This window comes from Serratia sp. MYb239 (assembly GCF_002966855.1).
GTDB classification, from domain to species: domain Bacteria; phylum Pseudomonadota; class Gammaproteobacteria; order Enterobacterales; family Enterobacteriaceae; genus Serratia_B; species Serratia_B rhizosphaerae.
Genome location: NZ_CP023268.1, coordinates 3,895,270 through 4,010,612 on the forward strand (window position 1 = coordinate 3,895,270; position 115,343 = coordinate 4,010,612).

General features: G+C 57.5%; 99 protein-coding genes and 4 tRNA genes (1 of these 103 running past the window's edge). 30 read left to right on the forward strand and 73 right to left on the reverse strand.

Annotated elements, in window-relative coordinates:
- The first annotated feature begins 52 nt into the window (after positions 1-52).
- Both csdA and csdE read left to right on the forward strand, forming a co-directional pair.
- Positions 53-1,258, forward strand: coding sequence for a cysteine desulfurase CsdA (csdA, locus tag CLM71_RS18695; RefSeq protein WP_105232321.1), 1,206 nt, complete (start codon positions 53-55; stop codon positions 1,256-1,258).
- Between the two features lie 23 nt (positions 1,259-1,281).
- Positions 1,282-1,716 carry a cysteine desulfurase sulfur acceptor subunit CsdE gene (gene csdE, locus CLM71_RS18700; protein ID WP_105232322.1) on the forward strand — a complete coding sequence of 145 codons (435 nt, stop codon included), beginning with the start codon at positions 1,282-1,284 and terminating at the stop codon, positions 1,714-1,716.
- Here the strand turns inward: csdE and tcdA are convergent.
- Positions 1,707-2,513 carry a tRNA cyclic N6-threonylcarbamoyladenosine(37) synthase TcdA gene (tcdA, locus tag CLM71_RS18705; RefSeq protein WP_105232323.1) on the reverse strand — a complete coding sequence of 269 codons (807 nt, stop codon included), beginning with the start codon at positions 2,511-2,513 and terminating at the stop codon, positions 1,707-1,709. The two genes, csdE and tcdA, sit on opposite strands and share 10 nt — an antisense overlap.
- A gap of 83 nt (positions 2,514-2,596) precedes the next feature.
- Positions 2,597-3,739, reverse strand: coding sequence for a murein transglycosylase A (gene mltA, locus CLM71_RS18710; RefSeq protein WP_105232324.1), 1,143 nt, complete (start codon positions 3,737-3,739; stop codon positions 2,597-2,599).
- A 294-nt stretch (positions 3,740-4,033) separates the two neighbouring features.
- Between mltA and CLM71_RS18715 the strand changes: the two genes are divergently transcribed.
- From CLM71_RS18715 to CLM71_RS18725, 3 genes are all read left to right on the forward strand, one after another.
- Positions 4,034-4,110 (forward strand) — tRNA-Met (locus CLM71_RS18715).
- A 62-nt stretch (positions 4,111-4,172) separates the two neighbouring features.
- Positions 4,173-4,249 (forward strand) — tRNA-Met (locus tag CLM71_RS18720).
- A 32-nt stretch (positions 4,250-4,281) separates the two neighbouring features.
- Positions 4,282-4,358, forward strand: a tRNA-Met gene (locus CLM71_RS18725).
- A 99-nt stretch (positions 4,359-4,457) separates the two neighbouring features.
- On the opposite strand, the gene amiC is transcribed toward CLM71_RS18725, so the two are convergent.
- Positions 4,458-5,711: an N-acetylmuramoyl-L-alanine amidase AmiC gene (amiC, locus tag CLM71_RS18730; protein WP_105232325.1), complete on the reverse strand. Its 1,254-nt coding sequence runs from the start codon at positions 5,709-5,711 to the stop codon at positions 4,458-4,460.
- Between the two features lie 218 nt (positions 5,712-5,929).
- Here amiC and argA point away from each other — a divergent pair, with 218 nt between their 5' ends.
- Positions 5,930-7,267 carry an amino-acid N-acetyltransferase gene (gene argA / locus CLM71_RS18735; protein WP_172606259.1) on the forward strand — a complete coding sequence of 446 codons (1,338 nt, stop codon included), beginning with the start codon at positions 5,930-5,932 and terminating at the stop codon, positions 7,265-7,267.
- Between the two features lie 16 nt (positions 7,268-7,283).
- Here argA and recD read toward each other — a convergent pair whose 3' ends face one another.
- The 8 genes from recD to CLM71_RS18775 all read right to left on the reverse strand — a co-directional run bounded on the left by recD (position 7,284) and on the right by CLM71_RS18775 (position 21,077).
- On the reverse strand, positions 7,284-9,149 hold the full coding sequence (gene recD, locus CLM71_RS18740; RefSeq protein ID WP_105232327.1) for an exodeoxyribonuclease V subunit alpha: 1,866 nt from the start codon (positions 9,147-9,149) through the stop codon (positions 7,284-7,286).
- Positions 9,146-12,703: an exodeoxyribonuclease V subunit beta gene (recB, locus tag CLM71_RS18745; protein WP_105232328.1), complete on the reverse strand. Its 3,558-nt coding sequence runs from the start codon at positions 12,701-12,703 to the stop codon at positions 9,146-9,148. Before recB ends, recD begins: the two co-directional genes overlap by 4 nt.
- Positions 12,700-15,588, reverse strand: a complete 2,889-nt coding sequence (gene ptrA, locus CLM71_RS18750) for a pitrilysin (RefSeq protein WP_105232329.1) — start codon at positions 15,586-15,588, stop codon at positions 12,700-12,702. The genes recB and ptrA overlap by 4 nt, the downstream gene beginning before the upstream one ends.
- A 220-nt stretch (positions 15,589-15,808) precedes the next feature.
- Entirely contained in the window at positions 15,809-19,180 is a 3,372-nt protein-coding gene (recC, locus tag CLM71_RS18755; RefSeq protein WP_105232330.1) for an exodeoxyribonuclease V subunit gamma, read from the reverse strand.
- A 35-nt stretch (positions 19,181-19,215) separates the two neighbouring features.
- Entirely contained in the window at positions 19,216-19,572 is a 357-nt protein-coding gene (locus CLM71_RS18760) for a prepilin-type N-terminal cleavage/methylation domain-containing protein (RefSeq protein WP_370446958.1), read from the reverse strand.
- Positions 19,562-20,005, reverse strand: coding sequence for a YgdB family protein (locus CLM71_RS18765; protein ID WP_105232332.1), 444 nt, complete (start codon positions 20,003-20,005; stop codon positions 19,562-19,564). The genes CLM71_RS18760 and CLM71_RS18765 overlap by 11 nt, the downstream gene beginning before the upstream one ends.
- Entirely contained in the window at positions 20,002-20,583 is a 582-nt protein-coding gene (locus CLM71_RS18770; protein WP_105232333.1) for a prepilin peptidase-dependent protein, read from the reverse strand. Before CLM71_RS18770 ends, CLM71_RS18765 begins: the two co-directional genes overlap by 4 nt.
- Positions 20,577-21,077 (reverse strand): prepilin peptidase-dependent protein, encoded by a 501-nt coding sequence (locus tag CLM71_RS18775; RefSeq protein ID WP_105232334.1) that lies wholly within the window; start codon positions 21,075-21,077, stop codon positions 20,577-20,579. Before CLM71_RS18775 ends, CLM71_RS18770 begins: the two co-directional genes overlap by 7 nt.
- On the opposite strand from CLM71_RS18775, the gene CLM71_RS18780 reads away from it, so the two are divergent.
- Positions 21,076-21,264 carry a hypothetical protein gene (locus CLM71_RS18780; protein WP_105232335.1) on the forward strand — a complete coding sequence of 63 codons (189 nt, stop codon included), beginning with the start codon at positions 21,076-21,078 and terminating at the stop codon, positions 21,262-21,264. The genes CLM71_RS18775 and CLM71_RS18780 overlap by 2 nt on opposite strands.
- A gap of 17 nt (positions 21,265-21,281) precedes the next feature.
- Here CLM71_RS18780 and thyA read toward each other — a convergent pair whose 3' ends face one another.
- The 4 genes from thyA to rppH form a co-directional block, all read right to left on the reverse strand.
- Positions 21,282-22,076 (reverse strand): thymidylate synthase, encoded by a 795-nt coding sequence (thyA, locus tag CLM71_RS18785; protein WP_105232336.1) that lies wholly within the window; start codon positions 22,074-22,076, stop codon positions 21,282-21,284.
- Between the two features lie 6 nt (positions 22,077-22,082).
- A complete protein-coding gene (lgt, locus tag CLM71_RS18790; protein ID WP_105232337.1) occupies positions 22,083-22,958 on the reverse strand; it encodes a prolipoprotein diacylglyceryl transferase in 876 nt (291 codons plus the stop codon).
- 223 nt (positions 22,959-23,181) lie between these two features.
- Positions 23,182-25,428 (reverse strand): phosphoenolpyruvate--protein phosphotransferase, encoded by a 2,247-nt coding sequence (gene ptsP, locus CLM71_RS18795; RefSeq protein WP_105232338.1) that lies wholly within the window; start codon positions 25,426-25,428, stop codon positions 23,182-23,184.
- Between the two features lie 12 nt (positions 25,429-25,440).
- Positions 25,441-25,968 (reverse strand): RNA pyrophosphohydrolase, encoded by a 528-nt coding sequence (rppH, locus tag CLM71_RS18800; RefSeq protein WP_015673597.1) that lies wholly within the window; start codon positions 25,966-25,968, stop codon positions 25,441-25,443.
- A 696-nt stretch (positions 25,969-26,664) separates the two neighbouring features.
- Here rppH and mutH point away from each other — a divergent pair.
- From mutH to CLM71_RS18820, 4 genes are all read left to right on the forward strand, one after another.
- On the forward strand, positions 26,665-27,351 hold the full coding sequence (gene mutH / locus CLM71_RS18805; RefSeq protein ID WP_105232339.1) for a DNA mismatch repair endonuclease MutH: 687 nt from the start codon (positions 26,665-26,667) through the stop codon (positions 27,349-27,351).
- Between the two features lie 94 nt (positions 27,352-27,445).
- The gene (locus CLM71_RS18810; RefSeq protein WP_105232340.1) at positions 27,446-28,162 is read left to right on the forward strand and encodes a TerC family protein; all 717 of its coding nucleotides are present in this window, start codon (positions 27,446-27,448) and stop codon (positions 28,160-28,162) included.
- A gap of 126 nt (positions 28,163-28,288) precedes the next feature.
- Entirely contained in the window at positions 28,289-28,507 is a 219-nt protein-coding gene (locus CLM71_RS18815) for a YgdI/YgdR family lipoprotein (RefSeq protein WP_105232341.1), read from the forward strand.
- A gap of 191 nt (positions 28,508-28,698) precedes the next feature.
- Positions 28,699-29,739: an NADP(H)-dependent aldo-keto reductase gene (locus CLM71_RS18820; RefSeq protein WP_105232342.1), complete on the forward strand. Its 1,041-nt coding sequence runs from the start codon at positions 28,699-28,701 to the stop codon at positions 29,737-29,739.
- A gap of 384 nt (positions 29,740-30,123) precedes the next feature.
- Here the strand turns inward: CLM71_RS18820 and lplT are convergent, their stop codons facing one another.
- From lplT to CLM71_RS24040, 4 genes are all read right to left on the reverse strand, one after another.
- Complete coding sequence (gene lplT / locus CLM71_RS18825) at positions 30,124-31,317, reverse strand: lysophospholipid transporter LplT (RefSeq protein ID WP_105232343.1); 1,194 nt, start codon at positions 31,315-31,317, stop codon at positions 30,124-30,126.
- Complete coding sequence (gene aas / locus CLM71_RS18830; protein ID WP_105232344.1) at positions 31,314-33,470, reverse strand: bifunctional acyl-ACP--phospholipid O-acyltransferase/long-chain-fatty-acid--ACP ligase; 2,157 nt, start codon at positions 33,468-33,470, stop codon at positions 31,314-31,316. The genes lplT and aas overlap by 4 nt, the downstream gene beginning before the upstream one ends.
- Positions 33,471-33,813: 343 nt before the next feature.
- A complete protein-coding gene (locus CLM71_RS18835) occupies positions 33,814-36,072 on the reverse strand; it encodes a molybdopterin guanine dinucleotide-containing S/N-oxide reductase (RefSeq protein WP_105232345.1) in 2,259 nt (752 codons plus the stop codon).
- A gap of 132 nt (positions 36,073-36,204) precedes the next feature.
- Positions 36,205-36,708, reverse strand: coding sequence for a hypothetical protein (locus CLM71_RS24040; RefSeq protein ID WP_158684833.1), 504 nt, complete (start codon positions 36,706-36,708; stop codon positions 36,205-36,207).
- Between the two features lie 402 nt (positions 36,709-37,110).
- Here CLM71_RS24040 and galR point away from each other — a divergent pair, with 402 nt between their 5' ends.
- A complete protein-coding gene (galR, locus tag CLM71_RS18840; protein ID WP_105232346.1) occupies positions 37,111-38,130 on the forward strand; it encodes an HTH-type transcriptional regulator GalR in 1,020 nt (339 codons plus the stop codon).
- Positions 38,131-38,137: 7 nt separating this feature from the next.
- On the opposite strand, the gene CLM71_RS18845 is transcribed toward galR, so the two are convergent.
- The 4 genes from CLM71_RS18845 to CLM71_RS18860 form a co-directional block, all read right to left on the reverse strand.
- Positions 38,138-38,911, reverse strand: a complete 774-nt coding sequence (locus CLM71_RS18845) for an FCD domain-containing protein (RefSeq protein ID WP_105233497.1) — start codon at positions 38,909-38,911, stop codon at positions 38,138-38,140.
- Positions 38,912-38,991: 80 nt separating this feature from the next.
- Entirely contained in the window at positions 38,992-39,309 is a 318-nt protein-coding gene (locus CLM71_RS18850) for a PTS sugar transporter subunit IIB (protein WP_105232347.1), read from the reverse strand.
- Positions 39,310-39,319: 10 nt separating this feature from the next.
- A complete protein-coding gene (locus CLM71_RS18855) occupies positions 39,320-40,747 on the reverse strand; it encodes a glycoside hydrolase family 1 protein (RefSeq protein ID WP_105232348.1) in 1,428 nt (475 codons plus the stop codon).
- Between the two features lie 8 nt (positions 40,748-40,755).
- Complete coding sequence (locus tag CLM71_RS18860; protein ID WP_105232349.1) at positions 40,756-42,078, reverse strand: PTS sugar transporter subunit IIC; 1,323 nt, start codon at positions 42,076-42,078, stop codon at positions 40,756-40,758.
- Positions 42,079-42,258: 180 nt separating this feature from the next.
- Between CLM71_RS18860 and CLM71_RS18865 the strand changes: the two genes are divergently transcribed.
- Both CLM71_RS18865 and CLM71_RS18870 read left to right on the forward strand, forming a co-directional pair.
- Positions 42,259-42,582 carry a PTS lactose/cellobiose transporter subunit IIA gene (locus CLM71_RS18865; RefSeq protein WP_105232350.1) on the forward strand — a complete coding sequence of 108 codons (324 nt, stop codon included), beginning with the start codon at positions 42,259-42,261 and terminating at the stop codon, positions 42,580-42,582.
- Positions 42,583-42,666: 84 nt separating this feature from the next.
- A complete protein-coding gene (locus CLM71_RS18870; protein WP_105232351.1) occupies positions 42,667-43,677 on the forward strand; it encodes a LacI family DNA-binding transcriptional regulator in 1,011 nt (336 codons plus the stop codon).
- An 18-nt stretch (positions 43,678-43,695) separates the two neighbouring features.
- On the opposite strand, the gene lysA is transcribed toward CLM71_RS18870, so the two are convergent.
- Positions 43,696-44,952 carry a diaminopimelate decarboxylase gene (gene lysA / locus CLM71_RS18875; RefSeq protein ID WP_105233499.1) on the reverse strand — a complete coding sequence of 419 codons (1,257 nt, stop codon included), beginning with the start codon at positions 44,950-44,952 and terminating at the stop codon, positions 43,696-43,698.
- Positions 44,953-45,088: 136 nt separating this feature from the next.
- On the opposite strand from lysA, the gene CLM71_RS18880 reads away from it, so the two are divergent.
- Positions 45,089-46,042 (forward strand): LysR family transcriptional regulator, encoded by a 954-nt coding sequence (locus tag CLM71_RS18880; protein ID WP_105232352.1) that lies wholly within the window; start codon positions 45,089-45,091, stop codon positions 46,040-46,042.
- On the opposite strand, the gene CLM71_RS18885 is transcribed toward CLM71_RS18880, so the two are convergent.
- Both CLM71_RS18885 and CLM71_RS18890 read right to left on the reverse strand, forming a co-directional pair.
- On the reverse strand, positions 46,002-47,159 hold the full coding sequence (locus CLM71_RS18885; RefSeq protein ID WP_105232353.1) for an MFS transporter: 1,158 nt from the start codon (positions 47,157-47,159) through the stop codon (positions 46,002-46,004). The two genes, CLM71_RS18880 and CLM71_RS18885, sit on opposite strands and share 41 nt — an antisense overlap.
- A 314-nt stretch (positions 47,160-47,473) precedes the next feature.
- Positions 47,474-48,385, reverse strand: a complete 912-nt coding sequence (locus CLM71_RS18890; protein WP_105232354.1) for a LysR family transcriptional regulator — start codon at positions 48,383-48,385, stop codon at positions 47,474-47,476.
- A 106-nt stretch (positions 48,386-48,491) separates the two neighbouring features.
- Here CLM71_RS18890 and CLM71_RS18895 point away from each other — a divergent pair, with 106 nt between their 5' ends.
- Both CLM71_RS18895 and CLM71_RS18900 read left to right on the forward strand, forming a co-directional pair.
- The gene (locus CLM71_RS18895; RefSeq protein WP_105232355.1) at positions 48,492-49,376 is read left to right on the forward strand and encodes an MBL fold metallo-hydrolase; all 885 of its coding nucleotides are present in this window, start codon (positions 48,492-48,494) and stop codon (positions 49,374-49,376) included.
- 76 nt (positions 49,377-49,452) lie between these two features.
- Positions 49,453-50,103 carry a DsbA family protein gene (locus tag CLM71_RS18900; RefSeq protein WP_105232356.1) on the forward strand — a complete coding sequence of 217 codons (651 nt, stop codon included), beginning with the start codon at positions 49,453-49,455 and terminating at the stop codon, positions 50,101-50,103.
- A 14-nt stretch (positions 50,104-50,117) separates the two neighbouring features.
- Here the strand turns inward: CLM71_RS18900 and CLM71_RS18905 are convergent, their stop codons facing one another.
- Positions 50,118-50,825, reverse strand: coding sequence for a tetratricopeptide repeat protein (locus tag CLM71_RS18905; RefSeq protein ID WP_105232357.1), 708 nt, complete (start codon positions 50,823-50,825; stop codon positions 50,118-50,120).
- Between the two features lie 190 nt (positions 50,826-51,015).
- Here CLM71_RS18905 and CLM71_RS18910 point away from each other — a divergent pair, with 190 nt between their 5' ends.
- Entirely contained in the window at positions 51,016-52,743 is a 1,728-nt protein-coding gene (locus tag CLM71_RS18910) for an ABC transporter ATP-binding protein/permease (RefSeq protein WP_105232358.1), read from the forward strand.
- 113 nt (positions 52,744-52,856) lie between these two features.
- Here the strand turns inward: CLM71_RS18910 and CLM71_RS24170 are convergent, their stop codons facing one another.
- Both CLM71_RS24170 and CLM71_RS18915 read right to left on the reverse strand, forming a co-directional pair.
- Positions 52,857-53,027 carry a hypothetical protein gene (locus CLM71_RS24170; RefSeq protein ID WP_172606258.1) on the reverse strand — a complete coding sequence of 57 codons (171 nt, stop codon included), beginning with the start codon at positions 53,025-53,027 and terminating at the stop codon, positions 52,857-52,859.
- A gap of 302 nt (positions 53,028-53,329) precedes the next feature.
- Complete coding sequence (locus tag CLM71_RS18915; RefSeq protein WP_105232359.1) at positions 53,330-54,985, reverse strand: multidrug ABC transporter permease/ATP-binding protein; 1,656 nt, start codon at positions 54,983-54,985, stop codon at positions 53,330-53,332.
- A 569-nt stretch (positions 54,986-55,554) separates the two neighbouring features.
- Between CLM71_RS18915 and CLM71_RS18920 the strand changes: the two genes are divergently transcribed.
- Entirely contained in the window at positions 55,555-56,106 is a 552-nt protein-coding gene (locus tag CLM71_RS18920; RefSeq protein WP_105232360.1) for a tyrosine-type DNA invertase, read from the forward strand.
- Between the two features lie 46 nt (positions 56,107-56,152).
- Here the strand turns inward: CLM71_RS18920 and CLM71_RS18925 are convergent, their stop codons facing one another.
- The 22 genes from CLM71_RS18925 to CLM71_RS19030 form a co-directional block, all read right to left on the reverse strand.
- Positions 56,153-58,411, reverse strand: coding sequence for an FKBP-type peptidyl-prolyl cis-trans isomerase N-terminal domain-containing protein (locus CLM71_RS18925; protein ID WP_105232361.1), 2,259 nt, complete (start codon positions 58,409-58,411; stop codon positions 56,153-56,155).
- The gene (locus CLM71_RS18930; RefSeq protein WP_105232362.1) at positions 58,408-58,839 is read right to left on the reverse strand and encodes a hypothetical protein; all 432 of its coding nucleotides are present in this window, start codon (positions 58,837-58,839) and stop codon (positions 58,408-58,410) included. Before CLM71_RS18930 ends, CLM71_RS18925 begins: the two co-directional genes overlap by 4 nt.
- Positions 58,840-58,956: 117 nt before the next feature.
- Positions 58,957-59,673, reverse strand: coding sequence for a hypothetical protein (locus tag CLM71_RS18935; RefSeq protein ID WP_158684834.1), 717 nt, complete (start codon positions 59,671-59,673; stop codon positions 58,957-58,959).
- Positions 59,674-59,752: 79 nt separating this feature from the next.
- Positions 59,753-60,424, reverse strand: coding sequence for a response regulator transcription factor (locus tag CLM71_RS18940; protein ID WP_105232364.1), 672 nt, complete (start codon positions 60,422-60,424; stop codon positions 59,753-59,755).
- 63 nt (positions 60,425-60,487) lie between these two features.
- Positions 60,488-61,192 (reverse strand): response regulator transcription factor, encoded by a 705-nt coding sequence (locus CLM71_RS18945; RefSeq protein ID WP_105232365.1) that lies wholly within the window; start codon positions 61,190-61,192, stop codon positions 60,488-60,490.
- Between the two features lie 271 nt (positions 61,193-61,463).
- Positions 61,464-61,997 carry a fimbrial protein gene (locus CLM71_RS18950; protein ID WP_105232366.1) on the reverse strand — a complete coding sequence of 178 codons (534 nt, stop codon included), beginning with the start codon at positions 61,995-61,997 and terminating at the stop codon, positions 61,464-61,466.
- Between the two features lie 54 nt (positions 61,998-62,051).
- Complete coding sequence (locus CLM71_RS18955) at positions 62,052-63,143, reverse strand: fimbrial protein (protein ID WP_158684835.1); 1,092 nt, start codon at positions 63,141-63,143, stop codon at positions 62,052-62,054.
- 10 nt (positions 63,144-63,153) lie between these two features.
- A complete protein-coding gene (locus CLM71_RS18960; RefSeq protein WP_105232368.1) occupies positions 63,154-65,712 on the reverse strand; it encodes a fimbria/pilus outer membrane usher protein in 2,559 nt (852 codons plus the stop codon).
- A gap of 103 nt (positions 65,713-65,815) precedes the next feature.
- Entirely contained in the window at positions 65,816-66,490 is a 675-nt protein-coding gene (locus CLM71_RS18965) for a molecular chaperone (protein ID WP_105232369.1), read from the reverse strand.
- Positions 66,491-66,592: 102 nt separating this feature from the next.
- Positions 66,593-67,126: a fimbrial protein gene (locus tag CLM71_RS18970; protein ID WP_105232370.1), complete on the reverse strand. Its 534-nt coding sequence runs from the start codon at positions 67,124-67,126 to the stop codon at positions 66,593-66,595.
- Positions 67,127-67,623: 497 nt separating this feature from the next.
- Positions 67,624-68,172, reverse strand: a complete 549-nt coding sequence (locus CLM71_RS18975; protein WP_105232371.1) for a tyrosine-type DNA invertase — start codon at positions 68,170-68,172, stop codon at positions 67,624-67,626.
- A gap of 610 nt (positions 68,173-68,782) precedes the next feature.
- Positions 68,783-69,514, reverse strand: a complete 732-nt coding sequence (locus CLM71_RS18980; protein ID WP_172606257.1) for an SDR family NAD(P)-dependent oxidoreductase — start codon at positions 69,512-69,514, stop codon at positions 68,783-68,785.
- Positions 69,515-69,518: 4 nt separating this feature from the next.
- Entirely contained in the window at positions 69,519-69,767 is a 249-nt protein-coding gene (locus tag CLM71_RS18985; protein ID WP_105232372.1) for an acyl carrier protein, read from the reverse strand.
- Positions 69,768-69,803: 36 nt separating this feature from the next.
- Positions 69,804-70,607 carry a MaoC/PaaZ C-terminal domain-containing protein gene (locus CLM71_RS18990; RefSeq protein ID WP_105232373.1) on the reverse strand — a complete coding sequence of 268 codons (804 nt, stop codon included), beginning with the start codon at positions 70,605-70,607 and terminating at the stop codon, positions 69,804-69,806.
- Positions 70,597-71,859 (reverse strand): beta-ketoacyl synthase, encoded by a 1,263-nt coding sequence (locus CLM71_RS18995; protein WP_105233503.1) that lies wholly within the window; start codon positions 71,857-71,859, stop codon positions 70,597-70,599. Before CLM71_RS18995 ends, CLM71_RS18990 begins: the two co-directional genes overlap by 11 nt.
- Positions 71,852-73,252 carry an efflux transporter outer membrane subunit gene (locus CLM71_RS19000; protein WP_105232374.1) on the reverse strand — a complete coding sequence of 467 codons (1,401 nt, stop codon included), beginning with the start codon at positions 73,250-73,252 and terminating at the stop codon, positions 71,852-71,854. The genes CLM71_RS18995 and CLM71_RS19000 overlap by 8 nt, the downstream gene beginning before the upstream one ends.
- Positions 73,249-75,198: an ABC transporter permease gene (locus CLM71_RS19005; RefSeq protein ID WP_105232375.1), complete on the reverse strand. Its 1,950-nt coding sequence runs from the start codon at positions 75,196-75,198 to the stop codon at positions 73,249-73,251. The genes CLM71_RS19000 and CLM71_RS19005 overlap by 4 nt, the downstream gene beginning before the upstream one ends.
- On the reverse strand, positions 75,198-76,268 hold the full coding sequence (locus CLM71_RS19010; protein ID WP_370447010.1) for an efflux RND transporter periplasmic adaptor subunit: 1,071 nt from the start codon (positions 76,266-76,268) through the stop codon (positions 75,198-75,200). The genes CLM71_RS19005 and CLM71_RS19010 overlap by 1 nt, the downstream gene beginning before the upstream one ends.
- An 83-nt stretch (positions 76,269-76,351) precedes the next feature.
- A complete protein-coding gene (locus CLM71_RS19015) occupies positions 76,352-78,508 on the reverse strand; it encodes a peptidase domain-containing ABC transporter (protein ID WP_105232377.1) in 2,157 nt (718 codons plus the stop codon).
- 22 nt (positions 78,509-78,530) lie between these two features.
- A complete protein-coding gene (locus tag CLM71_RS19020) occupies positions 78,531-79,478 on the reverse strand; it encodes an ABC transporter (RefSeq protein ID WP_105232378.1) in 948 nt (315 codons plus the stop codon).
- Positions 79,478-80,152 carry a thiol:disulfide interchange protein DsbA/DsbL gene (locus tag CLM71_RS19025; protein WP_105233505.1) on the reverse strand — a complete coding sequence of 225 codons (675 nt, stop codon included), beginning with the start codon at positions 80,150-80,152 and terminating at the stop codon, positions 79,478-79,480. Before CLM71_RS19025 ends, CLM71_RS19020 begins: the two co-directional genes overlap by 1 nt.
- A gap of 190 nt (positions 80,153-80,342) precedes the next feature.
- Positions 80,343-80,543, reverse strand: coding sequence for a DUF4762 family protein (locus CLM71_RS19030; RefSeq protein ID WP_105232379.1), 201 nt, complete (start codon positions 80,541-80,543; stop codon positions 80,343-80,345).
- A gap of 476 nt (positions 80,544-81,019) precedes the next feature.
- On the opposite strand from CLM71_RS19030, the gene CLM71_RS19035 reads away from it, so the two are divergent.
- From CLM71_RS19035 to lldD, 3 genes are all read left to right on the forward strand, one after another.
- Complete coding sequence (locus CLM71_RS19035) at positions 81,020-81,940, forward strand: LysR family transcriptional regulator (RefSeq protein WP_105232380.1); 921 nt, start codon at positions 81,020-81,022, stop codon at positions 81,938-81,940.
- A 332-nt stretch (positions 81,941-82,272) separates the two neighbouring features.
- Positions 82,273-83,853, forward strand: a complete 1,581-nt coding sequence (locus tag CLM71_RS19040) for an L-lactate permease (protein ID WP_105232381.1) — start codon at positions 82,273-82,275, stop codon at positions 83,851-83,853.
- Positions 83,854-83,899: 46 nt separating this feature from the next.
- Complete coding sequence (gene lldD, locus CLM71_RS19045) at positions 83,900-85,039, forward strand: FMN-dependent L-lactate dehydrogenase LldD (RefSeq protein ID WP_105232382.1); 1,140 nt, start codon at positions 83,900-83,902, stop codon at positions 85,037-85,039.
- A 35-nt stretch (positions 85,040-85,074) separates the two neighbouring features.
- Here lldD and actS read toward each other — a convergent pair whose 3' ends face one another.
- Positions 85,075-85,830, reverse strand: coding sequence for an amidase activator ActS (gene actS, locus CLM71_RS19050; RefSeq protein ID WP_105232383.1), 756 nt, complete (start codon positions 85,828-85,830; stop codon positions 85,075-85,077).
- Between the two features lie 179 nt (positions 85,831-86,009).
- On the opposite strand from actS, the gene CLM71_RS19055 reads away from it, so the two are divergent.
- On the forward strand, positions 86,010-86,648 hold the full coding sequence (locus CLM71_RS19055) for a glutathione S-transferase family protein (RefSeq protein ID WP_105232384.1): 639 nt from the start codon (positions 86,010-86,012) through the stop codon (positions 86,646-86,648).
- A gap of 45 nt (positions 86,649-86,693) precedes the next feature.
- Here the strand turns inward: CLM71_RS19055 and CLM71_RS19060 are convergent, their stop codons facing one another.
- Both CLM71_RS19060 and CLM71_RS19065 read right to left on the reverse strand, forming a co-directional pair.
- Complete coding sequence (locus tag CLM71_RS19060) at positions 86,694-88,133, reverse strand: heavy metal sensor histidine kinase (RefSeq protein ID WP_105232385.1); 1,440 nt, start codon at positions 88,131-88,133, stop codon at positions 86,694-86,696.
- Positions 88,130-88,801: a heavy metal response regulator transcription factor gene (locus CLM71_RS19065; RefSeq protein ID WP_105232386.1), complete on the reverse strand. Its 672-nt coding sequence runs from the start codon at positions 88,799-88,801 to the stop codon at positions 88,130-88,132. The genes CLM71_RS19060 and CLM71_RS19065 overlap by 4 nt, the downstream gene beginning before the upstream one ends.
- A gap of 139 nt (positions 88,802-88,940) precedes the next feature.
- Between CLM71_RS19065 and CLM71_RS19070 the strand changes: the two genes are divergently transcribed.
- From CLM71_RS19070 to CLM71_RS19080, 3 genes are read left to right on the forward strand one after another with little or no spacing between them, the layout of a single operon-like run.
- Positions 88,941-89,564 (forward strand): DUF5666 domain-containing protein, encoded by a 624-nt coding sequence (locus tag CLM71_RS19070; protein ID WP_105232387.1) that lies wholly within the window; start codon positions 88,941-88,943, stop codon positions 89,562-89,564.
- Between the two features lie 14 nt (positions 89,565-89,578).
- Positions 89,579-90,187 (forward strand): cytochrome b/b6 domain-containing protein, encoded by a 609-nt coding sequence (locus tag CLM71_RS19075; protein WP_105233507.1) that lies wholly within the window; start codon positions 89,579-89,581, stop codon positions 90,185-90,187.
- Complete coding sequence (locus CLM71_RS19080) at positions 90,177-90,944, forward strand: molybdopterin-dependent oxidoreductase (protein ID WP_105232388.1); 768 nt, start codon at positions 90,177-90,179, stop codon at positions 90,942-90,944. Before CLM71_RS19075 ends, CLM71_RS19080 begins: the two co-directional genes overlap by 11 nt.
- 309 nt (positions 90,945-91,253) lie before the next feature.
- Here the strand turns inward: CLM71_RS19080 and CLM71_RS19085 are convergent.
- The 6 genes from CLM71_RS19085 to xerD form a co-directional block, all read right to left on the reverse strand.
- Positions 91,254-91,327, reverse strand: a tRNA-Gly gene (locus tag CLM71_RS19085).
- 158 nt (positions 91,328-91,485) lie between these two features.
- Positions 91,486-93,006 carry a lysine--tRNA ligase gene (gene lysS, locus CLM71_RS19090; protein WP_105232389.1) on the reverse strand — a complete coding sequence of 507 codons (1,521 nt, stop codon included), beginning with the start codon at positions 93,004-93,006 and terminating at the stop codon, positions 91,486-91,488.
- Between the two features lie 9 nt (positions 93,007-93,015).
- Positions 93,016-94,114 (reverse strand): peptide chain release factor 2 gene (gene prfB / locus CLM71_RS19095; protein ID WP_105232390.1). Its coding sequence is split into 2 segments (ribosomal slippage): positions 93,016-94,038 and positions 94,040-94,114, totalling 1,098 coding nucleotides; the frame shifts between segments, so codons are not numbered across the junction.
- Between the two features lie 203 nt (positions 94,115-94,317).
- Positions 94,318-96,048: a single-stranded-DNA-specific exonuclease RecJ gene (recJ, locus tag CLM71_RS19100; RefSeq protein ID WP_105232391.1), complete on the reverse strand. Its 1,731-nt coding sequence runs from the start codon at positions 96,046-96,048 to the stop codon at positions 94,318-94,320.
- A 12-nt stretch (positions 96,049-96,060) separates the two neighbouring features.
- Positions 96,061-96,777 (reverse strand): bifunctional protein-disulfide isomerase/oxidoreductase DsbC, encoded by a 717-nt coding sequence (gene dsbC, locus CLM71_RS19105; RefSeq protein WP_015673664.1) that lies wholly within the window; start codon positions 96,775-96,777, stop codon positions 96,061-96,063.
- Positions 96,778-96,804: 27 nt separating this feature from the next.
- Complete coding sequence (gene xerD / locus CLM71_RS19110; RefSeq protein ID WP_105232392.1) at positions 96,805-97,704, reverse strand: site-specific tyrosine recombinase XerD; 900 nt, start codon at positions 97,702-97,704, stop codon at positions 96,805-96,807.
- 91 nt (positions 97,705-97,795) lie between these two features.
- Between xerD and fldB the strand changes: the two genes are divergently transcribed.
- Entirely contained in the window at positions 97,796-98,314 is a 519-nt protein-coding gene (gene fldB / locus CLM71_RS19115) for a flavodoxin FldB (protein ID WP_105232393.1), read from the forward strand.
- A 30-nt stretch (positions 98,315-98,344) separates the two neighbouring features.
- Here the strand turns inward: fldB and CLM71_RS19120 are convergent, their stop codons facing one another.
- Both CLM71_RS19120 and sdhE read right to left on the reverse strand, forming a co-directional pair.
- Positions 98,345-98,764: a protein YgfX gene (locus CLM71_RS19120; RefSeq protein ID WP_105232394.1), complete on the reverse strand. Its 420-nt coding sequence runs from the start codon at positions 98,762-98,764 to the stop codon at positions 98,345-98,347.
- Positions 98,745-99,011 (reverse strand): FAD assembly factor SdhE, encoded by a 267-nt coding sequence (sdhE, locus tag CLM71_RS19125; RefSeq protein ID WP_105232395.1) that lies wholly within the window; start codon positions 99,009-99,011, stop codon positions 98,745-98,747. The genes CLM71_RS19120 and sdhE overlap by 20 nt, the downstream gene beginning before the upstream one ends.
- A 330-nt stretch (positions 99,012-99,341) precedes the next feature.
- Here sdhE and ygfZ point away from each other — a divergent pair, with 330 nt between their 5' ends.
- The gene (gene ygfZ, locus CLM71_RS19130) at positions 99,342-100,334 is read left to right on the forward strand and encodes a tRNA-modifying protein YgfZ (RefSeq protein ID WP_105232396.1); all 993 of its coding nucleotides are present in this window, start codon (positions 99,342-99,344) and stop codon (positions 100,332-100,334) included.
- A 36-nt stretch (positions 100,335-100,370) separates the two neighbouring features.
- Here ygfZ and CLM71_RS19135 read toward each other — a convergent pair whose 3' ends face one another.
- Complete coding sequence (locus CLM71_RS19135) at positions 100,371-101,051, reverse strand: hemolysin III family protein (protein WP_105232397.1); 681 nt, start codon at positions 101,049-101,051, stop codon at positions 100,371-100,373.
- A gap of 194 nt (positions 101,052-101,245) precedes the next feature.
- Here CLM71_RS19135 and CLM71_RS19140 point away from each other — a divergent pair, with 194 nt between their 5' ends.
- Positions 101,246-101,854: an HD family hydrolase gene (locus tag CLM71_RS19140; RefSeq protein WP_105232398.1), complete on the forward strand. Its 609-nt coding sequence runs from the start codon at positions 101,246-101,248 to the stop codon at positions 101,852-101,854.
- Positions 101,855-101,887: 33 nt separating this feature from the next.
- Here CLM71_RS19140 and CLM71_RS19145 read toward each other — a convergent pair whose 3' ends face one another.
- From CLM71_RS19145 to CLM71_RS19160, 4 genes are read right to left on the reverse strand one after another with little or no spacing between them, the layout of a single operon-like run.
- The gene (locus CLM71_RS19145) at positions 101,888-103,207 is read right to left on the reverse strand and encodes an MFS transporter (RefSeq protein ID WP_105232399.1); all 1,320 of its coding nucleotides are present in this window, start codon (positions 103,205-103,207) and stop codon (positions 101,888-101,890) included.
- Positions 103,204-103,857 carry a DUF4286 family protein gene (locus CLM71_RS19150; protein ID WP_105232400.1) on the reverse strand — a complete coding sequence of 218 codons (654 nt, stop codon included), beginning with the start codon at positions 103,855-103,857 and terminating at the stop codon, positions 103,204-103,206. The genes CLM71_RS19145 and CLM71_RS19150 overlap by 4 nt, the downstream gene beginning before the upstream one ends.
- A 47-nt stretch (positions 103,858-103,904) precedes the next feature.
- Complete coding sequence (locus CLM71_RS19155) at positions 103,905-105,254, reverse strand: amidase (RefSeq protein WP_105232401.1); 1,350 nt, start codon at positions 105,252-105,254, stop codon at positions 103,905-103,907.
- Positions 105,254-105,964: a DUF2848 domain-containing protein gene (locus CLM71_RS19160; protein WP_105232402.1), complete on the reverse strand. Its 711-nt coding sequence runs from the start codon at positions 105,962-105,964 to the stop codon at positions 105,254-105,256. Before CLM71_RS19160 ends, CLM71_RS19155 begins: the two co-directional genes overlap by 1 nt.
- A 126-nt stretch (positions 105,965-106,090) precedes the next feature.
- Here CLM71_RS19160 and CLM71_RS19165 point away from each other — a divergent pair, with 126 nt between their 5' ends.
- Complete coding sequence (locus CLM71_RS19165; protein ID WP_105232403.1) at positions 106,091-106,771, forward strand: GntR family transcriptional regulator; 681 nt, start codon at positions 106,091-106,093, stop codon at positions 106,769-106,771.
- Between the two features lie 151 nt (positions 106,772-106,922).
- Here the strand turns inward: CLM71_RS19165 and gcvP are convergent, their stop codons facing one another.
- The 6 genes from gcvP to pepP all read right to left on the reverse strand — a co-directional run.
- Positions 106,923-109,802 (reverse strand): aminomethyl-transferring glycine dehydrogenase, encoded by a 2,880-nt coding sequence (gene gcvP / locus CLM71_RS19170; protein WP_105232404.1) that lies wholly within the window; start codon positions 109,800-109,802, stop codon positions 106,923-106,925.
- A 91-nt stretch (positions 109,803-109,893) separates the two neighbouring features.
- Positions 109,894-110,280 (reverse strand): glycine cleavage system protein GcvH, encoded by a 387-nt coding sequence (gene gcvH, locus CLM71_RS19175; protein WP_105232405.1) that lies wholly within the window; start codon positions 110,278-110,280, stop codon positions 109,894-109,896.
- A gap of 24 nt (positions 110,281-110,304) precedes the next feature.
- Positions 110,305-111,402, reverse strand: a complete 1,098-nt coding sequence (gcvT, locus tag CLM71_RS19180; protein ID WP_105232406.1) for a glycine cleavage system aminomethyltransferase GcvT — start codon at positions 111,400-111,402, stop codon at positions 110,305-110,307.
- A gap of 502 nt (positions 111,403-111,904) precedes the next feature.
- Complete coding sequence (gene ubiI, locus CLM71_RS19185) at positions 111,905-113,104, reverse strand: FAD-dependent 2-octaprenylphenol hydroxylase (protein WP_105232407.1); 1,200 nt, start codon at positions 113,102-113,104, stop codon at positions 111,905-111,907.
- A 58-nt stretch (positions 113,105-113,162) separates the two neighbouring features.
- Positions 113,163-114,341, reverse strand: a complete 1,179-nt coding sequence (gene ubiH / locus CLM71_RS19190; protein ID WP_105232408.1) for a 2-octaprenyl-6-methoxyphenyl hydroxylase — start codon at positions 114,339-114,341, stop codon at positions 113,163-113,165.
- A gap of 1 nt (position 114,342) precedes the next feature.
- Positions 114,343-115,343, reverse strand: the 3' portion of a protein-coding gene (gene pepP, locus CLM71_RS19195; protein WP_105232409.1) for a Xaa-Pro aminopeptidase. Its footprint extends 313 nt past the window's final position; the window shows 1,001 of its 1,314 coding nt (coding positions 314-1,314); its start codon lies off the right edge, out of view; its stop codon occupies positions 114,343-114,345.

Consider the following 115,343-nt stretch of genomic DNA (forward strand, 5'->3'; position numbering starts at 1 on the left):
CACGGCAAAATAGGACAGGATCGACAGGTGTTCCGACCAATGATAATCCACTATGTCGTCGTTTAATTCCTCACTTTTCCGCCGCCAGTTTCCCGCGCTGGCGCAGCCCGGCGTTTATCTGGACAGCGCCGCCACCGCGCTGAAGCCGCAGGCGGTGATCGCCGCCACGCAGCAGTTTTACAGCAGCGAGGCGGCCACCGTGCACCGCAGCCAGCATAAGGCCGCTCAGGATCTGACCGTACGTTTTGAACAGACGCGCCATCAGGCGGCGGCATTGATTAACGCCGCCGGCGCCGAAGAAATTGTCTGGACGCGCGGCACCACCGAGGCGATTAATCTGGTGGCGCAAAGCTATGCGCGCCCCCGCCTGCAGCCCGGCGATGAAATTATCGTCAGCGAGGCGGAGCATCATGCCAACCTGATCCCCTGGCTGATGGTCGCAGAGCAGACCGGTGCCTGCGTAACAAAACTGCCGCTGGGGGCCGACCGGCTGCCCGACCTGGCGCTGCTGCCGACGCTGCTCAGCGATAAAACCCGGCTGCTGGCGCTGGGACAGATGTCCAACGTTACCGGCGGCTGTCCGGATCTGGCGCAGGCGATCGCGCTGGCGCACGGCGTCGGTGCCAAAGTCATGATCGACGGCGCCCAGGGCATCGTGCACTGTCCGGCGGACGTACGGCGGTTAAACATCGACTTTTACGCCTTTTCCGGCCATAAGCTGTATGGCCCGACCGGTATCGGCGTGCTGTACGGCAAAAGTGAACTGCTGGCGCAGATGGCGCCGTGGCAAGGCGGCGGCAAAATGCTGACTCAGGCCTCGTTTGACGGCTTTACCGCGCAAAAACCGCCCTACTGCTTTGAGGCCGGCACGCCGAATATCGCCGGAGTACTGGGGCTGGGCGCAGCGCTGAGCTGGCTGGAGGAACAAAATCTGCCGGCGGCGGAAGCCTACGCACGGCAATTAACCGACGACGCCGAGCATCGGTTGGCACAACTGGCAGGCTTTCGCAGCTTCCGTTGCTCCGGCTCCAGCCTGCTGGCGTTCGATATTGCCGGTATTCATCACAGCGATATCGTCACGCTGCTGGCGGAGCAAGGCATCGCGCTGCGCGCCGGGCAGCACTGCGCGCAGCCGCTGATGGCGGCGCTGGGCGTCAGCGGCACCCTGCGCGCCTCTTTCGCCCCTTATAATACGCCGGAAGACGTCGACAGGCTGGTCGACGCCATGGTGAATGCCGTCGATCTGCTGGCAGATTGATACACTGTAATTTCGGAGACGCTATGCTAGCCCCTCACCCCTTCGGCCACGACATTACCGCTGCGGCCCTGACAGAAAAATTCGGCGCGCTGAAACAGTGGGAAGACCGCTATCGCCAACTGGTGATGCTGGCAAAACAGCTGCCCACGCTGCCGGAAGCGCTGCGCAACGCGGAGATAGAGCTGAGCGGCTGTGAAAACCGCGTCTGGTTAGGCCATCAGCTGTTGGATGACAACCGACTGCATTTTTACGGCGACAGCGAAGGCCGCATCGTGCGCGGCCTGCTGGCGGTGTTATTAACCACCGTGGAAGGAAAGACGCCGCAGCAACTGCTGGCCGCCGATCCTCTGGCGCTATTCGACAGCCTGGGATTGCGCGCCCAGCTCAGCGCCACCCGAGCCAGCGGTCTGGAAGCGCTGGCTGCGGCGGTAAAGGATATCGCCGCGCGCTATGCCTGACGAGCCGCTTTAGCCATCATCTTCTTCAGCGCATGTGAAACCGCAACAAAGCCGAAGGTTGCGGTGACCATGGTCGCCGCGCCGAAACCGGCGCTGCAGTCCATGCGCTTTGGTCCTTCCGCCGTACTGCGCGATGCACACACTGAGCCGTCCGGCTGCGGGTAGACCAGCGCTTCGCTGGAAAAGACGCAGTCGATCCCCAGTTTACCCTTGCTGTTTTTCACCACGTTGAAATCGTGTTTAAGCCGCTCGCGCAGTTTGGCCGCCAGCGGATCCTGGATGGTCTTCGCCAGATCCGCCACTTCAATACGTGTAGGATCGATCTGTCCGCCGGCACCGCCGGTGGTAACGACCGGGATTTTAAAGCGGCGGCAATAGGCCAGCAACGCCGCCTTCGGCCGCACGCTGTCGATGGCGTCAATCACATAGCTAAAACCGTTGTCCAACAGTTCCGCCACGTTATCTGGCGTAATAAAATCGTCGATGCAGGTCACCCGGCACTCCGGGTTAATCGCCAGAATGCGTTCGGCCATCACCTCCGTCTTCGACTGGCCGACGTGGCCGCGCAGCGCGTGGATCTGGCGGTTGGTATTGGTGACGCAGACATCATCCATATCAATCAGAGTAATGGCGCCGATGCCGGTACGCGCCAACGCCTCCGCCGCCCATGAGCCCACGCCGCCAATGCCGATCACGCACACGTGCGCCTGGGCGAACAGCGCCAACGCCTGCTGGCCGTACAAACGCGCCGTACCGCCAAAACGTTGCAGATAGGCTTCTGAATAGGGTGTGCTCATAACGCTTTAATTACCTTAATTATGCAAATGATAAGGGCCGGAAAATCCGGCCCCTGCGGGTTAACGACGACGGGCGTTAACAATTAACGCGTCACCAGCAAGCTCCCGCTCTGACTGACCTTTGGCCGATAGGCGCTGAACAACGGCGCGCCGCTGTTGCCGCCCTTCAGCACCCATACCCGGCCATAGTGGTTGTAAAAACCAGCCGCGTGGCCGGCGTCCGGCCCGATCCCCTGGTAGATATCAAAGTGCTGGCCTTTAATCGCGCCGCCAACGTCCAGCGCCACCATCAGGCGCATCTCATATTTTCCCGTGAATTTACCCTTGTTGTCCAGCAGAGGCACTTCCGCCAGCAGCGTGGTGCCGGCAGGAATCAGCGATCGATCGGACGCCACCGACGCCTTGGCGATCAGCGGCACCGCGCTGGCGCCTTTCACCGGCGCGAAAGATTCCGGGCGGAAGAAGACAAAGGACGGATTCTGCTCCAGCAGCTCGCGTACTTCCGCTTCGCTGTGGCTATCGGCCCACTTGCGGATCGCCTGCATCGACATATCTGCCTTGGCCACCTCGCCCCGGTCGATCAATACCCGGCCGATACTGCGGTAAGCATGGCCGTTTTTGCCGCCGTAGCCAAAGAACACCAGCGGCTGACCGTTACCAAAATCGACATAGCCGCTGCCCTGCACTTCCATCATAAAGTTGTCCATCAGCGAGTTGCTGTAGGCGATGATGTAACGGTCATCCAGCGCGCCGTTATAAATGCCCGCACGGCTCGGCAGACGGCCGCGTTTCGGCGGCATGCGGTACAGCGGGTAGCGGAATTCGCCCTGCGGCGTGTAGCGCGCCTGCACCACCGGCGTATAGTAGCCGGTAAACTGTACGTTGCCGTAGTTGTCCGCCCCTTCCATCTGGTAGGCGCTGAGGCCGAACTGGCTAAGCTGGCGGGTGTCCGCACCGGAGGCCATCCAGCTCTTTACCGCCTGGTAGGTACTGCTGTTACGGTTAAACAAAGAAGGAGACGCGTATTGAATCTCCAGCAGTTGGTTGGCGTAATCATCGCCGTTCATCGGCACGCCACGGGTGTTCGGTTGATTAACCAACGCCAGCGGTTGCTCCAGCTGCCCATCTTTATATTGCTGACCACGGTCGGTCGGCTTTGACGAACAGCCCGCCAAGATTGCTATCACTAACCCGCCCAGCAGGTATTTACCCCAACGTCCTTTCATCGCGCGCTCTCTTAAAAAACAGGTATGGTTTTTACCCAAGACATTTCGAGGTGCAGACGGCAGGCCAGGCCCCGTCGCACATCTGCAGCTTGAAAAATAAAGGGGATACCGGCGAAAGATAACAAACCCCTTCAGATAAAGGAATCGCTGCCAATAAAAAATCTCACACCGCGCAGGGTGATGAAAAAGAAAGCAATGTGCGGGCGAAATAAGCCAAAAAACGGCTTTAGACCAATTATCTGCAAAAAGGGGTTGCAACATAAACCATGGAGAGTATAGTGCGCATCCATCGGACGCGGGGTGGAGCAGCCTGGTAGCTCGTCGGGCTCATAACCCGAAGGTCGTCGGTTCAAATCCGGCCCCCGCAACCAACCGATGCTGTACCAGCGGCATCTTATAATGGGTTGGGTTCGAGAAAAATGCGTTAAACGGACGCGGGGTGGAGCAGCCTGGTAGCTCGTCGGGCTCATAACCCGAAGGTCGTCGGTTCAAATCCGGCCCCCGCAACCAAACGATAAAGAACGCACAAGCATCAAGACGGACGCGGGGTGGAGCAGCCTGGTAGCTCGTCGGGCTCATAACCCGAAGGTCGTCGGTTCAAATCCGGCCCCCGCAACCATTATTGATGATGACAATTGACACCCTTATGGGTGTTTTTTTGTATCTAAAATCCGCCAACATCATCACGCCGGGCCGCAGCCCAGCGTCATCTTTCTCTTTAACGCCTCGCCCCGCCGTTGGAGAAATAAGCCTTGATACCCGCCAGTATAGATTCCGCAATCTGCTGCTGAAAACGGCTGGTACGCAGTTTACGCTCTTCTTCCACGTTGCTGATAAACGCCGTCTCCACCAGAATGGAAGGAATGTCCGGTGCCTTCAACACCGCAAAACCGGCCTGATCGACACGATTCTTGTGCAACCGGTTGATACTGCCCATCCGATGCAGCACTTCCTTGCCAAATTTCAGGCTGTCGTTGATGGTCGCCGTCTGCACCAGATCGAACATGGTGTGATCCAGATAGCGGTCACCGCTTTTGCTGACGCCGCCGATCTGATCCGATTCGTTCTGCGTTTGCGCCAGATAGCGCGCCGCGGCGCTGGTTGCCCCTTTGGTCGACAGCGCAAACACCGATGAGCCACGCGCCGCACGGTTGGTAAAGGCATCCGCGTGGATGGAGACAAACAGATCGGCGCGCTGCTTGCGCGCTTTTGCCACCCGCACCTTCAGCGGAATGAAGACATCTTCGTTACGCGTCATAAAGACTTTCATATTCGGTTCGCGCTTGATCATCGTTCTCAGCCGGCGGGCAATCTGCAGCACGATGTCTTTCTCGCGCGTTTTGTACTTGCCGATTGCACCAGGATCCTCACCGCCGTGTCCCGGGTCGAGCATAATGACGATCGGCCGATCGCGCCCCGCCTTACCGGTTTGCGGCGCTTTGGCCGGTGCCGGCAGCGTCCGTTCCAGATCGCCCTTATTGTAATCTTCCAGCAACGCCAACAGCGGATCATAGTCATCATCACCGGGCGCCGGCTTGCTGGGATACATATCCAGCACCAGACGGTTGCGGTATTCAGCGACCGGCGCCAGGGTGAACATATGCGGGCGGACATCCTGCTTCAGCTCCAGCACCAGACGCACGGTGTCTTTATCGAACTGGCCGACGCGCGCCTGCTTCAGGTTAGGGTCGCTGTTTTGCACCTGGGAGGCGATGCCTTTCAGCACGCTGTTAAGTTGCACGCCCTCAATATCCACCACGATGCGATCGGGATTGGTCAGCGCAAACTGTTTGTATTTCAGCGCCACGTTGGACTCTAGCGTCACGCGCGTGTAAGTGGATGAAGGCCAGACACGCACCGCGATAACATGCGACGACGCGGCAAAACCGACACGACTCACGCTCAGCAACCAGGTTGCGGTAACCCCCTGCAACAGACGACGGCGACCCAGATTGTGATTATCGTTTGACATGCGGCTCCAACCAATAGCAGTAGACTAAAAAAACAGCAAAACAGAGACAATGGCGAAAACTTTAACGAATCCATTCGGCGCTGTCATCAGAAAATCTTTTGATGGGTTTTCAATTTATTAACGATTTAACAGTGTTAGCAGGGAAAACAACGCAAATTCCCCCTTGCCATTAGCGGCAGAAAAGAATAAAAATACAAAAATATCGTATAAATATTCACATGAGGTTTGCCGTGAAGGAACGTAGTACAGAGCTGGTTCAAGGATTCCGTCACTCAGTTCCCTATATCAACGCCCACCGCGGCAAGACATTCGTCGTGATGCTCGGTGGCGAGGCGATTGAGCATGAAAACTTTACTAATATCGTTAACGATATCGGGTTGCTGCACAGCCTGGGCATTCGCCTGGTGGTGGTTTATGGCGCACGGCCACAGATTGACACCAATCTGGCGCTACATAATCTCGAACCGCTCTACCACAAACATACCCGCGTGACCGATGCGCCGACGCTGGAGCTGGTCAAGCAGGCTGCCGGCCTGCTGCAACTGGATATTACCGCCCGGCTGTCGATGAGCCTGAATAACACCCCACTACAGGGCGCGCATATCAATGTGGTCAGCGGCAACTTTATTATCGCCCAACCGCTGGGTATCGATGACGGCGTGGATTACTACCACAGCGGGCGTATCCGCCGTATTGATGAAGAGGCTATTAACCGTCAGCTCGACAGCGGCGCCATCGTGCTGATTGGTCCGGTGGCGGTATCCGTCACCGGTGAAAGCTTCAACCTGACCTCAGAAGAAGTGGCGACCCAGTTGGCCAGCAAGCTGAAAGCGGAAAAGATGATCGGCTTTTGTTCGTCACAAGGGGTGACCGACGCCGAGGGCGAGATTATCTCCGAACTATTCCCCAACGATGCGCAGAAGCGCCTTGATGCGTTGGAAGAGAGTGGCGACTACCACTCCGGCACCGTCCGCTTCCTGCGCGGCGCGGTAAAAGCCTGCCGCAGCGGCGTGCGGCGCTGTCACCTGATCAGCTACCAGGAAGACGGCGCGCTGGTGCAGGAGCTGTTCTCCCGCGACGGTATCGGTACGCAGATCGTGATGGAAAGCGCCGAGCAGGTACGGCGGGCGACCATCAACGACATCGGCGGTATTCTCGAACTGATTCGCCCGCTGGAACAACAGGGTATTCTGGTGCGTCGCTCACGCGAGCAGTTGGAGATGGAGATCGATAAGTTCACCATTATTGAGCGGGATAACCTGACCATCGCCTGTGCAGCCCTCTACCCCTTCCCGGAAGAGAAGATCGGCGAGATGGCCTGCGTGGCGGTGCATCCGGATTACCGTAGCTCATCGCGCGGTGAAATGCTGCTGCAGCGGGTGGAAAGCCAGGCGCGGCAGATGGGGCTGCAAAAGCTGTTCGTGCTTACCACCCGCAGTATTCACTGGTTCCAGGAACGGGGCTTCACACCGGCGGAGGTTGACGTACTGCCGATGCAGAAACAGGCGCTGTACAACTATCAGCGTCGCTCAAAAATCCTGCTGGCCGACCTGTAAGTTATGCAGGGGCGCCTTAGCGCCCCTGTTCATCGTCTGCCATCACCAGACGTTCCGCCAGCCCGCTACGGCGCTGCGTCGGCGTACGCACGGCGCCCATCAATACCTTATCGGCAGCATACAGCGACAGGCGCTTACGCGCACGGGTAATGGCGGTATACACCAACTCCCGCGTCAACACCGGCAGATAGTGGTTGGGCAGCACCAGTACCGTATGATCGAACTCCGACCCCTGCGACTTATGCACCGTCATTGCATAGGCGGTTTCATGCGCCGGTAAGCGGCTTGGCTGCACCGACTTGATGCTGCCGTCCGGCAGTTGGAAGTGAACGCGCAACTCCCCTGTCTCATCCGGTAAGGCAATGCCGATATCGCCGTTAAACAGCCCCAGAGCGCTGTCGTTGCGGCCAATCATCACCGGACGCCCCCGATACCAGCGCCCTGCGGCGCCGGGCGTACGCCGTATCAGCCCGGTGCGCTGCAGAGCGGTCTCAATCCGTTCATTCAGCCCACTGACGCCGAACGGTCCTTCCCGCAGGGCACACAGTACCTGAAAGCGCCCAAACGCATCCAGCACCTGCTGCGCACCGGTGCCGGCTGCCACCTGCATCAGGTAGTCGCGATAGCCCGCCACGCAGGCATCCAGCAGCGCCTGGTAGTCCGCCGTTTCCGCCAGCGGATAGCCGGCGACGTCGTCAAAGCGGCCGTCCAGCGCCGTACGCGCGCCCCTGACATCGCCGGCGTTAACCGCAAACGCCAGCTGTCCAATGCCCGAGTTGGCGTCAAAACGGTAGCTTTTACGCAGCAGGCACAGGCTATCGCGCACTGCCGCAGCCGCCTGCGCCGGCTGCCCCTGCAGCGCACAGCCGGTCAATTGGCTGAGCTGCGCCGCTCGCGCTTCACTGTAGCCCTGCTCGGCAAAGCGGCAAATATCTCCCAGCACCGCGCCCGCCTCCACCGAGGCCAGCTGATCGCGGTCGCCGAGGAAGATCACTCTGGCATGTTCAGGCAGGGCGGCAATCAGGCGCGCCATCATCGGCAAATCCACCATTGAGGCCTCATCCACCACCAGCACGTCCAGATGCAGCGGGTTGCCGCGGTGATAGCGCATGCGCTGACTGTTCGGCTGTGCACCCAGCAGACGGTGCAGCGTTGCCGCCTCAGTAGGAAACAGACTCAGCTGCTGCGCCGTCAGCCCCAGCCGGCGGCTGGCGCTGCCGAGCGACTCGGTCAACCGCGCCGCCGCTTTTCCGGTCGGTGCCGCAAGCTGAATGCGCAGCCGCTCGCCATCGGCCAACTGCACCAATGCCGCCAACAGCTTTGCCACCGTGGTGGTTTTGCCGGTGCCCGGCCCGCCGGAAATCACCGCAATCCGCCGCGTGGCGGCGACGGCGGCGGCGATTTTCTGCCAGTCCGGCGTAGCCTCCGCTTCGCCAAACAGACGGTCCAGGATCGGACGCAGGCGCTGCGGCTCAATATCCTGCGGCATATCGTCACTGCCGATAAAGGCCGCCACCTCACCTTCGCTTTGCCACATGCGCTGCAGATAGAGCCGCTGCTGTTGCAGCACCAGCGGTGTCGGCAGGCTGCCGTCGCTGACCGCAGCAGACGACAGCAGCAAACGCCGCCATTCGTCAACGTCCGGCTGGCCGGCAGCCTGCCAGACCGCCTGCGCCAGCTCAGGCTGACGCGCGCCGAACAGCGTCTCCGGCAACAGCTGCTCCAGCTGTAGACAGACGTGGCCGGCACCGGCTTCCGCGCTGAGGCAGGCAGCCGCCAGCAGCATATCCGGCCGTTCCGGCTCGGCGACCACCCGGGCGAACTGTATGTCCAGCGGACGCAGCACGCCAAGCGTGACCGCCTGTTGGAGTAGCTGCATCATGCTTCAGATTCCCCCTGGTTATCGTCGCCGCTGAACAGCCGATCCATCCCCTCCACCAAGGCAGCTTCAGGACGGCAGGCAAAAATGCCGTTGCCGGGATGCTGACCGTCGACGCCGCGCAAAAACAGATAAATCACGCCGCCAAAGTGGCGTTGATAGTCATAGTCCGCCAGACGGTGGCGCAGATAGCGGTGCAGCGCCAGGGTATACAGCTGATACTGCAGGTCGTAACGATGTTCCGCCATCGCCTGCGCCATCGCCGGCTGCGTATAGGCGCTGCTGTCTTCACCCAGCCAGTTGGATTTATAGTCGAGCAGGTAATATTTTCCCTGCCAGCAGAAAATCAGGTCGATAAAGCCTTTCAACATCCCCTGCACTCGTTGAAAATCCAGCGCCGGACAGCGTGCCGACAGCGGGTCATAGCGCTTCACCAGAGTATCCAGCTGCGATGCCTGCAACAGCTGGCCGATCGGCAGATAAAACTGCAGCTCCGCCTGTTTAGCCTGCGGCGTCAGCTGCGCCAGCGTGGCGCCGCTGTCATTTAGTACGGTATGCAGCAGCGTCTCCATCCACGTCTGCAGCACCGGCTGCCAACACGCGTCATAACCGTTCAGCTGCAGCTGCTCCGCCAGCCAGGCGGAATCCAGCGGCTGGGTAAAATCCAGCGTTTCAAACAGGCTGTGTAAAAAGGTGCCCGGCGCTGCGCCGCGCGGAAAGGTGTGCGGGGTCAGTGACGGCTCACTCTCAGCCGCCTTCTCACCCGCAGCATCAACGTCCAGACGAGGCAGCAGATCCTGCATCAGCCCGGCGCCGTGTTGCTGCAGGCCGGTATAGCTGGTCACCCGCCAAAAGTCCTGCAACTGTCGCTTGACCTCTCTGGCTGCCAACAGCTCTGCCTGCTCGCTCTGCGGCTGCCAAGGCTGCTCATCCAGCGGTTCCAGCAGGGATAACGCAATGCTTTCATCAGCCAGTTGCTGCAGACAGCTCTGCAAATAGGCGGCATCCCCCGCCTGACCGCCCTGCACCAGATACCCCAGCGCACTGCGATGCAAATCCGTCTCCCCCTGCTTTTTACGTGTCCCCTGAATAAGCGGCGCAATGCCGATGCTACAGTGGTACACCGAACGCGTCAGCGCGACGTAAAGCAGGCGTAAATCCTCCGCCAGCCGCTCCTCCTCGGCCCAGGCCATGCTCTCTTCATCGGCATTCAGATCCAGCAAGGCTTTGAAACTGTGGCGATCGTGATACAGCACCTGCTGCTGCTGGCGATAGTTGCCGACAAACGGCAGCCAGACCAACGGATACTCCAACCCTTTGGACTTGTGAATCGTCATCACCTGCACCAGGTGGCGGTCGCTTTCCAGACGCAGCTGCTGGTTGTCCGACTGGCTGTTCGGCTGGGCAATCTGCTGCGCCAGCCAGCGCACCAGCGCATGCTCGCTGTCGAGCTGTGCCGACGCCTCCTGCAGCAGTTCACCCAGGTGCATCACATCGGTCAGACGCCGCTCGCCGCCGGGGCTGACCAACAGATTCTCGGCCAAATGCCGTTGCGTCATTACCTCGCGCAGCATCGGCAATACGCCGCGCCGCAGCCACAGCGTGCGATATTGGTCAAACTCTTCGACCAGCATGTCCCACGCCCGCTCGTTATGATTCAGCGCATCCAGCGTCGGCGCATCCAGCCCCAGCAGGCCGGTCGCCATCGCGCTGCGTAAGGTCCGCTCCTGCTCCGGCGCCAGCACCGCCTGCAACAGCCACAGCAAATCTTTGGCTTCCGGCGTATCAAACACGCTGTCACGATTCGACAAGTATACTGAAGGAATCGCCAACAGGCTGAGCGCATCGCGCACCAGCGCCGCTTCCGCCCGGCTGCGCACCAGGATGGTGATATCCGACGCCTGTACCGGCCGGCGCTTGTCGCCATCCGCCAGCCAGGCTTCTTCGCGCTGCCCGGCATTCAGCCAGTCGCGAATTTTCGTCGCGCACAGGCGTGCCATTTGCTGTTGGTAGTCGCTCACTCCGACGCCGTCGCCCGGCTGCAGCCAGAAGTGCATAGCGGCCTGCGGCTGATTATGCAGTTCAAACGCCAGTTTCTGGTTCTTATCCGCCGCCGCCACGTCAATAAACGGGATCTCGCCGAACAGAAACGGTTTTTCCAGCCGGGAAAACAGCCGGTTGACGCTGCCGACCATCGTCGGGGAAGAGCGCCAGTTGGTCTCCAGCGTATAGTGGGCGCTCACCTCAGAGCGGGCACGCATATAGGTGAAAATGTCCGCCCCACGGAACGCGTAAATCGCCTGTTTGGGATCGCCAATCAACAGCAGTCCGCACTCCGCCTGCCCCACATATAACTTGTGGAAAATACGATACTGCTGCGGGTCGGTATCCTGAAATTCGTCAATCATCGCCACCGGATAGCGCTGACGTATCGCCTGCGCCAGATGATCGCCACCCGCACTTTGCAGGGCGCCGTCCAGTCGGCTTAGCAGGTCGTCAAACCCCAGTTCGGCGCGCTGGCGCTTTTCCTGTTGAATCGAGGTGCGAATCTCGCTCAGCGCGCGCGCCATCACCAAATCGCGCAGCGTCAACGGTTCGGCAAACAGACCATCAACGGCGTCAAACAGGGCATGGCGCGGCGCCTCGCCCTTCTTGGTTTTCTCCAGCAGCATCGACTGGCGGAATTTTTCCAGTTCCTTCGGCAGTTGATAATCCTGCGTTTCCTGCCCGGCCCACTCTCCGACCTTATGTAGCCAGTTAGGCAAGTGCTTGCTGCTGTAGCTGCGTTTATCCACGCCGGAACTGCTGATAAGGTCATGCAGATCGGCCGCCACCGCGATCCATTGCGCTTTGATGGTTTCAATACGCGCCACGATCTTCTGGTGGCGCGCCAGCAGCGTTTCATCCTCCTGCGGCGGTTGGCGCAGCGTTGGCGCCTCCCCGTGCAGATAGGCGGACAGGTCGCTCAGCAAGGCTTCCGGCCCGCTCCACTCCTGGCTGACCGCGCGCGCAACGTCCAGCGGCAGCGGGTAGCAATGGCGGCGCCAAAAGTCTGCGCAGGCCTGCCGGCGCAGAGGCAGCTCATCCTGCACCAGCGTCTGCTCAAATAAAATGCCGGACTCAAAGGCGTTCTGGGTCAGCATACGTTGACAGAAGCCATGGATGGTATAGATCGCCGCCTCATCCATTTGCCGCTCGGCGGCCAACAGCTGCGCCGCCGCATCCGCCAGGTCGTCAATCTCCGCCATTAATGCAGCGAACAGCGGGTTGTTGCAGTGCTCACGCCCGCGGATACAGGCGATGCGCAGCCCGTGAATATTGCTGCGGATACGGCCGCGCAGCTCTTCGGTGGCGGCCTCGGTAAAGGTCACCACCAAAATTTCCTCTACCGTCAGCGGGCGGGAAAACGCCGCCTGCTTACCCAAACCCAACAGCAGGCGCAGATACAGCGCGCCGATGGTGAAGGTCTTGCCGGTCCCCGCCGAGGCTTCAATCAGCCGTTCGCCGCAAAGCGGCAGCGTTAACGGATCGAGCGTTTGCGGAGCCTGCGCCGTCATGGTTTAACCACCTGGCGCGGCATGGTTTGCTGCAGCGCGGATGCATTCGGGTAAGCGCTCCAGCCCTGCGGCGCCGCATAATCGGCTTTATCCTGGCTGCTGCCGCTGACCTGAGACAGCACCGCCAGCCCCTGCGGCTGTATCACCGCCTGGTGGAAGAAGTCCGCCAGTTTGGCCGGCGTCAGAAGCTGTATCTGCGCGATCAGCTTCTGCCGCGTATCAAAGGCAAAGTTGCCGCGCTCGAAGTCGTTGCTAAAGCGCCCCGCTTCCTCACTCAGCGTTTGCGGCCGCTGCTTCAGTTCATTAATCAGTGCCTGCTGATATTGGGCAAAGTCCGCGGCGCTCATCTCGCGCAGCCGTTTTTCTGCCTTCGGGTAGAAATCCTGATAGCGCTGGTAGAGGTAGTTTGGCTGTTTACTGTTGCTTTGCAGCAGGAAGCCTACGCCCCACTGCCGCCCGACCGACATCGGGAAAGCAAAGACCGCATACCCCAGCTGTTCCTGAGTGCGCAACTGGCTATAGAACCAAGGCTGAATAATCTGCCCCAGCAACGAGCTGTGCGCCATGCCGCTGATTTCATCATAGCCGGTTGGGATATAGACCGCCGCCAGCGCCGAATCGGTGCTGCTGCCGGTGCGCTGCAGATTCGCCAGCTGTTTTTTAGCGATCTGGACATTTTCCCCGTGCCACCATGTTACGCCGCGGCAGGCAAGGCTTTGCTTCAGTGCGGACGCCAGTTGGTCAACCTGCGGTTTGCTCATATTGCCCACCACCAGCATTTCCGGCGTGGCGTTTTTCAACAGGCCGTCACGGTAGGCAAGCACGTCTTTCAGCGTCAGGTTTTTCAGCACCTCCCGCCGTTCGCTGCGTTCTGAGTAGGGCACACGCGACACCATCTGAATCGGCTGGAGCGCCAGTTCGAAGGCTTTGCCCTTCTCAGCGGCATCCAGCTGTTGCAGATACCAGGACTTCGCCTGATCCAGCTGCGCCTGCGTCGGCGTAAACCCGGCGTAGCCTTCGATCAGCGACGTCAGCAGTTGCGGTAAACGCTGGGTAAAGCCGTTAGCATTAAACAGCAGGCCATTGCTCGGCGAGGTACTGAAGCTCAGGCCCCCGACCGAAGCCTGATAACTCAGTTGATCCAGTGCGATGCCGGCCAGATAATCCGTCAGCGAGAACAACACCTGATTGCGCGCCGAATTCATGGTCTCGGCGTTGCGGAAGGCAACGGTCACGTCGGCCTTCGGCTCATCGGCAAAATAGCGGCTCGGCATATACAGCACGCGCAGCCCCGGCTGGTTCACCACCACTTCCGGCTGGGTAAAGCGGTGTGATGGCGTTGTGAGGGTAAAGTCATCCGGGATATACGGGTTCAGCGTCGGCAGCGACAAAGAGATCGCTTGTCCCAGGCGCTGCCACTGTTCGAAACGCTGCGGGGTGATTTTATTCACCTGATACGGCGCATCGACAAAGTATGCCGTTTTGTTATGCGGCTCATTCGGGCTGATAAACCAGACGCGGGCGTTTTGCGGCGTCATTTCATCCAGACGCTGCGCAATAGCCTCCGGATCGTAACGGTCCGCCAGATAAGGCGCATCCAGCGTATGCTCGACCGGCACGCGCAGCATGGTATCCACCAGCCATTCGATATAGTCCATGTTGCGGGTGATCGACGGGTAGCGGAAATCCAGATTCAACACGTGCGCAATCTCATCAAAATAGCTTTTTTTGACGCCCTGCTGACGCAGCATTTTCAGATAGTTGAAGATAGCGGCCACGACCTGGTCGCGTTTCGCCAGCCCCTTGTCCGTCAGCGAGACGCTGATGACAAACACCCCGCCGTTGCGATCTACCACCGGATCGGCGCCTGCATTAATGGCATCGGCCAGCCCCTGCTGCTGCAGCCAGTCAGACAGCGTATTTTTACTGCGGTTGCCGATCAGATAGCTGATATAGGTATCGGTCTTACTGCGGAAAGCCGCGCTGTTGTTATCAATACGGAACTCGACTTTCAGCTGCTTGCGCGGCTGCGCCGGAACGTAATTGATAATGACGCCCTGTTGCGCCTTGGTTACCGCCGGCACGGTAATCGGCGGCACGCTGGCCTGATGGTCCGGCACCCGACCAAAGGTTTTCGCCGCCAGCGCTGCCAGCTGCGGCAGCGGCTGACTGCTGTAGAGCACGCCGACCATCAGATTGGCGGAATAATAGCGTTGATAGAATGTTGTCAGTTCCGTATGCAGCTTGCTGCCGGGCTTGTCCTTCAGCGTATCAAGGTTGCCGCCGGAAAAGCGCGCGCTCGGGTGCGCCGGATTCAACGTTTCCGCTCCCACCTGCGCCATGCGCATCCCGTCGCGCGAACGCGCCATGGTCAGCTCGGCATTCACCGCGTTGCGCTCTTTATCCGCATTGCCAGGATCCAGCAGCGGTTCGGCGATCGCATCAGCCATGCGGTCGACGGCTGGCGCCAGAGCATCGTTTTCCACCTCCAAATAATAGGCGGTACGGTACGACGCGGTACTGGCATTATGGCTGCCACCATGTTTTTTGAGGAATTCAGACAGATTTTCCGGCTCCGGATAGCGCTTGGAGCCCATCAGCACCATATGTTCCAGATAGTGCGCCAGCCCCAGTTGGCTGTCGGGATCCTCCAGGGAACCGACCGGCAAGGCCAGCGCCGCCAGCGACTTCGGTGCCTGCTCATCGGAAACCAGCAGTACCGTCATGCCGTTAGCCAGCTTGATGGCCTGGTAATGGCGCGGATCGTGCTCACTTTTATGGATTTTCTCCGCCAGCGGCTGCCATCCCTGCTCAGCCCAGCCTGACGGTGCCCAAAAGACTACCAACAACATTACCCCGCAAAAACGGGCCCAACGTCTGCGCATATCCAAATTAAACCCCTATTTCCGCTCCGCAGCGCCTATTCCCGAGCGCCGGCGAAGCCGATAAAAAACCACAAAACCTCATGCCGAGCATGCTGCAGCGTAAAAATACGCCTTGTCGGCAGCTCCCCGGTAAGTACTTACTGTCACTGTAGAACCGGGTATTTACCCGCAGCGAGCCCTAGTTTTACCACCTCCCGCCACGGTGCACCACCCGGGCTCACTATCCCAGATTATGTCTGGCAACCGGCAGCAGGTAACGTTCTGTTTCCGCTAAAATTTGCGCCAGGGCATCATTATCCAGCTGACGCAGCACCCGCTGTACATAAGGGTCTTCCCCTTCGCCAGGAATTCGCTGGTCGCCCTGCCAGGCCTGCAGCAGCTTACCGCGCGCTTTACTCTGCGTCTCTTCGTTCCAGTCAATCGCCTGATTTTCCGGCTGATAACACTGGCTTAACCAGGCCCAACCGCTCTTATTAAGCAGCATCAGCGGCTGGCACAGGCCGCGCTGATAGCCGGCCACCAGCTCCGCCAATTGCTCTTGCGCGGCTTCCGCCGGCAGCGCGGCAAAACGCCAGACTGAGTTCTTGCGCCCCAGCATGCGGCTTTCCCCCTGACCGCCCGCACAGCAATACAGCAAATGTTCCAGCCACAGCAGAATGCCGTCCACCGCCGACAGAGCGGCCGGCCGCCAGCGCAGCAGGCCATCTTCCTGCACCTGATGCAGCCAGCCGCCGATATGCACGCCCGCCACGTCGATATCCAATTCCAGACTGCCGCTTGTCTTGCGCTCCTCACGCACCTGCGCCGCCAAATCCTGCATCTCTTCCTGTTGCTTCTGCCAGTAAATCTCGCCGAAGGCGCCGTAAGGCAAACCGCCGGAGGCCCTGATGCGCTGATACAATTTTGCCGCATCGTCGCCGTCAATCAGCGCGTTCAGCAGTTGGTTGTTGTACTGATAGCGGCTGAGATTATCCAGCGTAAACGGCTCTTCGTCCGGCAGTTCGGTTTCTTCCAGAACAAAGCTAACGCCCAGACGCTGCTGGAAGAATGCGCGGATCGGGTGGCGATAAAAACGCTGCAGCTCATCCAGCGCGATCTGTGTTTTGGGTTCGGGCGGCAGCGGCTGGTTGAACTCGGGGTGCGCCTGGCCGCGTCCGTCGGCGGCCGGCAGCCATTCGGCGGCGTAGCTTTGCGCCTCGCTGTCCGGCAAGAAATTCTCTGCCGCAAACGGCATACGGGCATGCCAGCGAAGTAAATGTTCGCTAACCCGGCTCGCGCTGGCGTCGACATCCCGTTCCTCATCTCCCGGCAGACGGTAACTCTGCTGCAGGTACTCCAGTAACTCCGTCACCAACACCGAGGGATAACGTTCGCTGTTGTCTTGAATCGAACGCCCGATAAAGCTGATATATAGCTTTTCCTGCGCGGACAAAATAGCTTCCAGGAACAGATAACGGTCGTCGTCGCGGCGGCTGCGGTCGCCGCGCTTCACCTGCTGCGCCATCAGGTCAAAGCCCAGCGGCGGCAGGGTGCGCGGGTAAACGCCGTCGTTCATGCCAAGCAGGCACACCACCTTGAACGGGATGGAACGCATCGGCATCAGCGTGCAGAAATTGATCTGCCCGGCCAAAAAACGCTGGCTGATCCGCTCCTGATCGAGACGCGCCGCCAGCTCGTCACGCAACAGACTCAGCGGTACCGCATCGGGATATTGAGCATTGGCACCATGCTCCAGTACCTGATGCCACTGCTTTTCTATCAGCGCCAGCGCGGCTTCCGTGTCGCCATCGGCGGCAAAAAAGCTCTCCAGCAGCTGGCGGCACAGCGGCGCCCACTCCGCCAGGGTGCGCGTTTCGCTGAGACGTTGGCGCCACAGGCCTAGCTGCGTTAGCAGTTCAGCCAACTGACCCGCCAGCTCCGCCGCCAGCCCGCTGGATTCATCGTATGGCAACACCCCCTGCCAGTCGCCGGCGTTGCTGTCCATGGCATAGCCCAACAGCATGCGGGTAATGCCGAAGCGCCAGGTGTGCTGGCCGGTGGTCGGCAGCGCCAGCTCGCGCACGTTGTCATCATCCAGCCCCCAGCGTACGCCGGATTCAGCCACCCAATGGCGTAACAGGCGCAGCCCCTCCTCCTGAATGGCAAAGCGTGCGGCCAGCGCCGGTACCTCCAGTAGCAGCAGCACCTGTTCAGAGGTAAAGCGGCTCTGCGGCAAATCCAGCAATGAGATAAACGCCTGCAACGCCGGATGAGCCTGGCGCGCTTTACGGTCGGAAATGGCAAACGGCAGGTAGCGATCCGCCGGCGCGTTGCCGAACACCGCCTGAATGTATGGCGTATAACTGTCAATATCGGCGACCATCACAATGATATCGCGTGCGGTAAGCTGCGGGTCTTCTGCCAGCATCGCCAGCAGTTGGTCGTGCAGCACTTCAACTTCGCGCTGCGGGCTATGGCAGGCGTGCAGACTGAGTGAACGATCGTCGGGGTCCAGCAGGCGCTTGGCATCGCTGCGTTCAAAAGTTTCCGGCGTGGTGCCGATCACCGCGCAATCCTCCAGCTCCAGCATGTCGCGCTGTATGCCGTGCAGCATGTTGTCCGCCGGGATATCGACAAAAGCGTCAACCTCCTGCAGCGTTTCCATCTGCGCCAGCAGATACAGATGATCGCGCCCCAGCTTACCCCATGACGCCAGCAGCGGGTTACTCAGCAGCTGCTCACCTTCAGCGTCGAACAGCTGCGCCGCCTGCTCGGGATCGCGGAATAACCCCTGTTCCTGTGCCTGGTGGTGGCGGCGTCGCTTACGGCTTTGCAGCCGCGCCAGAAACGCATAATCCTGGATATCGCCCCAGTAATAGCGGCACGGGTTGGTGAACATCAGATGAATATCAATATGCCTGCCCAGCGCCTGCAGCGCTTCAAGGTAGACCGGCGGCAGCGCCGAAATACCGCAGATAAACACCCGCGCTGGTAACCCTGACGGGCACTGTTCCGCCTGCTCAAGGGTGGCGATAAAGCGGCGATACAGGTTGGCACGGTGCCACTCCGGCTGCCCCAGTTCCTGGGTATACTGCACCAGCCGCGCCCACAGCGGCGCCTGCCACTGCTGCGCCTCAGGCAGATCGGCGATCAATTCGCCACGTTGCCAACTTTCCAGCCACTGCGGCCGGTACACCAGATATTGGTCAAACAGATCGGCAACGCGCCCGGCAAGCTGGTGAATTTTGCGCTTATCGCCGTCGTCGGTCAGATAGTGCTGCAACGGGGCAAACTCGGGCTGTGTCAGCATATCGGGCAGCAGCCACATCAGTTTCCAGGTCATAGCGTCCTTACTGAAGGCGCTCTCTTTCGGGATGCCCGGCAACACGCGGGTAAACATGTCCCAGATAAAGGTCGCCGGCAGCGGAAACTCAATATTGGCGGCAATGCCGAACTGCTCGGCCAGTTGCATCTGCAGCCACTGCGCCATTCCCGGGCTTTGCACCAGCACAACCTCCTGCTGGAAAGGGTCGGCCAACGGTTCTCTGGCGATCAATACGCTGGTTAGCGTTTTCAGCACGTCCAGCTGATTGGAATGATAAACCGTAAACATGAGGCTCCTTGAAAACCATATACATACGCGCCGGGTTAGTCATCGCCGCAATACCAGCGCCCAAGCTGAGCATGCTGACGCTGCGGCGTATCTACTCTGACCGTGATCTGCCGGCAGACGCCGTCGACGGCGCTCTGCCACACCTCGCGCCGCCAGCCGGGCGCCAGGACATCATCAGCATCGCTGCCGGCGGCCAGCCGCTCCAACTGCTGATGGGCCAGCGACCAGGCCTGCCGGTACTGCCATTGCCGCTGCAGCCCCTGTAATAATACCTGATGGTATTGTAACAGGCCGAGCAGCGACACCGAGAATAACAGTGTTGCAATTAATACTTCCGCCAGGCTGAAGCCGCGCTGATGCCGGCCCACCCCGCTGTTGCCATTAATCCTCACAGGCCGCTGCATCCTTTTCCGGGCAAAAATCCAGCCAGCCGCCCGGTTCTGCCCGCAGCCGTCCGTGCGCATCCGGCATGGCCAACTGATACAGCCAGAGCGGGTCCGCTGCGGGTATCTCACCCAGCCCGCGCAGCAGTATCATGTCCGCCCGGGAGGCGCGCTTGACGCAGGCCTGTAGCCCCGACGCAGGTTGCCGCTGACAGCGCCACGCTCCTGCATTCAGCAACGACGGCGGCCAGGATTGCGTCAGTCCCCAGTTCAACGCAGACGACGCCCGATTATACGCCTGCAGGTAGCGCCGCTGCTCAACCGCCAGCAGCAGCGCACTATCCAGCTGTTTTTGCTGGGCGCCCAGCAGCAGCAACCCCATCACCAGCACCAACATCACCGCTGCCAGCACGCTGCCGCGCTGAGAATCCCGTCCGTTCATGCTGACGGCGCCTCCACGTTGATATCCCACCGCATTGAGCGCGTCATCGCCCCCGAATCCGCCGAACGACCGCCCAGCGTCAGCCGGAGCAGGCGCCGCCCGTCTTTCCCCGGCAGCAGACGAACGTTAAACGTCTCAATGTGTACTTCGGCACGCTCAAACAGGTTTTCCCAGCCGCCGCCGTTACACTGACTAACGCCACGCTGGCGCTCAAGCCGCCCTTCACGTAAGCGGTAGCCGAATTTCTCCGCCTCGTCGCCCGTCGCTTCCCAGCGGCCGTTGCGGTTCAAATCATAGGCGACGATGACGCAGCTGTCGGGCGCCTCCCCGGCATGCCGCGCGATACTCATCGCCCGCCCGATGCACGTCCCGGCGCAAAATCCCGCGCGGCGCAGATCTTTTTCAATACCAAACGCCGCCTGCCGCAGCCTTAGCTCCAGCTGATAAGCGCCGAGAAACGCCGCGCTTTGCTGGCGCAGCGCAGGATAGGCCTTCGCCGCCGCCAAAATAATCAGGCTTCCCGCCGCCATGGCCAGCAGCACCTCAGGCAGGGTGAACCCGCGCGCTGACGTTAACATGCGCGGATCCCGCGCAGCGCGGCCCCCATGCTGCAAATGCGCAAGCGCCCTTGGGCGGAAAGCACCACCTGCAGTTGGCCGGCGCGGTTGCCCAGGCGGATATGTCCGCCCTGCGCGCTGTTACGCACCCCGTAAAAACCCAGCTCTTTACGGGTGAAGTCGAGCAGTTGTATATCATCGCTCGGCGGCGTGAACAGCCACCTTGCCGGCTGCTGACAGTCAGCCGGTTCAGCCCCGCTGCCCAGGCACCAGCGCCCATGCGGTTTAAACCACAGCAATGCCGTGCGGTTGCGCCAGTTGGCGTCGGCCTGCAGGCGCTGTAAAAACACCAGCAGCTGTTGGGCGGCCTGCTCCAGCCGCAGCGCCTGCTGGTGATGCCGCCAGTGACTCACGCCCCAACCGCTCAGCATCGCACTAATCAAAACTGCCAACAGCAGCTCCATCAGCGTGATTCCCCGCTGCCGGCAAACGTTGTTGTGAGAGTTATCGTTCATGACGCTGAGTGTAATCACCGGGGCAAACGATAACAGCGCCTCGGTCAACGCCTGGAAAACAGTGCGCAAACAAAAGGTGCAAATGGCAGACAAAGCAGAAAAAATGCGGCGTTACGCGCAACGTTCAGCGGCATCACCGCCGGCAGGTAACAAAGAAAAAGGGCGCAACCGGAGTTGCGCCCTGTAAAGAAGCATCGTCTGAAATCAGATCGCCACTGGCGCTTTAATCGCCGGATGCGGGTCGTAACCTTCAATCTCGAAATCTTCAAAGCGGTAATCGAACAGCGAGTCAGGTTTACGCTTGATCACCAGCTTCGGCAGCGGACGCGGCTCGCGGGTCAGCTGCAGCTGGGTCTGCTCCATATGATTGCTGTACAGGTGCGTATCACCGCCGGTCCAGACGAAGTCGCCCACTTCCAGATCGCACTGCTGCGCCATCATATGCACCAGCAGCGCATAGCTGGCGATATTGAACGGCAGGCCGAGGAAGACATCGCAAGAGCGCTGATACAACTGGCAAGACAGTTTGCCGTCCGCCACGTAAAACTGGAAAAACGCATGGCAAGGCGCCAGCGCCATCTGATCCAGTTCGCCGACGTTCCAGGCGGAGACGATGATACGGCGTGAGTCCGGATCCTGTTTCAACTGCTGCAGTACCTTGCTCAGCTGATCGATCTGACGACCGTCGGCTGCGCCCCAGGCGCGCCACTGCTGGCCGTAAACCGGCCCCAGGTCGCCATTATCATCGGCCCACTCATCCCAGATGGTGACCTTGTTTTCACGCAGGTAGGCAATGTTGGTGTCCCCTTTCAGGAACCACAGCAGCTCATGAATGATGGAGCGCAGGTGACACTTTTTGGTGGTCACCAACGGGAAGCCTTCCTGCAAATTGAAACGCATCTGGTGACCGAAAATCGACAACGTGCCGGTGCCGGTGCGGTCTGCTTTTGGGGTGCCCTCATCGAGCACTTTTTTCATTAAATCCAGATACTGTTTCATGTTTCCTCACGAAGTTTGTTGCTGCGGGCGACGGCGGTACGCCCAGATCATCATAATAATACCGGCCAACACCATCGGGATCGACAGAATCTGCCCCATGCTGATAATGCCGTCAAACAGCCCCAGCTGCGCGTCCGGCTGGCGGAATGACTCCACAATAATACGGAAGGCGCCGTAGCCGATGAGGAACAGGCCGGAAACCGCGCCCATCGGCCGCGATTTGCGAATAAACAGGTTGAGAATGATAAACAACACCACGCCTTCCAGCAGCAGTTCATACAGCTGCGACGGGTGGCGCGGCAGCACGCCGTACTGGTTCAGCAGCGGCAGCCACTTGCCGGGGTCGGCGGCGGCAATGGCGATATCCTCACTGCGCGAGCCAGGGAACAGCATCGCCCACGGCGCGTCGGTCGTCACGCGTCCCCACAGTTCGCCGTTGATAAAGTTACCGAGCCGGCCGGCACCAAGGCCGAAAGGAATCAGCGGGGCGATAAAATCAGACACCTGGAAGAAAGTGCGCTTCGTGCGGCGCGCAAACCAGAACATCACCAGAATCACACCCATCAGGCCGCCGTGGAACGACATGCCGCCATCCCAGACTTTGAACAGATAAAGCGGGTTCTCAAGGAACAACGGCAGGTTATAGAACAGGACATACCCCACGCGGCCGCCGACAAATACGCCAAGGAAACCGGCATACAGCAGGTTTTCCACCTCGTCTTTCGTCCAGCCGCTGCCCGGCTTGTTGGCCCGGCGAATCGCCAGCCACATGGCAAAGACAAAGCCAACCAGGTACATCAGGCCGTACCAGTGCAGGGAGACCGGGCCGACGGAAAAAAGCACCGGATCAAACTCAGGAAATCTCAGATAGCTATTGCTCATCTATCACCACAACTCGTCTGTTATTCTTCCCCAACGGGGTCGCAGTCCGTTGCCGACCGGCGGCAACCTGAATAATCTTGGGTCTACATCGCTAGATGGGTCTTTTCCGCTGCCTGGCGCCGGCATAGCGCGCCGCGGAAGGCCCGCATCATAACATAAGCTTAACGACGCCCGGGGACGGCCGCAGGGAAAAGTTCTGTAAAAAAATCAGTCTGAATGCGACTCAGCGCCCGCCGCGCACCAGGCCGCCCATATTATGCTGTTCCATAAAGGTCACGGCCAGGTGACGCACCTCATTGGTCAGCGAAGCGCTCAGCACCAGCTGCGCCAGACGCTGCGCATCCGTCAGATCGATATGCCGCAGCAGGTATTTGATGCGCGCCACGCTGCGTCCGTTCATGCTGAGATGGCGATAGCCCATGCCTACCAACAGTAACGCCCCAATCGGGTCGCCGGCCAGTTCACCGCACAGGCTGACCTGTAGGCCGGCAGCTTCACCCTGCTCGACGATCGTCTGCAGCACCCGCAGCATGGAAGGGTGCAGGCTGTCATACAGCGACGCCACGCGGGTATTGTTGCGGTCTACCGCCAGCAGGTACTGGGTTAAATCGTTGGTGCCGACCGAAATAAAATCGATCCGCTCGGCCAACTGCGGGATCAGGAAGATCATCGACGGCACTTCCAGCATCACGCCGATGCGCGGCTTGGGGATCGCATAGCCCAGCATCTCTTCCACCTCATGCCCGGCGCGCTCGATCAAGCTTTTGGCCTCATCGATCTCATCCAGACTGGTGACCATCGGCAGCAGAATGCCCAGGTTGCCGGTGCCGGCATTGGCGCGCAGCATCGCCCGCACCTGGATCAGGAAGATCTCCGGCTGATCGAGCGTCACGCGGATGCCGCGCCAGCCCAGACAGGGATTCTCTTCGCTGATCGGCATATAGGGCAGTTGCTTGTCAGCGCCGATATCCAGAGTGCGCAACGTCGCGGGTTTGGTCGGATACAGCTGCAACATGCCCTGATACTGCGCCACCTGCTCTTCTTCCGACGGGAAGCCGCTCTGCAGCATAAACGGTATTTCCGTGCGGTACAGGCCGACGCCGTCGACCCGCCCGCCCAGCAGTTGCTCGTGCTCCGGGCTTAAACCGGCATTAAGCAACACCTGGATCCGTTCACCGCTTTTCATCTGCGCCGGCTGCTCGACGTCGTCTTCCGCCAGTTTGCTTAACGCCAGTTCCTCATCAATCAGCCGCTGATACTCTTGCAGCAGCACCGGCTCAGGATCAACCAGCAGCTCGCCGCGATAGCCGTCGACAATCAGCATCCGGCGGTTCAGCAACGAAGGCTGGATATCCGCCCCCATCACCGTCGGCACGCCCATGGCGCGCACCAGAATCGCGGCGTGGGAGTTGGCGGCGCCGTCGCGCACCACCACCCCGGCCAGCCGGTCCGGCGGCACCTCCGCCAGCAGGGTGGCCGTCAGCTCGTCGGCCACCAGCACAAAGCGCTGCGGCCACTGGGTCGCGCCCTGCGTGGTATCGTCAAGATGGAAAAGCAACCGCTGGCCGAGCGCACGCAAGTCGCTGGCGCGCTCACGCATGTAGGTGTCCTGCAACGCGGCAAACTGGGCGGCGAATACCTCAATCACCTGTTTGACCGCCCACTCCGCCACCGAGCCGGCGTCAATTTCAGCAAACAGTTCGCGTTTCAGACGCGCGTCGTTTAACAGGTGGGAGTAAAGGTCGAAGATAGCCGCGCTCTCTTTTTGCGCGCTGGCAGCAAAACGTTTGCTGAAGCGGCGAAACTCCGCGCCGGCCTCTTCCAACGCCAGCGTCAGGCGCTCGCGTTCGCTGACGGTATCCAGCGTAGAGGCTTTAAACACCTGATCGAGCGAAGGCTGGCTGCTGTCTTGCCAACCTTCAGCCACCGCCACGCCCGGCGAGGCCGCCAGCGCGCGCACCCGCGTCTGCCGATAGCGGCCAAACAGCGCATTAAGTTGAGACTGCGAGAGGATCCCGGCCATCTGCGTGGCCAGGGTGACCATGAAAGATTCTTCGCTTTCGTTGAACTGCCGCAGGTCGCGCTGCTGCACCACCAGCACGCCGAACAGCTGGCGACGATGGATAATCGGCACGCCGAGGAAGGAACGGAAGTGCTCTTCCTTAACCTGTGGAATGTATTTGAAGCTGGGGTGGCTCTGCGCATCCGCCAGGTTAATCAGCTCCGCCCGGCTGCCCACCAGCCCTACCACCCCTTCATCGAACGCCAGGGCAATGGTGCGCCCACGCGGTTTTTTCAGCCCGCGCGTCGCCATCAGGTAATAGCACTGGCGGTCGTTATCCGCCAGATAGATAGAGCAAACTTCGGTGTCCATCGCCAGACAGGTTTCATTGACCAAAATATCCAGCGCGTCTGTCAAACTGGCCGCCGCGGCCACCTTCTCAACAATTTCTCGCAAGCGCGTGAGCATAGTCTGCTTGAGTTAACCTCTTTTTCGGCGATAAGCGGGCGCCTGCCGCGGCGCTGACGGCTGCTGCAGCGGCATCACGGTTGCGGCGAATTCTTTCATCACCCGGCGGTACACGTCCCGTTTGAACGATACCACCTGGCGAACCGGATACCAGAAGCTCACCCAACGCCAGCCGTCAAATTCCGGCGTACTGCTGCGCTGCATATTGATATCCGCATCACTGCACATTAACTGCAACAGAAACCACTTCTGTTTTTGGCCGATACAAACCGGCTTTGTGTCCCAACGCACCAAACGTTTTGGCAATTTATAGCGCAACCAGTTGCGGGTCGAGGCCAGGATGCGCACATCCTTTTTACTCAACCCCACTTCTTCGAACAGCTCACGGTACATCGCCTGTTCCGCGGTTTCGCCAGGGTTAATCCCACCTTGGGGAAACTGCCAGGAGTGCTGACCGTAACGGCGGGCCCACAGGACCTGCCCCTGACGATTACAGATTACGATACCAACATTCGGGCGGTAGCCATCATCGTCGATCACCGGACTACCTCGATAAGCTAAATTCGTAAAGATGCTCTGATTGTTTCACACAAGCTACAGGCGGTAAACCACTGCTTTACGGCTCTGCGCGCCGGATAACATTGGGATAACTCACAGATATTGGCAAAGTTATAAACATAGGGCGGGGTTTTCGGCCGGTTTTATTCACTTTTTCTGTGGATAGGTATGTGAAGAACTCCAGGAATAAGCCGGTAAAACTCAGCGACATGCTAAAACCCGCCGGCAGGTTATTTTATTTTTTAACTTTAATAACAACAAGGTAAATCGTTTTCGTCAGTTATGTACAGAGGCAAAATGTGATCTGTGCACGGTCAGGATCTCACCCTGGCGAAAGATCCACCAACGCCGTTTTTATCCACAGATTATTCGTCATAGTTAGGCACAAATCGGACGAATTCGTAAAAAACGCCCGTCGTCAAGGCTGTAGATCGAACCAGTAATCAGGAAAAATTTGGGTTATCCCATAAATCTGTGGATAAATAGGTGTAAGATCCTGTTCATTGTCGGTGGCTTCAGGTGCACAAGCGGCAAAACAAATGTTTCCCACTCGGCCAGCGGCAAAAAAAACCATGTAAAATCATGCTACTATTATTGTTTTCCCCAACCCACCTTTTACCTTTAGGGTTGTGTGCAAATGCCGTGCATTTTTTAACCACCAGAAACAGGCTTTAATTTATGGCGTTTTTATCCCCTCTGCCGCCTCCGCCGGAAAACGAACAACAGCTCCTGGAACGCGCCCAGCGTCTGGCGGGGTTTAGTCTTGGCGAATTGGCCGCCCGGGCGCAGATCGCCATCCCGGCAAATCTGAAACGCGATAAGGGCTGGGTCGGCATGCTGCTGGAGCTGTATCTCGGCGCCATGGCCGGCAGTAAGCCAGAACAGGATTTCCCCGAACTGGGTATTGAGTTGAAAACTATTCCGATCGACGCCGCCGGCAAGCCGCTGGAAACCACCTTTGTCTGCGTTGCCCCGCTGACCGGCAACAGCGGCGTCACCTGGCAGAGCAGCCATGTGCGCCATAAACTGGCGCGCGTCCTCTGGATCCCGGTGGAAGGCGAACGGCAAATTCCGCTGGCGCAGCGGCGCATCGGTTCGCCGCTGTTGTGGAGCCCTAACGAAGAAGAGGATGAGATGCTGCGGCGCGACTGGGAAGAGCTGATGGATCTGATCGTACTCGGCCATGTCGAACGCATCACCGCACGCCACGGTGAAGTCCTGCAGCTGCGCCCCAAGGCCGCCAACAGTAAAGCGCTGACCGAAGCCATCGGCGAGCAGGGGCAGCCGATCATGACGCTGCCGCGCGGTTTCTATCTGAAAAAGAGTTTCACCGCGGCGCTATTGGCAAGACATTTCTTAATCTAAATCGCTGTCGTTTAATTTGCGTTTAATCAACGGTGCCGCCGGACCAATAAATGCGTATAATTTTCCCTTTGAATTTTTTAAGGTGTACTGGGCAATGTTTGAATGGATTATGGATCCCAATGCCTGGTTGGCGTTAGGTACGCTGACCATACTTGAGATCGTTTTGGGTATCGATAACATCATCTTCCTGTCCCTGGTGGTGGCGAAGCTGCCAAAGGCGCAGCAAAACAAGGCGCGCAGAATGGGGCTGGCGGCCGCGATGCTGATGCGTCTGGCCCTGTTGGCGTCCATCGCCTGGGTGATCCGCCTCACCCATCCGCTGTTCAGCGTGATGGAGCATGATATCTCCGCCAGAGATTTAATTCTGCTGCTCGGCGGCCTGTTCCTGATCTGGAAAGCCAGCAAAGAGATCCATGAAACCATTGAGGGCACGGAAGAGGAGCACCACACCAAGGTGCACAGCTTCTTCGGCGCCATCGTGCAGATTATGCTGCTGGATATTATCTTCAGTCTGGATTCGGTGATTACCGCCGTTGGTTTGTCCGATCATCTGTTTATCATGATGGCCGCCGTGGTGATCGCCGTCGGCGTGATGATGTTCGCCGCCCGGCCAATCGGCGAGTTCGTCGACCGCCACCCGTCAGTGAAGATGCTGGCGCTGGCGTTTCTGATCCTGGTCGGTTTCACCCTGATGCTGGAAAGCTTCCAGGTGCACGTGCCAAAAGGCTATATCTATTTCGCCATGTTCTTCTCCATGACGGTCGAAGCGCTCAACCTGATGCGCGGCAAAAAATCGACGAACGCAGAATAAGCAATAAAAGGCGCGCCGTTAGCGCCTTTCTTCTTTATCCTCTGGGAGATAAGAGTTATCTGAGACAAGTTCCCGGCGTTAATTTGCTAATCTTATAAATATTCTTTCCTATTGAGGATCCGCAGTATGAAAAAGTGGGTAATGGCCGCCGCCGCACTGGCAATGATGGTTGGCTTAACCGGTTGCTCCAGCGACTACGTGATGGCGACCAAAGACGGCAATATGATTCTGACCCAGGGCAAGCCCGAGATCGATAAAGACACCGGCCTTATCAGCTACCAAGATGAAAAAGGCAACTATCGCCAGATCAACGGCGACCAGGTTTCTCAGGTTATCGAGCGCTGATTGCGTTCCGCTATGGCTATCGCCCCCCGCGGTAGCCTGCTCTTCTCCCGTCGCGTAAATCCCCTTTCACCATCCACACAGCTTGGTTATAGTCGGACAAGGTATCAATAGCCTTACCGGCGTCAACCTGAGCCGGCGGCAGTAACACCGGGCGCCGCCCGTCGCGCGACATAAGTTAAGGAAGGCCGTTAATGCAATACCACCGAATTCCCCACAGTTCTTTAGAAGTGAGCGTGCTGGGACTGGGCACAATGACCTTTGGCGAACAAAACAGTGAGGCCGATGCGCACGCACAGCTGGATTACGCACTGGCTGCTGGTATCAATCTGATAGACACCGCCGAGATGTATCCGGTACCGCCGCGTCCGGAAACCCAGGGGTTGACCGAGCGCTATATCGGCAGTTGGATCAAGGCGCGCGGCAACCGCGAGAAAATCGTGCTGGCCAGTAAAGTCGCCGGCCCGACGCGCAATAACGACAGCGCCATCCGTCCGCAGCAGGCGTTGGACCGCAAAAATATCCGCGCCGCGCTGGACGACAGCCTGAAGCGCCTCAATACCGACTACCTCGATTTGTATCAGTTGCACTGGCCGCAGCGCAGCGCCAACTACTTCGGCAAGCTGAACTATCAATACAGCGATGAAATGGCGACGGTTACGCTGCTGGAAACGCTGGAAGCGCTGAATGAGCAGGTACGCGCCGGCAAGATACGTTATATCGGCGTCTCCAATGAAACGCCGTACGGCGTCATGCGCTACCTGCACCTGGCGGAAAAGCATGAACTGCCGCGCATGGTCTCCATTCAGAACCCGTACAGCCTGCTTAACCGCAGTTTTGAGATCGGTCTGGCGGAAATCAGCCAGTTTGAAGGCGTGGAACTGCTGGCTTACTCCAGTCTGGCCTTCGGCACGCTGAGCGGTAAATACCTGAACGGCGCCCAACCGGCGGGCGCGCGCAATACGCTGTTCAGCCGCTTTACCCGCTATTCCTCGCCGCAGGCGCAACGGGCAATCGCCGAATACGTCGCGCTGGCGAAAAAGCACCGTCTGGATCCGTCGCAAATGGCGCTGGCCTTTGTCAGACAGCAGCCATTTGTCGCCAGTACGCTATTAGGCGCAACAACGCTTGAGCAGCTGAAGACCAATATCGACAGCTTCAACCTGACGCTGGATGAGGAAGTACTGCAACAGTTGGAAGAAATTCACAGCCGCTTTACCATCCCGGCGCCGTAAAGCATTACGCCAGAGCGGGACGGAAATACCGTCCCGTTCTTTATCACTGGCGCTGATAAAATATATCCCAGCCGCTAATTTAAATAATAAATACCTGGAGTTTATATTCCTCAGGAAATAACCTCCTTTAATATCCAGAATGCTCTTGTATTTGATCCGCCTTACTGGACAAGGGGTTAGGCGATCGTATAATCAAACACGAATCGTGTCATTTGTCAGGTTTAACAACGTTAGGTTGGTGCAGTAGGTTGCTGACTGAATTTACGCCGTCACTTCACTGGGTCTGACGTAAAATATAACGCCGATTCATAACCCCTCTATTAATATTATGGTTAACAGGTTATTGCTTCAGGGCGCAGCGTTATACTGCGCCCTATTTTTTTATTAACTCCGACGCTGGGAGAACCACAACACGCTAATCGCCAGCGCAAATACCACGCCGAACCCAATGCCGACGCCAACCACCGGCACGCCGATTTTTACCACCAGCGAATACAGGCCCAACATCAGCAGCATCGCGGTATTTTCTCCGAGGTTTTGCACGGCAATCGCATTGCCGGCGCCGACGGAATGTTTACCGCGCTCCTGCAACAGCGCATTCAGCGGCACCACAAAGAAACCGCCCAGCATGCCGATAACCAGCAGCAGTGCATAAGCGTTAAACATGGTGGTCTGCAGCGCAAAGAACGCCACCGCGACGCCGATTAAAATACCGGCGGGCATGCAACGCTTGACCGTTTCCAGCGTGACAAAACGCGCAGCCACACCGGCTCCGACCACGATGCCCACCGCCACCATCGCATTGAGCAGCGTCGGCGTGGCGTTATCGACGATTCCCAGCGCCACCGGCACCCATAACACCAGCAGGAAGCGCAGCGTCACCCCGGCTCCCCAGAACAGGCTGGTGCCAATCAGTGAGAAACGCGTTTGGCCGTCGCGCCACAGAGTGACACAGGCGGCAAAAAAGCTGCGCGTCATGGCACGCGGGTGCCATGACTGCGCCGGCCGCGCCGCCGCCAGCCGCGGAATATACAGATTCGCCACCACCGCCGCTGCGTACACCAGCGCACACACCGCCAGCGCGATCAGGATATGCCAGTCCGCCAACAGCCCGCCGGCCACCGAACCTATCAGGATCGCAGCGATGGTTGAGGCCTCCATCAATCCGTTGGCTTTAACCAGTTTTTCACCGCTGGTGATTTCACCCAGGATGCCGTATTTGGCCGGCGAATAGGCCGCCGCGCCGATACCTACCAGGCTGTAACCCAGGAACGGGTTAAGCCCCAGACAAATTGCCAGCGCACCCGCCAATTTCAGCGCGTTAGCCACCATCATCACCCGCCCTTTGGAAAAGCTGTCGGCGAACTGGCCGACAAACGGTGCCAGAATGATATAGGTCGCCACAAACGCCATCTGCAGAATTGGCTGGCTCCAGTCGGGGTAGAGCTGCTGTTTAATCAGCGCCAGCGTGGCAAACAGCAGCGCATTGTCGCCAAATGCCGATAAAAATTGCGCGCAAATCACCGCGATCATGCCGCGCGACAGCAACGGCGCGTTGTCGCTCAACGTTTGGCTCATGATGCATTCTCCGGCTGTTCGGCCATGTTACGCAGGGTGACGTAATCCGGCTTGCCGCTGCCCAGCACCGGCAGCGTCTTGAGCCAGCGAATATCACGCGGCACCGCCAGCTCCGGCGTACCCTGCTCACGCGCAGCGCGCAGCAAGGCATCGCGGGTCAGTTCGCTGTCGGTGGTGTATAGCACCAGGGCTTCGCCTTTGCTGCTGTCGCTTTTCACCGTCGCGGCGTGATGGCCGTCCGGCGCCGCACGCAGCGCCAGCTGCTCGACGATCTCCAACGAAATCATCTCACCGGCCAGTTTGGCAAAACGCTTCACCCGGCCGCGAATGGTGCAGTATCCCTGCTCGTCCAGCGTGACAATATCGCCGGTATCGTACCAGCCCGGCTGCAGATTGCCGTTTTCATCTTCAGCGGCAGGCGGCTCCAGCTCGCCCGGACGTTCAACGCGCAGGTAGCCCTTCATGATGTTCGGCCCGCGCAACTGCAGGCGTCCCCCTTCCTCAATGCCGGCCACCGGCATCAGGCGCGCCTCCATCTGCGGCATAATGCGCCCGACGGTGCCCACCTTGGTCGCCAGCGGCACGTTGATCGACACCACCGGCGCACATTCGGTCACGCCGTAGCCTTCCAGAATGCGGATGCCGTATTTGTCCTGATAAATCTGTTTGGTGCTCTCCGCCAGTTTTTCCGCGCCGGCCACCACGTAACGCACGCGGGCAAAGTCATACGGATGGGCAAAGCGGGCGTAGTTGTTCAGGAAGGTCGCGGTGCCGAACAGCACGGTACAGTTCAGGTCGTACACCAGCTCCGGCACCACACGATAGTGCAGCGGGCTGGGATACAGGAATACCCGGCTGCCGGTCATCAGCGGCGTCAACAGCCCGACCGTCAGGCCGAATGAATGGAACAGCGGCAATGAGGACATAAAGCGGTCGCGCGGCGTAAAGTCGGCAATGGTGCGGATCTGCTCCACGTTGGCCAGCAGGCTGGCGTGCGAGTGCACCACGCCTTTCGGATGGCCTTCCGAACCGGAGGTAAACAGCACCAGCGCGGCGTCATCGGCCTGCTGCGGCAGCATGGCGCGCTGCGGCTGCAGCAGATGGCGCAGGATCCACAGCTTATCCGCCAGCGTGACGGTATCTTTCAGATCTTCCAGATAAACCCAGTTGGCTTCCGGCACCTGTTCCGGCAAATGGGTCAGCTTGCCCTTTTCCAAAAACTGACGCGAGGTGACGATGGTTTTAATGGTTGCCGCGGTCATCGCGCTTTTCAGGCCGTTGGAACCGGCCGTGTAGTTCAGCATCGCCGGGATGCGCCGGCGCAGCGAAGCGCCAAATATCGCCGCGGCGGTAATGGTGGCGTTCGGCAACAGCATACCGACATGCTCGCCTTCGGCGGTAAACCGCTGCAGGATACGGCTGACGCCCAGAGATTTTTTAATCAACGTGCGGTAGCTGTCTTCCTTAAAGGCGATATCTTCAATGCAGGGCTTACCGGCGCCGTAGCGCTTTTGCGCCGCCAGCAGCGCGCCAAACAGCGTCTGCGGCTGTCGGGTCGCCATGCGCGCCTGCAGCATTATCTGATACAGATGGTCGCCCGCCAGCACGCGGCGGTCGCGGGCGCGCGGCGCTTCCGGCATCGGCAGCAGCGTCGGCGGCAGAATGTGGAGGGTAATCTGCGGGAACGCGCGCAGTTTAAACACGCCTTTCATACGGCCGAACAGGCTGAACTCCGGCCCGTCAATGCGGATCGGCACCACCGTCGCGCCGGACTTGGCGGCAATAAACGCCGCGCCGTCATAGACTTTCATCAGAGAACCGGTAACGGTTATGCGTCCTTCGGGGAAGACCACAATCGGCCGCCCCTTCTGCACTTCACGCACCAGATGTTTAACCGCCATCGGCTTGGTAGGATCGAGGAAAACGAAATCGATGTAGGGCTTCAGCCAGCGCATAAACCAGCTGTCAGACACGCTGGAATAAACGGCAAACACCGGCTTGATCGGTAAAAACAGCGCCAACAGCACGCCATCCAAAAATGAGACATGGTTGGGGGTAATCAGCAGCTTCTGCTGATTAAGATGCCGGGCATCCCCTTCAACACGCACGCGAAATAGCAGGCGAAACAGCGTGCGCATAACAGACATGAACATACGACTCTCCCTGTAGCATTCTGGCAGCGACGGCCAGATAAGCGTTAGCACGTTATCCCCCAGTCATTGGGCGGCATAACACGTTGTAAGGGAAAGGATACTATACGACCGGCAAAAAAAAACCTACGCATCTGCGTAGGTTGGTGCAATTGAAAATGGCTTCAACATACAGAGTATGTTGATTTCTCACCAATCAATACCTCTGGGACTACCTACTTTAGAGAGGTGCCGATTAAGAAACTACCGAGGAATCGCAAGAGTTATGCTTGAAATGAAACCAGCTGTAAATTTCTGGTTATCCTCATTAATAGCGCAATAAAATCTCAGCGTTCCCCGGTGCGGCCTATGGCGCGCAGACCTCCACCAGGCAGCTCATGGCGTTAGGCCCCTGCGTCAGCGGCGAGGTACCGATATCCAGCGTCAGCACATTAGGGTTGCCGGCCTGTTCCAGTTCGTGGCGCTCTGCGCCGAAGCCCGGATCGAACCAAGCGCCGGTCGCCATCACCACCACGCCGGGCGTCACGCCGTCCGTGATCCGCACCCCGGCCAGACAGCCGCCGCGACCATTGACCACCTTCACCAGCGCGCCGTCGGCAAGCGCGCGCGGCGCCGCATCATGCGGGTGCATCAGCAGCGTTTCGCGTCCGGCCGTTTTATTGGCCTGCGCCTGCGGCGACGGATCCAGCTGGCTGTGCAGACGGTCGGCCGGCTGAACGGTGATCAAATGCAGCGGCCACTGCTTCGCCAACTCAGCCCCCAGCCACTCGACCGGCGGCTGCCACTGCGGATGCGGCGCGAAATCGTCATAGCGATAGCCGGCGATTTTTTCACTGAACAACTCGATTTTGCCGCTGGGCGTTCGCAGCGCATGCGCCTGCGGATCGGCACGGAATGCGTCCAGAAACACCGTGTCCTGCTTCGGCGCCGGCAGCTTCACATGGCCCCGTTGCCAGAACTCGTCAAACTCCGGCCATGCTACGCCGGCCTGGATCTGCGCCTGTCCGCAGCGCTGATAAATATGCTCAATCCACTGCCGCTCGTTGCGATCCTCGGTAAATTGCTGGCGATAGCCAAGACGATCCGCCAGATCGGCGAAAATATCAAAATCATTGCGCGCCTGATGCTGCGGCGCGATCGCCTGATGCATCGCCAGCACGTAGGGATCGCGCGCCGAGCCGCCAATATCATTACGCTCCAGCGCGCTGGTCGCCGGCAGCACGATATCCGCCATTTTCGCTGCGGCAGTCCACCAGATGTCCTGCACAATCACCGTATCCGGTTTTTGCCAACCGGCCACCAGCCGGTTCAGCTGCTGGTGATGATGGAACGGGTTGCCGCCGGCCCAGTGCACCAGGTGAATATCCGGGTACTCCCGGGTTTCACCGCAAAACGAATAGGGTTCGCCCGGCTGCAGCAGCATGTCGCAAATACGCGCCACCGGAATCGCCAGCCCGGCCGGATTATCGCCGACCGGCAGGCTGGGGGCCGGCGTGTTCAGCCGCGGGTTGCCCATGCCGTTCATCGCGCCATAGCCGAAGGAGAAGCCACCGCCCGGCAGACCAATTTGCCCCAGCATCGCCGACAGGGCGATCATCATCCAGTAAGGCTGCTCGCCACGGTGGGCGCGCTGTACCGAATAGGAGCAGGTGAGGAAGCTGCGGGCACCGCTGAGCTGCTGCGCCAGACGCACAATCCGCGCGGCCGGAATGCCGGTGATCGCGCTGGCCCACTGCGGCGTTTTGGCCACCCCGTCACTCACGCCGCACAGATAATCCGCCAGCTGCGGGTAACCCACGCAGTGGCTGGACAGAAAATCGTTGTCCAATGCGCCGTTACGCTGAATCTCATAGCCTAACGCCAGCATCAGCGCCACGTCGGTATTAGGGCGGATCGGGATCCATTCGGCATTGATAAAGGCCGGAGTGTCGTCGCGCGTCGGGCTGATACTGACGATCGGCGTCCCCTTGGCCGCCAGCTTCTCCAGCCATGACTTCAGCGAGTGTTCCGCCGCGCCGCCGAAGGAGGCCTGGGAATTTTTCAGCGCCAGACCGCCGAACGCCAGGAAGAGTTCGCAGTGCTCCACCACGTTCGGCCAGCTGGTCGCCTGCCCGGTCAGCGGCGCAAAGTTGCCGATCACATACGGCAGAAAGAACTGCGCCGCCCCCCAGCTGTAGTTGCCCATCTGGTCAACGCCGCCGCCGCCGGCGAAGTAAAAGCGACGCAGCTGCGAGCTGGCGTGATGCAGCCGCCCGGCGGAGGACCAGCCGTAGGAGCCGCAAAACAGGCCCGACGCGCCGTAGCGATCGCGCACCCGGCGGTTCTCTTCCGCCACCAGATCGAGCGCCACGTCCCAGTCGACCTCGACGAAATCCTCGCGCCCGCGCAGCGTGCGGTCGCTGCCCTCACGCTTTTGCAGCCATGAACGCCGCACCGCCGGCTTGCGGATGCGCGTCGGCGAATAGGTCATCGGAACAATGGAGTCCAGCATCGGCGAAGGGTGCGGATCGTTGGCGAAAGGTTCGCAGCGAATCAGCCGCCCGTCTTCCACCACGGCGGTATACGCCCCCCAGTGTGCAAGTTGCGGATAACGTTTAATCGGCATGATGTACTCAGGTAGCAAATGATGGCCCTAAAATAACACCGCCGCCGCGCTGCGCCCAAGAACAAATCACCTCAGCGCGGCGCCGGGCCTGACGCGGTCAACAGGGCGGGCCGGACAGCCCGCCGCGAGGCGTCAATTTAATAAACCGCGCCAGTCATTTTTCGTAACGCACTCCTGATAGCCGTAATTAAAGTAGCCATCGACAGAACACCTTAATATATTCGGATAATAGCTAGGGGGAGTCAGCATATAGGTTACTCTATAGCTAACAGGTCGAGAGCCGGCGCTATACGGCTGATAAGAAAAACCGCAGCGGATATACTTATCCCCTATCCTTTCACATTGATGTAAAACGGCATGATTACCGAACTTGCTATACTTTTCCAGCGAGAGTTTAACCAAGATTAATCCATTGTCTGTGTAGGTTGTAACATAGGAGGACATATCAGGCATCAACTCTTGCGCTGACCAGTTGGCGGCGCCGGGCTTAAAGTCAGGATTCTGCTGTAAAAAACCAGACATGTTAAACTTACTCTGGGCCAATGAAGTGGCAGGCATAAAAGTGGCGGCGAATAATATCGATGCCGCAGCGGTAAATAATGGCAAACATATTCCTTTCCCCAATGATTTTTTCATCACTCTCTCCTTGATAAACAAATAATTAAAATAAAGTATAAGGGCAATAGATAATGATAAATATGACACGACCGAGAGTTTTCGACTTTTATATATCAACAAATAGAATGAATTAATTATTAATATCGATATTTTTATATTATTGGCAGCAATAAAAACGTTATTTATCGCGACAGAATAACCATACCGTTTAGTCAGCTTTACCGGCTCGGCAATCGCCCGAGGCGGCATCTTCACCCATACTTTTCGCTAACGCACTGACTTTTACCTGCAAAAAAGCCGGCTCGCCGACCAAAATCTGCCGGTGACGCCACAGACACGCGGGCAATAACTTGCAGCCCGCGCTGTTTTCCGTAAGACTGAGGAATGTAAGCGATTACCCTAGGATAAGTTGAAGCAAATATGGCTACGATAAAGGATGTTGCCAGGCTGGCGGGTGTTTCCGTAGCCACGGTGTCTCGCGTAATAAACCATTCCCCCAAAGCCAGCGAAACCTCGCGTAACGCGGTGCTGGCCGCCATGGAACAGCTGCAGTATCACCCGAACGCCAACGCCCGCGCGCTGGCGCAGCAGTCAACCGAAACCCTCGGTCTGGTGGTGGCCGACGTCTCGGACCCGTTCTTCGGCACCATGGTGAAAGCCGTCGAGCAGGTGGCGTATGCCACGCATAATTTCCTGCTGATTGGCAACGGTTACCATGAGGCGGAAAAAGAGCGTCAGGCGATCGAACAGCTGGTGCGTCACCGCTGCGCTGCGCTGGTGGTGCATGCCAAAAAGCTGACCGATGATGAGCTGAGCGGCTGGATGCGGCAGATCCCCGGCATGGTGTTGATCAACCGTACGCTGCCGGGATTTGAGCAGCGCTGCGTCGCGCTGGACGATCGCTACGGCGCCTGGCTGGCCACGCGTCATCTGATTCAGCAGGGCCATCAGCGCATCGCCATTATCTGCTCCACCCACCAGATTTCCGACGCCGCCGACCGTCTGCAAGGCTATCTGGACGCGCTACAGGAACACGGCATTGCGGTGGATGAGAAGCTGATCGCCTATGGCGAACCGGATGAGATCGGCGGCGAGCAGGCAATGACTGAACTGCTCGGCCGCGGCAAAAAATTCACCGCCGTTACCTGTTATAACGACCCGGTTGCCGCCGGCGCGCTGTCGGTGCTGAGCGATAACAGCATCGACGTGCCGGGCCAGATGTCGCTGATCGGCTTTGATGACGTGCTGATTTCACGCTATCTGCGCCCCAGACTGACCACCATCCACTACCCGGTGGTCGCCATGGCGACGCAGGCGGCGGAACTGGCGCTGGCGCTGGCCAACAACCAGCCACTGCCGGAAATCACCAATATGTTCAGCCCGACGCTGGTGCGACGCCACTCCGTCGCCAGCCTGGGCAAGGCGTCAGAGACGCGCTAAGCGCGTATTACACCAGCTTGCCCTGGAAGATCGGCACCGACTCAAACAGGTAACCGTCAAATTCCGGCGCATCGACGTCGGAAAGCTCCATCAGCGTGCCCTTGATGTTTTCCATATGCTGCCACATCGCCTGATACGACCCCATCACGTCGCGGCGGCGCAGCGCAGCCAAAATGTTCTGGTGGTCCGCCAGCCATTTCAGCCGGTAGCCTTTGGTGGCGATGCGGCTGTGCAGCTGTTGCCACAGCGGGCTGGCCTCCCGCCGCTGCCAGATGCTTTTTACCGTGTCCAGCAGCATCTGGTTCTGCGTGGCGCCGGCAATCAGCAAATGGAACATTTTGTCGTTGTCGCCGCTTTCATCATTGGCGACGATGGCGCGCTGTTCCTGCTCCAGCGTGCGGCGCAGATTTTCGATATCCGTTTTGGTGGCCATTTTGGCGGCAAAGGCGGCGATATTGCTTTCCAGCAGCTGACGCGCCTGCAGCATTTCAAACGGCCCGACTTCGCCGTGCAGGATAGGATCCTCTTCCTCCGCGTTTTCATTGGGAATGCGTATGACATAAACGCCGGAGCTCTGGCGGATATCCACCGTTCCTTCCAACTCCAGCATTAACAGCGCTTCACGCACGATAGTACGGCTGACGCCGTAGGTTTCGGCAATATTGCGCTCCGGGGGCAGGCGCGTGCCAATGGCGAAATGGCCCTGCTGAATTTTCTGCCGCAGGTCCCGGCCAATTTCCTGATACTGCTTTTTTTCCTGCGGAATCACGACTTTATCCACCGTTTCACCCTGAAAAACGTCTGTCCATGCCATACCCCGCCGGCGGCGAGGTATCTGGCCTGTGTAGGTTCACAATCAGATTAGTCTACCAAACCCAGCGCCTGATCGAGTACTTTTGCGCCGTTTAACGAGCCATACGCCACAGAATCGATCACCGCAATCGGGATCTGATACGCGTCGGTAAGCTTTTTATTTTCTGTCAGCTTGAAGCGCACCTGCGGGCCAAGCAGCACCGCAAGAATATCGCCGCCGTAACTTTGCAGCTCATCACGCAGGTTCTGCTCGGGAATGGCGTAAATCTTCAGCTCCAGCCCGCGCGTCTGCGCCTCTTTTTCCATCTTGGTCACCACCAGCGAGGTGGACATGCCCGCCGAGCAGGCCAGTACGATACGTTTCATCGGTCACTCCTTATCGGTTTTCATCATCGAGGGTGAAGCTCAGACGGCGGCTCTCGCTCAGCGCGCGGAACCAATGCGCCGACTTTTTCTGCCGCCGGTTGCGCTGGTTGTCCAAATCTATTTCTATCAGGCCATAACGATTTTTAAAGGCGTTCATCGGCGATACGTTGTCCGTGAAGGCCCACAGCATATAGCCCTGGCAGTTGGCTCCCTCTTCGCGCGCCTTCAGCGCCCAGTAAATATGCTCGCGGATAAATTCAATGCGGTAATCGTCCTGAATTTCCCCCTCGGCATTTTTGAAGCGTTCTTCCTGCTCAATGCCCATGCCGTTTTCCGAGATAAACCACGGAATGTTGCCGTACTCATCGCGCAGGCGCAGCGCCATGTCGTATACGATGCGCGGATAGATCTCCCAGCCGCGCGAACGGTTCATCCGCCGCCCCGGCAACTCAAAGTGCTCGTAATACATCGCCGGATGAAACGGCGTGGTGCTACACCATGCGCGACTCGGCGCCTTGACCCGGTGCGGGTAGTAGAGATTGATGCCCACCTCGTCCACGGTGTTATCGCGGATCGTCGCCATCTCCTCCGCCGTCCAGTCAACGCTGACGTCGTGCTGCTGCAGCAGGGTCAGCAGCTCCGCCGGATATTCGCCTTTAATCGCCGGGTCGAGGAACACACGGCTGTAGAACAGATCGTACAGCTCGGCGGCGCGCTGGTCGTGCGACGCGCCGGAGCGGGCGTAGGTGACCTCCGGGTTAAGGATCACGCCGATGCTGCCGGCACAGCCCATCTGGCGGAAGCATTGCACCACTTTGGCGGTCGCCAGATTCTTATGGTGGTTCCACTGCATCCACGTGTTGGTGTTCTGCTCATACGGCCAGCGGATCGCATCCAGATAGACCCGCGTCTGCACCACCACCGGTTCGTTAAAGGTAAACCAGCGTGTGACTTTGCCGCCGAAGCGCTCAAACACCCGCCGGGCGTACAGCACGAACAGCTCCACCACCCGTTTGGAGCGCCAGCCGTCATATTTTTCCAGCAGGTAGCCCGGCAGCTCATAGTGCTCCAGACACAGCATCGGCTCGATGCCCTGCTGCTTCATCTCATCGAGCAGCGCGTCGATATAGCTCGCATACTCTTCATCCACCACGCCCTGCTCATAGTCGGTCAGAAAGCGCGACCAGTTGATGGAGGTGCGATAGTGGCCGACGCCGCTCTGCTTCATCAGCGCCACGTCTTCGCGGTAGCGGTTGATAAAGTCCGTCGCCACCGCCGGGCCGTAGCCGTTATGCCAGACGTGACGGTCATGCTGGTACCACAGATCGAGATAGGAATCCTGCCCCTGTTTTTTGCCGCTCCAGCCCTCGGTCTGCCAGGCGGAAGCCGCCGCGCCGAGAATAAAATCCTGGGGAATCTCCATTGAAACCTGACTCATTGCTCACCTCATGCGTTCTGAATAACGGGTTGCTCCGCCTGTTCCGCGCGGCGGGCGGCGACTTTGACAAACGGCAGATAGATAATCGTGGCGACCACGATGCAGATCAGCTGGGTTACCACCGCGCCCATCGAACCGGCAGTAGACAGCCAGGCGTTGATGATCGGCGGCGTGGTCCACGGCACCATCACCACCGCCTTGCCGGCAAAACCGATGCTGGTAGCGAAGTAGCCGATAGTGCCGGTGATCAACGGCGTGATAATGAAGGGGATCGCCAGGATCGGATTCAGCATGATCGGCATGCCGAAGATCACCGGTTCATTGATATTGAAAAAGCTCGGTCCCAGCGACAGCTTGCTGATTTCACGCATCTCTTTGCGCCGGGTAGCGATCATCACCGCAAACAGCAGGCCCAGCGTAATGCCGGAACCGCCGATGCTCATATAAACGTCCCAAAACGGCATGGTGATGATATTCGGGATCTCTTTCCCCTGCTCGAAGGCGGTCATATTGACCATGATGGCGCCCAGCAACAGCGGCTCGCGGATCGGTTTCACCATCTGATTGCCGTGGATGCCGATCACCCAAAACAGCTGGGCGACAAACATCAGGATCAGGATCCCCGGCAGGCTCTGCACCACCGTCTCCAGCGGCCGCTGCACTACCTGATAGACGGCGTCATACAGATAAATGCCGCTGACGCGGTGGAAGACAAACCCCAGCGTGGCGATCGCCACCACGGTGATGATCGCCGGGATCAGCGCCGAGAATGAGGCGGAGACGTTGGGCGGCACGCTTTCCGGCATCTTGATCTTCAGGCGATCGAGCGTTTCCAGTTTGGAATAGATCTCCACGGATAAAATGGCGATAAACATACCGAGGAACAGACTGCGGGTATCGGAGAACTGCTTGGCCAGCACGTCTTTCACCATCTGCATCTGGTCATTCACCATCAGCTCGACGTTGGTCGGCGTGACGGCGATAAAGCAGATCACCGCCAGCAGCCCCGGAAACAGCGATCGCGAGCCGTTGATCTTGCCCAGTTCTATGCCAATCAGAAACACCGCGCCGATATTGAGGAAACTCAGCGTGGCGTAGTTGATGCTGCTCATGATCGGTTTCAGATCCGCCAGGAATGAGAACATGGCGAAGCTCGCCAGACCATTCTTGGGATCCATCACCATATTCGAGATCAGCACCGAAAAAGCGCCGACGATAATTACCGGCATCAGCGTAATAAACGATGCCTTGATAGCCATTATATATCTGTAACTGTTGAATTTATTGGCAAAGGCTCCCAGAGAGTCTATAAGCCGGTCCCGAAATGACATGACACGCCCCTATTGTGTTGTGCTTGATCAGATGACCGATTCGCGTACCGCGTCTCTCGCGATTTGGCATACCAAAAAATAGGTTAACTGGATTATTTTTCTGTGATCGCACTCTCACAAGTCAATATTGGAATTCCAATATGATGAAAAAACCAATTTTGGTATACCGGTGGACATAGAATGAGCATAGATCTGGAGCAGACGGTAATGGAATTATTGATCAATGCGGGTGAAGCGCGATCTCACGCCATGACGGCAATTCAGGCGGCCCGTCAGCGGCAGTGGCAGCAGGCGGAGGAGGCGCTGGCGGCATCACAAGCCGCCTCCCGCGCGGCGCACGCCGTACAGACGCAATTGATCGGCCTGGATGAAGGCGCGGGCAAGATCCCGGTGAATCTGATCATGGTGCACGCACAGGATCATTTGATGACCGCCATGCTGTGCCACGATCTGGCGCAGGAGATCGTGCTGCTGCGTCAGGAAGTGTTCGCCAATCCGGCATGATGTCGCGCGCTGCCCTTGGGCTGCCGCTATGCTAGACTGCCAGCATTTCCACAGCGGACGTTTGCAGACAGAGGTTAGCCAGTCATGATCACCATGTTGGATGTATCCATTCGCGCGGGCGTGTCGAAAGCCACGGTATCGCGCGTGTTAAATGGCACCGGACAGGTGAAAAAGAGCACGCGGGATGCGGTGTTCAAAGCGATGGATGAGTTGGGCTACCGGCCGAACTTTCTCGCCCAGTCGCTGGCTAACAAAAGTTCCAACAGCATCGGCCTGGTGGTGTCCAATTTCGACGGCCCCTATTTCGGCCGGCTGCTGCGTCAGGCCGCCAAACTGATCGAAGCCAGCGGCAAACATTTGGTGGTGACCGACGGACACGATACGCCGGAGGATGAGCTGCAGGCGGTACAACTGCTGGCCGACCGCCGCTGCGACGCCATTATTCTCTACACCCGTTTTACCGATGAAGCGGCGCTGATGGCGCTGTTTGAGCGCCTGCCGGTGCCGGTGATGGTGATCAACCGCGATCTGCCTCTGGCGCGCGAGCGCTGCGTGTTCTTCGAACAGCAGCAGGCGGCGTTCGATGCGGTTACCTATCTGATTGCGCAGGGACACCGGGAAATAGCCTGTATTACCGGCCCGATCGCCACGCCGACCGCTCAGGCGCGGCTGGCGGGTTATCGGCAGGCGCTCGAGCACCATCAGATTGCTTTTGACGCGGCGCGGGTGGCGCACGGCGACAGCAGCGTACCCAGCGGGTATCACGGCTGCCAAACGCTGCTGAATGCCCGCGTCGATTTCAGCGCGCTGTTCGCCAGCAATGACGACATGGCGATCGGCGCCATGAAGGCGCTGTGTCAGGCCGGCAAACGTCTGCCGCAGGACGTATCTATTTTTGGTTTCGATGACGAACCTAGCGCCGCCTATCTGCAGCCGGCGCTCTCTACCGTCTATCTGCCGATCGATATGATGATTGAAGCCGCTATCGCCCAGGCGTTCCGGCTGCTTAACGGCGAAGAGGTACAACCTTTGACGCCGTTTACCGGCGAATTGAGGCTGCGTGAGTCGGTGGCGCCCGGTCCCTATGCCGGCTAGCGGGCGCCCGCGCCTGCGTTATACCTGTTCCAGCGCGATCAGCTCTTCAATGGTCTGCCGGCGACGAATCAGCCGCGCCTCACCCCGATCAAACAGGACCTCCGGCAGCAGCGGCCGGCTGTTGTAGTTGGAGGACATGGAGGAACCGTAAGCGCCGGTGTCGTGGAACACCAGATAGTCGCCCACCTGCACCGGCGGCAATGCCCGGGTTTCCACCCCGCCGCCCGCCTGCTGGGTAAACACATCGCCGGATTCGCACAGCGGCCCGGCAATCACCGTATCGCGCAGCGGTTGAGCATCGGTAGCGCGTCCGTCGGCAGGCAGCAGCGAAATATGGTGATAGCTGCCGTACATTGCCGGGCGCATCAGGTCGTTAAAACCGGCGTCGACCAACACAAAGTGACGGCTGCCCATATCTTTCACCGCGCGCACTTCCGCTACCAGCACGCCCGCCTCGGCCATCAGGAAGCGCCCCGGCTCGATCTCCAGTTTGACCGGGTGCCCCAGGTGGGCGGCAATGCGCTCGCGCGCGCTGTTCCACAGGCCAAAATAGTGTTCGGTATCGATCGCCTCTTCGCCGGCCTGATACGGAATCGACAGGCCGCCGCCGGCGGAAATCGCCCCAATATCCATCCCCAGCGCAATCACCTGCTGCACCATGGCGTCGCATACACGCTCCAGATGCTGATAATCCACGCCTGAGCCAATATGCATATGTACGCCCAGCAGCTTCAGGCCATGGCGTTGAATCACTTCCACCGCCTGCGGCAAATCGGCATACCAAATGCCGTGCTTGCTGTTTTCACCACCGGTATTGGTTTTCTGGCTGTGCCCATGACCAAAGCCCGGGTTGATGCGCAGCCACACCGGGTGCCCGTCATCGTGCTGCCCCAACTGCTCCAGCATATCGATAGAACCGGCATTTACCGGAACTTTCAGCTCGCAGACGCGCGCCAGCGTCGCCTGATCCAGCACGTCGGCAGTAAAGACAATCTCTTCACCACCCGGCTGATAGCCGGCATGCAGCGCACGCTCAATTTCTCCCAGCGATACGGAATCCACCCGGACGCCCTGCTCGCGCATCAGGCGCAGAATATGAATATTCGAACAGGCCTTCTGGGCGAAGCGGATCACGTCAAAGTGACGCAGCTGTGCGATACGTTCACGGACGATCTGCGCATCGTAGGCCCAAACCGGGCAGCCGAAGCGGGCCGGCAGCGTGAGTAAATTGGCGGCGTTCAATGCGGTGGAGGTGTCATGTAAAGCGCGTGGCATGGCGGCAATTCCCAAATAATGATGCATTCTGTTGACGCCATTGTGCCGCAAGCCGGGGCGGGAGAAAAATATCTATTTAGCGTAAGTCTATTCATTTATGATATGGCTTTATGTCTCAGCCCGCGCCGGAGAAGCCATGTCCGCCATTAGTCTGCGCCAAATTGAAATCTTCCATGCGGTGATGACCACCGGCAACCTCACCGAAGCGGCCGCGCTGCTGCATACCTCACAGCCCACCGTCAGCCGTGAGCTGGCGCGCTTTGAAAAGCAGGTACAGCTGCGGCTGTTTGATCGGATCAGGGGTCGCCTGGTGGCGACCGTGGAGGGATTACGGCTGTTTGAAGAGGTGCAGCGCTCCTATTACGGCCTGGAACGCATTAAGACCGCGGCGGACGGCATTCGCCAGTTTCACCAGGCGCAGCTTTCCATCGCCTGCCTGCCGGTATTTTCACAGTCGCTGTTGCCGGCGGTATGCAGACCGTTTCTCGATCGCTACCCGGAAGTCAGCTTCAGCGTGGTGCCGCAGGAATCGCCGCTGCTGGAAGAGTGGCTGTCGGCGCAGCGCCACGATCTGGGGCTGACCGAGAATACGCTGACGCCGGCCGGCACGGAGCGCATTCCGCTGATGACGCTGAATGAGGTCTGCGTGCTGCCGAGCGGGCATCCGCTGCTGGCCAATGACCAACTCACGCCGCAGGACTTCGGCGGCGAGAATTTTATCAGCCTGTCGAATACCGACAGTTACCGGCAGCTGCTGGACGCGCTGTTCAGCGAGCAGCAGGTTAACCGACGCATGGTGATGGAGACCCACAGCGCGGCTTCGGTCTGCGCCATGGTGCAGGCCGGCATCGGCCTCTCCATCGTCAACCCGCTGACCGCGCTGGACTATGCCGCCGCCGGCGGCGTGGAACTGCGACCGTTCAGCATCGAGGTGCCGTTCACCGTCAGCCTGATCCGGCCGCTGCACCGCCCTTCTTCCACGCTGGTCAGCGCTTTTATCGATCATTTACACCAACAGGCGGCGTCTTTCCCCGCCCGTCTGGCGGCGCTTACTGCCCGGCAGCCCGGCGACGCGCCCGGCCAAAGGTAATCAGGCACAGCAGCAACCCCGCCAGCGCCATCGCCGCAGCCGCCAGCGGCACCGCCGTCAGCCCCAGCCCCCGGGCAATCACCAGGCCGCCCAGCCAGGCGCCCAGCGCATTACCCAGGTTAAAGGCGGCGATATTCAGGGTAGAGATCAGGTTCGGCGCTTTCTTACCGTAGGTCACCACATTGATCTGCAGCGCCGGCACCGCGGCGAACGACGCAGCGGCCCACAGGAACAGTGTAATCTCCGCCGGGATCAGCGCGCCGCTGGTCCAGCTGAATAATGCGGCAAACAGCGCAATCGCCAGAAAGATCCCCGCCAGCGTCACGCCCAGCCGCCAGTCCGCCAGCCGGCCGCCCAGAATATTGCCCAGCGTCAGGCCGACGCCCATCAGCAGCAGGGTCCAGCTGACGCCCTGCGGCGATACGCCGGTCACCTCGGTCAGCAGCGGCGCAATATAGGTAAACAGGGCAAACATCGACGCCGCAAAGGCCACCGTCATCAGCAGAGACAGCCAGACGCCGGCGCCGCGCAACGCCGCCAGCTCTTTTTTCAGCTCGGTCGGCGCCTCATCGCTGACCGTCGGCAATTTACTGTACAGCGCCAGCAGCGCCGCAACGCCAATCAGCGCCACCGCCCAGAAGGTGGAACGCCATCCCAGCGCCTGCCCCAGCGCGGTGCCCAGCGGCACGCCCAGCACGTTAGCCAGCGTCAGGCCGGTAAACATCAGCGCCACTGCGGAAGCCCGACGATTAGGGGCCACCAGATTGGCGGCCACCACCGCACCGATACCAAAGAAAGCGCCGTGACACAGGGCGGTGATAATGCGCGCCAGCATCAGGAAGCCGTAGCTATAGCCCAATGCGCACATCACGTTGCCGACAATAAAAATCGCCATCAGCAGCAACAGCGTTTTTTTACGCGGCAGGCGCGCGGTCAGCAGCGCCATAATCGGCGCGCCGATCGCCACGCCGAGGGCATAGCCGCTGATTAACCATCCCGCAGAGGGGATGGAAACCTGCAGATCGCCCGCCACGTCGGGCAACAACCCCATAATGACAAACTCGGTAGTGCCGATGGCGAATGCACTGAGTGCCAGCGCCAACAAAGAAACAGGCATGTATTACGCTCCCAATCTTAAAGCGTCCCGGCGTCTGACGCCGCGGACCAGAGACAAACAACAACAAACGCGGGCCGACCGGAATGGTCGCCCGTAATTAGGGTGATGGAGGTGTGAAATCGGGCTAAATAAAGGATATAACCTTATAATTATTAAGAATAAATAGCCATTTACACGAGATAGGAATAACACGCCGGCCAACCGGAAAACCAGCGCAGGTTGTCCGGCGCGTATAAAAAGCCGTCATTCCGACGCTAAGCGCTTGAATGGCCTGATGATGAAAACTGTGACGATATGTTACCTATCCTCATACGCTACTTACGTAGCGTCGCCAACCACTTTTCATCGCTGGCAAACCACTCCACCAGAAAATCCAGCATGGTGCGCAGGGTTGCCGGCAGCTGGCGACGCGAGGTGTAGATACCATAAATCCCCATCGACTGCGGCTGGTACTCCGGCATCAACTCCACCAGCTCGCCGCTGGCCAGCAGCGGCGCCGCGGAGTAGTAAGGCTGCAATGAAATACCGGCCCCCTTCAGGGTAGCGGCCAGCAGCACCACCGACTCGTTGGCGCTCAGGTTGCCGCTGACCGCCACCGCCGACTTCACGCCCTGATGCTCAAAATGCCACAGGCTTTTGCCAAAATAGGAGTATGTCAGGCAGTTATGCAGCGCCAGATCCTGCGGCTGACGCGGCGTCCCATGCGCCGCCAGATAGTCGGGCGTCGCGCAGACCACCGAAGCGCAGCGCGATAACGGTCGGGCAATCAGATTCGGATCGAGTTCATTGGTGATGCGCAGCGCCAAATCGATGCGTTCCTCCACCAGGTTGACCGCGCGGTTGTTCATCTGCAAATCCACCGCCACCTGGGGATAGCGCCGCAGGTAGTGCGTCACCGCCGCCGCCAGCGTGGTTTGCCCCAGCGACTGCGAGCAGGTGATGCGCAGCAAACCGCGTAACTCCACATTGGCTTCCGCCTCGACCAGATCGATCTCCCCGGCGACCGCCAACATCTGCCGGCAGCGTTCCAACGTGCGCTCGCCCGCATCGGTCAGGCTGAGTCTGCGCGTGGTGCGGTGCAGTAGACGCGCCCCCGCCCACTGCTCCATCTGCGCCAGATAGCGCGTCACCATGGCGCGCGACATATCCAGCGCCTCAGCGGCGGCAATCATGCTGCCGCTCTCGACAATGGCGACAAAAACTTCAGCGGCAGTGATGCGATCCATAATTCGTCCGATTTATGAAACTAATAATTGCAAATTATCCGGTTTTTTATTCGATTTATGCAACATAACATCTGTGCAACGTTAAAACCAACAGGACAACCCGACAATGTTTAAGAAATCACTTATCGCTCTGACGCTGACCGGCGTCGCCGCTATCAGCACCTATGCCAACGCCGCCGATACGCTGACGATGGAGGTCTATAACCCCGGGGAAAAAAGCGTGTTCCCGGTCTCTTCTGAAATCATCAGCGGCCCGCATGAAGTGGCGCTGATCGATGCCCAGTTCCAGCGCAATGATGCGCAGCAACTGGTCAATAAAATCAAGGCGACCGGTAAAAAACTGACCACCGTCTATATCAGCCATTCCGACCCAGACTTCTATTTCGGTCTGGACGTGATTCAGGCCGCCTTCCCTGAAGCAAAAATTATCGCGACACCTGGCACCATCAAAGAAATCAAGGCGACCAAAGAGGGCAAAATTGCCTATTGGGGGCCGATTCTGAAAGACAATGCGCCGGCCCACGTGGTTGTCCCGCAACCGCTGGCGGGCGACAGCTTCACCATCGACGGGCAAAAAGTTGAGGTAAAAGGCCTGAACGGCCCGACGCCGGCGCGAACCTATGTATGGATCCCGGCGTTGAAAGCCGTGGTGGGCGGCGTGGCGGTGGCCGGCAATAATATCCACCCGTGGATTGCCGATAACCAAAGCGCAGAATCGCGCGCGCACTGGCAGCAAACGCTGGCCAGTATCCAGACGCTGCAGCCAAAGCGGGTCGTTCCTGGGCACTATCTGCCCGGCGCCGCGCAAACGCTGGAATCCGTCACCTTTACCCAGAACTATCTGAAGGTGCTGGAGGCCGAGCTGCCGCAGGCCAAGGATGCCAAACAGCTGGTAACCGCGATGGAAAAACACTACCCGACGCTGAAAGACGTTTCCAGCCTGGAGCTGAGCGCCAAGGTGCTGAAAGGCGAAATGAAATGGCCGCAGTAAAGCGCTACTGAGACGAGCCAACAGGAATGCTGCGCCGCATGATCCGACGCAGCATCGACAAGACAAGAGGTATTCCATGAGCAACGTAACGCTGCATTACGTGTATGATCCGCTGTGCGGCTGGTGCTACGGCGCTGCCCCGCTGGTCAAGGCGGCGCAGACCATTCCCGGATTAGCGATCGCCCTGCATGGCGGCGGCATGCTGACCGGCGGCAACCGCCGTCAAATCACCCCGGAATGGCGCAACTATGTCATTCCGCAGGATAAACGCATCGCCGAACTCACCGGGCAGCCCTTCGGCGACGCCTATTTCAACGGCTTGCTGTGCGACAACACGGCAGTCATGGACTCCGAGCCGCCGACAACCGCGATCCTCGCGGCACAACAGCTGGCCGGCCGGGGACTGGATATGCTGCACCTGGTGCAACGGGCGCACTATCAGGAAGGACGACGCATCGCCGATTTACCGGTGCTGGAAGCGCTGGCGCGCGAACTGGGGCTGCCCTCGGCGCCGTTTATCGCCGAGATGCGTTTTAACCGCGGCGCCCCTACCGCCCAGCATATCGCTGAAAGCCGGGCCTTCCTCGCCAAAGTGCACGGCCAGGGGTTCCCGACCTTCGCCCTGCAGGACAGCAACGGCGATCTGCATACCATCGCGGCTGGCAACTATCTGGACAACGTTGCTGGCTGGAAGGAAATACTGAGCAGCGCCGCCGCCTTAGCGTAAGGCGGCACGGCGTTTTACTCGACCCGAATAAAATGTCCCGCCGCCTGAACGTTATGCCCAAAGCCGCAGTCGCCCTGGGAATTCAGATCCACGGCATCATCGCTGAAGGTAAGGGTCACATCGCAGGCCGACTCATCATCCTCATCGTCCTGATGGTATAACGCTTTCCCGTTCTGAATCGGCAATACGTCGGCGAATTCCCCCATATTGGGGCCGTAATACAGCCCCATGCCCGGCATGTAATAGCCGGCATAATCGATTTGCCACAGATCGCCGCGCGGCACTACCGTCACTTCGCTCCAAACGCCGCGGCCGGCATACTGCCAGTAAACACCGGCCGGGCCGGTCGCCGGCGGCTGTTGCGCCAGCCGCTGTTCCAGCAATGCCATATTGTGACGTGATTTGTCATCGTCCGGCACCAGCAGCAGATAGGCGCGCGCCTTCAACAACTGCCCGGCGCGCATCAGCGCCAGCGCGACGTTGTTATACGCCGTCGCCGTAGCGCGCTCGCTGAAGCCGCAAAACTCACTCCAGGCCGCCTGATCGCGAAAAATACCTGCCGCCTTCGTATAGTCGCCATTCTGGTATGCGCTATGCCCCAGTTCGGCGTAGCCGGCCACCTTCTGGCAATCGGCGTGGATATCCGGTTCATCAATCTGCGCCAGCGCCGGCCAGCTGGCCATAGCGCTACAGGCCAGCAGCGGCGGCAACAATGCCCTCATAGCTCTTCCTTCTCAGGGTCGCGTTTCAAATCGCCGCCAGTATAACCGTCTGGCCCGCCGGCTTCATCTTTCGCGATTCACCCTAATATCCCTTGGGATTAGAAGGTGTTAAACCTGCTTACAACTCGCAATTTGCTTGTTGCCCTTGGCTTGGCGATGCTGTCTGCCATGTTTTTCACGGCGAGAACTTATGAACAGCACACAAAAACATGCCGTCTGGCAGTTAATTAAACCTTTTTGGGTTTCCGAGGAGAAATGGCGCGCCTGGGGAATGCTTATCGCCATCGTCGCGCTGTCGCTGGGGCTGGTCTATATCAGCGTCCTGATCAATCAGTGGAATCAGGTGTTCTATGATGCACTACAGAATAAAAACTATCCGGTATTCAAACAGCAGCTGTGGCGCTTTACCTATCTGGCGCTGAGCTTCATCGTGCTGGCAGTATTTAAGGTGTATCTGACGCAGGGGCTGCAGATGCGCTGGCGCAGTTGGATGACGGAAAAGTTTATGGATAAATGGCTGGCGCACCAAGCCTATTACCACAGCGAACAGCAACAGCTGGTCGATAACCCGGATCAGCGTATTGCCGAAGATCTTAATGTTCTGACGCGTAACACGCTCTCGCTGTCATTGGGGCTATTGTCCAGCCTGGTGACGCTCTTTTCCTTCGTCAGTATTCTGTGGCACGTCAGCGGGCCGTTAAGTTTTGCGCTGCACGGACACACCTTTACGCTGCCGGGCTATATGGTGTGGTTTGCCTTGCTGTATGCGCTGCTGGGATCGGTGATTATCGGCTGGGTCGGCAAGCCGCTGGTGCGGCTGGGCTTTGATCAGGAACACTATGAAGCGAACTTTCGTTTCGGCCTGATCCGCATCCGGGAAAACCATGATGCCATTGCGCTGTATCAGGGTGAAAAGCAGGAGGCCCAACAGTTGGGCGAACGCTTCGCCACCATCCGTAATAACTGGTGGTCTATTATGCGCGTTACCCGCCGGCTGAATATCGCCAGTAACTTTTACGGTCAGTTCGCCATTATTTTCCCTCTGCTGGTTGCCGCGCCGCGCTACTTTTCCGGCGCCATTCAGATGGGGGGACTGATGCAAATCGCTTCGGCCTTCGGCCAGGTACAGGGCGCCCTGTCATGGTTTATCGATGCCTTTAACGATCTGGCCGCCTGGAAAGCCTGCGTTAACCGTCTGGCCGGCTTTAACGCCGCCGTGGAGCAGGCGCATCACCAACCTCGAGGCATCACACTGGAGCAGGATAATAAACAACCACTTACACTTAGTCGGCTCAGTCTGCAGTTACCAGATGGTCAGCCGCTGGTACAAGATATCTCGTTAACGCTGCCGCGCGGCGAGCGCGTATTAATCGCCGGCCCTTCCGGCTGTGGTAAATCAACGCTGCTGCGCGCCATTGCCGGCATCTGGCCTTACGGCGCAGGCCGCATTCGCCGCGATACCTCGCTGCGCGCCCTGTTCCTGCCACAGCGCAGCTACATTCCCATCGGCACGCTGCGGGAAGCGCTGAGTTATCCGCACCCGGCACATACCTACCATGACGAGCAACTGCTGGATGTACTGGAGGTATGCCATCTGCAACCGCTGCAACGCTGGCTGGATACGGTGAATAACTGGAGCCAGCGCCTTTCTCCCGGCGAACAGCAGCGGCTGGCATTCGCACGCGCACTGCTCACCCGTCCTGACATATTGTTCCTGGATGAAGCGACCAGCGCACTGGATGACGAAACTGAACAGCTGATGTATGAACGTCTGGTTACGACCTTGCCGGATGTTACGCTGGTCAGCGTCGCGCATCGCAACAGCGTGGCGAAGTACCACCAAACCTGCTGGCGCCTTAGCCGTCAGACGGAAGGACCGGCCCGGATCGCACCAGCTCCTCTGCCCGGAACTGCGTGAGGGAAGAAAAACTCAACGATGGTTGGAATGTGAGATAACGCAAAGCTGGGTGACGGTATGGCAGGCTCTGCCATACCGTCAAGCTCGTTTCGCCGGATAGCTCCGGGCCTTCGCTAAGGCGAATCCTTTTTCACTGGGCGAGGCGCTTCCGCCTCCGGCGCATCATCCTGCCAGAGGTCTTCAATAAACGCGCGCTGCGCTTCGTTCAACTGCCATGATGGCGGAATTTTCGTTTTGCTGCGATACACGCGCTGTTTCTCCGTCTCAATTTTTTTCTTATCCATTGCTTTTCCCTAAACAGAAAAAATCCAGTCAGTTACTACACGGCCATAGCCCAATTAAAATTGCTATTGTGTAAGCACATGACAAACGCGTTCAACACGCCGGCCCATGCCCGTTTAATAGTTTATCGGCTATAGATTACACTAATTACAAACAAACCATCGATTGCTTAAAGCTATAGATAAAGCTGTTATTCCCTATTGATATTTATTAATCATGATTTCTAATATGGCGGGAAAGCGATACGCGCGGGGAAAAGAAAAGTCGCCTAACCCGGCGCGCATCAGGCGCCGGGAAGCGGAGATCAATCGATTTGTGACACGGAATCCCGGCTGGCGCGCTCACGCTCGCTACCGGTCAGCTCGCTGAGCTTGCCGTTACGCATCTCTAACAGCCGGTCGGCATGTTCGAAATAGTGATCGTCATGGCTGATGGCAAACACCGTTTTACCCAGCGCACGTAATGCCGGCAGCAGTTCACGATAGAAGATACGACGGAATTGCGGATCCTGATCGGCCGCCCATTCATCAAGCAGCAAAATATCCCGCTGCTCCGCAACCGCCAGCAGCAACGCCAACCGCTTACGCTGCCCTTGGGAGAGCTGAGGGTTAGTCACGCGATCGCCGTCAAACTCCAGTTTGTTCTGCATATTGAGCTTTTCGAGCCAGTTTGCCACCAGTTCCGCATCCGGCTCCCCGCCATCGGCGCCCTGTAACCGGTCGAACTGGTAAAAGTCGGTGAAAATAGCTGAGAACAGGCGACGGTAATTATCTTGATCCGCCGCCTGCAGCGCCACACCATCAATAATTATCTGTCCGCTCACCGGCTGATAAAGCCCGGTTAACAACTTCGCCAACGTCGACTTCCCGCTACCGTTGCCGCCGATCAAAAACACCAGCTCACCACGCGTTAGCGTCAGGTTCAACGGACCTACGGCAAACCCCTGCGCCTGTTCACCCGCCGCATAGTGGAATGACACATTGCGCAGCTCCAGCGTTTGCCAAGGCATGGCGACCGTCGGCGTAAAGTGTGGCTGATACTCCGCCAACTTGAGCAACTTCACTTTTTTGAACGCCACTTCTGCGCCAAGCAGCATCGGGAATGCCCCCACCGCCTGTAGCAACGGCGTACGTAAAAACAACAGCGTCAGCGAATAAGTCGCAGCCACCGCCGTATCGGACCATCCCAGGCCATTCGCCATAAAGAACACCAGCCCGATAGCGCCAAGCATCATGATATTCGACCAGTTCACCGCGCTGAGATGGAACGTGTCCGCGCGAATAATGTGGTGCCGGTATTCATCAGAGTTGGCCCGGTAAGTCTGCTGATACAAACGCTGCGCACGGTCACGATTCAACGCCAGCTCCTTCCGCCCGTCGATCGCCGCCTGGTAATCCTGATACAGCAGCTCTTCAGCTTCCCGCACCTGAGTTAAATGCCGATATACTCGAGACACCAACAGCCAACTGACCAGAATGGTGATCGCTACCCAAACGGCCGTCACCGCCAGCATCGCCGGCGATAGCCATCCCAAGTAAGCCGCGCAACCGATCGTCAATACCACACCCTGCACCAACTCAGGCAAACGTACGAACGCCATGGTGATATTACGGATATCGCTGGATAAACTGGCCAGCAAAGAGGCACTGCCCAGATGTTCGATGCGCTCAATATTGGTATCCAAAATGCTTTTAACCAATTGTCCGCGCAGGCGATAGACAAAATGGTGACCTAATGTGGTCAACGCCAACTGCGAACCTAAAGTGACCGCCATCAAGATACCCAGCAAAGCGAGAAACTGCGGCAAAATAGCCAATGGATTCTCCGCCGCCGCCGCCATCAGATGCTGATTAATGAAAGCAATAATGCCAATGCCCAACGCGGCGCTAGCCAACGTCAGGGCCATCACCGCCAGAAACGGCCAACGATACTGGTGATATACCACCCGTAGCAACTCCATGAGTCACCTCTAAACAGAATGCAATGGCTGGCATTGTAATAGGCATGGGAGTGATAGCAATAACAATTCTCATCACCATGCGGCGTCACAGAAACCCGTCCCTTACCTCACATCTCCTCTATTGCAATCAGCACTCGGGGTCACTGCGCCACGTAAGAACCCATGCCGAGAAGTATCCACTCACAAATAATAGACAAAGCAATAAATAGGAGGTTAAATATTAAAATATGGGGATGGGACAAGATAAAAACCAACAAACCAATAACACCATACAAACAAAACAACAAAAAAAATCAAAATCCACAAATAAATCGCTATATTCTCGCCCGATAAAACTCAATTTAGATCAACTCCCCTCTGTTAAAAACGATCAAATTACGATCTGATTTGCTATTTTTTCTCACATGAGATTTTCCATCACCGCATTATCCCACCCAGTTCGCAAAACATTTTTACAGACAATTCCTATTTACATGACCTCTTATTTATTTGCTTAACAAATGGTCTGAGTGCTTTAATTCAGTTACAAGGAAACCATGATGGCTTCTTTGTTTTCATCAAGGAAGAGTATGAAAAAACGCAAATACCTCACTCATATTGAAGTCGAACAAATGATAGATGCCGTTCCTCAAGGCCTCAATTCTGCCCGCGATCGCTGTATGTTACTGATGTGTTTTATCCACGGTTTACGAGTCAGTGAGTTACGCGGTTTGCGATTAGAAGACATTGACCTTAATACCAACCGCCTGCACGTTGCCCGGCTGAAAAACGGCTTTTCCGTGCAGCACCCGATTCAGATCCGAGAACGCCTGGCCATCAAGCAATGGCTCAGCCAACGACCACGCTATTTAGAAGCCGATAGCCCATGGCTGTTCCTATCACGACATGGCGGACAAATATCGCGCCAGCAGCTTTATCGCCTGATGAAAAACTATGGGCAACTTGCCGGCATTAGCGTTCAGGTACATCCGCATATGCTGCGCCACTCCTGCGGGTTTGCTCTAGCGGATAAAGGCGTCGACACCCGGCTCATCCAGGATTACCTCGGGCATCGAAACATTCAAAACACCGTTATTTACACCGCAAGTAATGTTGAGCGCTTTCGGGTCATACATATTTAAGCCAACCATCAATGCGCTCAACTTACTCCAGATATAAATAACAGCGCTATTTTTTATTGCCAGCTGCACCGTCTGCTGGCAATACATCAAGAATTCTGATGTTATAAACCATGGTTGAACCCGGAGGAATATCCGGAGCCAGTCCCTTATCACCATATGCCAGTTCAGGCGGCACCACCATTGTCATCGTGCCATGATTCTGCAATTGCTTAATCGCATCACGGAACATGGCCGGATAACTGCTCAGCGGTTGTGAAATAGAGGTGCCAGCAATATCCATATCCTTAATTACTTTACCGCTGGTCAGGCTTTCCTTCACGACAACGGCTACCGTATCACTATCGTCAATTTTCCCTGCGCCCAGGTAATCAACCCGATAATAAAAACCGCTTGAGGATTTCTTAACGCTCTTCTTCTTCCTGAACTGCTCAACGTAGCGTAAACCTTGCCGTTCGGTTTCCGCCTTTAACTTCTTCTCTTTCTCGTTCAGCGCCACTTCGGTTTCATACAACGCCTTGGCGATCTTATCTTGCCCCAGCTTGTTCTTGCCTTGTAAAGCATCCTGCACGCCGGAAAATGCCATGCGTTGGTTGATTTTGATCCCCTGAGCAATTTTTTCTTGCAGTAACGCCAATACGTCATTGCCTAATGAACTGCCGATCGCATAATCGCGGATCTCATCGGCCGTTTTCGGCGGTGCCACGGCGTCTTTACGAACGGCACGCTCTTTCTTCAGTACAGCCAGTTCCTGCTGTAACGCAACGTGGTCTTTTGCTTGCGCTTTCCCCTGTTCCACCAGCGTCGCCAATTGTTTCTGCAGCTCTACGCCGTTTTTCTTGCTTTCCTCCAGCGCGCTCTGCAACGCGGCGGTATCTTTCTCTTTCGTCTTGCCCTGGGCGGCCAGCGCCGTCAGCTGCTTCTGCAGCTCCACGCCGTTTTTCTTACTTTCTTCCAGCGCGCTCTGCAACGCGGCGGTATCTTTCTCTTTCGTCTTGCCCTGGGCGGCCAGCGCCGTCAGCTGCTTCTGCAGCTCTACGCCGTTTTTCTTACTTTCCTCCAGCGCGCTCTGCAACGCGGCGGCATCTTTTTCTTTCGTCTTGCCTTGAGCGGCCAACGCCATCAGCTGTTTTTGCAGCTCGCCCCGCCCCTTGTTGCTTTCATCCAACGCCTTCTGCAAGGCGGCGGCATCTTTCTCTTTCGTCTTACCCTGGGCGGCCAGCGCCATCAGCTGCTTCTGCAGCTCTGCGCCGTTTTTCTTGCTTTCCTCCAGCGCGCTCTGCAACGCGGCGGCATCTTTTTCTTTCGTCTTGCCTTGAACAGCCAGCGCCGTCAGCTGCTTTTGCAGCTCGCCCCGCCCCTTGTTACTTTCATCTAACGCCTTCTGCAACGCGGCGGTATCTTTTTCTTTCGTCTTGCCTTGAGCAGCCAGCGCCGTCAGCTGCTTTTGCAGCTCGCCCCGCCCCTTGTTACTTTCATCTAACGCCTTCTGCAACGCTGCAGCATCTTTTTCTTTCGCCTTAGCTTGAGATATCAGGGTCGTCAGCTGTTTTTGCAGCTCTTCACCATGCTTCTTGCTGTCGTCCAGAGCGCTCTGCAACACTGCGCTCCCCTTATCCTTGCGTTTGCGCTGATCGGTTAACGCCGCCAGCCGCTTTTGCAACTCTTCGGCATGCTTCCGGTTTTCATCCAGCGTGGCCTGCATAGATTTATGCTGTTTTACGCGCTCGTCCTGCGCAACGGTTAACGCCGCAACCTGTTTTTGTAATTCTGAGCTTTGTTGCTGACTCTTCTCCAACGCCTGCCGTAACCTGGTGCTATCCTGCTGTTTATCACTTTTCGCAGCATTCATTGCCGACAGCTGCTGCTGCATGTTTTCCGTTTTTTGTAAGCTTGCCTGCAACGACTTTTTCAGCCGTTCCACTTCAGTACGTGAGTCTCCATCCGCTCGTGCCGCCTCTCGCAGCTTTTTCAACTCTCGATTCTGTTTGGCCAAGGCGGCATTGAGCTGATTGATTTTCGCCTGCTGAGACTTCAGTTCTCGTAAAGAAGCGGCGCTTTGCTTCGCCGCTCTCTTATCCAACTGATTACTGCTTTTGGCTTGCTGTGCCGCTTTCTGTTCCGGTGGCGAATCAATTGCCTCCAACTGGGAAGGCGTCAGTAACAAAAGTGCTGGCGCATCGTCAACTCTGCGGGTGATGGCATCCAGCGACTGTAACGTTTGCTCATCACTGAAGCTGTTTGCGGCTCCAGCGCCAAACGGCAGCGTCAGAGCAAACAAAAAGCCATACTTAATACCCTGATTCACTTCACGCTCTCCCCTTTACGGATCAACGCATCAAGCACATCACGTTCAATCATCGAACACGCCTGATTCGTTTTATATTTATACAACGCATCAAGGGTATCCTTGGTCTGAGTATTAACATTGCCACGCACCGCGCCATACACCGACACGCTATTGACCAGGCTGTCAAAATAGGCTTTTCGTAACGCGTAGGCTTTAGGATTCACCTTTTTCAGCGACGCCAGTTCACTCTGACACAGGCTGATACGGCTCTCTTTCTTTTCTGGTGGCGGCGGAACAACAGGAGCGGGTACAGGCGCAACCGTGACAGGAGGAGAAACCAGGCTGCGTGGTTTTTTACTCTGGCAACCGGTAAGCAACAGGCTCCCCGCCATCATGACGCCGATCAGCAAACGCGCATGTCCATTGGTTATCTGCAAATGTTTCACTATTTACCTTTTCCTTTCTTACTGGAGAATGACCCGTAGTTGCTTCCCTGGCATAGCCATAATTCACGGCGGCAACTCTGTTTTTACTGCTTTCAATCCCGCTTCCGGCAATGTTCCCTAGCGGCTTGCCGTAACTGGCTTACGGTTATCAATAGACGTATTGGACGATGGCAACCGTTGACGGTATTGGTTTTCCAACATGCCGCGTATCGCAACCAGCCCGGCACTATGGTTGATTCCCAACTTGCGCATACCTTTATTTTTCAATGCGATAACCGATTTTTTATTACGCTGCATCTTTGCAGCCGTTTGTTGTAATGAATAGCCATTGAGCAAATAACGCAGCGCCCGTAGTTCCGACGTACTAAGCCGTTGAGATAACACACTGGCGGCGGCCTGACCTGCCAGCGAACTTTTCAGGCCGTGCCGAGATGGGCTGCCTTCAACAAAGATTTGCATCAGTACATCGTCAATTTCATTCAATGAATCATGCTGACTGATAATCCCGTTAATATGCAGAACATCAAGTTGCTGTAATAAAAATGGAATATGGGCATCAATGATCACCACAATCGGCATTGCCGGCCGAAGGTTACGCAGCGCTTCCAACATCAGTAAGCGCGCGTGCCAGTCTGACTGCTGTATGCTGAATGATATAATCAGCATATCGGCATGCTGTAATAACCGCTGGCAAGTACCGGACAGAGAATCTAAACGCCAAAACTCTCGCTTATGTGACATACCATGCGCCAACAATCGCTCAAGCCCGTAAGCAGTTAACTGACAGGAGATTAATAGTGCAATACGCGATATTGATTGGCTGTCTACCGTCATATCCTTATCCATGAAAGGCAAATAACCGCCCACTAAGCCAAATACTCCTCAACGGCCATGACAAGCGCTGCCGATTTCATTACTCATTCACAACAAACTGCTGGGTGATATTTTTCTTTAGTGAGAACAGTTCGCTGTCATTTTTTACCTGTAATTTACGCATGGCATTACACTTGTGTGCGCTGATCGTTTTAATACTACGCCGCTGTAATTCAGCAATCTGACGCAGACTCATGCCATTAAATAAAAAGGTCAGCACGTCATTCTCGCAACGCGTTAAATGATGCAGATTAGACATTTCTTCGCTGTCGTTACGCGCCAAACATGTGCCGATTAACGGGCTCAATACGCGCTCGCCGTCAAAAACACGGGTGAAAAATTCACCCACCTGAGGCAATGTATCATCACGAGCAATCACGCTGATATTGACCTGTTCCAGCAAGGCTTTTAACTCATCACCAGACTGACAGCGGGTGTACACGATGACTCTTAATGACGGGAGCTGTACACATAATTCCAGTAATGTTTTCCGTCCCTCAGCGATAGTTTCATTCAACCCACTGAGTTCAGTAATAAGAATGTCGGTTGGCTGATACAGTAATGCCTCAGAAACTACCGACATGCTGGTTTCCTGCACGACAATCTGACTTGGGGCATTAAGATCCTCAATGAAACTCGATAACCCAACTAACGTTAGCGGGCAACGATCCATTAAGGCGATACTGGTAGAGTTTGGCGTTAAAGGCTGCATATAGACCTCCTGTCTCAATAACTTGCATAACCCATTCGAGAAATAATTCCCGCCAATCAGGAATCAGTTGGCAAACACCGGGCCGGTTTTCGCCATCCATTTCCCTTGCAGAAAGAGCTCACCATCATTGTGAAACCCCAGCTTCAGCATGGCATTGCGTTTATGCGTACTGACGGTGCGTACATCACGATGCATCATCAATGCTGCGGCAGTGACGCTTTTACCAGAGAACAGGTACGCCAATACATCCAGTTCGCGCGCAGTCAAAGCCTTACCACCAATGGACTGGTTAGCCAAAAGCTGGCGTACCTTATGGCTATAGCTACGGCGCCCGGCCAAAACCTGCTGGACACACTGCGCCAACGCAATGGCCGGTTCCTGCTTTAAAACCAATCCTTTTACGCCTGAAACCGTGAGCAATTGCAATACCCGCGGGTCGTCGAGCGCGGTGCAAACGACAATCGCCGTCGATGGCCAGTGCTCCAGGCACATAGAGATCAAGCGCAACCCGTCCAATACGGATTCAGACTCGCCGCACAGCTCCATAATCAACAATGAAGTCGGCTGGCTACGCATCAGATTAGGAATAGCAGCCAAGTTATTAACATGTTTAATATTTTCTGGCTGCGTACAGGATTGCGCGAGAATATTACGCATACCAAGAGCCGTCATCGGACAGGCTTCCATCACAATCACGCCCTGTCCGCTTTTTCCATTAGTACCAGGTGAGTGGGCACTCTCCCGCTGATAAGAATGAGCTACCGTCATAGCAATTCTCCCTGTTCCTTGTGGGATCGATCTATTACACATTTACAGATGCAACGGGAATAGCACTAGCTATTAACAATCATCCTGACTGAATGAATTGTTCTTTTTGCCATAAATCTCGCATGCATATAAAAAGAAAATATGCTAACAAATAGGAAAAGCAAGAAAGAGAACAGCATCATTAATTCCATTTAATATACCTCACCGTATAACTATCTAATAAAGCCCCTCCGAATTTCTGGAGGGAGCTTTATTATGAGTAAGGCTTCACTTACTCGTAGGTAAAGGCAACCATTACCGTACCCACGATAGAACCTGGCGTTGCGCTACCCGCAGTAGAGTAGGCACGAGCCTGCAGGTTGTAAGTCGTGGCATTACTCACGATAGATTGCTTCAGACTCTTGCCGTTACCCAAGCCGGTACCACCGGTAGCATCTTGCAAATCAATTTGCACGTTTCTCGCTTCACCGGTGTTTTTATACAAATCAGCACTTTCATCCGATGGCGTACCGCTAAAGGTTGCCGTTACGGATGTGGTGGTTGTCGGACAGTCTTCCAGAATCAGTTTGAAAGGTTTCCACTCGGTAAAAGTATTCGCCTGCCCCAACGTCGCCGCCTGGATGTTATCGCCCAAGTTTACCGAGATGCCGTTGCCGGTATCATTAACCACATTACACGGTGAAGCCTTGATGGTACCGGTAATATTTAACTGGGTATCCGCCAATGCAGTATGGCTCATCCCCAACGCTGCAGTCAGTAATGCCGCGATGCTACCTTTAATTACGTTCAATTTGAGTTCCTTCATTAGTAATATCCTTATAAAACACGCTGTAGTACAACACCAGAACCAGAGAAAAAACTACTCTATATTTACTTTAATGGTTGCCGATGAATTAAACACACCGACCTTAGGTAACTCACCGGTGGTATTAATAGGGTAAACAGTAATTTCAGTACTACCTGTTTGCTCCGTAGTACCAAAATTCATATTTATAGGTAAACGCCCCCCTGCGGGAGAAATAGGAGTTCCCATAGGGTCATCTATTCTAACTGCAACATCCGGGTTACTATCCGTTTTCAACGCCGTAGAAACATTGGGGTCAGGTTCGCCATGGAATGAAAGGTTAACTTTCACGCCATCAGAAATGTTATTACATGCCAGGCGGAGCTCTTTTCGATGAGGGGTAAATTCTTTTGGCATCGCCCCTTTGGTTTTAAACTCCGTCGACATAATATTACCAAAGTTTATGCTAATAGGCTGCCCAGCCCCTAGCCCGTTAAGCACACATTGCTGATCGACAGTAACGGTGCCGCTCATCATCACGTATGATACCGGCAGAGCACTTATAGCATCCCGCGAAGATGTCATATAAACCTCCAGCAGCCGGGTTGGAGGAATAACTTGCGTACCAACAAATGGACGACGGAAATAAATATGAACTTTCCCGATAGAACCACTTTTATAGGTGTTTTTTGTAGCATTACAGGCCACCTCATCAGCAGCCTGTGAGTTTTTATTCCCTATCTGATTAAAAGGAACTTTGAAATATGACCTTTCTCGTCCGGCAATATACACCTCACTTGCCACTGACAAAAAATCATTCAGCTTAAAATACTGTAACCCTGGGTTTTCACCATCCGAAACACCGATATCTTCAGGCAGCGTGGATTTGGCTGTAAAAAACGCCTCTCTCATTCTTGAACAGCCGCAATTAGCGATATAAGACTTATTTAAGTTCCATTCATAGATATTTCTAAAGAATTGTCCGCCAACGTTCTGATCCGGACTGTCGAATTTCCTATCAAATGAAAACGGATACTCTGTTGTCCCGTCAGAGGTATTCTCACAAGTTCCAGGAGCAGGTGCTGCCAACAGAGACGGTGCGGCAAATATCCCCACGGTGAAGGTCGTGAGAAGCGGTAATCTTTTAAATAAATTACTAAATTTCATAGCCATAACCTTATAAACACTGAGCATTAACCGTACGGATAGTAGAGCTCTGCACTTGAGCCCCCAAGCTATAGGTCACCAGACACTGCTGCGAAGTCCCATTCCCCCACTTCACATTCAACTTGCCGCTATCCGCCAGACCAGACAGGTACACCTGGCCCCCATCGCCGACGATAGCCGCGCTGTTATCCGGATTAAGCAGATCGGTGACGGTTGCACCAAATGGCACCGCAGCACCACCTTGACGTAATAGAGTCATCAACACACGCTGACCCACGTTGGCTTTGAACTCAGCACGCACGACTGCACCACGTGTCGGCACCACCGACTGGCTGGTTAATGTCATATCGACATCGTCCGGCAACGTTGTGGTATCCAGATTGATATTGTTGCGGCGGTAAGGCGACTGATAAGGCACCACGGCGTAACCTCGCCAATCGGTGGTCACACCGGTTTGGTTTTGTATACGGACACCCTTCGCACCTGGTGCTTTGACCAACGCAATGGTGTCACCCAGCGGCTGAGACAGCGTCAGACCATTTTCATGCAGCAAGATACCGCCCTGCAGGCCATAGCTCAGGCGCTGAGTATCACGGTCATAGCCGTAACCCACGTTCATCTGACCTAACCCGCCACGATAGTCAACGTTGACGTTACCGCTGGCACCCTGCCCCTGGCTGGTATAGCCCTGGCTCAAGCTATAGCTCAAGTTTCTGTCCTCCAGCGCCGAACCATGTAACCCGATCCGGTTCGAAGTTTTACCGTTACGACTACTGTTAACGCTATAGGTCGCATTACTACTTGGTAACCAACGGCTGAGCGGCACGCTGACGTTAAAGGCTACGACATGGTCTTCATTGTTGGTGCGATTACCGTCGCTGTTGTAACCATTCTTTATGTAGGTGTAATACAACCCGTAACTGACACCCGACCAACTGTTGTTATAACCCATGCTGGCAGATTGGCTGCGGCGATTATCGTTCCAGAACTCTTCGTTCATCAGACTCAATGACAGCGCCCCGGCACCTTCCCACAGGTTCTGGTTCATGGTGAGCTCAGAGCGGCTCTTCTTATGCAGCGGGAAGCGGATCGACGCTCCGTTGGTATAGGTTTCCAACGTTTCCTGCATCGTGTAGAAACCTCTGGTCGAATAACGGTAACTTGCCAAACTGAAGCTGGTGCCCGTTTCAGCAAAGCTCTTGCCGTAGCGCAGACGCCAAGACTGACCATGCTCTTTTGGTTGTAGTTCCGGCTTGGTCCAAGCCTGTGTAACATCGGCAGAAAGAGCCCCCAGCAAGCCCAGGTTTTGCCCCCAACCCAATGCTAACGCCTGATATTTACTGGCCGCTTGCATACCACCGTAAATTGTTGCCCCCCACGGCAGACCATAGATACCTGCCATCTGGGTGAACGGCCGCTTATCTACGTTATCGAGATAAGAACGGAACTGACCGCTGGCGATGCTGTATTTGAAACGCCCTTCACGCTGCAGCACCGGCACCGAGGCAAACGGCACCGTTAAATTCTGTTCACTGCCATCGGCTTCTTTGATCGTGACTTTCAGGTCACCACTACCCGAAGTCGGATAGAGGTCATTGATTTCAAATGGTCCTGGCGGCACATAGCTTTGATAAATCACGTAGCCGCTTTGCCGGATGGTGATCTGCGCGTTGCTTTTAGCAATGCCGCGCACCACTGGCGCATAGCCTTTCATGCTGTCTGGCAGCATGTCGTCATCAGACTCTAACTGGGCACCACGGAACGGTACGCTATCGAAGATATCGCTAGCCGAACTGCTATCGCCGAGGGTTAAACGGCTTTTTAACGCAATAATATCGCGCTGTAGGTAGGTATTAATGGAACGCCACTGGCTCCCCCCGGTGCTGTCGCGATTCCACGTGGAGTAATTACGCAGACGCCAAGCGCCTAGATTGAGCCCGGAGCGCAAATTCAGATAGTAGCTGTCGCTGTTATGACTATCACCGCGTCGCGCCTTATCGTTAGCGCCGCTGAAACTATAGTTGGCGAGCAATGCCGGTATGCCGGAATGCCATTTTTGGGGTGAAACGTAACCACGAGCCTGCGTCTTAAGGGCCGCCTGAGGAATACTTAATTCCAGGCGCTGCTGGCCGAAACGGAACGTAGATGAAGCCTGGGGAATCACCTGCGCGATATTAACGCATTTTCCAGCCGTTTTTATGGCGGGAATAGCATCGACACGCACCCCCAAGGTTTCCAACAGCTCACTGTCCAGGCATGGCTGCAAACTATTCTGACCGCGGCTGTCTCGACTCAGAAAGAAATCAATATCGCGGGTCTCTACCATTTCACGGTTAACATAGACATCTACGCGATATTTTCCTGGTGCCTGAGTATCCCCCATTTCGAACACCGAAAGGTCGACACCTCGTTGGTCAGGATTATCAATTTCCAATAGCGCAGGGTTAAAGTAGTCACGTGCTTGCGCCAAGCCGGAAAAGCCCATCACTATCGCTACTTGGCAAGAGATCAACCAAGCCAGCGGGGTTTGTCTGAACCCTCGAGGGCTGCTACGCTTCGGGTTATTCATCCTTATAACTCCATTTTTCAGCGATGCCGACTCGCCGGCAGTCGCGTCCTTCCCCGGCACTGCCTGTGCCCAAGGATATTTATGTAAAGACGGTCAAAGTGCCTTATAAATTGGCCGTGAACGCTTTACTGGCCCCACCAAAGTCATTAATAATTTTCCAAGTCAATGCACCGCCGGAATTACCTGACGGCAAGGTGAAACGCGCGCTAGAACGCGGAGCAACCATCGTGGCGTCTTTTACTGCTACGCCATTGACCTTAACGTCAAAAAAAGTAAGGTAATAAGGCGAGGGATTGGAAACCTGCAGGGCATTGCCATTACGCTGCCATGTCACCTTCTGCGCGGCGTCATTCAGCGTTCCTTCCAGGCCTCTCGGCCGGTAAATCAGTTTGATACGTGTTTTCACCGCAATTTGCAGCGTATTATCCTGTTTCGGTGCGGAAGGGATCGATTTAATATTGACCCAATATAATGACTCTTTATCTTCCGGCAACGCACCACCAGCCCGCACAATGCGCAGGATGTTATTTTGTCCATCGTCCAGACGGAATAAAGGTGGAGTAATAACGAACGGTGCCTTAACGGCGTTGTCTTCGCCAGCATCAATCCAGGACTGAACCAGATACGGCACCTTGTCCGGATTACTGATGCTCAGGGAAGATTCTTTTTTCCCACCGTCGTATACCACGCGCGTCCCACCGATGATCACACCGGCCTGAGCCTGAGCACCCATTGTCATCAATAACGCTGCGACCAGCGCTCTCTGCCAAACTTTCATTCGTATTGCCTGCCTGGTTAAACCGTGAAGAAAACAACCAGGGCAGCCTGAACTACCCTGGCTGGATTTACGCCGCCTGAACAAACTCAGGCGGTTAGAACCTTACTGATAGACAATGGTGAACTGTGCTACAGCGTTAGCAGAACCAGGAGTTACCGTGCTCGCCAGCGCGTAGTAGCTCGCCATAAAGTTCAGTTTGTTGTCAGCGGTGCTAACCAGAGGGAATACTGCAGAATCCAGGCCCAGGTTGATCACGTTATTGTGTTCGTCAGTGATCTGAACGCCAACGCCTTCAGCCATATCCGGCATATCGGTCAGCGCCAGTACGCCGTCAGCACCCGGAACCATTTTACCGCCGAAGCGTACGGTCGCCGCCGTTACAGAAGCTGGGCAGTTTTTCAGAATCAGGCTAAAGCGTCTGTCACCTGCGGTGACTTTGTCAGTGGAGCCTGCGCCAGCAAACGCGGTCGTGGCAATCTTGCCCATATTAACGGTCTGATTCTTGGAGTTCGCGTCAATTTCACAAGCTACATCGGTAATGGAGCCGGTGAAGTTAACCTGACCATCAGCAGCCAGAGCCGCGGTGGAAAACGCAGATGCGGCCAACACAGCAACAGCGAGCAGATTCTTTTTCATACTTCCTTTCCTTTAGAAATAATGCATTGAAATGCATTTGAATATTCCTGGCGTAACGTTACGCCATTCCTTGATATTTAGTTCGTGAACCGCGGAAGCCACCTCAGCCGTAAGTTTGGGCAGTGTTAACTTTTCCAACCAAACGATTCATTTTGAACTAAAATGACTCATTTAGTTTATAAAACTAAATCACAACAATAAAAACGAACATCTCAGAATATAAAACTAAAAAACAACAAATCTTTGTTACTTTAAACTAGTGAGTTAAGCGTGGGAAATCTTGCTGGGATTTTTCTCTATATTTTTACGAGAATACTCCCTTCCCACCCAAGGTGATGGGCGACGGAAAAATCGCAGACAACACGATGTTTAAAAAGGATTTTTCACAGGAAATGCAATTCTGTCATTACGAGTGTTGACATTATTTGGGGGCGAATTTAGAGTATGTTGCAATTTAGTTCAAAATGACTCATTAGTAATATTTAGTAACTAGCTAGTTACCATACTTCTTTAAACCTCCCGGCGTTACTTGCCGTATATAATACGGTGTTCTGAATATTTCTATGGCCAAGATAATCCTGAATCAAGCGCGTATCAATTCCACGATCGGCTAATGCATATCCACAGCCATGGCGTAGCATATGAGGATGTGCGTTCACTTCCAAATTTGCGGCCTGGCTATAATTTCTAATCAGCCAGTAAATCCGCTGGCGAGACAGTCGGGAGCCACGGTTGGAAAGAAATAACCATTCGCTGTCTGCCCCACGGTAGGTTTTCCTCTTCGCCAACCAACGCTGCAAACATTTTCTTTCACGCACGTATACTGGATGAATGGTTGAAAAACCATTTTTTAAGCGATGAATATAAATATTCCCCCCTTCCAGATCGATGTCTGACAACCGCCAACTGTTGATCTCACTGACGCGGCACCCATGAATAAAACACATCCAAATCAAGCAGTAATCTCGCTCTGGATTCTTACCTCTCAGTGTTGCCTCAAGCAATTTCTCCACTTCGGATGGGGTTAGGTGTTTGCGGTTTTTCATAGTGCCTCATTGTTTCTCACAAAGGAAATGTGGATTTATTAATTCCCTCTTTATGTCCACAACTGATGTTTGGAGCCGTTACTCCATCTAAAAGGATAGATCCTCAATCCTGTGACGAGTATAGCGGATTTGTTTTCAGGGAACAGCCGCATACATCTCTCCCCTGGAGGTGGGTGATTATTGACCTGTTAACGCGGATATTTCTACCGGGATCAAAGGATTGATATTCCCCATAACGAACGAAAGATGGAGAATTTTAAAGTCGACATAAAATAGAGAAAATATGAACCCCGTAAAAAACCAATATCAATAAAAACGGCTCCCCGGATTTTCCTATAAGGTCAGAGAAAAAATGGCGATAAAAAATAGCCTTCCTACGCTAATAACAGAGAAAATTCTGAACGATCGGTAAAAAAACATGAATAAACACCATATGACATTCACTATAATTATTTATCCCACAGCGAGGGTTAAATATGCCACAGATATATTTATCAAAATAAGCACTAGTATCATCAATAGTATCTATTCGAGCCAATTCGGATAAAAAAAAGGAACAAGCCAAGCTTGTTCCTTTTGAGCTGTCGTTGTCATACTGATAACGCGTCAGTCAGGCGGTTAGCCCTCCATCAAGCACCAACGCCTGTCCCGTCATATAACGGCTCTCTTCACCAATCATAAACGCCGTCACGCTCGCGACTTCCTGTGCTGTCCCCAGCCGCCGCAGCGGAACTTGTTTACGTAGCCCCTTTAACGCTTCCGGCGGCATATTACGCGTCATATCGCTGTCGATAATCCCCGGCAGCAGACAATTGACACGAATGCCAAAGCGCCCCAGTTCCTGAGCCAAGGAACGCCCCAACCCCACCATTGCCGCCTTACTGGCACCGTAGGCCGTTTGTCCTACATTACCTTTAATCGCACTGACCGAAGACATCAGCAACAGCGCGCCTTCCCCTTGCGATATCATTGCCGGCAACAGATGCTTATTCCAGTAGAAAACCGCATTAAGATTGGTTTCCATTACCTGACGCCAAGTATCCCCATGTTGCTGAATATGCAATCCGTCTAACGTAACGCCGGCATTATGAATAACCGCATGGGGGGCACCATAACGGGCCAGCAATTCAGGCGCCAGGCGGTCAACATCGTCTTGCTTACTGCCGTCACACTGATAACCAACCACCCAACCGGGTAAGCCGGTGCAGGCGGCAACCACCTCGTTACTGGCCAGCTCGCCGCTGCGCCAGGTAAAAACAATATTCCAGCGCTGTGCCAGTTCCTCCACCAGCGCACGGCCGATACCCCGGCTTCCGCCGGTCACTAACACCCAGTTATCCATCGGCTTACTTTTTCTGTTCGGCCAGAGCATGACACAGCTCGCCCAGCGTCATATTGGGATGCTCAATAAACATTTCCGCGTTCAACGTAGCGCCAAACTCCCTTTTCGCCAACACCATCATCTCGACATAGTCCAGGCTATCCAGCTTCAGCTGGTGCAGCGGCATATCAGGGGAAAGCTGAGATGAATCCAGATCTTTGGCATCACAAATCATCTCGCACAGGGTGTCATAAACTTGTTGATATCTTTCCATGATTAAATCCTTATTTATCAATGTTTTTATGCAATCTTACCGTTGCGTATAACTCGCCGTTTTTAACGTTACCGCAGTTGCCAGCAGAGGGCCTTGCGGCGTCCAGCACTGTACTTCTATCTGCACCACCAATCCGCTGTCGCCATCACCGACAATAAGCGGCGGCAAAATGGCGTAGTGCAAAACGCTCTCAACGCAGCCCAGTGATCCGGGCATAAACAAACTGGCGTGAAAATGCACGTCATGATGTGTCTGTACTACCGACAGTTGGGCAAAAACATCAATCAGCGTCTGCGCCTGCATTGTCGGCAATCGCTCTTTGATGGCCGACAAGATCTCCGTCGACGACACGATGCGTTGGAACAACAGCGCATCCAAAAAGCTCCACTGCAACAGCGCTGCCTCCGGAGTTCCTGGAAAGCGCCGCCGAAGCATCTCAACTTCCTGCCGTTCCAGCCGCTGAACAAGAGGTGCGTCAGTGATGTCAAACGCCGCAGAAGGGAGCAATTTGGCGCTGAAACAGCACTCATCGTTGCACTCATCCAACAGTCTGCCGCTTGCCTGATGCTCCGTGGTGGCGACGTCCAGGCGATAATCAAGTTCGCAGCGTACCGGCTGTCGCAGTCGGGCGCTAAAGCGGAAAAAATGCGCATCCGGCGATGCAGGCCGCAACGCCTCGCTTAGAGCCTGCTTCATATCCAGCATGGCGCGCATGCCGTGCACCGTCAGCCGCTCACTGCCAATCTTACGCGCCCATTGCAGGTCAAAATGTATCGGGTTGTAGTCTCCGGAAAATGCCGCCCATTGCTCCGCATCGCTACGCGTATAGTTAAACCGCATCGTTACCTCTGCCGATCACCAGTGCGGCATTGGCGCCGCCAAAGCCAAAACTCAGGTTTAGCGTGTGGCGCAATTTCGCCGCCCGGTGGCCTTCGCTGATGTAATCCAGATCGCAGGCCGGATCGGGACTTTTCAGGTTACAGGTCGCTGGCATCAGCTGATGTTGCATCGCCTGTAAGCAAATAATGGATTCAAAACTACCGGCGGCGGCGATAAGGTGGCCGGAATAAGACTTGGTACTCGATAGCGGCGTGGTATATGCCGCCTTGCCAAAGGCCAGTTTAATTGCCTCGGTCTCATTAAGATCGTTCAGCGGCGTCGACGTCCCGTGCGCATTGATGTAATCCACGTCATGCACGCCAATACCGGCCTGCACCAACGCCCGCTGGATAGTTTTAACCCTGGCGACCTTATCGTCGGCCGGCGCGGTGAAATCAAACGCATCGGAATAGTTGCCGTAACCCTTTATCTCGCCGAGGATAACGGCGCCACGCGCCAGTGCGGCATCACGCTCTTCCAGGCACAGCACCGCCGCCCCTTCCGACAGCACAAACCCGTTGCGGTCCAGACTAAATGGGCAGCAGGCTTTGGCGGCATCCTGTTGTTCTCGCGCCAAAGCGCGCAATACGTCAATATCCCACACAGCCGGATCGGAGCGCAGCGATTCGCCCGCTCCTGCCAACATCATGGATGCTCGCCCGTGGCGAATCGCCTCAAACGCATCACCGATTGCAATAGTACCGGTGGCACAGGCGGCGATTGGCGTATTCTGATAGCCGCGCAGCCCCCACAGCAAACTGCAGGCGGCAGTCGCGACGTTCGGCATGGAAAGGAAACAGGCAAATGGCGATCCCAAGCCGCTGCGCTGATACATATCAAAATTGTCGTAACTTTCATCCTGCCCGGCCCAGCCGCTGCCGATAATCGCGCCGCACTCCAGCGGGTCGTAAGAATCGACGGGCGCAGCGCCCTGGAAGGCCATCTCGACGGCTTCTTTAGCCGCCCCAAGCGCCAAACGCGCAAAGCGCGGCAAGCGGCGGCGAATCGCCGCCGGTACCGACTTCAAATCAGGTTCTGACGCAACCAGTCCAAAGAAGCGCGACTGAATCCCCGCAGCGGACCGATCGTGATATTGATAGCCTAACCGGTAATCCATTATTGCCGCCCAGCTCTGCTGCGCATTCTCTCCCAGCGGCGTAACCGCCCCGTAGCCGGTAACCACTACCCGGCGTGGCGAAGACATGTTATTCATCAGCATTTCCCTTTGTCGTTACGTCCTTACCCATTGCGCCCCCTAATGCCAGCCATAATTTCATCGTGGCATTCAGGTAGTTGTATTGCATTTCCGCCAGGCTGTTTTCACTGCTCAGGCGGGCATCCTGAGCATCGATCAATGTTTGGAACGACACCGCACCAGCGCGGTATTGGCTCTCAGCCAACGTCAGCCGCTGTTGGCTGAGCCGTAAGTTTTCCAGCAGGCGCTGCCTCTGTTGCTGATAACTCAACCGTTGCGCCATCGCGTTATCCACGTCAGAAAGCGCGTTATATACCGCACTACGAAACGTAATGATCTGCTGCTGCACATCAAGTTGGGCTTTTTCTACCGTTAACCTCATCGTGTTCCACTGCACGAAAGGCAACGCGACGCTGCTGCCCAGCGTTCTGATCGGCTGACTAAACCACTGCTGAAATATGGCGCTGCCGGCGCTCAGCGAAGCCGTCAACGACAGCGACGGATAAAAATTGAGCCGCGCTACATCAGAGCCGGCCAGCGCGGCACGCAAGCGCCTCTCTGCCCCCTGTACATCCGGCCTGCGGCCGATTACCGCCAGCGGCACGCTCGTGGCGATCGGTACCTCCTGGCTGATATCCAGCCCACGCAGCTCCGGCTGACGCACGTCTGGCGAGTTATTGAATAAAATAGCCAGAGCATTGCGCGCCGCTTCGCGCTGCTGCTGCAGGTTTCGCTGTTGATTTTCCCTGTCGTTCACCGATTGACGCGCCTGCAGGAGTTCAATTTGACTGGCGGCGCCGGCGGCATGACGTGCGCGCACCAGGCGGAGCGTCTCCTGTGCGTTAGTCATCATCGCTTGCTGCGCTTCAAGCTGCTGATTGAGCCTGGCAATCTGCCAATAATAGTCAGCAGTATTGCCAATCAGCGTCAGCGCAACGTTTTGCCGATCCTGTTCAGAAGCCTGCACCAACCAGCCGGCCTGCTCGCGCGTACGCGCCAGTTTTCCCCACAGATCCAGCTCATAGCTCAGGTTCAGTGAAGAGCGATAATCTTCACTCGCACTGCCGCCGCGCATCATTTGGCTGTTGCTGGCGCCGCCGCTCACCGTCACGTCCGGCGTCAGATTGGTTTTGCTCAACCCGGCTTCCAGGCGTGCCTGCTGCAACTGCAGGCCCGCTTGCGCCAGATCGTTATTACTACTTAATACGTTGGTTATCAGCTGCGAAAGCTGCGGATCGTTGAAGCTATCCCACCAATGTTCGCTATTTGCCAAATAAGCCGGCCCGGTAATCTCCGTACGCCACTGCGCCGGAACCGATACCGTTGGCTGTTGATATTCGCTTTTTACCAACGCGCCACAGCCGGACAACGTCAAGCTGCTCAACAGAACCACGATTATTTTCTGCCTCATTCGCGCGCCAGCGCCTCCGTAGGGTGAAGCCGCGCCGCATTACGCGCGGGGAAAAAGCCAAATCCCAGCCCGATAAGCGCGGAAAATCCACAGGCCAGCGCAATCGGCGGCCAGGTGAAGACCATCGTGAACTCATCGGTAAACCAGGAGAAAATAACGCCCGCCAACGTCGCGCCGGCGATGCCGACCATCCCCCCCAACGTGCAGATCACCATCGCCTCAATTAAAAACTGACGCATAATGTCCACCGGACGGGCGCCGACCGAGAGGCGGATACCGATTTCATGCGTCCGTTCGGTAACGGACACCAGCATGATATTCATTACGCCAACCCCGCCGACCAGCAGAGAAATGCCGGCAATCGCGGTGATCAACAGCTGCATGGAATCAGACGCCTGCTGAATGGTCTGCGTCATCTGGTCATTGCTTTGGGTAAAGAAGTCGCGGCGGCCGTGGAACACCTCCAACTGCTGCTCCACGTCTTTTTGCGCACGCGCCAACGGATAACCGTCGGCCACCCGCAGTGAGATAGATTCCAACGGCGCATCGCCCGCCAGACGCACCTGCAGCGAGGTATACGGCATCCAGGCATTGAGTCGTCCGCCCATAAACGGGCCCTTTTTCGTTGCGATGCCGCTCACGCGAAACGGCGTCCCGCCGATTTGTACGATCGCGCCGAGCGGTTGTTCGCCATCCGGAAACAGGGTTTTTGCCAACTCTGCATCGATGACCACCACCGGTTCGCGCTCTTCAAGATCACGCTCGGTTAACGCATTGCCGCTGACCAGCGTCACGCCCTGCACATGAAAATAATCACCGCTGATGCCGGAGAGCGAGACCATCACCTCCTTTCCGCCGCGAATAATGCGAATATATTTATTAATCAGCGGCGAAATACCATCGATATAGGGCTGCTTTGCCAACATCTCCACGTCCTCTATCGTCAGCGAACGTTCGAAATCAGGACGCGGCTTATCCCAGCCAAGGCCGGGACGAATCTCTAACGAACTGGTGCCCAATTGGCTGATCTTTTCCAGAATGCTCTGTCGGGCGCCCTCTCCCACGGCGATAGCGGATACCACCGATGAGATCCCGATAATAATGCCGAGCATCGATAAAAAAGCGCGCACCCGATGGCCTAACAAAGAACGCCATGCCATACGCACGGCCTCGCGTACGCTTTGCCATAAGGGCGCGCGCCCGGTGGCCGCCGCCACAGGCAGAGCCTGAGGCTGCTCGCTCTGGGCGACGCCATCATTCAAACGGTCGTCAATAATTTCACCGTCGCTGATTTCAATAATGCGCTGCGCCTGTCTGGCAACGTCGCGATCGTGGGTCACGATGATGATGGTATGGCCACTCTGATGCAGCGAATGCAATATTCCCATCAGTTCCTGACCGCTGGCGCGGTCCAACGCTCCCGTCGGCTCATCGGCCAAAATAATTTCGGCACCGTTCATCAGGGCCCGGGCAACGCTGACCCGCTGCTGCTGACCACCGGAAAGCTGGGCCGGTTTGTATGCCATACGATGCGGCAATCCCAACCGCTGCAACAGGTACTCAGCCCGCTCCTGACGTTGATTCGTCGGCATTGCGGTATACAGCGCGGGAATAGCCACATTTTCCGCGGCATTCAGATAGGGCATCAGGTGATAACGCTGGAAAATAAAGCCGACATACTGGCTGCGCAGCTGTGCCAACTGCTCACCACTCGCTGACCGTGTCGACAGCGATTTAATGCGCATTTCGCCCGACGAAGGTTTATCCAGGCAGCCAATGATATTCATCAGGGTCGACTTACCGGATCCCGAGGCGCCGACGATAGCCACCATTTCTCCCGCGTTAATCGTCAGCGAGATATTTTTCAGCACCGCTACGGTTTCAGTGCCTGAAGAGAAACGGCGTGAAATGTCGTTTAACGCAATGATAGGTTCAGCGGCGGCCATTATTGCCCTCCTGCAATCTGCGTCAGCACCACTTTTTCCCCTTCTTTCAGCCCGCTTTTAACCTCGATAAACTGCCGGTCGCTGATGCCGGTGACGATCGTGCGCGGCTCAAGCGTAGCGCCCCGCCGGACCTGTACCTGATAACGGTCTTTTCCCTGTGGCTGCCCGAGCGCCGCCAACGGGATCCGCAACGCATCTTTCTCCTGGTCGGTGATGATAAACACCTGCGCGGTCATCGACGTACGCAGCTGGCGCTCAAGGTTGGCAATGGCAAATACGCCGTTGTAGTACACCGCCGTCGGCTGCTGACTGGACGATGAGGCCGGACTGTCCTCCCGCAGTGCTTCATTCGGTGCCTCCTGCACCGAGCCCATCACGCTGTCATAACGGCGTTTGGGATCGGCCACGACATAGAACCACAGCGGTTGTCCGACACGTACTTTCAAAATATCGGTTTCTGAGATACGGGTATGCACCGTCATGGTGTCGGCATTCGCCAACACCAGAATCGTTGGCGCGCTCTGTGACGATACGATCGTCTGCCCCTCTTTGGTGACAATACCCAGCACTTCACCATCAATCGGCGCCAGAATGCGGGTATAGCCCAGGTTGGCCCTGGCCGTCTCCAGCGCCATTTCCATTTGCACGATTTGCGCTTCGTTCATCCGCACCTGGGCAACCTGGGTGGCGTATTGCGCCTGCGCCTTTTCCAGATCGCTTTTCACCCCGGCGCCATCGCGATCCAGCTGGCGTTGACGTTTTAGCTCCAGTTGATACTGCAGCAAGCTCGCTTCTGAAGCCTGTTTCTGCGCGACCGCACTTTGCAGCTGTGCTTCCGATTTACGAACTTCATTTTCCTGCAGCGTCGGATCAATCTCTGCCAGCAGTTGACCTTTGGTCACCCGGTCCCCCTGACTGACATACAGCTTGGTCAGCTGACCATTGACCTGTGCGCCGACGTTAACCTGCAGCGACGGTTTCAAAATACCGGTCGCTAATACGGTTTTTTCGATATCGCCGCGGCTGACTACGGCGGTGGGTTCAGGGATATGCTCTGCCGAGCTGCGCATGTAAAAACTGATGGCCGCCACAATGGCCATCGCCAGTAACAGCAGCAGCGCAAGAGCAGCTTTGCGATTTTTTCGTAACGGCATCAGCAGACCTCTCCGCACGGTATCGGCGAGGGTGCCGGCCGCACTGCTGATGACGTCATCGTCTCTATCCGGCCTTCCGCCATACGGTAAATCCGGTCAAACTTCGGCAGCACGCTTTCGCTGTGCGTCACCGTAATCAGCGTTTTTCCCTGCTCGCGACAGTGCGCCAGCAGGGTGTCCATCACCTGCTGAGCCGTCTCTTCATCCAGATTGGCGGTAGGCTCATCCAGTACCAGAACCGGACGGCCGCTGTACATGGCGCGCGCCAGCAGCAGCCGCTGGCGCTGCCCCAGCGACAGGCCGGCGTGACTTTCACGAATCAGCGCGTTCATGCCGCCCGGCAGCCTGGCGATCGCCGGTTCCAGGTTAAGCCCGCGCAGAGAGCGCTCAATCTCGGCTCTCCGGCCTTCATCAAAATCTTCATCAAACAGCGTGATATTTTGTAGAACAGAGGCGTTAAACAAAATATCCTCCTGGCTCTGCAGGAAAAACAGCGCGTGTGCCTGGTGATAGTCAATCGGGCCGTCATCCACGACGATATCGCCCTGCTGGGGAGGAATCAGGCCGCACATCACTTTCAACAGCGTACTTTTACCCGCACCGGACTCCCCGACAATGGCAATGCTTTCCCCCCGCCGCAGCGAAAACGACAGGCCCTGCAGCACCGGCTGCTGGGCATCATAGGCGAACACGATATCGTGGTACCCCAGGCTGCGGATAAACGGCGGCACGGCCGCTGGAACCGACGATGCCCCAGCCGACGTCGTCTCCCCCACAGGGAATAGGTCGCGCGCACGCTTATCTATCACGTGCAGCTGGTTTTTTTGCAAAATGGCAAAGAAGATTTTGGTGATATACGAGGTAAAAATCTCACGCACGAAGCTGTAGGCAAAAAACTCCCCCAGGCTTAACGCGCCGCTCTTTAGCAAAGGCAGAGCCAGCAACATAAAGAACACCATCTCCAGGCTGCCGATCAGCTGATAGATACTGCCCTTGATCTGCTCATAAACTTTCTGCTTTTGCCGGCAGGTGAACAGCGACAGCGCATACTGGGCAAACGCCCCTTTGCGCAGGCTGGCCAGCCCGGCGGATTTGATGGTGGAGAATCCCTGAATGGTCTCCAGAATAAAGTCGCTCTGTTCGGCGCTTTTTTCCTGCAGCTGCTGGGTATAGTAACGGTCGCGGTAAATGGCCCATACGCTGACCAGCCCCATCATCGTCACGCCGACGACGGATACCAACGCCAGAAGCGGGCTCATATAGCACATCACTCCCAGCGCGATCGCCCCGACGATCCAGTCGGTACGCAGGCCGTTATCCAGCTCTATCTTTTGCCCGGCGGCCGACTGCCAGTTAGCAAAACGGCTGAATATTTCGCCGGGCGCGCGTTTATCAAAAAAGTTTAACGAGTTGGCTAACAGCCGGGAAAAACCGGCCACGCTGTTGAGCACCACGAACCGTTTGATAAAGCGTTCGGTAATCAGCCTTACGCCAAAGGCCAGCGAGGTGGAGATAACAAACGCCAACAGGTAATAAAAATAGGGGAAATCGGTCTCGCCGGCGCTTGAAAAAACGTCATTAATCGCGCTGCTGACCATCACTGGCATAATAAACAGCGTAAGAGATATCAGAAACGCCAGCGTCATCAGGCGATAGATGCCCGGCAGACGCGAGGTTTCCTGCATGCTCATACACTCCAGCGCGCTGAAACGCTGGCTGCGCTTCACACCGGCCAGCGCCGCGGCATCCGGCGGCGTTTCATGATCCAGCACCAGCGCATAGCCGCTGATTTCCTGTTTGAGCGCCTCCAGCGGCAGTAACTGCTGACCGATCGCCGGATTCATCACACAGACGTGGTTGCCTTTACGATAGGCCAACAGAACGTAATGGCTGGCGCCGTAGTGTAAGATCGCCGGCAGCGGCAGCTCCGCCAGTTCCTGGTGCTCAAAGGATACCGGATAGGCTGGAATAGCCAATTCGCCGAGGATGGTGGTTAAGGTCGCCAGCGACATGCCGTGCTGGGAGGCAGGAAAACGCGTGCGCAACGCTTCCAGTGGCGCATCAATTCCCTGTGTTTCCGCCAGCATCGCAATACAGGCCAGGCCGCATTCGTTGGTTTCGCTTTGAAACACCTGCGTCGGGATTATCTTTTCCATGATCTTTTTTTACAGTTCCAGGTTATTCATTGATAAAAAACAACGAATGCGCATGCCAGAGCATCCAGGCTTCAGGGCGCTGTCGCAATGCGGTCTCAATAACCGTCGGCAACGCCTGCTGCAGTGCACCGGCCTCTACCGGCGGGAAAATATGAATCCTGATGCCGCGGTCATAGTAGAGGTAATAAAACACCACGCTGGCGGACAGCGCGCGCGCCAAACGCACCACGCCGCTGTGCACATTGGCAGGACGGTCAAACAATCGGCAAGGGAGTTTCGCCGTACGGGCACGGTTGGTGGTTACCGTATAATCCGGCGTAATATCCGGAAAAATAATGATATTGCGCTGATGGTCGGCCGCCTCCAGCAGCGCGGACGTCAGATTGCCGGCAATGGCGCGGTTATCATCATGGATCGAGCAATAGTCCAGATTAACGCCGCCCTGCCTGCGCGCCTGTTCCTGATATACCTCAGCGCCGGACGAGACGATCACCGTCGCTTTGCCGGGAAACACCTCGCCGCCCACCATCCCCGCCAGAATGTCGGAAACCATGTGCAGCGGCGCCAGTATCACTGGGGAACCGGCAGCATGCAGCGGCGAGACAACCTGATTCAGCTGGGCGCTGCAGGACGCCATCTGCGCCAGCAGTTGACGATTACGTCCGTAGGTCGCCGCCAACTCCAACACCTGCCGGCGACGCATCTGACGAATAAAGTCTACCTGCGGCCCGTCGCCTAGCAGGGAAAGCTGATTGGCGCGCGCCACAGCGGCACGCCCCCGCAGTCCGCGATTGACGAACGGCAGCCAGCGGCTGGCCTCGCTCACCGCCAATGCCAGACGGTAATCGGTATGCCGCAGTATCAGACACAGCAGCCGGGCGCGCAGCCAAAGCACCCGATGCCACTGGCCGATCGCACGGTCCCACAGGTTACAGGCGCTCAGGTAGACCCATACCGCAAAGAAACGCATTACGGTTCCTGCGGGCTATCGTTTTTCAGCAGCGACAGCAACTTTTTGCTAAAGGTAGGAAAATCGCTATCCTGCTGAGCCAACCATTTTTTATTGACGATAAAACTCGGCGTCGCGTTCACTTTGTAGTAACTGCTCACCGCCGTCATATAAGCCAACAGGTCCTTGACCTCCTGCGACTGGCTGGCGCTGCGATAGTCAGTTCGATCGATACCGTTATCCAGCAGCCACTGCCCCAACTGCGCCGGGTCGCTGAGATCCTGGCGTTCTTTGATAATCGCCTGGTAGGCGCTTTCACGGTATTTATCTTCCAGTCCCATCACCGACAGCGTGGCGAACAGCGGCGCATAGGCGGACAGACCGCTGTTTTGCGGGTTGCCGATATGCAGGCGGACAAGTTTGCTGCCTGCCGGCAGCTGAGCCTCAAGGTCTTTCACATTGTTTTCATTGACCGCGCAGTAGTGGCAGCCATAAGAGAAGATCTCGACAATCGCATTGTCATCGGTTAACGGACTGTTTTTAATCTGCTCATCGCTGATAAACGTCAGCGCCGGTGCGTCATCGTCACTATGCGCACCCATCACAAAATAATGAATGTAAGCTGTCGTGATCAGTGAGGAGATAATAATAATAAATAATGTATATACGATAAAATAAAGTGGTTTTTTCAACATAATCATTCATCCTGAAAATTAACGCAGATCCATCACACTAAAAATGACAGGCTATCCTGTTATTTTTAGAATAAAACATACTGCGCATATGTTTTGAAATTCTGCAACACAAAAACCGGATGCAGCTAAAACACGCCGCATCCGTATAAACTTTAATTCACTGATATGAATTGATATCAGACAATATCAATTAGCCATCCCCACGGCACTGGTTTTCGTCGACTGCCGGGATAGATGTCTGGTGTATCTTACCGTATTTATCAGTACAGGAACGCACCAGGGTGCACACCTTGCTTGGATCGGTGCCAATCCATTCAAAACTGTCCGTGCAATTTTTTTTGCACTTACCGCCAATCACCGCTTCCGCTGCCGACAGGGTTACTTTTTTCATTGCTATATCCTTATGTTTAACTGCTACAAATTTACCATTGCTTCATCCTGAGGGGGATGATTATTTTCAATAAGCGTGGAAATAAGCCACATTTATTAAAATGTAGTTTCCTATTCATGGAGTTCTTCACATATAAAATCTGAGAGAAGAATAACCATCGAGAATAGGTAGATCAATAAGATTTTCATCTAATCATTACATCATGACTCAATTTAACATGAGGCAATAACAGGATATTTCTCGGTTTCTGTCAGTTTAGTGGGGGGGAAATAAACTATGCATATATTTATGATTATATATCACATAAATATCATTGCAGGATAACTCTTATATAATCCTGATGAATCTTGGGATGCGATCTGCTCCGACCAGTATCTCAACTCAATCCGCCTAAAACTTACTCCATAACGGTTTGTTTCCCCGCCGTCAGCCCGTACACTATTCGCAACAGCATTTATACAGGACAGTCGGTCGCTATGTTGCCAACCCATGAATACGCCAACGACCTGATACTCTTCGCGCTTATCGTCGATTGCGGCTCATTCAGCAAAGCGGCGGAAAGCGCCGGTATCACCAGCTCAGTCATCAGTAAACGTATCGGCAAGTTGGAGAAATCTCTCGGCGCCCGCCTGCTGTATCGCACCACCCGTAGCCTGACGCCAACCGAAAGCGGCGCGATGCTATACCATCACGCCAAAACCCTGAGCGCGCAAATGCAGGAGGCGCTGTATGCGGTCAGTGAAAAAAGCGAAGCGCTGACCGGCACCATACGAATGTCGGTGCCCACCATTTCCGGCGAACTGCTGCTCAGCGAAAGCGTCGCCGAATTTTGCGCGCAGCATCCTGAGCTCAAGGTCGAAATGCGATTGGAAAATCGCTTTGTCGATCTGGTCAACGAAGGCATCGATTTAGCGATACGCACCGGCACCATGCCCGACTCCAGCCTGATCGCCAGGCACATTCTGGACTCGCGCTGGGTGATCGTCTGTTCCCCGGCCTACCTTGAACAACACCCGCAGCCGCAAACCACCGCCGATCTGTTGGCGCATAACTGTCTGACCTATACCTATCAAGAAAGCGGCACCGCCAACTGGCTGGTCAAACAGCCCGGCCACGACGATATTCAGGAACTGCAGGTCAACGGCAATCTTTCCGCCAATAATGCCCGCGCCATTCGCAAAGCGGTGATCGCCGGGCATGGCATCGCGATGGTTCCCCGCTGCATGGTGTATGAGGATTTGCAGGATGAAAAACTGATGGAAATACTAAATGGCCACTGTGGAAAAGTGCTCGGCGTCTATGCCGTTTACCCCTACACCCGTAATTTACCGTTAAAAACCCGCCTGCTGATCGAACATATCATTGGTAGTTATAAAAGAATCAGCCATTATTTTTGAAGGACGTCACGTTATCAGCCGCCATTCTGGCAGCGGTGAGCGTTCGATTAGGTGATTTTAGGCGATAATCTATGGCTGATTAACGCCTAATAAATGTGACCACGCGCCTTTATCACACAATACCCCACGTTAACCTAATGATTTAAATCATAATAAAACACGCACACTTTCTCTTCTCATTCCAGCCGAATGCTCTGTTCTGTCCGTTCTACAATTGTTGCAAAAATGCAACGTAGAACATCGAATAATGTTGTGATTAGAATAATACCGTCGCAAACATTGACGATTTCCGATCGCCCTACCGCATAAAAATAATAATCGCTGAGGATCCTATGTCCCTGTTTTTCAGTATCGCTCCGATCATCTTATTGATATGGATGATGACGAAACACCAAGGCGTCCCCGCTTATATCGCTCTGCCGTTAACCGCCCTTGTGGTCTATGCTTTACAGCTGCTGTGGTTCAACGGCGACTTGCTCCTATTACATGCCAATGTGATTACCGCGCTGGTTGCGGTTTTCACCCCGATTACCATTATCGCCGGCGCCATTTTGCTCAATAAACTGATGCAAATCAGCGGGGCGGAAAACGTGGTGCGCAACTGGCTGGAAAATATCAGCCCCAACCCTGTCGCCCAGCTAATGATCATCGGCTGGGCGTTTGCTTTTATGATTGAGGGCGCCAGCGGCTTCGGCACGCCGGCCGCTATCGCCGCGCCGATTCTGGTTGGGCTGGGGTTTAATCCGCTGCGCGTTGCTATCCTGACGCTGGTGATGAACTCGGTGCCGGTCTCTTTCGGCGCCGTGGGCACCCCGACCTGGTTCGGCTTTGCCAACCTGGGGCTGAGCGACGCCGACCTGCTGGAGATCGGCCGCCAAACCGCGTTAATCCACACCGTCGCCGGCCTGGTTATTCCGCTTCTGGCACTGCGCTTTATCGTTTCCTGGCGGCAGATCCGTCAAAACCTGCCGTTTATCCTGCTGAGTGCGCTGAGCTGCACGCTGCCTTACCTGTTGCTGGCGCAGGTTAACTACGAATTTCCGGCACTGCTGGGCGGCGCCATCGGCCTGGCATTATCGGTGTTGCTGGCCCGCGCCAATATCGGCTTGACGCGCGACAGAACCCCGTCCAGCGTTCAGCCGGTATCTTTTGGCCAAGTGCTGAAAGCCATGACTCCTACGTTGCTGCTGATCGTGATTCTAATCGTCACGCGCATCCACCAGCTGGGGCTGAAATCCCTGCTTAACAGCAGCGCCCTGCTGTGGCAGGGCAGCCTGGGATGGTTCGGTGAACTCAGCATCAGCAAGGCGCTGATTATTGAACTGCAGCAGGTATTGGGCACCAGCGCCCAGGCCAGTTATAAAACGCTGTACGTGCCGGCCCTGATTCCTTTCCTGCTGGTGGTGTTACTCGCCATTCCGCTGTTCAGATTAAGTGGGCAACAGGTACATCGGATCTTCGGTGATACCACCCGCAGTATCGGCAAGCCGTTTATCGCCCTGCTCGGTGCGCTGATTATGGTCAATCTGTTGATGCTGGGCGGGGATAACGCGCCGGTGATGATTATCGGCAGAGCGCTGGCCGATACCACCGGTGCCAGCTGGCTGCTGTTTTCCGCCCTTCTCGGCGCACTCGGCTCGTTCTTCTCCGGTTCGAATACCGTCTCCAACCTGACATTTGGCGGTATTCAGCACTCCATCGCCGTCAGCAGCGGTTTAAACGTCAACCTGACGCTGGCATTGCAGTCCGTAGGCGGCGCGATGGGCAATATGATTTGCCTGAACAATATCATCGCCGTCTGCTCAATCCTCGGCATTACTCAGGCCGAGGGCAAGATCATCAGAAAAACCATATTGCCCATGCTGGTTTATGGCGCAATCGCCGCCGGCATGGCGCTGATACTGGCATTCTGAGCGAATCACAGTAAGTTTAAGTTAACGATAAAGTAAGGGACGCATTATGATCATCTCCGCTTCAACCGACTACCGGGCCGCAGCACAGGCAAAACTTCCGCCTTTTCTGTTCCACTACATTGATGGCGGAGCCTATGCTGAACACACGCTACAGCGCAACACAGCGGATCTGGCCGGTATCGCCCTGCGCCAGCGCGTGCTGCGCAACATGTCCGAGCTAAGCCTGGAAACCACCCTGTTCGGGGAGAAACTGGCGATGCCGGTGGCGCTGGCGCCCGTCGGCCTGACCGGCATGTACGCACGGCGCGGTGAAGTGCAGGCGGCGCGCGCGGCCGCCAACAAGGGCATTCCCTTCACGCTGTCGACCGTCTCGGTCTGCCCGATCGAAGAGGTGGCGCCGGCCATCAACCGGCCGATGTGGTTTCAGCTGTATGTGCTGAAAGATCGCGGATTTATGCGCAACGCGCTGGAGCGGGCGCAGGCGGCCGGAGTTAAAACCCTGGTGTTCACCGTCGATATGCCGGTTCCCGGCGCGCGCTACCGCGATGCGCACTCCGGCATGAGCGGCCCGAACGCCGCCATGCGCCGAATCTTACAGGCGATGACCCACCCACAGTGGGCGTGGGATGTCGGTATCAACGGTAAACCGCACGACCTTGGCAACGTCTCCGCCTATCGCGGTACGCCAACCAGCCTGGAGGACTATATCAGCTGGCTCGGCGCCAACTTCGATCCGTCGATTTCCTGGAAAGATCTGGAGTGGATCCGCGAGTTCTGGCAGGGGCCGATGATCATTAAAGGCATTCTTGATCCTGAAGACGCCAAAGACGCCGTACGCTTCGGCGCTGACGGTATTGTGGTCTCCAACCACGGCGGCCGCCAGCTGGATGGCGTTCTTTCCACTGCCCGCGCTCTGCCGGCGATTGCCGATGCGGTCAAAGGCGATATCACCATTCTGACCGACTCCGGCATCCGCAACGGGCTGGATGTGGTGCGGATGATTGCGCTGGGCGCCGACAGCGTCCTGCTGGGGCGCGCCTTCGTGTACGCGCTGGCGGCGGCCGGCGAAGCCGGAGTGGCGAACCTGCTGGATCTGATTGATAAAGAAATGCGGGTCGCGATGACGCTGACCGGCGCCAAAACCATCGGCGAGATCACCCGGGATTCGCTGGTCAAAACGCTGTAAGTAAAAAGGGCCGGCGTAATTGCCGGCCCTTTCGTTTAACAGGAAGGAGCACGCCCCTGAGGCGGTAAATAACGTAGCGGATCCAGCGCCGTCGCGCGATAGCGAATCTGGAAATGCAGGCGGACAGAATTGGCGCCGCTGCTGCCCATGGTGGCAATTTTCTGCCCGGCTTTCACATCCTGCCCGTTACGCACCAGCGTAGTGTCGTTATGCGCATAAGCCGAAATAAAATCTTCACCATGCTTAATCATGATCAGGTTGCCGTAACCACGCAGTTGGTTGCCGACATACACCACTTTGCCCTTGGAGCTGGCGTAAACCGGCTGCCCGCGGCGGCCCGCAATATCGATACCCTTATTACCACCGTCAGAGGTTGAGAAGCGGGCAACGATCTTGCCATCGGTCGGCCAACGCCAGCAGCGTGAGACGCCCGGCGGAGGCGTACTCTTCGTCAGCACGCTGCCGGAAGAGCGACCGCCGGATTTGCGGCTTGTGCTTTTCGCCGTCGTGCCGGGGCTGACTTTTAATTTTTGCCCGACGGCCAGACTATAAGGCGGACGGATATTGTTGGTGCGCGCCAGCGTGCTGACGTCATTGCCGGTAATCCAGGCGATGTAATACAGCGTATCGCCACGCTGGACGGTATAGGTACTGCCGCTGTAGCTGCCTTTAGGCAATTTATCATAATCACGGTTGTAGTTATTTTTGCCTGAGCAGCCCGCCAACAGCAGGCCAAGCGTCAGACACACCGCCAGACGGCGCCACGCCGCAGATATATTCCCTCTGCTCAAAACCTATCCTCAATCAGCCGTATGTCAATAATGGTATGCGCAAGGTGCATAATAACCGTCTATGTTAACACCTGAAAACGGGCAGTCAAAAAGCAGGCTTTCCCGCCATCATTCTATTTTCGACTTTTCTAATGGAGCGCTCCCGTTAGCGTACATCAATTGGCAAGAAGGACAGATTCATGCTGGAAGTTTGGGGAAGAAAGAGCTCATCCAATGTACAGGCGCTTATGTGGTGCATTGGCGAGCTGGGTTTACCGTATCAAAGACATGACGTCGGGCACCGATTCGGCGGCACGGACAGCGACGAATTTTATGCGCTGAACCCGAACCGTACCATCCCCGTACTCCGAGATGGCGACCTCCCGCCGCTGTGGGAAACCGGCGCCATCCTGCGCTATCTGGCAAACCGTTATGCGCCGGACGAATTCTGGCCCGCCGACTTAATCGCCAGAACCAATGTAGACCGCTGGATGGAATGGTCAAAACTGAACGTAGCGCTGCTGTTTACCGCGCCGATCTTTTGGCGCGTGGTGCGTACGCCCGCAGCTGAACGCGATCCCGCCGCGATCGACCAAGCGCTGCAGGCCTTTGAGAACAAACTGATGATTGCCGAACAGCGCCTCGCAGGCCAGACGTTTTTGGCTGGCGACACATTTTCCGCCGCAGATATCCAATTCGGGCACGTGCTGTATCGTTACTACGATATAGACATCGACCGACAACCACTGCCAAACCTGCGCAGCTACTACGATCGGCTGACGGAACGCCCCGCCTTCCGCGAACACGTTATGGTGTCTTACGAAGCATTAAGGGCTTAATACGTCGTTAGCCGAAGGGAAACGGCGCATGACGGGAGCCGGTTTTTACCCTCTCCCGTCATGCGCCTCCTGCGGATTTGCCGGAAATAGCAGGCTGAACACGATTTGGGCGGCCGGCGGCTGCGGGTAACACTGGGCACAGGCCTCGCCACCGTGCAACGTCATGATGGCGCGTACAATTGACAGCCCAAGCCCGCTGGCCTGGCTGCTGCGTGCGGCGTCAGCACGATAGAACCGGTCGAACAGTTTATCCAGGTGTGCGGCGTCGATTGGCGCCCCCTGATTGATCACCCGTACCACGCACGCGTCACCCTCCGTCCCGGCCCGCAGTATTATTTGGCTGTTCCCATCGGCATAACGCACCGCATTGGCGACCAGATTGCTCAGCGCCCGCTGAAAAAGCATGGCATCGGCCCACAGCCGCCCGCCCCCTTGGCAAGTCAGCTGAATACCACGCTCTTCTGCCAAGCCTTCAAAGTAATCAGCCACCCGCTGCAGCTCCGCCGCCATATCCAGCGTGCGGTAATTCAGCGCGGATTGCGCGTTGCCGGCACGGGCCAGAAACAGAATATTCTCCACCATGCGTGAGATACGCTCCAATTCCTCCATATTGGTGGAGAGCAGGGTTTCATACTCTTCCACGCTGCGGGGCTGGTACAGGGCCACCTGACACTGGCCCATCAGAGCGCCTACCGGCGTGCGGATCTCATGCGCCAGATCGGCGGAGAACTGCGTCAAGCGCTGATAGCCGTCGTTTATCCGGTCAAGCATGGCGTTGAATGACACTATCAGCTGCCGCAGCTCCTGCGGCGCTCCGTGCTCGCTCAGCCGGGTTGACAGCGTACTGGGTGCGATCGCCGCCGCCTGCGCCGCCATGCGCCTTAGTGGCCGCAGCTCACGGCGCATTACCCAGTATCCCAGCAGCGCAATGAGCGCGAAGGCCATCCCCACCGCCGCCAGCACGCGCCACAAATAACGCGCCAGCATTTTCTGTTCGTTGGCCATCACATGCGCCACCGAAATTTGCAGGACTTTGCCGTCCTCCAGTTTCACCAGCGCCGATGCCAGCCGGATCGGCACGCCCTGCGGCGTCTCTCCGGCGCGCACTGCCTTCAGCCGCTGCGGCTGACCGACCGGCGTTGGCACCACCGATGGCAGCGTCAGCCTGGCCGGGTTAACGTTGATTAACGGTTTTTGCCCCTGCAGCTGGAAGATCAGGACGTCCTGTTCGTTGCCCAGCATATTTTCGAACAACCCGGTATTGGCAACCAGCCGCTCCACTAAAAAGCGCTGACCCAGTAATTTCCGGTAATAGTCGATACGTCCGGTCACCTGCAGATCGCTGCGGTTGACCATTTCCTGACGCATCGCGCCATACAGGTAGCTGCCCGCAGCGCTGACCACCAGCGCCGCCACCACGGCGAACAGGATGGCGCTGCGTAACGTCAGGGACATCGTCCGCCAGCGCCGGGCCAACGTACTCATGGACGCGCCTCGCAGACGTAGCCGATACCGCGCACGGTATGAATCAATTTGATCGCAAATGGCCGGTCGATTTTGGCGCGCAGCCGCTTGATGGCGACATCCACCACGTTGGTGTCGCTGTCAAAATTCATATCCCAGACCTGAGAGGCAATCATGGTGCGAGACAGCACCTCCCCCTCCCGCCGCACCAACAGATGCAGCAGCATAAACTCTTTATTGGTCAGCGGAATCAGCGTCTCCTGACGCATCACCTTGCGCCGCAGCACATCAATGTGCAGATCGGCGATCGCGTAGTGATCGGACTCACGCACCGTGCCGCGACGCAGCAGCGTGCGCAGCCGCAGCACCAGTTCGGTAAACGAAAACGGTTTGACCAGGTAATCGTCGGCGCCCAGCTCAAGGCCGTGGATCCGGTCCTGCACGCCATCGCGCGCCGTCAGGAACAGAATCGGCACGTCGCTTTTCTTGCGCAGCACCTCAATAATCTGCCAGCCATCAATTCCGGGCAGCATCACGTCCAGCACGATGGCGTCATAGCGATGCTCCAATGCCCGGAACAGGCCATCGGTCCCGTTGCGTGCCAGATCAACGCCGTATCCGGCCTCCCCCAGCCCCTTTTTCAGGTAATCGCCGGTGCTGGTATCGTCTTCAACCACTAATATGCGCATTCTCACCACCTCACTCTTTCTGCAAACAGAGTAGCAGTTTCAGCCACGCGGCTTGATGACATTAATGTCATCAAACAGACATGGTGCTGTCCCAATCCTTCAACCATGCTTAATCGGCAATCAACCACAGGAGAACATAATGCTTACTCAACGTCATATTGCCGGTTTACTGCTGTCCGGCCTGCTGATGTGCAGCGGTATTGCCGCCGCGCAAATGCCAGGCAAAGTCATCGCCCCGCTGCGCGGCACTATCGATCAGGTTTCCGCCACCAGCCTGCAGCTGACCGACCGTAAAGGGGAAAAGGTCAGCGTGAAACTCAACGACCAGACCAAAGTGCTGAGCGTATCGAAAGGGTCGACCGCAGATATCAAACCCGACAGCTTTATTGGCACCGCAGCAGTCCCACAGGCCGACGGCAGTCTAAAAGCGCTGGAGGTTCACGTCTTCGCCGCCAGCCTGCGCGGTTCCGGCGAAGGCCACTCCCCTTGGCAATCCGCCGATGGCAAAGTCGATACCATGACCAACGGCACCGTCGGTAAATTGGTGAACGCCAACGGCCGCACCCTGACGGTCAATTACAACAACCAGCAAAAAACCGTCATCGTGCCGGACGGTACGCCGATTGTGACGCTCGATCCCGGCGATCGCAGCCTGCTGCAGCCCGGCACCCATATCGTGCTGTTCTCTGCCGCTGACGACAAAGGTGAACGCGTCGCTACCCGAATTTCCGCCGGTAAAAACGGTACCGTACCGCCGATGTAATGCGGGAGGGCGTGATGAAAGCACCTATGTCGCGACCGGTGCACCGCTGGCCGGTCAGAATCACCCACTGGGTTAATCTGTTCGCCATGACGTGCATGTTTATGAGCGGCTGGGAGATCTACAACGCCTCGCCGCTGTTCGACTTCCGCTTTCCGCCCGCCGTCACGCTCGGCGGCTGGCTGGGCGGCGCCATTGGCTGGCATCTGGCGCTGATGTGGCTGCTGGCATTCAACGGCCTGTGCTATCTGCTATGGAGCCTGTGCAGCGGCCATTTGCGTCACGATCTGCTGCCGTTGCGCCTTGGCGCGCTGCGGCGTGATATCGGGCTGGCGCTGACGCTGCGGCTGCAACACCGCCACGGCAAATACAACGCGATTCAAAAGCTGATGTACCTCGGCGTTGTGGCGCTCGGTCTGCTGCTGGTGCTCTCCGGGCTGGCGATCTGGAAGCCGGTGCAGCTGTCCTGGCTCGTGGCGCTGTTCGGCGGTTTTGACACCGCACGCTATATGCATTTTTTCGCCATGGCGGCAGTCGGGTTGTTTGTCATCATTCACGTGCTGATGGTGATCGTCGTACCGCGCACGCTGTGGGCTATGCTGACAGGAGGTAAACGTGAAGGATAAAAAGCCGTCTCCCCGCGCGCCGACGCTGGAACCGGATCAGAAAAAACAGCTGGTGAATCTGCAGCGCCGGCTGCTACTGCGCTCTGGCCTGACTCTGGGCGGCGTGGCAATGCTGACCGGCTGTAATCTGCAAGACGGCGATCAGGTTGATAAAGTGCTGTGGGCGATGTCACGCTGGAACGATCGGGTCCAGGCCTGGCTGTTCAACGGGCAGCGCCTGGCGCAGACCTATCGTCCGGATCAGATCACGCATCCTTTTCCGTTTAACGCCTACTACCCGGAATACAACGTGCCGGAAGTCGATTTGAGCGGTTATCAGTTGGAAGTCTCCGGCAAAGTAGCGAAAACAGCGCCGTGGACCCTCGAACAACTGCAGCGCCTGCCGCAGCAGAGCCAGATCACCCGGTTGATCTGTATAGAGGGCTGGAGTGCGATTGGCCAGTGGGGCGGCGTGCCGCTACGCGTCTTTCTGCAGCATGTCGGCGCCGATCTCAACGCGCGTTACGTCGGTTTTAAATGCGCGGATCGCTACTACTCCAGCATTGATATGGCCACCGCGCTGCATCCGCAAACCATTCTGGCGCTGGATTTTGCCGGTAAGGCGCTGCCGGCGGAATATGGCTACCCCTTGCGGCTACGGGTGCCCACCAAGCTGGGATTTAAAAACGCCAAACATATCGCCGCCATTTTCGTCAACGACACCAACCCCGGCGGCTATTGGGAAGACCAGGGCTACAACTGGTTCAGCGGGATTTGAGACGCCATGGAAGCGAGTTCTGGCAACGTCTATCCAGGGTGCTATGCGCCCTTTTCATTGGCTATTTTAAGCACACGGCATCACAAAGCAGGCGATAAACAGTGCCACAGACTTAAACATGGTAAGCCCCAAAATGGATTGCCTCGTAACACCTACGCATTCGTTCAGGTTGCTATTAATAGAGAAAAGTGAAAGGCGATCCGGAACGTTAAAAAAATCGGTGAGGTCGTACGTTAAATATCATCGTAATTAACAAGGAAGCCTTAGCTAATTTAATGATTATACGTAGAATTATTTATTGAGAAGGCGTGGAGCGGGTGAAGGGAATCGAACCCTCGTATGCAGCTTGGGAAGCTGCCGTTCTACCATTGAACTACACCCGCTTAGGTGTGCGTTTGGCATTATAACCGCTTCTTGGCGGCGGGCAAGCGGAGTTAACGCATAACTGCCGATGTTTTAAGCAGTTAGTTATTCTGAACATGCGCTGCGCATAAAAAAACCGGCGCGGTCACCCGCACCGGTTGATTAAGGCTGCGGCCGGTTACTTGGCCGTCGGACGCATTGCCGGGAACAGGATAACGTCGCGGATGGTGTGGCTGTTGGTAAACAGCATCACCATACGGTCGATACCGATGCCCAGACCAGCGGTCGGCGGCAGACCGTGTTCCAGAGAGGTCACGTAGTCTTCGTCGTAGAACATCGCTTCGTCGTCGCCGGCATCCTTCGCGGCAACCTGGTCAGCAAAACGCTGCGCCTGATCTTCTGCGTCATTCAGCTCGGAGAAGCCGTTACCGATTTCACGGCCGCCGATAAAGAACTCAAAGCGGTCGGTAATTTCCGGGTTCTCATCGTTACGGCGCGCCAGCGGGGAAACTTCCGCCGGGTATTCGGTGATGAAGGTCGGCTGAATCAGATGGCTTTCCGCCGTCTCTTCAAAGATCTCGGTCACTACGCGGCCCAGACCCCAGCTCTTCTCTACCTTGATGCCGATAGACTCGGCAATCGCCTTCGCCTTATCGAAATCATCCAGGTCCGCCATGTCGGTTTCAGGACGATACTTCTTGATCGCCTCACGCATGGTCAGTTTTTCAAACGGCTTGCCGAAGTCGAACTCTTCATCGCCGTATGGCACCTTGGTGGTGCCCAGCACGTCCTGCGCCAGCGTACGGAACAGCGACTCGGTCAGCTCAATCAGGTCTTTGTAATCCGCATACGCCATATAGAGTTCCATCATGGTGAACTCAGGGTTATGGCGAGGCGATACGCCTTCGTTACGGAAGTTGCGGTTGATCTCGAAAACGCGCTCAAAACCGCCGACTACCAGACGCTTCAGATACAGCTCCGGCGCAATACGCAGGTACATATCGATGTCCAGCGCGTTGTGGTGGGTGATAAACGGACGCGCGGAGGCACCGCCCGGGATCACCTGCATCATCGGGGTTTCCACTTCCATAAAGTCGCGGCCCACCATAAAGTTGCGGATGCCGGACATGATGCGCGAACGCACCTTGAAGGTGTGGCGAGATTCTTCGTTGGCAATCAGATCCAGGTAGCGCTGACGATAGCGGGTTTCCTGATCGGCCAGGCCGTGGAACTTGTCTGGCAGCGGACGCAGCGCCTTGGTCAGCAGACGCAGTTCGGTGCAGTGGATAGACAGCTCGCCGGTTTTGGTTTTAAACAGCTTGCCGCGCGCACCGAGAATATCACCCAGGTCCCACTTCTTGAACTGTTCGTTGTAGACGCCTTCCGCCAGGTCGTCGCGCGCGACGTACAGCTGAATGCGGCCGCCAACGTCCTGCAGCGTAACGAAGGAGGCTTTGCCCATGATACGGCGGGTCATCATACGCCCGGCGACGGTCACTTCTACGCCCAGCGCTTCCAGCTCTTCGTTGTCTTTGCTGTCATATTCTGCGTGCAGCTTGTCGGACGTGGTGTCACGACGGAAATCATTCGGGAACGCAATGCCGTTCTCGCGCAGCGCCGCCAGTTTTTCACGACGTGACTGCAGCTCGTTATTGAGATCCGACGCCTGATCGGCGCCCTGTGGTTGTTGCTCAGACATTTTTGTTCCTCATAACCCGGCTTTCAAACTTGCCTCAATGAATTTATCCAGGTCGCCATCCAATACGGCCTGCGTGTTACGCGTTTCTACGCTGGTGCGCAAATCCTTGATCCGGGAGTCATCCAGCACGTAAGAGCGGATTTGGCTGCCCCAGCCGATATCGGATTTGTTGTCTTCCATCGCCTGCTTATCAGCATTTTTCTTCTGCATCTCGTATTCATACAGCTTCGCCTTCAGCTGTTTGAATGCCTGATCCTTGTTTTTATGCTGTGAGCGGTCGTTCTGGCACTGCACCACGATGTTGGTCGGCAGGTGGGTAATACGCACCGCAGACTCGGTTTTGTTGACGTGCTGGCCGCCCGCACCGGAAGCGCGGTAAACGTCGATGCGCAGATCCGCCGGATTGATGTCGATATCGATATCGTCATCCACTTCCGGGTAAACGAACACCGAACTGAACGAGGTATGACGACGGCCGCCGGAATCAAACGGGCTCTTGCGCACCAGGCGGTGAACGCCGGTTTCAGTACGCAACCAGCCGAATGCGTAGTCGCCGATAATCTTGATGGTGGCGGATTTAATCCCCGCAACGTCACCGTCAGACTCTTCGATAATTTCTGTTTTAAAGCCCTTGTCTTCGGCCCAGCGCAGGTACATGCGCAGCAGCATGCTGGCCCAGTCCTGCGCCTCAGTACCGCCTGACCCGGCCTGAATGTCCAGGTAGCAGTCGGCGCTGTCGTATTCGCCGGAGAACATACGACGGAATTCTAGCTGTTCCAGCTTGACGATCAGTTGATCAAGCTCAACCACGGCTTCGTTAAAGGTTTCTTCATCGTCGGCTTCAACTGCCAGCTCCAGCAGGCCGTTAACGTCTTCTTCGCCCTGTTTCAGGCTGTCGATTGTCTCAACGATGGCTTCCAGCGCCGAACGTTCTTTACCCAGCGCCTGTGCGCGCTCAGGCTCGTTCCAGACGTCCGGCTGCTCCAGCTCGGCGTTTACTTCTTCCAGGCGTTCTTTCTTGGCATCATAGTCAAAGATACCCCCTAAGAACGGCGGTACGCTCAGACAGGTCCTGAATACGGTTTTTTACCGGATTAATTTCAAACATGATTTTTCGCGTTCTTTCGTTAGAGGTTGTATATCCCCCGGCAAGGGAACCGGCGCAATGCGGCGTGAACCAGAGAGAATATAGGCGACCCAATCGCCATAGAACCGTTAATTCTAACGGATCCAGAGCACAGTTTATAGCGTTTATCCAGGGAAAAATAAGGGCGCCGCGCGGCGCCCCTGAATGCTATCTTTTGGCTGCCGTCAGTACGGCCACAGGTGCTGAATCAGCAACTGTACGCTGCGGTTGCCGCGGAACTCGTTAACGTCCAGCTTATAGGCCAGTTCCACTTCGCGCACGCTGCTGTCCGGCCACAGCGTGGTGTCCACGTTAAACGCAATGCCGTCCAGCAGCGGGCCGCCGCCCAGCGGCTCCACCATTAGCTTGAGGTGCTTCTCACCCACCAGCCGCTGCTGCAGAATGCGGAACTTGCCGTCGAACGTCGGTTCCGGGAACGCCTGCCCCCACGGCCCGCCTTCGCGCAGCAGCTCCGCCGTCTCCAGCGTCAGCTCCTGCATCGCCAGTTCGCCGTCAGACCAGATAACGCCCTCCAGCATCGCCGGGTCGAGCCACTCGCCCACCAGCTCGCCAAAGCGCTGGCGAAACTCGTCAAAGCGCGCCTCTTCCAGCGACAGACCGGCGGCCATCGCGTGCCCGCCGAACTTCATCATCAGCCCGGGATTCAGCGTGTCCAGCCGCTCCAACGCATCACGCATATGCAGGCCGGCAATCGAACGGCCGGAGCCTTTCAGAATGCCGTCGCCCGCCGGCGCGAACGCGATCACCGGGCGGTGAAAACGCTCTTTGATGCGCGAGGCCAAAATGCCGACCACGCCCTGATGCCACTCCGGGTGGTACATGGCCAGCCCGTAAGGCAGGGCCGTGCTGCTGCGCTCCAACTGGTCGCACAGCTGCAGCGCTTCGGCCTGCATGCCCTGCTCTATCTCGCGACGCGTCTGGTTCAATGCGTCCAGATCGTTGGCCAGCATACGGGCCTGCGCAATATCATCGCTCAGCAGTAACGCCACGCCGATCGACATGTCATCCAGACGTCCCGCCGCATTCAGCCGCGGGCCGAGGGCAAAGCCCAGATCGTTGGCCGCCAGATTGCGCGCCTCGCGGTTGGCCACTTCCAGCAGCGCGCGGATGCCGGGACGGCACTTACCGGCGCGGATGCGGTTAAGCCCCTGATACACCAGAATACGGTTATTGGCGTCGAGCGGCACCACGTCGGCCACGGTGCCTAACGCCACCAGATCCAGCAGTTCAGCCAGATTCGGCATGGCCAGCGCACGCTGTTCGAACCAGCCGCTGTCGCGAAGCCGGGCGCGCAGCGCCAGCATCAGGTAGAACGCCACGCCGACGCCGGCCAACGCCTTCGACGGGAATACGCAGCCACGCAGGTTGGGGTTGACGATCGCCTCGGCCGCCGGCAGCGTCTCGCCCGGCAGGTGGTGATCGGTCACCAGCACCTGCATGCCTTTCTCGTGCGCCACATCGACGCCGGCATGGGAAGAGATGCCGTTATCCACGGTGACGATCAGCTCAGCACCGCGCGCCGCCGCCTGCTCCACCACTTCCGGGCTCAGGCCGTAGCCGTCCTCAAAGCGGTTCGGCACCAGATACTGCACGTCACCGCCGCCCATGCTGCGCAGCGCCAGCACCGTCAGCGCGGTACTGGTGGCGCCGTCGGCGTCAAAATCGCCGACGATCATGATGCGCCGGCCGTCCGCCAGCGCCTGCTGCAGAATATCCACCGCCGTATCGATGCCGTCCAGCTGCTGCCACGGCAGCATGCCTTTGACGCTGCGTTCCAGCTCCCGCTCTTCACTGACCCCGCGCAGCGCGTACAGCCGGCGCAGCAAAGGGTGCAATTGTGCGGGCAGTTGCGCGTCGCTTGCCGCCTCACGGCGGCGTAATTGCGTTTTGATCATACTCACCGGTGATTAACCACCGGCTTGCAGGGCGGCCTGATGCGCGTCCAGCATCGCCGCCATCTCTTTCGGTCCCTGATAGCCCGGGATGACCATGCCGTTTTGCAGGATGATCGCCGGCGTACCCTGGATGCCGAACTGCACGCCAAGCTCGTAATGTTTGCTGATATCGGTTTTACAGGTCGCCGGTGACACCGCGTCGCCCTTCATCGCCGCGTCAAACGCTTTGGCTTTATCGGCGGTGCACCAGATAGACTGCATGTCTTTCTCCGCCTGGGAGTTCAACCCCTGACGCGGGAACGCCAGATAACGCACGGTGATACCCAGATCGTTGTACTCTTTCATCTGTTGATGCAGTTTGTGGCAGTAGCCGCAGGTGATATCGGTAAACACGGTGATCACGTGTTTTTCCTTCGCTGCCTTGTAGACAATCATCTGATCTTTCAGCGCGTCCAGCTTGCCGCCCAGCAGTTTATTGGTCACGTTAACCGGCTCTTTGCCGCTGACGTCATACAGCGGCCCCTGCAGCACGTGTTTACCGTCTTCGGACACGTACAGCACGCCGCTGTCGGTCAGCACGGTTTTCAGCCCCGCCACCGGGGATGGCTGTACGTCAGCCTGCTTGATACCCAGGCTGCCCAGCGCCGATTTGATCGCCGCATCATCGGCATGTGCGGAACCGGTCACCGAAGCCACCAGCAGGGAAAGCAGCATTAAACCTTTTTTCATTCTTCCATTCCTTTCGAACCCGGCGCATCAGGCGCGCGGATGATGCTGTTGATGTAGCTGTTTCAGTCGTTCGGTTGCTACATGCGTGTAAATTTGCGTCGTGGAGAGGTCGCTATGCCCCAGCAACATTTGTACGACACGTAAATCTGCGCCATGGTTCAGCAGATGGGTGGCGAACGCGTGGCGCAACACGTGCGGAGACAGACGTTCGCTGTCGATGCCGGCTAGGATCGCATAGTGTTTGATTCGATGCCAGAAGGTCTGCCGGGTCATTTGCTTGCAGCGCTGGCTGGGGAACAGCACGTCGAGCGCCTGTCCGTTCACCAGCCACGGACGGCCGTGCTCAAGGTAGTTCTCAATCCAGTACACCGCCTCTTCGCCCAGCGGCACCAGCCGCTCTTTGTCGCCCTTGCCGATCACCCGCACCACGCCCTGTCGCAGGCTGACGTCGCTGATGCTCAGGCCGACCAGTTCGGACACCCGCAGGCCGGTGGCGTACAGCACTTCCAGCATCGCCTTGTCGCGCAGCTCCAGCGGCTGATCGACGCACGGCGCCTGCAGCAGCGCATCGACCTGCGCCTCGCTCAGATCTTTCGGCAGGCGCTGCGGCAGCTTGGGCGACGCCAGCTGCGCGGTCGGGTCGTCGGCGCGCTGTTTTTCCCGGTACAGGTATTGGAACAGCCGCCGCATAGCGCTCAGCAACCGCGCCGAACTGCTCGCCTTATAGCCGCCCTCCACCCGTTCGGCCAGAAACGCCTGCAGATCCAGCGCCTCGGCGTCCAGCAAGGTGCGGTCACGTCCGGCCAGCCAGGCCGTCAGCGCCTGCAGATCCAGACGGTAAGAGGCGAGCGTATTCTCAGCCAGATTACGTTCCAGCCACAGCGCATCTAAAAATTGCTCAACCAGCGCATTCTCCTGCTGTTGCACGCCAACCCCTCTTGATTTGATTCAACCTGCGGCATTATGCCTTATGGTACACTGGTTGCAATTCCATGAACGGCAACATAACGGTTTAAACATGAAGATTGGTCTGTTTTACGGCTCCAGCACCTGCTACACCGAAATGGCGGCGGAAAAAATCCGTGAAATTCTGGGTGAGGATCTGGTCGACCTGCATAATCTGAAAGACGTCTCCCCCACTCTGATGGAAGACTATTCCGTACTGATTCTTGGCATCCCGACCTGGGACTTCGGCGAACTGCAGGAGGACTGGGAAGCGGTCTGGCCGCAAATCGCCACGCTCGACCTTAAAGGTAAAATCGTCGCTATGTACGGCATGGGCGACCAATTCGGCTACGGCGAGTGGTTCCTCGACGCGCTGGGCATGCTGCACGATCACCTCAAACCGCTCGGCGTACAGTTTATCGGCTTCTGGCCTACCGAAGGCTTTGAATTCACCAGCCCGAAACCGCTGGCCGCCGACGGCAAACATTTTGTCGGCCTGGCGCTGGATGACGTCAATCAATATGAAATGAGCGAAGATCGGCTGCAGCAATGGTGCGAACAGATCCTGCTGGAAATGGAGCCGCTGCTGTAAACGTCCGGGGCGCCCCTGCGCCCCTCAAATTCAGCCTTCAGATTCATCCTTGACCAGCCGCATCCGCTGGCACAACTGCCGCCACTCCGCACTGCTGATGCAGTCCGACGCCAGCCACAGCCGCCGGCGTTTACGCTTTCCGCTCGCCTGCAGCGTCAGCAGCATGCCATAGCGCAGCATCCATGGGCGCCGGACCAGCCGCCACTCCTTGCCTTGCCAGATTACCCGCTGCGGCGCAGAGAGCAGGCGCAACTCCCCCTGGCGCGATGCGATACGCGTCTGACTGCGAATACATTCAAAAACCACCAGCGTCAGCAGCAATAGCCAGACCGGATCGTAACTCTCCGGCCACGGCGAAATCAGGATCAGCAATATCAGCGCGCCATGCGCCAACAACGAGATAAGCTGAGTACGCCAGGAGATGCGGACATCACATCGCCACTGGGCCACGGTCTTTATTTCGCGTCTGGATCAGCGTCACCATTCTTTGCAATTCAGCGTCCTGCGGGGCGCCATGATTCATCAGCCAGTTAAACAGATCGGGATCGTCACACTGCAACAAACGCACGAACAGCGCCTTATCCTCTTCGCTCAATGAATCGTACTCATGCTCGAAAAACGGCATGATGGAGATGTCCAGCTCACGCATTCCACGGCGGCAAGCCCAGTGAATACGCGCTTTGTTATTAATATCCATGTTGTTATGACCAACCTCTGTTCAGCGTGGCAAAGCCAGCGTAGGGTTCAACCGACACACCGTATGGCAACACACGCGCAATATAATTCCGTCGGCTCACGAGCGATGTGCAAGAGTAGCACGAGCCATAAGCGTATAGAGTAACAATTTGACATACACGGCGGGAAGAATGTTAGCGCGAAATAGCAAAAAAAGCGCTGCGGCGGAATAACTGTTTGCAAAGCCTGCGCCCTCTTTTACCATGGTAGGTCTACGCCTTCAGGTAAGCCGGATACCCGGAATCATTAAAGCGGCAGCGCGGCCGGGTATAACGTTAATCAGGAACCGACTATGACGTTCACAACTCCTTTTCCACCTCGTCAGCCTTCCGCCTCTTCCCATCTGCCATTGACGCTGATTTCTCTGGAAGACTGGGCGCTGGTGACGATGAATGGCCCCGACACGGTGAAATATCTCCAGGGGCAGGTTACCGCCGACGTTGAGGCGCTGGCGGACGATCGGCACGTTCTCTGCGCGCACTGCGACGCCAAGGGCAAAATGTGGAGCAACCTGCGCCTGTTCCGGCGCGGTGAGGGCTTCGCCTATCTGGAGCGTCGCAGCCTGCTGGACAGCCAGTTGGCAGAGATCAAAAAATACGCGGTGTTCTCAAAAGTGACCATCGCCGCCGACAACGATGCAGTGCTGCTTGGCGTGGCCGGCTTCCAGGCGCGCGCCGCCCTGGCGGACGTCTTCAGCCAGTTACCCGATGCACAGCATCCGGTGGCGCAGGACGGCGACACCACGCTGCTGCACTTCAGCCAGCCGGCAGAACGCTTCCTGCTGGTGACCAGCGCGGCGGTCGCCGAACAGCTGGTCAGCCGTCTGCAGCAGCAGGCCGAACAAAACGACAGCCGCCAATGGCTGACGCTGGATATTGAAGCCGGCTATCCGATCATCGACGCAGCCACCAGCGCGCAGCTGATCCCGCAGGCCACCAACCTGCAGGCGCTGGACGGCATCAGCTTCAGCAAAGGGTGTTATACCGGCCAGGAAATGGTGGCGCGCGCCAAATTCCGCGGCGCCAACAAACGCGCGCTGTACTGGCTGGCCGGGAAAGGCAGCCGGGTGCCGGCCGCTGCGGACGATTTGGAACTGCAGCTGGGGGAAAACTGGCGCCGTACCGGCACCGTGCTGGCCGCCAGCCAGTTGGCCGACGGTACGCTGTGGGTGCAGGCGGTGCTGAATAACGATTTGGCGGCGGACAGCAAGCTGCGGCTGCGCGAGGACGCCGGCGGCGAACTCAGCATTATGCCGCTGCCTTACTCGCTGGCAGAAGAGAAGTAACCTTCGCCGCCCGGCAGCACGGCCGGGCGGCAATCATCAGACGTAGAGATAAATCGCCATAAAGTGGCATACGCTGCCGCCCAGCACAAAAGCGTGCCAGATGGCGTGCCCGAAGCGCCAGCGCTTGGAGGCGTAAAAAATCACTCCCAGGCTGTACACCACCCCACCGACCGCCAACAGCGTCACGCCGCCGATATCCAGCCGCGTCGCCAATTGATAGATGACGATCAGCGACAGCCAGCCCATAGTCAGATAGGTCACCAGCGATAACGCTTCAAAGCGATGGGCAAACGCCAGTTTGAACAGCACGCCGAGCAGCGCCATGCCCCAGATAACCGCCATCAGCCCGCGCGCCAGCGGCGACCCCAGCCCCACCAGCAGGAAAGGCGTATAGGTGCCGGCAATCAGCAGGTAAATGGCGCAGTGATCAAATTTTTTCAGCCAGTGTTTGGCCTTCTGATGAGGAATGGCGTGGTACAGCGTTGAGGCCAGGTACAGCAGGATCATGCTACCGCCGTACAGGCTATAACTGGTGATCGCCGTCGCCCCGGCGCCGGTGTCGATAGCCTGCCCCAGCAGCAGCACCAGGCCGACAATGCCAAAAACCAGACCAATACCGTGACTGACGCTGTTGGCGATCTCTTCCGCCCACGGATAGGCCGATTTCGCCGTCTTGTCCGCCTGCGTCCCGGCTTTCGCCACGTCCGTTTTATCCATAATATTCCAGCCCTCAAAAACGCCTGCATTGCGTGAAATTAACGCAAAAGCAGCTTAACTGAGAATAATTCCAGTGTACACGTGTACGCTAAAATAAAAATGTGAACGCTTGTAACATGCTGAAAATATCGAAATCCCCCCGCCGCTGGTCTACAATCGCTGGGTTTTAACGTCACCTACACCGAGGCTGTACCATGTCATCTGCCGTACCCGCATTAGAATTTGGCGCCATGACCGAAGTCATCCGGTTCCTGATGGAAATCGACAAACTCAAGAGCGTTCAGCGCCGCACCAAAGTGCTGGGCACCCAGCGTCAGGAAAACTCCGCCGAGCACAGCTGGCACTTTGCCATCGCCGCCATGAGCCTGGCGCCCTACGCCGGTAAGGACGTTGATATCCAGCGCGTGATTCAGATGGCGCTGCTGCATGATATCGTCGAGATCGACGCCGGCGACGTGCTGGTGTACGACCTGGCCGCCCGCGCCGCCATTCACGATCAGGAGGTCGCCGCCGCGCGCCGCCTGTTCGGCATGCTGCCGGAGCCACAGCGCGAGTATTTCACCGCTTTATGGCAGGAATATGAAGATGCCGAAACCGCCGACGCGCGCTTTGCGCTGGTGCTGGACCGCACCATGCCGATGCTGATGAACCTGCATAATGAGGGGCAAAGCTGGGTGGAGAACGGCATCTCGCTGGAGCAGGTGCTGTCGCGCAACGAGATGATTGCCGAGGTCTATCCGGAGCTGTGGCAACATCTGCTGCACCATCTGCAGGACGCGCAGCGTAAAGGCTGGCTGAAGTGATAAAGCGCCGGGCCTGTGCGCCCGGCGTCGATGTTACAACGGCTTATGGGCGGTCTCCTTGGCCGCCAACACCGCCCACAGGGTGATCAGCAGCGTCAGGGTCACATAGGCCGAGATCGCCAGCGTGCTGTCATACGATTTAAACAGCGATGTGATAATCAGCGGCGCAAAGCCGCCGCCGACAATCCCCGCCAGCGTATAGGCCAGCGACGAGCCGGCATAGCGCACCCGCGTCGGAAACTGTTCGGTGACAAACGCCGCCTGCGGGCCGTACATCGCCGCATGAATCAGCAGTCCCACCACCACCGCCAGACAAATCAGCACCGGCTGCGTGCTGTCCAGCAGCACAAAGAACACAAAGGCCCAGACGATTGCCGCCAGCGCGCCGCCGATATACACCGGGCGCCGTCCCAGACGATCGGACAGCGCACCGAACAGCGGCACCGTAATGGCATTGCCCACCGCCCCCAGCATGGTGGCGGCCAGCGCCAGCGGCCGCGGCAGGTTCAGCACCGTAGTGACATAGGTCAGTGTAAACACCACCACCAGCGCGTACAGCACGTCGGAACCGATACGCGAGCCGCCGGCGATCAGCAGCGGGCGTTTATAGTGGCTGAAGACTTCACGCAGCGGCGCGTGCGTCACATCGCGATTCGCCGCCAGTTGCAGAAACGCCGGCGTCTCGCCCACGCCGCGCCGCAGCCACAGGCCGAACGCCACCAGCGCCAGGCTCAGCAGAAAAGGTATGCGCCAGCCCCACTGCTGGAAGTCCTCCGCCGACATCGCCAGCGTCACCACGGTGATAAACCCGGTGCCCACCAGCGTCCCGCAGGAGGGGCCAACCTGGGCAAACGACGCGTTGCGCCCGCGCTGTTGCGGTTTGCCGTGCTCCATCGCCAGCAGCACCGCCCCGGCCCACTCGCCGCCCAGCGCAATACCCTGAATAAAGCGCAGCGTCACCAGCAGCAGCGGGCTCCAGATGCCCCAGCTGGCGTAACCAGGCAGCATGCCCATCAGCGCGGTGGTGGCGCCCATGATCAGCAGCGTGGTGACCAGCACAAAGCGTCGGCCGAGCACGTCGCCCAGATGGCCGAACACCATACCGCCGATCGGCCGCGACACATAGCCGACCGCATAGGTGGAAAACGCCAGTATGGTGCCGACCAGCGGGTCGAAGGAAGGGAAGAAAACGTGATTAAAAATCAGCGCCGCCATAATGTTGTAAACGGTGAAATCGTACCATTCCAGCGCGGTGCCGATGGAGCTGGCCGCCGCCAGTTTGCCGGTGTTCGGCGCAGCCTCGCTGCGCGCTGCTGCGCTATCGAGCGGCGTATCGGTGGTTGAAGTGCTCATGATTTCAGCTCCTGTGCGGTAAGTTGCCAGCCAAGGGCGTAACGCAGCACGGCATCTGCGGCGATATTCAACTGCTGACAGGCCAGCGCGTTAAGACGCTCGCCAGCTTCGGCACTACTGCTTTCAATCAGCAGCATCGGTGACAGCGTGCGGTTATCCGGCGCTTCTTTCGGCAGCGGCGTGCTGAGCGCCGCGTCCGGCAGCAGCAGGCTGCTGCAGACAAACCCGGCCTCGGCGGACAGCATTTCCCCCAGTTGGGAAACGCGCGGCGTTAGCACGGCGGCGTCTTCCGCCGGAAGCGTTATCACGCCGAGGTGGCTGCCGCAGCCAAAGCCGGTGACCGCCGCCACGGCGCATACCCGCCGCATCGGGTCCACCATTTTATCCAGGCTGGCTACCGACCACGGCGTTTGCCGGGTAAACGCCGCGTGATAGGCCGCAGAGGTAAAGCTGTCGAGCGAGACGGTTTTATACAGGCCCAGGTATTTGCGTCCGCCCTGCAGCGCCTGATAGCGCGCACCGCTTAAAAAACCGTCGATGCGCACCCGCTCTTCCACGTGTTCACGGTCATACCAGCGATTGAAATCCGCCTCATCCTGCGCGGCGACATCGGTTGCAACAAACAGCATTCCGTTCGGGGTTCCGGTCATGGGACTCTCCTGTTAGCTCATTATGAGGCGGGCGCGCCCGCCGGAAATTACGCGCCGGCCAGACAGCGCTCAACGGACAGCGCCCAGCCCAATAGCGCCTCATCCTGCTGCGCCAGACCGGCGACCATCAGCCCTACCGGCGCTTCGCCCGGCGCTTGAATCGGCAACGACACCGCGCAGCCGTCCAGGAAATTAATGATTGAAGGGTTACGCAGCGCGGCGCCGTTGATCCGGAAGTAGTGCGCCTCATCGGCCTCCAGCTCGGCGATGGTCGGCGCGACAAACGGCACGCTGGGCATCAGCAACGCGTGGTAGCCCTGCAGCGAACCGGCCACCCGCCGCTGCCAGTCGAGCCGCTGCTCCCGCAGCCGGCGGCCGTCCTGCTCGCCCAGCGCCGCACCACGTCGGATGCGCGACAGCACCCGCGGGTCGTAAGCCGCCGCCTGCTCGGCAATCAGCGTCTGGTGCCACTGCCAGGACTCCAGCGCGGTAAAGCCGCCGGCCGCGTTGATCGCCGCCAGTTCGGCAAACTCATCGCAAGGCAGGGCGTCAATCCGCGCGCCCGCCTGCGCCAGCCGCCGCAGCGCACGCTGAAACGCCGCGGACACCGTCTCGTCCAGTTCATCCAGCGCCAGCGTCTGCGGCAGCGCAAAGCGCGCCTGCGCCAACGGCTGGGCGGTCGGCAGCAACGGCTGCCGCGCAATCAGCCCATCCAGCGCGATGCAGTCCGCCAGACCGTGGGCAATCACGCCGACGGAGTCCAGCGACGGCGACAGCGGCTGCACGCCCGTCATGTCGATGCGGCTGGCGCTGGGCTTATAGCCGGTCAGGCCGCAGAACGCCGCCGGAATGCGCACCGAGCCGCCGGTATCGCTGCCAATCGCGCCAAAGCCCATGCCGTCGCTGACCGCCACCGCGGCGCCGGACGAGGAACCGCCGGGAATTCGCCGCTCCTCCCGCCGCCACGGATTGGCCGGCGTGCCGTAATGCGGGTTAATGCCCAGGCCGGAGTAGGCGAATTCAGTCATATTGGTTTTGCCGATCACCACCGCGCCGCCCTGCAGCAGCCGCGCCACCACCGCCGCATGACGCTGCGCCGCCGGCGCCTGCATCAGCGTCCGTGAGCCGCCGGTAGTGGCCTCGCCCGCCACGTCAAACAGGTCTTTAACCGACACCGGCACGCCGTCCAGCGCAGAGAGAGGCTGCCCGGCCGCACGCCGGCGGTCGGCGTCCTGCGCCTGTCGCCGCGCCCAGTCGTGATACACGCGGATAAACGCTCGCGCCCCTTCCCCCTGCGGGTCGTCAATTCGCGCCAGCGCGTCGGCGGTCAGCCGTTCAGAAGTGATATCGCCGCTGGCGAGTGCGGCGGCGGCCTGTCGTAATGTCCAGTTTTCCATCACGCCACCACCGGTAATTCAACGCTGCGATAAGCGTGACTGATGGTGCGACCCAGCACTTCGTCCACCAGCTCCATACGAAACTCCGCCGCCGGACGGATGCCGCCGATCGCCGCCAGGGTGCCGCAGGTCATCGCCAGCCCTTCCGGCGGTTGCGGCATTGTCAGACACTCCGGCGTCTGCACACCGCCCAGATAACGTTCGAGCAAGTCCCCCGGCGTGCGCAGGCCGGCCAACGTGCCTTGCTGGTAAAGACGAAACTCCCCCTCCTCGCGGATCCAGGAACGCAGAATCAGGCTGTCCCAGTGCGGCGCCACCTCATGCAGCGGCCAGGCCGCAGAGGCAACCGGCTTGACGCACAGCTGCTTCGACAGCGCGACGCTGTGCGCCTCCAGCTGACGGTCGGTGTGATCGGAAGCCAGCGACACATACAGCTCGCCGCGGTGGGTGAAGATCAGCGGTTCGGCTTCGCCGGAGCTGGCGCCGCCGACCACCTCAACGCTGTCGCACTGGCTAAGCTGATTGGCCGCCACGCGATAAAACAGCGGAATTGCACTCGGCTGGGGCACGCCCAGCTCCGCCAGTTCCCTGATATGGTGCAAAATGGCCTCATGGTCGCGCCCGGTCCAGCCGGCGATCACCAGATGATCGATCGCCACATTCAGCGCCTCAGCCCCCGCCGAATCAGGTAAAGTGAAGGTTAGTTGCATGGCATCTGTTTCCTTGGTGTTAAATTCCAGTGAAATTTCACTATATCTTCAGTTGCTAAATAAGCGATTTCCGTGCCATGTTTTTGTGTACTATGTCTAAAAACTTTCTGGTTGCAGGAGCAAAGTGTGAAGACCGTTGACGCAGAGCGCCGGGAACTCCCGACGGTAGAGGAAGCCGGCCTGTCGCAGAACGAACTGGCCTACCGACGCTTTAAACAGGCGCTGGTGACGCTGAGCTATAAGCCCGGCGAGTACCTGAATACGGCGCAGGTGATGGACGATCTGGCGATGGGGCGCACGCCGATCAATCAGGCGATCCACCGACTGGCGAATGAAGGGTTGCTGCAGGTGATCCCGCGTAAAGGCGTGATGGTGGCACCGCTGTCGATCGACGATGCGCTGGAGCTGATTGACGTGCGGCTGGCCAATGAACTGCTGTGTATGCGGCTGGCCAGCAAGCGCGCCAGCGCACCGCAGATCGCCAGCCTGGAGGCCATCAACCAGCAGATCGAAGCCGCCTGCCAGGCGCGCGATCGGGTGCGCATGATGACGCTGGATCATGAGTTCCATCAGGCGCTGGCGCAGATCGCCGGCAACGCCATGCTGGCGGATATTCTCAGCGTGCTGCACGCACGCGCCCAGCGCTTCTGGGCGACCTCGCTGTCCCGGCAGGGCCATATGCAGGAAGTGATCGACGAACACCGGGCGATTATCGCCGCGCTGGCGCAGCAGGATGCGGACGCGGCGGAAAGCGCGGCGCAGGCGCATATCCTCTCCTTCCGTAGCGCGCTGTTGCACGATGCATAACGGTTTGCCGGGCGGTGATGCCGGCTGCTCGCCGAACTGTTCGCCCGCACCCCCGAGGATATTCACCTGCTCTGCGGCTGTTAAGCCGTCGCAATAAAAAAGGGACACGGCATAATGCGGTGTCCCTTGATGTTCAGCGTTCGCTTATGCGTTATTGATATTCGCCGATTGGCACGCAGGAGCAGAACAGGTTGCGGTCGCCGTAAACGTCATCCAGACGCTTCACGGTCGGCCAGTACTTGTTCTCACGCACCGCAGCGGACGGGAATACCGCCAGCTCGCGGCTGTAGGCGTGCTGCCAGTCGCCCACCAGCTCGGCCTGCACGTGCGGCGCATTCACCAGCGGGTTATCGTCCAGCGGCCATGCCCCCTGCTTCACGCTCTCCATCTCTGCGCGAATCGACAGCAGCGCCTCGATAAAGCGGTCCAGCTCAACCTTACTTTCTGACTCCGTCGGCTCAACCATCAGCGTGCCCGCTACCGGGAACGACATGGTCGGCGCATGGAAGCCGTAATCGATCAGGCGCTTGGCGATATCCATCTCGCTGATGCCGGTTTCCTCTTTCAGCGGACGAATATCCAGAATACATTCGTGCGCCACGCGGTGGTCGCGGCCGGTGTACAGAATCGGATAGGCATCCTTCAGGCGGGTGGCGATGTAGTTGGCATTAAGGATAGCCACCTGGCTGGCCTGCTTCAGGCCTTCCGCCCCCATCATGCGGATGTACATCCAGCTGATCGGCAGAATCGACGCGCTGCCGAACGGCGCGGCGGACACCGCGCCCTGCTGGGTGGTTACGCCGTCAATCTGCACCACGCTGTGGCCGGGCACAAACGGCGCCAGATGCGCTTTCACGCCGATCGGCCCCATACCCGGGCCGCCGCCGCCGTGCGGAATACAGAAGGTTTTATGCAGGTTGAGGTGAGAAACGTCCGCACCGATGTAGCCCGGCGTGGTGATGCCGACCTGCGCGTTCATGTTGGCGCCGTCCAGATACACCTGACCGCCGAACTGATGCACGATCTGGCACACTTCGCGGATGGTTTCTTCATAGACGCCGTGGGTGGACGGATAGGTCACCATAATGCATGACAGTTCCGCGCCTGCCTGTTCGGCCTTGACGCGCAGATCGTGCAGATCGATGTTGCCATTCTTGTCGCAGGCCACCACCACCACGCTCATGCCCGCCATCTGGGCGGAAGCCGGGTTGGTGCCGTGCGCCGAGCTTGGGATCAGGCACACGTGACGCCCCGCTTCATTGCGGCTTTCGTGATAGCGGCGAATCGCCAGCAGGCCGGCATATTCCCCCTGCGCGCCGGAGTTCGGCTGCATGCAGACCGCGTCATAGCCGGTCAACTGCACCAGCCACTGGGAGAGCTGACCGATCATCACCTGGTAGCCGGTCGCCTGCTCAGGCGGACAGAACGGGTGCATATCGGAGAACTCCGGCCAGGTGATCGGAATCATTTCCGCCGCGGCGTTCAGCTTCATGGTGCAGGAACCCAGCGGGATCATCGCCTGGTTCAGTGCCAGATCCTTACGCTCCAGACGATGCATATAGCGCATCATTTCGGTTTCGCTGTGGTAGCTGTTGAACACCGGGTGGGTCAGGATCGCTTCCTGACGCAGCATCGCCGCCGGAATGGAGGCGCTTGCCGCGCTGACCGCCGCATCCAGCGCATCGATGTCCAGCCCGTGGCCGTCGCCGGCCAGCACCGCAAACAGGGTTTGCACGTCTTCACGTGAGGTGGCCTCATCCAGCGTGATGCCGACCGCGCCGTGAATATCGGTGCGCAGGTTCAGGCCGAAGCTCAGGGCGCGATCCAGCACCGCCGCCTTGTCTTTCACCTCTACCGTCAGGGTGTCGAACCAGCTGTTGTGACGCAGTTGCAGGCCGGCCTGCTGCAGCCTGGCCGCCAGAATATCGGTCAGGCGGTGGATACGTTCGGCAATGCGCTTCAGGCCCTGCGGCCCGTGGTACACCGCATACAGGCTGGCGATATTGGCCAGCAGCACCTGCGAGGTACAAATATTGGAGTTGGCCTTTTCACGACGGATATGCTGTTCGCGGGTTTGCATCGCCATACGCAGCGCGGTATTGCCGGCAACGTCGCGGGAAACACCGATGATACGGCCCGGCATCGAACGCTTGAATTCATCACGGCAGGCAAAGAAGGCCGCGTGCGGGCCGCCATAGCCCATCGGCACGCCGAAGCGCTGCGCGGAGCCGAACACCACGTCGGCGCCCTGCTTACCCGGCGCGGTCAGCAGCACCAGCGCCATAAAGTCGGCCGCCACGCTGGTGATGATTTTGCGGGATTTCAGTTCGGCCAGCAGCGCGCCGTAGTCGTGCAGCTCGCCGGTGGTGCCCACCTGCTGCAGCAGCACGCCGAACACTCCTTCCAGCTCCAGCACTTTTTCCGCTTTATCGACGATCACCTCAAAGTTGAAGGTTTCGGCGCGGGTACGCACCACGTCCAGCGTCTGCGGGTGCACATCGTCGGCGACGAAGAAACGGTTGGCGCCTTTCAGCTTGCTGGCGCGCTTGGCCAGCGCCATTGCTTCGGCGGCGGCGGTAGCCTCATCCAGCAGCGAGGCGGAGGCCAGATCCAGCCCGGTCAGATCGAGCGTCACGGTCTGGAAGTTCAGCAGCGCTTCCAGACGGCCCTGCGACACTTCCGGCTGATACGGCGTATAGGCGGTGTACCAGCCCGGATTTTCCAGCATGTTGCGCAGGATCACCGGCGGCGTCAGCACCGAGCTGTAGCCCATGCCGATATAGGATTTGTAGCGCTGGTTCTGGCCGGCGATCGCCTTCAGTTCGGCCAGCGCCTGATGTTCAGTCACCGCATCGCCAACCGGCGGCGGCCCCGGCAGCTGAATATCTGCCGGCACAATCTGTTGGATCAGCGCGCTGAGCGAGCGGGCGCCCACCGCCTCCAGCATCTCTTGCTGTTGCTGTGCAGAAGAGCCGATATGGCGTTCAATGAACGCTTCGCTGTGTTCAAGTTGGCTGAGTGTCTGAGTCATTGCGACAAATTCCTGAATGCTTACGTGGTACGGGATGTAGCCTTAATAACTAAAACGCCCCGACGCGTCAGCGTGCGGGGCGTGGTAACCATTACTCTTCGATAGACGCCTGATAACCGGCGGCATCGAGCAGCTTGCCGAGCTCCGCTTCGTCAGAGGCCTTGATGCGGAACAGCCAGCCGTCAGCGTAAGGATCGCTGTTGACCAGCTCCGGCGAGCCGTCCAGCTCTTCATTCACCGCGATGATTTCACCGCTGATTGGCGCATAGATGTCGGACGCAGCTTTCACCGACTCCGCCACCGCGCAGTCGTCGCCGGCGGCAACGGTGGCGCCGACTTCCGGCAGATCGACAAATACCATATCGCCCAGCAGTTCCTGCGCGTGTTCGGTGATACCCACCACATATTCGCCATTGCCTTCGCTACGCACCCACTCGTGAGAGGTGGCGTATTTCAGTTCAGTTGGTACATTGCTCATCGCCCGCGGCTCCTTCAAATAAAATCAATCAATCAGTGACTTACCGGCACGTACAAAACCGGGCTTGGTGACCTTCACCGGCATTTCACGGTTGCGGATCTGCACGATGGCCTGGTCGCCGATGCCGGCCGGCACCCGCGCCAGCGCGATGCTGAAGCCCAGCGTCGGCGAGAACGACCCGCTGGTGATCGCCCCTTCGTGCGTCTGGCCCGCTTCATCGGTGAAACGCACCGGCAGTTCATTACGTAATACGCCCTTTTCCGTCATCACCAATCCGACCAGCTGTTCGGTGCCCAGCTCGCGCTGCTGCTCCAGCGCATCGCGGCCGATGAACTGACGGTCCTGCGGCTCCCAGGCGATGGTCCAGCCCATATTGGCCGCCAGCGGCGATACGCCTTCATCCATCTCCTGACCATAAAGGTTCATTCCGGCTTCCAGACGCAGCGTATCGCGCGCGCCGAGGCCGGCCGGCTTCACGCCCGCCGCCAGCAGGCGCTGCCAGAAGTCGGCCGCCTGTTCTGTCGGCAAGGCGATTTCATAGCCGGCCTCGCCGGTATAGCCGGTAGTGGCGATAAACAGCTCGCCGGCCTGTACGCCGAAGAACGGTTTCATACCGGCCACCGCCTGCTGTTGTTCCGAATTGAACAAAATGGCCGCGCGCTCTTTAGCCTGCGGCCCCTGCACCGCGATCAGCGCCAGGTCGTCGCGCACCTGCAGCTCTACGCCGTACGGCGCGGCATGCTGTTCAATCCACGCCAGGTCTTTGTCGCGCGTGGCAGAGTTAACCACCAGGCGGAAATAGTCTTCCGTCAGGAAGTAAACAATCAGATCGTCAATCACGCCGCCGGAAGCGTTCAGCATGCCGGTATACAGCGCCTTGCCGGGCTGGGTCAGTTTGGCGACGTCATTCGCCAGCAGATAGCGCAGGAACTCCCGGGTGCGGGCGCCGTGCAAATCGACAATAGTCATGTGGGAGACATCGAACATGCCGGCGTCCTGACGCACGGCGTGATGCTCATCAATCTGCGAGCCATAATGCAGCGGCATCATCCAACCATGAAAATCGACCATGCGAGCGCCGCATGCCACGTGCTGCTCATACAGTGGAGTTTGCTTTGCCATCTTATCCCTCTTTCCACAATGTCCCCGTCATCATGCCGGCCGCATGGCGGCTGGCGGAATACATTCCGGGGTTGAAATGCCGTGCGAAACCGTGGCGAAAAAAGGCGCCCATCAGCACGACGCAAACGATACCCTTTACCCGAACTTATCACCGAACGTCGTTTTTAACCATAAGTTAAAATAGGCTCAGCGCGGTGCGCGGGAGGAAAAATGTCGCGTTAGTGTGCAGAGTTTTTCACTAGAAAAATGCGTCTTAAGGCACAAAATTAACAATTAAAGCGGCAAATGTCCGATGTTATATAACAAACACGCTGTAAGAGAAGGAGTTATAGCCTTTGCCTTTTTTACATCGGATTATAAAAACTAATGGGTTATCGGGCGTTAAATTAGATTATTTCAAATGAAGGGTAATATAAGGAAAATTGATGACTGAAGGCCTAAAAAACAGGGGCGCCGTGATAGCGCCCCCTGATGCTAAATAAGATACCGCGCGTCGGCAGCCTTACGTCAGCCACTCCGGCAGGTCATTCAGCCCCATCGCCTGACGCACCAGCTTCGGCTTGACGCCCGGCAGGCTGTCGGCCAGCCGCAGGCCGACATCGCGCAGCAGCTTCTTGGCCGGATTATTGCCGTCAAACAGTTCGCGGAAACCCTGCATGCTGGCCAGCATCACCGCCGCGCCGTGCTTGCGGCGGCGCTCATAGCGCCGCAGATACAGGTGCTGGCCGATATCCTTGCCCTGCCGCTGCAGACGCTTCAGTTCGGCGATCAGCTCTGCGGCGTCCATAAAGCCCAGGTTGACACCCTGCCCGGCCAGCGGGTGTACGGTATGCGCCGCATCCCCTACCAGCGCCAGACGATGGCCGGCAAAGCTGCGGGCGTAGCGTCCGGTCAGCGGGAAGGTCAGCCGCTCGCTTTCCAGCGTACAGCGCCCCAGACGCATATCGAAGGTCATGCTCAATTCGCGGTTAAACGCCTCCGGCGACAGCTGGCTGAGCCGTTCGGCCTCCTCCGGCGCCACCGACCAGACGATCGAGCACAGGTGCGGGTCGCCAAACGGCAGGAAGGCCAGAATGCCGTCGCCGTGAAACACCTGACGCGCCGTAGCCTGATGCGGCTCTTCGGTACGAATCGTGGCGACCAACGCGCTGTGGCGGTAATCCCAGAAGGTCAACGGAATATCGGCGTGCTGACGCAGCCAGGAGTTGGCGCCGTCCGCGCCCACCACCAGACGTGCGCTGAGCATGCGGCCGTCCTCCAGCGTGATAAAGGCGTCGTTCTCACCCCAGGCGACCTGTTTTAACGCCGCCGGCGTCAGCAGCGTGACGTCCGACAGCGTCTGCGCCTTGCGCCACAGCGCCTGCTGGATCACGTTGTTTTCAACAATGTGGCCCAGATGGCTGAAGCCGCACTCATCGCCGCGGAAGGCGATTTTACCGAAGCTGTCGCGGTCCCACACTTCCATCGCATTGTAGGCGCTGGCGCGCAGCTGCAGAATATCGTCCCAGACGCCAATCTGTTGCAGCAGGCGCTCGCTGGCCGCATTAATGGCGGAAACGCGCAGCGCCAGCTGCTCCGGAACGCCCTGCTCCGGCTGCCGGTGCTCCAGCACCGCCACGCGCAGGCCGCTGCCCTGCAGGCCGCAGGCCAACGCCAGTCCCACCATACCGCCGCCGGCGATAACCACATCGAATGATTGCATGCTGCTTAATTCCTTAAAAACGCCTTAAATAACGGGGAGCGACATCGCGGCCATCGGCCTAGCGCTCGACCCAGCCCAGGGTGCGTTTGGCAAAGGCATCGCGCACCACGGGCAAATGTTCCATCGCCATCAGGCCCAGATTACGCCCAACCACCAGCGGCGCATAGCGGTTGGCGAATAATTTGATCAGGCCGTCGGTCACGCCGATGGTTGCCTGCTGGTCCTGCTGCCGCCGCTGCTGATAGCGGCCAAGCACCGCGTAGGTGCCGAGATCCTCGCCGGCCTGCGACGCTTCCGCCACGGTTTCCGCCAGCGACATCACGTCGCGCAGCCCCAGGTTGAAGCCTTGTCCGGCGATCGGGTGCAGCGTCTGCGCCGCATTGCCCACCAGCGCCAGACGGTGGGAAACGTGCTGCTGCGCGGTCAACAGACTCAGCGGGTAGCTGTGGCGCTTGCCGACCTGCAGCATCCGCCCCAGACGCCAGCCGAACGCCTGCTGCAGTTCCTGCAGAAAACGCGCGTCGTCCCAGCCGTCCACCCGTTCACGATCGTCGCGGTCATGACACCAGACCAGAGAGCTGCGCCCCTGCGACATCGGCAGCAACGCCAGCGGCCCGTGGCGGGTAAAGCGCTCAAAAGCGCGGCCCTGCGGGTCCTGCTCGCTGGTCACATTAGCGATAGTGGCGAACTGCGGGTAGTCCTGCTGCCGCCACTGCACGTTGCAGGCGCGCGCCAGCGCGGAACGCGAACCGTCCGCAGCAACCATCAACTGGCCGCTCAGGCGCTGTCCGTTATCCAACAGCACCTCGGCCTGCTCGCGGCTACGCGTCACATCGATCACTTTGGCCGGACAGTGCAGAGTCACGCCCGGCGCATTTTCCAGCAGGGCAAACAGCCGCTGGCCGGCGTCGTACAGTTCGATCACCTGCCCCAACGCCTCGACCTGATAGTCCTGCGCCGACAGATTGACGAAGCCGGCGTGGCCGCGATCGCTGACGTGCACCTGCGAGATCGGCGTCGCGCAGTCGCGCAGCGCAGGCCAGACGCCGATGCGGCTGAGCTGCTGACAGGCGCCCTGCGCCAGCGCAATGGCGCGCGCGTCAAACCCCGGATGCATCCGGTCGCCCGGCCGCGTGGCCTCAACCACGTCAATGCGCACCCGGCCCTGCGTCAGCGACGACAGCGCTAACGCCAGCGTCGCTCCGGCCATCCCGCCGCCAACGATAATTACGCTCATCTTATCTTGCCGCCGCCATCAACGCTTCAATCGCATCGGCGTCTTTCACTACGCTGGCGGTCAGGTTCTCGTTGCCGTCCGGCGTAATCAGGATGTCGTCCTCAATACGGATGCCGATGCCGCGATAGGCTTCCGGCACATCGGCATCCGGCGCGATATACAGCCCCGGCTCCACCGTCAGCACCATGCCCGGCTCCAGCACCCGGTCGCGGTTTGGCGAACCGTAATGACCGACGTCGTGCACATCCAGCCCCAGCCAGTGGCTCAGGCCATGCATAAAGAACTGGCGGTGCGCCTGTTCGGCAATCAGCTGTTCAACCTCGCCTTTCATCACGCCCAGCTCCACCAGACCGGTGACCATAATACGCACCACTTCCGCATTCACTTCGCCGATGCTGGTGCCCGGCCGGAACAGCGCCAGCGCCTTGTTGAGAGACGCCAGCACAATGTCGTACACCGCCCGCTGCGGCGCGCTGAATTTGCCGTTGACCGGGAAAGTGCGGGTAATATCGCCCGCATAGCCCTGATATTCACAGCCGGCGTCGATCAGCACCAGATCGCCGTCGCGCATCTCACTTTCATTTTCGGTGTAATGCAAAATGCAGCCATTTTCACCGCTGCCAACGATGGTGTTATACGACGGGTAGCGGGCGCCGAGGCGGGTAAACTCGTGATGAATCTCCGCCTCCAGCTGATATTCGAACATGCCCGGCCGGCACTTTTCCATCGCGCGGGTGTGCGCCAGCGCGCTGATTTCCCCGGCGCGGCGCATTACCGCCAGCTCTTCGGCCGATTTAAACAGCCGCATGTCATGCAGCCACGGCCGCCAGTCAGTGACGGTGGCCGGCGCCTGGAAGTTCTGGCGAAAGCCCTTGCGCAGCTTATCCAGCGCGGCGTAGAGGATCCGGTCCGCATAGGCATATTCGCCCTGCGCGTGATACACCACATCCAGGCCGTTAAGCAGCAGATGCAGCTGTTCATCGATTTCATCAAACGGCAGCG

What these genes read in the sequence shown, in the direction of transcription:
- CLM71_RS18870 (WP_105232351.1), top strand. Translation starts at nt 42,667, where the DNA reads ATGATCACCATGTTGGATGTATCCATTCGCGCGGGCGTGTCGAAAGCC.
- tcdA (WP_105232323.1), bottom strand. Translation starts at nt 2,513, where the DNA reads ATGAGCACACCCTATTCAGAAGCCTATCTGCAACGTTTTGGCGGTACG.
- mutH (WP_105232339.1), top strand. Translation starts at nt 26,665, where the DNA reads ATGGCGTTTTTATCCCCTCTGCCGCCTCCGCCGGAAAACGAACAACAG.
- CLM71_RS19000 (WP_105232374.1), bottom strand. Translation starts at nt 73,252, where the DNA reads ATGAGGCAGAAAATAATCGTGGTTCTGTTGAGCAGCTTGACGTTGTCC.
- CLM71_RS19025 (WP_105233505.1), bottom strand. Translation starts at nt 80,152, where the DNA reads ATGTTGAAAAAACCACTTTATTTTATCGTATATACATTATTTATTATT.
- CLM71_RS19020 (WP_105232378.1), bottom strand. Translation starts at nt 79,478, where the DNA reads ATGCGTTTCTTTGCGGTATGGGTCTACCTGAGCGCCTGTAACCTGTGG.
- thyA (WP_105232336.1), bottom strand. Translation starts at nt 22,076, where the DNA reads ATGAAACAGTATCTGGATTTAATGAAAAAAGTGCTCGATGAGGGCACC.
- CLM71_RS18835 (WP_105232345.1), bottom strand. Translation starts at nt 36,072, where the DNA reads ATGCCGATTAAACGTTATCCGCAACTTGCACACTGGGGGGCGTATACC.
- CLM71_RS19065 (WP_105232386.1), bottom strand. Translation starts at nt 88,801, where the DNA reads ATGCGCATATTAGTGGTTGAAGACGATACCAGCACCGGCGATTACCTG.
- CLM71_RS18880 (WP_105232352.1), top strand. Translation starts at nt 45,089, where the DNA reads ATGTCCGCCATTAGTCTGCGCCAAATTGAAATCTTCCATGCGGTGATG.
- lysA (WP_105233499.1), bottom strand. Translation starts at nt 44,952, where the DNA reads ATGCCACGCGCTTTACATGACACCTCCACCGCATTGAACGCCGCCAAT.
- aas (WP_105232344.1), bottom strand. Translation starts at nt 33,470, where the DNA reads ATGTTCATGTCTGTTATGCGCACGCTGTTTCGCCTGCTATTTCGCGTG.
- lldD (WP_105232382.1), top strand. Translation starts at nt 83,900, where the DNA reads ATGATCATCTCCGCTTCAACCGACTACCGGGCCGCAGCACAGGCAAAA.
- CLM71_RS18885 (WP_105232353.1), bottom strand. Translation starts at nt 47,159, where the DNA reads ATGCCTGTTTCTTTGTTGGCGCTGGCACTCAGTGCATTCGCCATCGGC.
- CLM71_RS18860 (WP_105232349.1), bottom strand. Translation starts at nt 42,078, where the DNA reads ATGTCATTTCGGGACCGGCTTATAGACTCTCTGGGAGCCTTTGCCAAT.
- CLM71_RS18890 (WP_105232354.1), bottom strand. Translation starts at nt 48,385, where the DNA reads ATGGATCGCATCACTGCCGCTGAAGTTTTTGTCGCCATTGTCGAGAGC.
- CLM71_RS18945 (WP_105232365.1), bottom strand. Translation starts at nt 61,192, where the DNA reads ATGACGGTAGCTCATTCTTATCAGCGGGAGAGTGCCCACTCACCTGGT.
- CLM71_RS18995 (WP_105233503.1), bottom strand. Translation starts at nt 71,859, where the DNA reads ATGAATAACATGTCTTCGCCACGCCGGGTAGTGGTTACCGGCTACGGG.
- gcvT (WP_105232406.1), bottom strand. Translation starts at nt 111,402, where the DNA reads ATGGCAAAGCAAACTCCACTGTATGAGCAGCACGTGGCATGCGGCGCT.
- CLM71_RS18855 (WP_105232348.1), bottom strand. Translation starts at nt 40,747, where the DNA reads ATGAGTCAGGTTTCAATGGAGATTCCCCAGGATTTTATTCTCGGCGCG.
- CLM71_RS19015 (WP_105232377.1), bottom strand. Translation starts at nt 78,508, where the DNA reads ATGGAAAAGATAATCCCGACGCAGGTGTTTCAAAGCGAAACCAACGAA.
- argA (WP_172606259.1), top strand. Translation starts at nt 5,930, where the DNA reads ATGAGGTTTGCCGTGAAGGAACGTAGTACAGAGCTGGTTCAAGGATTC.
- gcvP (WP_105232404.1), bottom strand. Translation starts at nt 109,802, where the DNA reads ATGACTCAGACACTCAGCCAACTTGAACACAGCGAAGCGTTCATTGAA.
- CLM71_RS19030 (WP_105232379.1), bottom strand. Translation starts at nt 80,543, where the DNA reads ATGAAAAAAGTAACCCTGTCGGCAGCGGAAGCGGTGATTGGCGGTAAG.
- CLM71_RS24040 (WP_158684833.1), bottom strand. Translation starts at nt 36,708, where the DNA reads ATGAAAAAATCATTGGGGAAAGGAATATGTTTGCCATTATTTACCGCT.
- CLM71_RS18865 (WP_105232350.1), top strand. Translation starts at nt 42,259, where the DNA reads ATGAGCATAGATCTGGAGCAGACGGTAATGGAATTATTGATCAATGCG.
- ubiH (WP_105232408.1), bottom strand. Translation starts at nt 114,341, where the DNA reads ATGAGCGTAATTATCGTTGGCGGCGGGATGGCCGGAGCGACGCTGGCG.
- CLM71_RS19060 (WP_105232385.1), bottom strand. Translation starts at nt 88,133, where the DNA reads ATGAGTACGTTGGCCCGGCGCTGGCGGACGATGTCCCTGACGTTACGC.
- CLM71_RS18980 (WP_172606257.1), bottom strand. Translation starts at nt 69,514, where the DNA reads ATGGATAACTGGGTGTTAGTGACCGGCGGAAGCCGGGGTATCGGCCGT.
- ptrA (WP_105232329.1), bottom strand. Translation starts at nt 15,588, where the DNA reads ATGCGCAGACGTTGGGCCCGTTTTTGCGGGGTAATGTTGTTGGTAGTC.
- ptsP (WP_105232338.1), bottom strand. Translation starts at nt 25,428, where the DNA reads ATGCTCACGCGCTTGCGAGAAATTGTTGAGAAGGTGGCCGCGGCGGCC.
- csdA (WP_105232321.1), top strand. Translation starts at nt 53, where the DNA reads ATGTCGTCGTTTAATTCCTCACTTTTCCGCCGCCAGTTTCCCGCGCTG.
- CLM71_RS19135 (WP_105232397.1), bottom strand. Translation starts at nt 101,051, where the DNA reads ATGGATAAAACGGACGTGGCGAAAGCCGGGACGCAGGCGGACAAGACG.
- CLM71_RS18780 (WP_105232335.1), top strand. Translation starts at nt 21,076, where the DNA reads ATGACGCTGAGTGTAATCACCGGGGCAAACGATAACAGCGCCTCGGTC.
- ygfZ (WP_105232396.1), top strand. Translation starts at nt 99,342, where the DNA reads ATGACGTTCACAACTCCTTTTCCACCTCGTCAGCCTTCCGCCTCTTCC.
- sdhE (WP_105232395.1), bottom strand. Translation starts at nt 99,011, where the DNA reads ATGGATATTAATAACAAAGCGCGTATTCACTGGGCTTGCCGCCGTGGA.
- CLM71_RS19005 (WP_105232375.1), bottom strand. Translation starts at nt 75,198, where the DNA reads ATGGCCGCCGCTGAACCTATCATTGCGTTAAACGACATTTCACGCCGT.
- recB (WP_105232328.1), bottom strand. Translation starts at nt 12,703, where the DNA reads ATGACGGCGCAGGCTCCGCAAACGCTCGATCCGTTAACGCTGCCGCTT.
- CLM71_RS18770 (WP_105232333.1), bottom strand. Translation starts at nt 20,583, where the DNA reads ATGTTAACGTCAGCGCGCGGGTTCACCCTGCCTGAGGTGCTGCTGGCC.
- lgt (WP_105232337.1), bottom strand. Translation starts at nt 22,958, where the DNA reads ATGAGCAATAGCTATCTGAGATTTCCTGAGTTTGATCCGGTGCTTTTT.
- dsbC (WP_015673664.1), bottom strand. Translation starts at nt 96,777, where the DNA reads ATGAAAAAAGGTTTAATGCTGCTTTCCCTGCTGGTGGCTTCGGTGACC.
- CLM71_RS18990 (WP_105232373.1), bottom strand. Translation starts at nt 70,607, where the DNA reads ATGCGGTTTAACTATACGCGTAGCGATGCGGAGCAATGGGCGGCATTT.
- CLM71_RS18970 (WP_105232370.1), bottom strand. Translation starts at nt 67,126, where the DNA reads ATGAAAAAGAATCTGCTCGCTGTTGCTGTGTTGGCCGCATCTGCGTTT.
- CLM71_RS18955 (WP_158684835.1), bottom strand. Translation starts at nt 63,143, where the DNA reads ATGAAATTTAGTAATTTATTTAAAAGATTACCGCTTCTCACGACCTTC.
- CLM71_RS19035 (WP_105232380.1), top strand. Translation starts at nt 81,020, where the DNA reads ATGTTGCCAACCCATGAATACGCCAACGACCTGATACTCTTCGCGCTT.
- galR (WP_105232346.1), top strand. Translation starts at nt 37,111, where the DNA reads ATGGCTACGATAAAGGATGTTGCCAGGCTGGCGGGTGTTTCCGTAGCC.
- recJ (WP_105232391.1), bottom strand. Translation starts at nt 96,048, where the DNA reads ATGATCAAAACGCAATTACGCCGCCGTGAGGCGGCAAGCGACGCGCAA.
- CLM71_RS18985 (WP_105232372.1), bottom strand. Translation starts at nt 69,767, where the DNA reads ATGGAAAGATATCAACAAGTTTATGACACCCTGTGCGAGATGATTTGT.
- CLM71_RS18810 (WP_105232340.1), top strand. Translation starts at nt 27,446, where the DNA reads ATGTTTGAATGGATTATGGATCCCAATGCCTGGTTGGCGTTAGGTACG.
- CLM71_RS19155 (WP_105232401.1), bottom strand. Translation starts at nt 105,254, where the DNA reads ATGGAAAACTGGACATTACGACAGGCCGCCGCCGCACTCGCCAGCGGC.
- CLM71_RS18775 (WP_105232334.1), bottom strand. Translation starts at nt 21,077, where the DNA reads ATGAACGATAACTCTCACAACAACGTTTGCCGGCAGCGGGGAATCACG.
- CLM71_RS18905 (WP_105232357.1), bottom strand. Translation starts at nt 50,825, where the DNA reads ATGAGGGCATTGTTGCCGCCGCTGCTGGCCTGTAGCGCTATGGCCAGC.
- CLM71_RS19010 (WP_370447010.1), bottom strand. Translation starts at nt 76,268, where the DNA reads ATGCGCAGCTCGGCAGAGCATATCCCTGAACCCACCGCCGTAGTCAGC.
- amiC (WP_105232325.1), bottom strand. Translation starts at nt 5,711, where the DNA reads ATGTCAAACGATAATCACAATCTGGGTCGCCGTCGTCTGTTGCAGGGG.
- CLM71_RS19040 (WP_105232381.1), top strand. Translation starts at nt 82,273, where the DNA reads ATGTCCCTGTTTTTCAGTATCGCTCCGATCATCTTATTGATATGGATG.
- CLM71_RS18815 (WP_105232341.1), top strand. Translation starts at nt 28,289, where the DNA reads ATGAAAAAGTGGGTAATGGCCGCCGCCGCACTGGCAATGATGGTTGGC.
- lplT (WP_105232343.1), bottom strand. Translation starts at nt 31,317, where the DNA reads ATGAGCCAAACGTTGAGCGACAACGCGCCGTTGCTGTCGCGCGGCATG.
- CLM71_RS24170 (WP_172606258.1), bottom strand. Translation starts at nt 53,027, where the DNA reads ATGGATAAGAAAAAAATTGAGACGGAGAAACAGCGCGTGTATCGCAGC.
- gcvH (WP_105232405.1), bottom strand. Translation starts at nt 110,280, where the DNA reads ATGAGCAATGTACCAACTGAACTGAAATACGCCACCTCTCACGAGTGG.
- CLM71_RS18895 (WP_105232355.1), top strand. Translation starts at nt 48,492, where the DNA reads ATGTTTAAGAAATCACTTATCGCTCTGACGCTGACCGGCGTCGCCGCT.
- CLM71_RS18940 (WP_105232364.1), bottom strand. Translation starts at nt 60,424, where the DNA reads ATGCAGCCTTTAACGCCAAACTCTACCAGTATCGCCTTAATGGATCGT.
- CLM71_RS19160 (WP_105232402.1), bottom strand. Translation starts at nt 105,964, where the DNA reads ATGCAACTAACCTTCACTTTACCTGATTCGGCGGGGGCTGAGGCGCTG.
- CLM71_RS19075 (WP_105233507.1), top strand. Translation starts at nt 89,579, where the DNA reads ATGAAAGCACCTATGTCGCGACCGGTGCACCGCTGGCCGGTCAGAATC.
- CLM71_RS18765 (WP_105232332.1), bottom strand. Translation starts at nt 20,005, where the DNA reads ATGAACGGACGGGATTCTCAGCGCGGCAGCGTGCTGGCAGCGGTGATG.
- CLM71_RS18910 (WP_105232358.1), top strand. Translation starts at nt 51,016, where the DNA reads ATGAACAGCACACAAAAACATGCCGTCTGGCAGTTAATTAAACCTTTT.
- CLM71_RS18965 (WP_105232369.1), bottom strand. Translation starts at nt 66,490, where the DNA reads ATGAAAGTTTGGCAGAGAGCGCTGGTCGCAGCGTTATTGATGACAATG.
- recD (WP_105232327.1), bottom strand. Translation starts at nt 9,149, where the DNA reads ATGATGCAGCTACTCCAACAGGCGGTCACGCTTGGCGTGCTGCGTCCG.
- CLM71_RS18960 (WP_105232368.1), bottom strand. Translation starts at nt 65,712, where the DNA reads ATGAATAACCCGAAGCGTAGCAGCCCTCGAGGGTTCAGACAAACCCCG.
- ubiI (WP_105232407.1), bottom strand. Translation starts at nt 113,104, where the DNA reads ATGCAATCATTCGATGTGGTTATCGCCGGCGGCGGTATGGTGGGACTG.
- CLM71_RS19055 (WP_105232384.1), top strand. Translation starts at nt 86,010, where the DNA reads ATGCTGGAAGTTTGGGGAAGAAAGAGCTCATCCAATGTACAGGCGCTT.
- CLM71_RS18820 (WP_105232342.1), top strand. Translation starts at nt 28,699, where the DNA reads ATGCAATACCACCGAATTCCCCACAGTTCTTTAGAAGTGAGCGTGCTG.
- CLM71_RS18975 (WP_105232371.1), bottom strand. Translation starts at nt 68,172, where the DNA reads ATGAAAAACCGCAAACACCTAACCCCATCCGAAGTGGAGAAATTGCTT.
- recC (WP_105232330.1), bottom strand. Translation starts at nt 19,180, where the DNA reads ATGTTTACGGTTTATCATTCCAATCAGCTGGACGTGCTGAAAACGCTA.
- CLM71_RS18935 (WP_158684834.1), bottom strand. Translation starts at nt 59,673, where the DNA reads ATGACGGTAGACAGCCAATCAATATCGCGTATTGCACTATTAATCTCC.
- CLM71_RS19145 (WP_105232399.1), bottom strand. Translation starts at nt 103,207, where the DNA reads ATGAGCACTTCAACCACCGATACGCCGCTCGATAGCGCAGCAGCGCGC.
- CLM71_RS18920 (WP_105232360.1), top strand. Translation starts at nt 55,555, where the DNA reads ATGAAAAAACGCAAATACCTCACTCATATTGAAGTCGAACAAATGATA.
- csdE (WP_105232322.1), top strand. Translation starts at nt 1,282, where the DNA reads ATGCTAGCCCCTCACCCCTTCGGCCACGACATTACCGCTGCGGCCCTG.
- CLM71_RS19140 (WP_105232398.1), top strand. Translation starts at nt 101,246, where the DNA reads ATGTCATCTGCCGTACCCGCATTAGAATTTGGCGCCATGACCGAAGTC.
- CLM71_RS19150 (WP_105232400.1), bottom strand. Translation starts at nt 103,857, where the DNA reads ATGACCGGAACCCCGAACGGAATGCTGTTTGTTGCAACCGATGTCGCC.
- CLM71_RS18900 (WP_105232356.1), top strand. Translation starts at nt 49,453, where the DNA reads ATGAGCAACGTAACGCTGCATTACGTGTATGATCCGCTGTGCGGCTGG.
- fldB (WP_105232393.1), top strand. Translation starts at nt 97,796, where the DNA reads ATGAAGATTGGTCTGTTTTACGGCTCCAGCACCTGCTACACCGAAATG.
- lysS (WP_105232389.1), bottom strand. Translation starts at nt 93,006, where the DNA reads ATGTCTGAGCAACAACCACAGGGCGCCGATCAGGCGTCGGATCTCAAT.
- CLM71_RS18915 (WP_105232359.1), bottom strand. Translation starts at nt 54,985, where the DNA reads ATGGAGTTGCTACGGGTGGTATATCACCAGTATCGTTGGCCGTTTCTG.
- mltA (WP_105232324.1), bottom strand. Translation starts at nt 3,739, where the DNA reads ATGAAAGGACGTTGGGGTAAATACCTGCTGGGCGGGTTAGTGATAGCA.
- CLM71_RS18850 (WP_105232347.1), bottom strand. Translation starts at nt 39,309, where the DNA reads ATGAAACGTATCGTACTGGCCTGCTCGGCGGGCATGTCCACCTCGCTG.
- CLM71_RS18950 (WP_105232366.1), bottom strand. Translation starts at nt 61,997, where the DNA reads ATGAAGGAACTCAAATTGAACGTAATTAAAGGTAGCATCGCGGCATTA.
- CLM71_RS19070 (WP_105232387.1), top strand. Translation starts at nt 88,941, where the DNA reads ATGCTTACTCAACGTCATATTGCCGGTTTACTGCTGTCCGGCCTGCTG.